The sequence below is a fragment of the Pseudomonas sp. IPO3778 genome (assembly GCF_013386825.1).
Classification (GTDB): Bacteria; Pseudomonadota; Gammaproteobacteria; order Pseudomonadales; family Pseudomonadaceae; genus Aquipseudomonas.
The window spans coordinates 1-115343 of record NZ_JACARC010000027.1; the positions used below are offsets into that span (position 1 = coordinate 1).

Consider the following 115343-nt stretch of genomic DNA (forward strand, 5'->3'; position numbering starts at 1 on the left):
GTTCATCGCCAAGGTGGTTTTACCCATCGCCGGGCGACCAGCGATGATGATCAGTTGCTCAGGCTTGAGCCCTTGCAGCTTCTCGTCCAAATCCTCGATGCCCGTAGAAAGGCCGTCGATGCCCTCCCCCCGGTCAGCACGCGACTGCAAGACTTCGATGTAGTCGTCCAGAATGTCAGAAGCTTTTAGCACCTCGGATGTGGCTGACTGGCCATCAATGGCCTGCGCCTCGGCCTGCACCGCCGCGACCTTGTCTACTGTCGGCTGGTCGCTGTGGGCAATCTCATTAATTCGATTGCTCAGTTCGATCATCGCCCTGTCGAGGCTGCGCTCACGAACGGTGGCGGCATAGGAGGCGGCATTGGCAGCGCTTGGGGTGTTTCGGGTTACCTCGGCTGCATAGGCAACCGCATTGTCACCGCTCGGCAACGTGCTCAGGTACAGGCCTACGGTTACCGCGTCAGCCGGCTTACTTTCGCCGTGCAGCGCCATGATGCCCCGGTAGAGCGCGGCGTTATCGTCGTAGTAAAAGTCATCAACTGTGAGGTCAGCGCTGAGAATGTCGATCAGTTCCGGACGGAGGAACATCGCGCCAAGAACGCCATGTTCAGCCTCAACGCTGTAAGGGTCACGCATTGTAATTACCCTCCACGACTTTCACGAAGTTGCTCGGTTTGATCAACCAATCGAACGTCGCCCGAAAAGGCTTAGCCCCATCCCGGCCCTCACCCTCCCCCATCAGGAATGAACTCGAAGCAACCAGCGCGAAGAACTCAGCCCAAAAATCCAAATCCTGATGAACCGAGCTTTCGTTCCAGCGGGCCGCGATCTTCGTCACTCGGTCTTTGGTGAGCATCGCAACCTGAGGGAGAGCAGGAAGTGTTTTGTTGAACAGGTCGACGATTGCTTGAGACGGGCACTTCGGCTTCGAAACTTTCGCTGGTTGGTCACCGCCAACAAGAGGTGATGGTTCACTTGATGGTTCTCTTACGGTTCTGGGTGCAGCTGCTGCGGGGGTTTTTGTCGTGAGCTGCGGGGGTGGCGGTGCATCTGGTGCGGAGTGCATATCTTGCGGGGGTGCATATGCTGCGGGGGTAAGGGTGTACATGGTCGAGCGACCCATCCTTTCACGGACGGACAATATGTTCGCTTGCCCTAACCACTTGATGGCGCCCTGAACGGTCCTTTCGGCAAGGCAAGTGCGTTCAGCGATACGAGCCACCGACGGCCAGCAAACACCTTCGTCGTTTGCATTGTCAGCCAGCGATATCAGGACAGCCTTCTGCGGGCCGCTCATGCGTTGCAGCGGCCAGCACAGGCTCATGATGATGGTGCTCATGCGGAAACATCCTGGGCAGGTGCCAGGGACGCCTTCAAGTAATCGAGACATTCCCGGCGGAATTGAGACTTGGATGCATGCGAGTACTGGCCGCTGATCATAAGGGCGGCATTCATCGCTGCGGATTGATTGGTGACTGCATGTCGAGACACCTTTTCAGGCGCGTCAGAAAGTGTCGCGACATCGCCTGAACTATTGACTGCGGGGGTGTTTTTGATCATCATCGACCTCGCTAAAACGTTGCACTGAACCGCCCTGCCAGGCGGTTTTTTTATGCCTACGATTCAGGCGTTATAGGTGTCCGGCACATCCGTGGTAACTTTTTGTTTCCACACAACAAGGCCCTGGAGGCCGGACATATGAAATTGGATAGAGAATTTCAGAGGCGCATCCTTGAAGCCTGCTCCGAGGCTTACCCGGGGTTCATTTCGGATGAGAGCTGGAACGAACTCACAGACCAAGTCGACGAACAGACGCTCGGTGCGAACTTCGTCTACCTCTACCAACATGGACTCATGGAAAAGGCCGTTGACATAGGGGTTGACGGGCACTACAGCTTTAATCTTGGAGGCATGCGCTGCACCCAAAACGGAATGGACTTTCTCGCCGATGATGGTGGTCTCGGCGCCGTCTTGGGTGTCGTCACCATCAAGATTCACGGGGATACGCTCCGGGAGATCCTAGAAAGGAAAATCCTTGAGAGCGATACACCCCCAGCAGAGAAGAGTCGCCTCGTTCAAGGGCTGAAAGGACTCTCTGTCGAGGCCACAAAACACCTGACATTGAAATTACTGGACAAGGGACTGGAGCATCTGCCGGGAGCAGTTGCGCTAATTGGTACGTACCTTCAGCAAAACTATCGGTGATACCGGTTTTCGCCAGCTCAAACTTGGCGTAACCCATCTTCGAGCGCTGCCCGCCAACCTCCCCCCACAGCTCGAGCCAAAACTCAGGGATGGTCAGCCCCGCAATCGAGGGAATGATTTCCGTGCTAGCCGGGCTGCAACGCCCAGCAAAGGAAACCTGCACGACTTGGCTTTGCGTGATCTCGGTTGTCATCCCCTTCTCCGTTATCTATTTGGTTGGGTGATTCGGTCTTACCGGCGGAACGCTTGAATAGCTCCCGGCATAGGTCTGGGTCTTGTTCGTTGGGCAAATATTTTTTGAATACCGCGCTTTGCGAGCTCGCAGGAAGTCATTCCGCGCTCAGCAGCCACAGCCTCTAAAAACTCCAAGTCTCCGCCCTCGACCAACTCCTCGATGTCTGTGCCTTTTTCTTCATCTGGCATATGTTCTCCCGCCCCTGAGGGTCCTTATTGGTCCCTACTGAAAGGCTTTATGCCGCGCTGCTGTTTCTTTTAAGCTCTGCTCTCAGATCGTCGATGTAGGCCTTCAAGGCCTCACGCATCAGTACCGACTTTTTGGTTCTGTGAACCCTCGCGAGATAAATGAATGCCCCTTCGTATTCATCGTCGAGCAGGACTTTCGATTGATTTGTGTTCTTACGATTTGGACGTGATTCTTCTGGCATAGCGGTGTACTCCTTGCGGCTGATGAAAAGGTTTAGGTGGCTAGCTTCTGAAGCGCCTCTTGGTAGAGAGCCTCGATAGCTTTGCCGGTCTCATAACGAACCCCGGCACCTTTACTAGCCCGGTGAATGGTTGGCTGAGTTGTCTCAATGTGATCTGCAATCGCCTTCTGGGAAAAACCCATGGCGAATAAGCCGCTCAGCATTTGTTGAATCGTCATAGGTGCCTCCAACTCGGCGACGCATTGATTTAATGATACGCGCACGTATTGGTCGAGGCAATACACTCCCGCGATACGTTTTTCTATTGGTGGCAAATGAGTATTGGGGAGCGGATTGGCGCTGAAATGGCTGCCAGGGGATGGAGCGAAGGTGAAATGGCGCGGCGGACGGGGCTCAAGCAACCGACCGTTCACCGGATTGTTGCTGGTGAATCAAAATCGCCAAAGAGAGAAAACATCGAAAAGATTGCAAAGGCTCTTCGATTGCCAAGCAAATGGCTTTGGGATGGCGGCCCGCGGCCTGAATCGTCGTTGAATGATGAATCCAACGTGGTATCCGGCCCACCAATCACCACGCCTGCTCGAAGGATCGACATCATGGGTACCGCGCAGATGGGCCCCGATGGGCATTGGGTCGGGCTCGAAGATGCCGGTGGATTTGTTGAAACATGGTCGCGCGATTCTGATGCCTATGCCCTGCTCCTTCGAGGCGACTCAATGGCTCCGGCGATTCGCAGCGGATGGATTGCTGTCTGCGAACCGAACCACAGACTCGTACCTGGCGAGTATGTAATGGTCACCACGACTGACGGCCAAAGCATGGTCAAAGAATTACTGTTCCATAACGAAAAAGAAGTCAGCCTAATGTCGATCAACGCTGCCTATGAGCGCCGTACAGTGCCTTGGACAGAAATCGAAACCATTCACTACGTGGGCGCAATTCTAGGTCCTAGCAAAGTGCTAGGCAGAATATAGCCGCTACCGAAATTGCCTATTCTGTCCAGACGTTAGACATAACAAATGTTTCATTTCTAAGTTATTGTCAATTCTCTGGCGCCAAAATACTGTATAAAAAAACAGTACAAGAGACTCATAATGGCAAAGGCTAACTCGATACCGCCGGCGACTCAAACCACATATGGCGCGCTAGGTGTGCGCCTTCAGGCAATCATCAATTCCCCAAAAGCGCAGAAAGCTAAGGCTGCCCTCCTGGAGCGAATGCCCAGCGACAGGCCGGAAGACTGGGATCAGTTGTTGGAAGAGATCGCCGAGAACGAGAACGTAACGATCGCACATCGAGATGATGGACTGATCCAGCTTTTCTGGACTGTACCGAAAGAAGACTGAAACCCCGATATCTCTTTGCCCGCCAAGTGCGGGCTTTTTTGTGCCCTGAGAAAAATTGATACGCAAACGTATTGACGAGGATCAATACGCTGACGTATCGTTAGCTCATCGCGGCGACTTACGAGGGTCTGCGAAGGGGCTACGCCCTGCCGCTCTTTAGTCGCATAGCTTCAAAGAATAGGCAGCGATGAACCGGCCTTAACGGTTCAGAGGGTTGGCAACTGACCCGGGTGTGCAGCGTAAAGCACCAAGACGAGTTATCCAGCGGGAGAACAAGCCGAAAGGCCCGCGGCTGGAGTGACATTTGATTCAAGCCGGTGACCGATGCCAGTAGCGGGTCACGGCGCCACAGATTTACTGATGCCGCTTCTATGAGGCGGCATTGGAAATCAACGGAGATGGAAAATGAAGAAGTGGCTGATTTTCAACATGCACGAAGGCAGACAAATCGGCGAGCGCCTTGGATATGAAGATCGTGATATCGCCGAACGTTGCGCAAAAAACTACAGCACGCTGGCCGGCAACTGGTATGCCGAAATCGGTGTATTCGAACTGGTCAGCAAAGCGAAGTTTGCGCCGCAAGGCGATTTAACAAGGCTTGATGATCCAGCCCAGGATAAGGCGGGTTGATTAAGCATCGGGTCTTTTCACTGATGCACCTGGTTACCCGGGTGCATTGGGAAAACAACCGGAGACAGCAGCATGCAAATCAATCAGCAGAAAACGGTGCAAGTCGATGTGACTGAGCTGCACCTGCACATCAAGGTGTGGGACGGATTCACCGCAGATCTGAAGGATGCTCAGGGCGCAGACGCGGGCGGTTACACAGACTACGTACCGGACTTCTTCCCGGGTAAGCATTACGGCGACTACCTGATCCTGAACATCGACCTGGAGACAGGCCAGATCAAAAACTGGAAGAAGCCAGTCGCCGCCGACATCGAAAAGATGATCGAAGCGAGCGACGACGACTGATCAGCCAGCGCCACGACAGCCTGTCGTTAACTGCCCGAGGCCCTGGTACTCCCCAGCACCTGGCTGCATCGGAGTGTGATCTGAATGCGCAGGCTGATGCGCACCTGTGAGCGGATAGCGTGTAACGAACCCCACGACAGGGAGTAAGTGTCGTGAATCGGGCCACAGCACATGCAAAGCCGCCTTGAACGAAGCCGGAGATCAGCGCCGGCCAGATCACACCCCGATGCGGACGACCAATACCGCTATGCGGCCACCTGCATCAACCACCCACTGGAGAACACCATGCTCCAACTGATCCTGATCGGCGTCGCGCTGAGTTATGAGAGGCCAGAACCTCGAGTGCTTGCAAGCGTGCCAGGCGATCAAGTGCGCTTCCATCGCGAGGCCTGGCGAAGTACTGCCGGGGTCGCGGCGTTCTGGCGCTGACGGTCCCGCCAAAAACTCAAACCACTGCATCTGTGAAAGGCCCGAACGTCCACGGGCCTTTCTTTTGCGCGCGTTTATCCGTCAGCACCCTCCCCTGCGCCCAACGGTAACCAGCAGGCGGTCAGGTTGCTGACGAATAAACGCAACCCACACCGAGGATCAATCATGCATCCATCATTTCAAGAACGCATCGATGAACTTGGCGTGCTTCTTCGTAAAACCCACGCCGCGCGAGTTGATTTCTTCGAGCGCATTAAGCGCGTCATGCCCACCAAAAAGGTTCGCTTCCAAGTGTCCAGTGAAAGCGGCGGCATGTATCGGGTGATTGATCTGAGCACCGGCAAGACGCGGGCTTTCCGCGAAACCTTCAAGGCCGCATACGACATCGCGCTTCAGTTCGAAGATAAGGCCAATCGCCTTCCTGGCGGTGCCCCGTGATCGGCGTACCGATGGCCAACCCGCGGATGTTTCGGAACGAGAGTTTGGCGGAGCTACAGCGGGAGCCGGGTGATGAGATCTAGAGCCGCTAAGGCAAGTTAAGATCGGTCACCTATTTTAATGAGTCGTGGCAGCCGTACTTGTTCCGACAGGCGGGACAATGATGTCTGCACGCAACCCGGTCTTAACATCGCGAACTGCGAAATCCCACGCGCCTCCCCATGTTGCCCCATAGAGGCCGTAAGTATGCCCAGCTAAAAGCTCAATGTTCCTTTCAACAGCTATTGAGTGGCGATGAATCGTGAAGTCTTTCCAAACCTTTATTCGATGCGTGCCTGGCCCTATAAAGTACTGATACTGCCGGCCCACCCAAAACAGCGTTCCGTCATCATCAACCTTCAATATCGATAATGATTTGTCGATCAGATTGATCGTGGCGACATCTGAATTAGCCTTTCCTTCTGCGCTTTTATGCGTGTAGTGCATACATCCTGACAGCATGAAGCTGAGCAGAAATAGCGTTGCAAAACGTAAAAAATCTATATGCCGCATCAAAAGCTCCCCAAGGCTCATCTCCAAAGCGGCAATAGATACCCTATCCCTTTCCGAAATGCCACATTGCCGTCACCCGATCACGGAGGGCGGCGCCTACCCGAGGTAATCGCAATGCCTGTACTCCACAGCGCAACCCATAAGATCGACAAGAAGCCAGACGGCAGCCCCGCCGTTCTGTTCCTCGGCGGCGCCGAGCAAGTCGAAAGCCAGGCCCGCGACGATCTGATGCATCAGTTCAACGAAAGCTACAACGGTACCGCCGGCAAAGGGTGGGGCTTCTTTCATGCTGAGTCGGGCGCCTTCCCACTCAGCGGCTGGCTCGGTAAGTACCTGGCGGGAGTTGGTGACTTCCTCAAATTCAGCACCATCGCTGTCGAGCACCTGGTCAGGCTGATGGAAGAGTCGAACCTGACCACCGGCGGGCACGCTCTCTTCTGCCACTATCAGCAAGGCCTGACCGAGTACCTGGTAATTGCCCTGGTGCAGGAAACCGAGGCGGTGACCATGACCGAGGAACTCAGCCTGCTTACCGTCAAGCGCCTGGACTTGGACCACATCCGCTTGGCCGCGCGCATCAACCTCAGTGAATGGAAAGGCAATCCGCAGTCGAAGCAATACATCTCGTACATCAAGGGCAAGCAGGGTCGCAGGCTCAACGATTACTTCCGAGACTTTATCGGCTGCCAGGAAGGTATCGACGGGCCTAGCGAAACCCGCACACTGCTGAAGGCGTTCAGCGATTTCGTGGAAAGCGAGGACATGATCGAAGATGCAGCCCGCGAGAAGACGCACACCCTCGTCAGCTATTCCATGGCCCAAGCCAAGCTGGGCGAGCCGATCACCCTAGATGAGCTGTCGAGCCTGATCGACGAAGACCAGCCGAAGAACTTCTATGACTTCATCAAGGCGAATGACTATGGGATTTCCGAAAGCCTGCCGCCGGATAAAAAGACCCTCAACAAATTTCGGCGCTTCACCGGCCGGGCCGAAGGCATGTCGATCAGCTTCGAAGCACACCTACTGGGCGACAAGATCAAGTTTGACGAAGAAGACGGCACACTGACGCTACGCGGCCTGCCAACGCAGCTCACCGAACAGCTCAAGCGCGCAGCGGCGTGAGGCCTGAGGCCCAAAGTAGCGCCGCTCTCTGGAGGGAAAGCGGCGCCTGCTTATGCCTTAGCTCGTACGGAAGCTACAGCCGCCTCAACCTCATTCCATGCATTGCTGACGTGTGGATGCTCTGCTTGACGATACTTCGAGTTGTCGATGATTAAGGATTTAGCTTTCTGGCTGATCTTTACCAGGTCCAAATCTAGATCCTGAGCCGCGCCCAACACTGCGACAAGGGCCTGCTCTAAAGCTATTTCACGATCTGTAGCCATTTTCATCTCTCCTTGATCCAGCCCCATGCCGGTCACCCGTAATACTCCAACCCAAACCAAATTGCCACCACCTGTAACGGAGGGCGGCGCCTGACTGGAGATAAGTTAGGGTGTATCCCCCCTAAACTTATAAAGAAGATTAAATTAGTAATTGTTGCCCATTAGGAACGGGCGGCCAATAAGATAAAAACCCAACAAGCTTACTACGATTAAAACCATAGAGATCAAATACCTCGTCCCTCATGTAACGCAGAGCACTATCAACCTTAAGAAAAAGTAGTCCATCCTCTCTTTTGTAAAGAGCTGTATCAGTTTGCAAGGGAGCGCCGACAATATAATCGCCAACAGCTGGAATTTCGATCACACCCACAAAGTCTTCAAAAAGATTATTGTAGACGTCCATATTCGGGACGTGCCGCAAATAATGATCGACAACAAGATATACAGCACCATTAGATGCGTCTCTTATGCGACTTCCATTGGCAGGTGTAGGTTTTTCCTTATCCCCGATGGTTCCACAGATCGTTACCTGAGCATGATTATAACTCACAGCAAGGTAAAAAGGACCGTCGGCTGATTTGCACGCTACATTGAGTACAGCTATCCCATCAGCCCCTGTCAATACTATTGCGTTACCTGGATCGGTTTCTACACCTGTGGGATTTGGAAATCGCGTTTCAAAGTACACTTTTTCTCCAGCGATCGGACTCCCACTAGCATCCTTAAGAAGAATAATTATAGGATCTAATTTAGCCTCATTTTTACCGTCGAATGTTTGTCTTCGAGGTTTTGTTTGATGATCGCCGGAAACAATGACAAGCGTCACATTTTCTTTCGGCTGTGGGTATCCAACAGTAAGATTAAACGTTACAGGCGGTGTATCATCAATATATACATTAACAACAAACGACCCCTCTCCATACATTGCGCGGACACTGTAACCATTTATATGATTTAAAACTGCAAATCCGCCCTCATTAGTCTTTGTTGCCAAAAAAAAGCTATCACCACCATTGATTTGCGGAGTAATATCACCCTGATAGGTTTTAAACCCTACGTTAATATCAGCTGCTGGCACACCATCGTCTTGCGTAACCTGCACAGTTAAAGGCGCAAAATAAGCCATTGGATTCATAGGATCTGAGGAAACGGTTAGTGGAACTAATTGATTATCGCCTGAAACAATTGTTAACTTCATTTTCTGGCCTCTGCAAAAAAAATCGGACTTCAATCTCAAACATATACTTTTTATCGTTATATTTCTGAGCCGAATATTGAAGCTCCACTGACAAAACCACCTCTCCGATCCGGTCTCGTGCCGGTAACCCGTAATACCCCATATCAACGAAATCTGCCAGAAGGCTCGGTAGCAGGTAACCCGGCCAGGTCACGCCATCGAGCCAGATCAGCAATCAGCCTGAGCCCCTGGCGAACCTCAGCCTCAAGCCTTTCTTCGGGAAGCATGAGTAGTCGCACAACCTCATCGCATATCAGGCGTATCGCTTCCACATCGGTTTTCGTGCTCATCGCAGTTACAGCCCGTTTATCCAGAATGCAAATTGGCGAATTGAGTCAACCGGCAAAAATCGACTGACTTGCCAAACCATAAAATCTCATATAACACGCCTTATTGGCCCTGTGCGCCAGTCGTGTTCGATCACATGATTCCCAAAGAAAACTCCGGTAGTGATCCACCCATTTTTCTCGGACGACAAAAAGCCTAAAACGTAGTCGTCCCAAAACTCAGACTCAGTCTGAACCTGATCAACCATTGCTTCCGCAACAATATTTATAACTCTTACAAGCAAAAATTCAGTTAGATGCACAAACCAATCAAGCTTGTTGGGCTCTATTTTCTGAGAGCTAAAGTCCGTACCGCCCTCATGTATTATTTCGCACCGATACCCGTACATCTCCCTAATGGCTTGCTTCCACTCGGAAGCATGAGGATTACTGTTTGACTTGAAAAACGAACTCAAGTGAATGTCTGAATGAATGACTTTTGAATAAGCCTTACTTGGAGCACCTAGCAACAAGGGATACCGTTTAGACACACCTGTACCGTCCCTTTCGTCTGGTTTCAAAAGGGCCTCAAGTGCAATCCAGTTAAAAGCGAATTTGTGGGCGATATGCGCTGAATGTTGAGATTCCCTCTGCCAATCCATGCACTTCACCAAGCAATTCCCCAGAGGCGTCAAGGAATTACGTAAAGACTGACCAAGAAACCAATCCCAGAAGCAGTATGGAGGAGCTTGTATCAAAAATGGCCCAACCCCAGATGCAGGTTCTTCTATCGGGGTCCAAACTCCAGATTTATATACGGCCCCAATTGCACGCCCTTCCTGTCGATTCCAAGCAAGAAGACGTGCCTTAGCAAGAAATACTTTTTTATTAAAAATCGAAAGAGCAGTATCAGCGAAAAGCAAACCAACACTAATACCGTAATCACTTGTATCCAGCATCGGAATTATTATTAGCTTAGTATCGCCCAGAGTTATTTTTTCTGAGAATTCCATACCAAAAGATACAAAAGACTTTCTTAACGCCTCATTCAGTCCGGGGGAAGATCGCACACCGAACTGGCTCTCTCTGAGTATATAGGCGTCGGGGCCTTGGCCTAGAGGCACAAGCGGAGCAGTTGCCACCCCGGTTATTGCGAGCGCAATCCATGTGGAGTCCTGGTCAAGCTCGAATGCAGACATTCTTCGCCACCATCCTCTCACCAAGTTCTCGTCCAGCAACCTGTGCCAGACCACGATCAACATAGGTTCGGTCACCAGCAACACCCGGCACAACTACCTCACCACCACGCTTCACCTCGACGTTGATACGCCAGGTCTCCCGGCCTTCCTCGTCCTTGTCGCACTCCATGTAGTTCCAAACCTGAAAGCCTTCGATCTCATCGTAAATATCGTGCTTGGTCATGGTCCAGCCCATTTAGAGGAAGGGGCCATCGTAGCACCACACCGCCCGGGCATGGCCCGGCAAGGACTCCCCATGCCTACAGAAAACAAACCGGCTGATCCCTTCGGGCCGAGCGGCCGCACTTTTCACATTCATCCGAGCGTACGCGGGGCGATTCGCGATTTCAGCAAGCGCCAACTCAAAGGCATGTTCCGCGTTGACGGGCGTGAATGCACCGCCGACGAGGCGAAGGACCACCTGCTCGAAGCGCTGGCCCAGGGTAAAGAGGTGCTTCCATTCGGGCCGCCGTGTGAAGGCTTCGATTTCACCGGCGGGGGCTGTCCTGGTCATGACAAGGAGGCCGCATGAAGCGCATCTACCTCAGCGGGCCCATGACCGGCCTGCCCGGCCTCAACTTCGCCGCCTTCCACGCCATGACCACCAACCTGCGCGCCGGCGGCCACACCGTCACCAACCCCGCCGAACTCAACCCCGACGGCGGCACCTGGAACGACTGCATGCGCCGCGACATTGCCGCCCTGATGGACTGCGACACGGTGGCCACCCTGCCCGGCTGGGAGCATTCAAAGGGTGCTCGCCTGGAAGTCCTGATCGCCGAACGCCTCGGCATGACGGTTGTGAATGCCCATGATCTGGTAACGAGGGAGGCTGTATGACCACCAACCAAACGATTGACGGCTTGCCGCTTGAGCTGTTGCGCAGGGTTTCCGACCCTTACGCCCCCAAAGGCCAGGAGCTGGCCCGTGCAGAGCTGCGCGCCCTGCTGGATGCGCCAGCCGCCCAGCCCCAGGGTGGGCCAATACTGATACAGGCTGTGGCCATCACTCGTCAGAACGATGACGGGATGTACCTGGAATGGTTGCTTGAGGGTGGGATTTCCGAAATGGAGTTCCCTGGACAAGTGCTGTTTGCCATGCCCGAGGCCAACGATCTGTGTGATGAGGATGGCAGCGCCGAGATCTACATCCGGCCAGTCGAGCAACCCGCGCCGGTAGCGGTGGTGCTGCCTGAGCGATCCAATCAGGACTATGCCATTGAGCATGCCGAATACATGGCCCAGTCAGCCGACGAGGTGCTGGCGAAGTTCCAGGCATACGGCCTGGCTCTGCTGGCCGTTGATGAGGGAGGTGACGACGGCGAAGGTGAGCTGCTTGAGAATATCGACTCCACCCGCAGCGACCTGCAGGAGTCACTGGTAGATCTGCGCAGCATGGTTTACGAGTTCCGCAAGCGTGCCGCCAAACCCCGATAGGAGTACATCCGTACTCCTCCCGCAAAACCTGTAACCCCTCCCCCTTCAACGTCAGCCGCTATAGCGGCGAGGACAAGCTCGCCTATGAAAAGAACAGTCGTGCTCACCGGCAAGGCAGTCGTGAACTTCCGGAAGGTCATTGAGTACATCGATGACGACGAGGTCGAGCAACTGCTGGCCAGCAATGATCTGCGGGAAAGCCAGATCGACGACGATGACCTGCTCGACATCGAGTGGATTCATGACGATGTCGATATCAAGGTGACGCCATGATCGCCACCCCCTGGTTCGCCTACGTCTTCATCTACAAGGGGCTGAGGCCATGAAAGAGCATCGCGTTTTGATCGGCGACTGCATTGAATCGATGCGGACGCTGCCAGACAACAGTATTGACAGCGTGGTCACCGATCCGCCCTACGGTATTCGCTTCATGGGCAAGAGCTGGGATGGCCAAGACATCGAGGCTCGAGCCGTTTACCGGGCCAGCATGCCTTCACACGCATCGGCCTGCGGTCCGAATGGTGGTCACAGGTCAGTAGCTGCCGAGGCCGGCAAGTATGACCTGACGCCCAAAGGCATGCGCGCCTTCCAGGCATTTACGCTGGAGTGGGCAACCGAATGCCTGCGAGTGCTCAAGCCCGGCGGACACTTGCTGTCGTTCGCCGCTGCGCGCACTTACCACCACATGGCGGTCGGCATTGAAATGGCTGGCTTCGAGATCCGAGACCAGATCATGTGGGTATTTGGCTCAGGCTTCCCGAAGTCTCACAACCTGAAGGGCGATCGCGCTGGATGGGGTACCGCGCTGAAGCCAGCGCATGAGCCAATCTGCGTGGCGCGCAAGCCTTTCAGCGGGACCGTGGCAACCAACATGGCCAGGTGGGGTACTGGCGGTCTGAACATCGACGGCTGCCGCGTGCCGGCCGTGGATGCAGAAGCCTTGGCAAAGAACTGGGACCGGGATACCACCGTAGACATGCGCGGTGGCAAGTTCATCGGCGGCAAGTCTGGCTCAATCGCGATGACGGCCGGGGCCTCGGCACTAGGCCGTTGGCCTGCGAACCTGATCCACGATGGCAGCGACGAAGTAGTTGCCTTGTTCCCGGCGCAAGCAGGGGCCAGTGCGCCGGTGATGGGCACCGAACCTACGGCCAATGGCTTCAGCGGGGCGGTGAGCTACAGCGGCATGCGCGAGCGAGTGGCCGGCGCGTTTCACGCTGACAGCGGAAGCGCAGCCAGGTTCTTCTACTGCGCCAAGACCAGCCCAAAGGATCGCCATGAGGGCCTGGCACACCCTGGCCCTCAATTCAAAATGGGCACCACCCTGCGCACAGTCGAAACCGCCGATACGAAAGGGAACAACCACCCTACCGTCAAGCCAACCGACCTGATAGCCTACCTGTGCCGTCTTGTCACCCCGGCCGGCGGCGTAGTGCTGGACCCTTTCATGGGCAGCGGCAGCACCGGCAAAGCAGCAATGCGCGAGGGCTTCGAGTTCGTGGGGTGCGAAATTGACGAGCAGTACGCGGCGATCGCCCGGGCCCGCATCGAATATGAAGTACTCCAGCAACAAGTGCAGAAGGTTGAATCCGACCAACTCGATCTATTCGCAACTGCCTAACCCCAATCCCCCTACATGCCTGCCGGTGAGCGGCGGGCGAGGTATCCGTATGCCTGCAAACAGTGAATACAGCATGACACGCAGCGATGCGACGGACCTGTCAGGCATTGCCCAGTTCGACCTGGCAATGCGGCGAGAGGCGCTGACCAGCTATCTTCAGCGCAATGGCTCGCAGCGCCTGGTTGAGTTCACGGCGCAACTGATCGGCATGGCCAACTCGGTCGCGGAGAACTGCGCAGAGATGAGCGACCTGGTGCTGATCGTGGAATGCGGCGTTCACCCTGACAAATTCATCAGCGTGAACCTGCCCACCATCATCGGCGCCTGCCAAGGCGTAATGATCGCCAGCAAGTGCGACCCGGCGGGTGCGTGCCATGGGTGCGCGTACCGCTTGGGATCTATTGCCAATCAGTCACCCATCACCACTTGCGATGCGGAATTCATGGCCCACGACCAAAAAGGCTTCATGTGCCATGCCCACCTGGACGCTGAAGGCGAACCCATCAAGGTGTGCGTCGGGCACGCAAGAGCAGCAAAACCCTAACCCACCTTCTGCCGCCCAGCGCGGCAAGGACACCACATGTTCGCAATCAAACTCACCCTGATCCTGCTGGGCGCTTTGCTGTACCTGGTCGGCAGCGGCTGCTGGTTCTTCTGGATCGCACCCCGCCTTCTGGCGGACGGCGAAACGGCCGACATCCTCTACGCCTTCGCCGGAACCTGCGGCTGGCTGCTGATCACCTTCGGCCTATTCATTCACATCATCAAAACAGCGCGGCCCACGGCGGCCGGCGGGAGATAATCATGAGCACTGCACAGAAAAATGAACAACCGATCGAGTACATCCGAATTGCTGAAGTTCGTCGAATCTCAGGCCTCAGCACCCCGACCATCTACAGACTGGCGGTGGGTGGGAAATTCCCCCGCCAGGCCAAGGTTGGTCTGCAGGCCGTGGCCTGGGTCCGCGCCGAAGTCGAGCGGTGGGCAGCTGGGCGAGCGGCTGAGCGGGCGCCCTAACCCTCTTCTGCCAGTAATCCGTCCAGGTAGTCCGCCCAGTCCTGCATCATCCCCCTTCGCTGCTCAACGTACTCCGCATGGTTGTACGTCTTGCGCACCTTCCCGGAACTGGCGTGCGAAAGCTGCGCCTCGATCCAGTCCTCGTTGTAGTTCATCTCGTTCAGGGCCGTCGATATCGTGGCACGGATTCCGTGCCCGGTCAGGCGCCCCTCATATCCCATGCGTTTCAACGCCATGTTGACCGTGCCGTCGCTGATCGGTTTGCTTGGGTCTATCCGGCCCGGGATCAGCAGCTTGTAGCGGCCGGTCATATCGTGGACTGCGCGCACCTCTTCGACCGCCTGGCGCGAAAGCGGCACCAGATACGGCGGCACCTTATCCCCTCCTTTTGCCCTGATCACCTTCTGTAGCTGCTTAACGCCCTCGGCCGGAATGGTCCAAAGGGCGTTCTCCAAATCAAACTGGGCCCAGGTCGCATGGCGAAGCTCGCCCGTGCGCACTCCGGTCAACAGCAATATCCGGATCGCGCTTTTGGTATAGGGCTCCCCCTTGCAGTCACGCAGCGCCACAAGGAAATCCTTGAGTTCATGCTGACGCAGCATTGGGTTGTGCTTCTCTGGGGGCTCCTTGGCCGCGACGATATCCAAGTCGGAAGCCGGGTTCGTGTCCATGTACCCCGAGGCAATGGCGAAACGAAATATCTCGTTGAGCCACGAGCGGCATTTGCGGGCCACGTTCAAGGCGCCGCGGGCTTCGATCCGGCGCATAGCCGATAGCGCATCCGAGCGCTTCACGTCCGCCACCGGTATTTTGCCCAGGGACGGGATCAGATCCTTGTCCAGATACAGGCGAGACTGGGACACGCCGCCCTTTTTGGCTGCGGTCATGCGCGGTGCGCGGAAGGCGAACCATTCGTTGGCCACAACCTCGAAGGTCTTCACCGCGCCGGTCACAGCTTCGCGCTTTTCTTCACGGCGCTGGGATCGGGGATCAATTCCCTTCGCGATGAGGGCTCTCGCCTGGTCGCGGCGTTCGCGCGCTTCTTTCAAAGTGATTTCGGGATAGGTGCCCAGGGATATGCGAGGCTGCTGTCCGTGCCATGAGAAACGGAAGTGCCACGCTTTCGAGCCTTTGGCGGCTACGAATAGGGCCAGCCCGGCGGTATCGCTGAGGCTGTAATCCTTGTCTTTGGGCTTTGCTTGCCTGACGGCCGTGTCAGTAAGAGGCATTTAGTACATCGCTTTAGTCAGTCGAATTCAGATGTGCTGACCAATGTACTAAAAATATTGAGAAGGGGTGAGAATGGATGAGAAGGTATAAGAACAAGAAAGCCCCGTAAGGCCAGTGCCTGCGGGGCTTTTTGAGAAGGGTTGATAACCCCTGAGAATCGAAAATGGTGCCCGAAGCCGGAATCGAACCGGCACGCCCTTACGAGCGGGGGATTTTAAGTCCCATGCGTCTACCAGTTTCGCCATTCGGGCGGTAGCGCTATACAGCGTGCCAAGCAGCTTTAAAAGCCCTTGAGCGTTGCAGCAGGCTAGGGAATATATAGATCCAGCCCCCTCGATGCAAGGTCGCGCTCGGGCTTTTTCAAACAAACCCGCTGCGCCCCGGCAAACAAAAAAGCTCGTCAGATCAGTGATCTACAGTTTCCGGCGGCGGGAGTGGGCCATGGCAGCGCTGGCTGCGTCGCCACGTACAGGGCGAGCACCGGGGCGCGTTATGAGAAGTAGGTCATTACGGCAATAACCACTGAAACCCAAACCAGGGTCATCAAAAACGACAGCGCAGCCAAGGTTTTGCCCATTTGCCTACTCGCCTCGATGAAAACCGTTTCAGTGGTCAGTTCTGTTGCCCGCTCCAGGCACGCTGTGGCGCTGCCCAGTCCCACCTGAGCATAACCAAGCCTGGCACACGCTGCCTACCGCTGTGCGCCGATGCGCCTGAAGAACCTCGCCGGCAGGATGGTGAATACGATACTGCCCACAGAAGATTAGTTCCTTGACCGCCTCAACCCGCGCGCAAGGCTGCGAGTTTGATCCCGAAGCCGATCAGGAATACCCCCGCCAACTTCTGAAACACTTGGGAGACTTTGGCGTTGGCGCGCAGCTTGGCCGCGAAAAAGCCGGTGAGGGTGACCACAATCAGGCCGTAGAAGAAGGTCAGCGTCGCGACGGTGGCGCCCATCAAGGCGAATGTCTGCAGGCCAGGGTTGGCCGCCGGGTCGATGAACAGCGGAAAAAACGCCATGTAGAACACGATGGTTTTCGGGTTGAGCAACGCGATGGTCGCGCCTTGGCGCAGGTAATGCCTCGGTTTGATATCGAGTATGGGTGCCGCACCAGGCTTGGCCAACAGCAGGCTCCCACCCAACCACATCAGGTACGCCGCCCCCAGCCATTGCACGGCGTGAAACGCCAGCGGGTGGGTCTGCAGGATCGCCGCCACGCCGGCCACCGCCAGCCACATCAGCACCTGGTCGCCCAGGATCACACCGAAGGTCGCCGCCATGCCGGCGCGGAAACCACCTTTACCGGTCGACGTGATCAGCGCCAGGTTGCCCGGGCCCGGAATCAGCAACAGGATGATGAAGGAAAGCACAAACGAGCCGTAATCAGTCACACCCAACATGGGATTGCCTCAAGGAAAATGAACGGGATAAGCCAGCGCCTTCTTCCTTAACACCGCTGAGCCGCCCTTTATTCCCTGATACCCGAAATTTTCCGGCCCCGGCTCTCCTGCCGCTACGGCTCCCCGGGCCATCTGATACGCTTTTTTCTTGTGCATCTGCCTCTGTATCGAAACCCGCCCTGCCCTGACAATACGCCCACTCCCGACACGCCCGTGGAGCCCGACAGGAACCGTCCTGCCGGCCCGTTCATTTCGGAGGCCTTATGGCTAAGATGGCATTTTTCCTGTTCGGTTTTCTTGCGCTGACCATCGCGATTGGTCTGCTTGCCACCATCTCACCAGTCTAGGGTTCAGCGAAACGTAACCATCTCAAAGTCTGCTGACGTTCCCGCCGCCTGCCTCGCCAACTCACTGATTGCGATCGTGCGCACCTGCGCCCCTTCGTTCCAGGGGTTGGTGTAGCTCAGCATGCCCGTCGCCGGGTTGATCTGGATGATCGCGAAGGCGTGCCCGTCGCCCTTGGACCAATCCCCATTGCGCGCTGGCTTGCCGCCGAACACCACCGCTGCCCGGCTGCCCACGGCGCTGGCATTTTTCAGCAGGAAGTCGGTGATGCCCTGGGGTGTGTTTTCGGCATCCGCCAGCCGCTGGTGATCGCCGTATTGGCCCGCCAGTAGTTCCATGACTTTATTGGTGGGCAACGAGCCCTTGGCCGGGTCGAGCTTGAAGTATTGGAACATCGCCCCGACCACGGCAGCGGCAGGCGGATCGCCCTTGCCATATTGATCCAGGTCGCCCGCCTGCAGGTGGTAAACCGTGGCCGGGGCGCCGGGCAGGCTGACGTTGAAGCTGCCATCGGCGTTGGTGGTGACGCCCTTGTGCAGGATCGTCGCCCCGGTGCGCGTATTGGCGAACGCCCTGACCACCGAGATGCCGACACAATCGCCTTCGCTGGTCTGGTTCAGATGGGTGCCCAGCGGTTCTGCGATCGGCGCCCCGGCCAACGCCGGCTTCCATGGGCCGGCGTCGATCACGCTGCCCTTGGCATCACGGCGCAGTGCATTGAGGCTGCCGTCGGCGCTGTAGCTACCGTCGCTCAGGGAGGCGACGATGTTCTTCACATCCGTGCGCAGGTTTTCCCGGGCGCCGCCGTCACGCTTCATGGCGTCCTGGAACGCTTGCGCTGCACCGATGATGCGCTGGCGCGTGGCATCGTCCGGCCGGGCGCCACGGCTTTGGTCCACGGCCTGGAGCAGTTGATGGTAGGTGCTTTCGATAGCCCGGATGCCGACCTGGGGCGCGGCAACGGCGACGCCGGCAGACGCCATGGCAAGGCTAAACGTGAGGAGTGAACAACGCAGGTGCTTATGAAAACGGCCAGGGAGTGGGTGCACGGTCGGGCATCTCGGATAAGGAAGTTTGGAAGCGATACGTCGAACCACCCTCCCGTTCAATCGCTTCGTGCCGCCGCGTCCCGTAGCAGGCCTGAAAAACAGCGGCGAGCATGCAATAGGCCGCCAAAACACGTCAATGGCGGCCTGTGGCTATGCCTGGCGGCGCGTCAGCCCGCAAAAAGCATCGGGTACAGCGACAGCACCAACAACCCCGCCATCGACCCATTGAACAGCCGCAACCAGCGCGGCTCGCGCAACACATTGCGCAAACCGCTGCCGCAGCCGGCCCAGATGCACACACTGGGCAGGTTCACCACGGCAAACACCGCGGCAATCAACAGCACGTTGGTGACATAACCGTCGGCCGGCGTGTAGGTGGTGATCGCGCCCAACGCCATGACCCAGGCCTTGGGGTTCACCCACTGAAACGCCGCCGCCCCCAGAAACGTCATGGGTTTGCGCTGGCCATCGGGCTCATCAGACATCGCACTGGCGTTCGCAATCTTCCAGGCCAGGTACAGCAAGTACGCCGCCCCCACGTAACGCAATACGGTGTACGCCCACGGCAGCGCCTTGAACACTTCACCGAGCCCCAGGCCCACGGCGATCACCAACAACATGAAACCAATACTGATGCCCAGCGCATGGGGAATCGAACGGATAAAACCGAAGTTCACCCCGGACGCCAGCAACATCGTGTTGTTGGGGCCGGGCGTGATCGAGGAAACAAAGGCAAACAACGCGAACGCTGATAACAGGCTTGAAGACATGAACATGGGCTGACATCCGAACGAAGTACTGTGTCACGACAGTAGAGCGTTGCGCAGAAACGCGCCCCGTACAGCTACGGGCAGATGCAGGCATACACTTTGTCAGGCTTGCGACGTCAGAAACTCGCGGTAGCGCGCCACTGTTTGCTCCGTCTGCTCGATCATCGGCAAGTGCCCCACGCCGTCCATGCACACCAACTGCGCATGGGCAATGCCTTGGGTCCAGGTTGACGCGCTGGCGATCGGGGCCATCCGGTCTTCGCGGCCCCATAGCAGCAGCGTGGGAACGTGCACATCCTTGAGCCAGGGTTCCAGGCGCGGGCTGCCGGAAAAGTCCGAGAAAATTTCGGCAAGCTGGTCACGCCGCTCGATATAGGCCTGCGCCTCAGCGGCCAGCAGTACTTCCGGGATCCACGGCGCAGAGGCCATGGTCATCGAGAAAAACCGGTCGAATTGCGCCCGCGAATGAATCAGGAACGGGTTGTCGCCCTGGTTGACCAGTTCTTCCACTTCATTGGGCTGGGGCAACAGCACGCCGACCGGGCCGATCAGCGCCAGTGACACCACACGCTCAGGGTGATGCACCGCCAGCCAGGTCGCGACATACGCCCCCATCGAGCTGGCGACCACATGGGCGGCGTCGATCCCACACTCATCCAGCAGCTCGATCAACCGCTGCGCCTGGGCCGCGATGCTGTAGTCCGCACCGTGCTGGAAAAGGTTTTTGCCATGCCCGGCAAGATCGGGAATAACCACGTGATAGTCCTGCGTAAAGTGCCGGGCGAAACCGAACCACACGCCTTTGTCGGCGCTGAAGCCGTGGATCAGCAGCAGCGGCGGCGCCTTGTCACGCGTGCCGCCCTGGTAGGTCGCCAGGGTCATGCGCCCAATGGCCACCGGCACCTCTTTCAGGCGAGCGCGCTTGGCCTCCACCGCCGCAATCAGCGCAAACAACAGGTTCCCGACGCGGGGGTAGGTCCACCACACCCACACAGCAGCTACCACCAGCAAGACGACGATCACCAGCATCAAGGATTCTCCGAACAGGGAAACGGCATACACGGTTCCAGAGTACGTAATAGAAGGAAAATTACAGCAGCCCGGCGCGTGTCGCTCAAGAAACTGCCATTGGTTTGCCTTCACTGATCGGTATACTTGCGCACTTCCCTGCACACTGTGCTGAACACATCCTGAAAGGACACTAGATGAGCAACTACCTCGACCGCGCGCTGACGGGCCTGCGGACCCTGGGCATCAACCTTCTGCAGCCGGTTCCAGATGCGCCGGTACTGGTATTGCTGGACCGCGTGGCCCAATACGACACCGCCAAAGTCACCGCCATCGCCGCAGTGCTGCAGCAGTCCACTACCTTCAACAGCGTGGTTCGCGAACAGATCGCCGGCATGGACATCTCCACGCGCTTCATGGACATCACCCAGAGCTTCACCTCGATCCGCGAAGACGCCGCCGCCATGGCCGGCTGGATGGATGACGGGCGCCTGGACACCGTGGAAAAACTCAAGCTGAGCTGGATGAACCTGCGCCGGGGCTCCATCCCCAGCCGCTTCAGCGAGATCCGCGAAAACTACCTGCAAGTGTGCAAGTCGGCTAACGACCAGATCGCCCGGGAAACCGTGATTCTGGAAGCCTATCTGGACTTCCGCATGGCCATGAAAGCGGCCGAGGTGGATGCCCAGCAAGTGCTCGCCATGGCGGGTCAGGTGCTGGAGCAACGCACCCAGGCCTTGAACGAGGCCAACGCCCAGGTCACGGCGGCCGAAACCCTGGCGCCGGCCGAGCGCGCCGCCCTGGAACTGCGCCGGGACGAAGCCGTGCGCGCCCTGCAGGACGAGGACAAGCGCTACCAGATCGTCAAGGACATCGCCGATGACCTCAAGGTGGGCTACAACACCGCTGAAATGGTCTTCGCCCGGATCAACCAGGTGCACGTGATCAAGGAGCGCCAGTACCAGCGCATGGTCTCGTTCTTCTCCACCAACGAAGTGGTGCTGACCGGCCTCGCCGTGTCGTTCACCAGCAACAGCGGGCTGGCCGAAGCCACCAACACCCTGAACGCCACCACCGACGGCATCAGCAAGGGCCTTGAAGCCCTGGGCGCCACCGGTAACCCGCAGATGGAAGCGGCCGTGAAGGCCAGCTATGGTTCCACCATCAAGGTCGACTCGGTGCGCGCGCTGGCCGATGCCACCCTGAGCTTCCAGACCGACATGCACGGCCTGACCGAAACCTACCGCGCCGAATCCAGCAACGCGTCCCGTGACATCGCCGAAGCCGTCGAAGAGGCCAAACGCAAGTTCGCCGCATTGCTGACCAAGGCCGCTTGATGAACGACGTTCTCCTCTCCGAGCAACTCGGCGCGATGGCGCTGGTGGACCAACTGCGTCACCAGCAGATGGCCGTTGAAAAAGACCTGAGCCTGCCGCAACGCCGCGCCGACGTGGCGGCGCGCATCCGCGAGTATTACCAGAACAACGGCATTCAATTTACCGATGAGCAGATCGACCAGGGCGTGCGCGAGTTCTTTTCCAAACGCCTGGTGTTCGAGGCGCCGGAACTGTCTGCGCTTGACCGGTTCTGGAGCAACGTACTCCTCAGACGGCATCGCGGCATACTGATCCTGCAATTGATCGCGATCTCCATACTGGTGGTGCAATGCAGCCGGGTGATGGTCGCCAGAAGCGAAATCAACCATGCCCAAAGAGCGGCCATTGCCAGGGAGGCGAACGCCGCACAAAAACAGGTGGACATCGCCAACCTGAAAGCACGCCTGAGCGCCGTGCAACAGGACCCGGCCTACCTTGAGGGCAGCGACCTCTTCAGTGCCCTGCCCCGCCTGAACACCAAGGCCGAGCATGCCCTGGCCATGGTCGATACTTCAGGGGTGGATTACGCCAACGAGCAGATCGGCGTACTGGAGGCGTTTTTAGCCAAGGTGAAGGCGGTCCAGCCTTTGACCGACCAGCTCAACGAACTGACCCGCAAGGTCGCCGACATTCACCTGCCCGCCACCGACAGCAAAGCGACTCGGGCCATGCAGGCCGAATTGGTCCAGATCAAAGACCTTCTCGGGAAATTCGAGATCGAAAAAGCCGGCGGCCAACTCAGGGCCCTGCGTGCCACTACCGAACTGGTGCCCAAAGAGGTGACCCTGCGCATCGTCGACCGACCCGGTACGCCGTCCGGTGTCGAGCGCTGCTACAACAAGGCGCTGTGCAACAACGACCCCGGCTCGACCCAGGGCAAAAGCTGGTACCTGGTTGTCGAAGCCGTCGACCTGTCGGGTCAGCCAGTGCTGCTACCCACCACCAGCAGTGAAACCGGCACGGGCGCCTGGGCCAGCCAGTTTGCGGTGCGGGTTCCCCAAGCCGAATACCTGAAGGTCAAGGCCGACAAGCTCGACGACGGCCACCTGAGCAACCGCGTGATCGGCCGCAAGCCGCCCGGCAGGATGGAAGTCACCTACTTGAGCCAACGGACCACCGACCCGCTCGAAACGATATTGGAGTGGTGAAGACATGACGCCTGACACCCTGATCAGCATCACCGAACGTAACTCCCGCAACGCCGAACTGATGATGCGCACGGCCGAGCAACAACTGTCTGAATTGCTCGGTGAACAACTGGCGCTGGAGCAGGACATCACCCAGCGCCTGAGCAGCATCGCGGCCCTGCACCTGGAACAAGGCGACACGCAGAACGTGCAAGCTGCATTCGCCTTGAAAATGCGCCAACAGTCCCAGGACCTGCTCCACCAGCAACTGCGAGAGGCTGAGCAGGGCGTGGCCCAGGCGCTGGCAGACAAGGAGAAGCTGCAAGCGCGAGCCGACGGTCTTGACCAGCAAGCCCGGCAATCCCTGGAACAAAACCCTGACTATGCCCGTCAGGCCGAGCAACTGGACCTGGCCCAGGCCGCCCACCGCGAGCACATCAGCGGTTATGAAGACCTGCGCCAGGAGTGCGCACTGAAGCGCCCGACCTTCGATACGAACCTGGTTTACATCTACCTGCGCGGACACGCCTTCGGCACCGACCAATATCGGCGCAACCGCCTGAACCGCTGGATGGACAACTGGCTGGCAACCAAGGTGAATTACCTTGCCAACCGCAAGAACGAGCTGAGCCTGATCGCCCTGGGTGAGCGAAACGAAGCCTTGCAGGCCGAGCGCGCCGCCCTGATCAGCACCCTGAGCGAAATCGTCGATGGGCAACTGGCTCAGGCCCGTGACCAGCTCGGCCAGGCGTCACTGCAACCCGAACTCGACGCCCAGCAACGCGTGGTCGACAAAGCCAAGCGCCAGGCCAATGCCGTCCAGGAAAAACTCGCGGCCTACTCGCGCAACGAAGACCCGCATTACCTGCGCGCTCGCCAGTTGCTCACTGACCAGCTGAAAACCCGCAGCATCGGCGAACTGGTCGACCTTGCCAGCCAGACACCGGATGAGAACGACGACCTGATCGTCGAGCAACTGCAAACCCCGCATCTGCGCCTGGTAGCGGTGTTACAGCAACAGGCAGAGGCCCAGGACGCAATCAACCTGCACAAGAGCGGCTACCAGCGCGCCAAAGAGCTGGAGCGCAAAGTGCGCAACGATGCCTTTACCGGCCGCGATGTTTACTTTGACCTGCCGACTGACTTTGAGCGGCTGGTCGCGGGCTATATGGCGAAGGACGTAACACTGGGGCAGGTAGTGGATGCGCTGAGCCAGGGCCTTAAAATCGTGCGCCGCAGCCAGGTAGCTGCGGGCGCAACACGGGGCTATGTCAGTGCATCGATCAGCCCCTTCAGCTACGGCGCCGCCACCGTCGACAACAAAAGCACTAACAGCACGGCCAGTTTTTCATCGTCGGGCAGTACGGGGGGCGGTAACTTCAGGACGACCGACAGCTTCTAATCGGTCGTTGCTAACTGTCAGACAGCGAGGACGTGATTTGCGCAATCGCGTCCTGGTCCATCCCGTCCAGCGTGCGGTAGTGGTTGATGATCAACGTTTCCTTGTCGCTCAACGCATCAGGGTTGATAACCGCCCGCTCCCCCGTCAGCACATAAAGCACGTCCACGCCCTTGCGCCGGATGGCAATCAGGTAATCGGACTTGGGCTTGCGCGCGCCACTTTCGTAATGCACCTGGGCATTGGCGGCCACACCGCCAATGGCGCCGAAGTCCTGTTGAGAGAGCCCCAGGACCTTGCGTTCTTCTTTCAGGCGGGCGCCGAGCCGGTCGTCCATGGCGGGTACCTCAATAAGCGTATTTAACACCCACCATACGCTTATGTTCGGGCCCCGGTGGCATTCATTCGGATGGGTGCCCGGCGGATAATATTCATGAGGGTTCACGTGACGTGGGCAGCCGTGGGACTTACCTTGGCCACCCGCCCCCTTAGCTGATGCAGAGCCTGATGAAGATCGCCATCGTGACCGCCGGCATTATCTGCCTGTCGATGCAACCTGCTGCCCAGGCGAGCGATGGGTTCTACGTCAACCCGCAGTCCACCGCCGCACAGTGGGTGCAGCACAACCCCGATGCGCCCGCCAGCGCAAGGATCCGTTCAGCCATTGCCAATGTGCCCAGCGCTTTGTGGCTGACCGGCACCAGCCAAACTTCAGACACCTTGACCGATCGCATCAACCATTACGTATCGGCCGCCGCCAGCGCCGATAAGGTCCCCATGCTGGTGGCCTACAACTTGCCGCACCGCGACTGCAGCGGGGGCGCGTCGGCCGGTGGCGCAACGGGTGCGCCAGCCTACCGGGCCTGGATCGACCATTTGATCGATGGTATTGGCGACCGACCGGCGGTGGTCATTCTGGAGCCGGACGCGCTGGCCGATATGCAATGCCTGGGCAACGACAAACAATCCGAGCGGCTGGGGCTGCTCAACTACGGCGTGTCAGGGTTCAAGCAGCGTGCGCCCCATGCGGATGTTTATCTGGACGCAGGCAACCCCGGCTGGAAATCCCCGAGTGTCATGGCCGATGCGTTGAATTCCGCCGGCGTAAAACAGGCACATGGGTTTGCGCTGAACATCGCCAATTTCTACACCCTCGCCCAGGTGCGCAGCTACGGTGACGCCATCAATGCCCGGCTGTTAAGCGAATACCGCTATACAAAAGCCATCGCGGTGGACACCAGCCGCAACGGCAACGGTGCGAGCCCTGGCGACTGGTGCAACCCCGCAGGTCGCAGGCTTGGCATTGCCCCCCAGGTGCTTTCGCCCCAGTGGGTTGCCCTATGGATCAAACTCCCGGGTAACTCAGACGGTGCATCGTCACCCAAGACCGATTGCCATGGCGGCCCGGCGGCGGGCACGTTCAGCGCCGAACTGGCACTGCGCCTGATAGATGGAAACTGAGGGTTCCAGGACTATTGAGCCTTGCATCGCCCGGTCTCATTGCCCAGGATAGCGCTCTTCATCTCAAGACCGGCAAAAGGCTACTGCATGAAGCTGTTGCGTAAATGGCGTGAACATCAAGAGCGCAAGGCACTGCGCGCACTTCCCCCACTTGAGCGTGCTACGCAAAAGCTGCGCAATCGCTACCCGACGTATACGTTTGGGGTGGGCACCTACGGTGACTTGAAGGTTCACGACTGGAACGAGGGCACCACGTTGCGCGTAGGTGCTTATACGTCCATTGCCGGCAACGTCGACGTGTTCCTGGGCGGGCACCACCGTACCGACTGGCTGAGTTGCTACCCCTTCCCCGCCAAGATCGAAGAAGTGGCGCACATCACCGACTTCGGCGGCAGCAAAGGTGACGTGGTCATTGGTAATGATTGCTGGATAAGCTCGCAGGCGATCATTCTGTCGGGCGTCACCATCGGCGATGGTGCCGTGGTTGCCGCAGGCTCGGTGGTAACCAAGGACGTGGCGCCTTATGCGATTGTGGGCGGCAACCCGGCCAAGCCCATCCGCTGGCGGTTTGACGAACCCACGCGACGGATACTTGAGCAATCGGCCTGGTGGCATTGGCCGGTTGCAGAAGTACGTGAAGTGGCGCACTTACTGTGCAGTACTGACATACAGCCCTTTGTCGATTATTTGAAGCAGAGGGCCACCCAGGCGAAATAACCATGACGCTTCATGAAGAACGCCCATCGGCAGTCAACCTACCCCGGCGCCACAGAGGGGTCTGGCGTTGGCTGCCCTTTGGGGTTTTGATGGGTTTTATCGCGATAACATCGGTGATGGTGTTGGGGGCACAGCCACCTGAGTGGATGTTTGTGGCGCTCAACGTTGGCTGGGCGGTTGTCGCGTTGGCGCTGCTGGCAAAGCTTTCGGGGGCGTGTTGTACCCAGTGACCCATGGGACTCATCCGATAGAGTTGCGTAGCCTCTTTTAAGCACGATCCTCAATTAACGCCTGCACAGCCACACTGACGAACAAAAGAACCGAAGGAAATAAAATGCGCGCTAGATATGCCTTGATTTTCCTCCTGTTCAGCGGACACGCCTTGTCCGAAAATGGTCCTGACGGGGCATCTCTGGATGAAAATTTCCACTCGTGCACAAACTTGAGTTGTGGCGAATCCATTGTCAGCAAGTTTCACACAGGGCAAAGAGCGCTCACAGGCACAACGGTATATGGAGAGACATTTTATACCGAGACGGGACTTTCAGATGACCACAAAACAATGTTCCCTCCGACGCGCGTGATCTCGGTTTACAATCCCTACACTGGCGAGATACTAAAACCACTGAGTGACTATATACAAACCGACAATGGCATAAAGCTCACCCCGTCAAGCGGCATAAAAAAAGCACCTTTGGGCTTTACCAAAAACATCAGTGACGCCGAGAAAAACAGCTACGGCGTTAGAGTCACGCCGGAATTTCAAAGCTATCAATACGCCGTAACTTATGAAAAAGAAAAAACCTTCAAGCCCCTGTCCTACGGAAACCTTGGAACGTTACGATCCCGAATAGGTAAAGAGCTACTAAAGATAACTTTTTTCGGCGATTCAATTACCCTGGGTGCTAACGCTACCAGTATCTATGCGCCTCCCAACCAACCCGGCTATGCCGAGCTCACCATGGCTTACTTGAACGCAACGTATCCGACACTGTGGGAGTATCGAAACAATTCAGTAGGCGGATTCAGAGCACAAGATGCACTGCCTACTACAAGCTACCGAGTCAACGATAAAGAAAGTGATCTTGTCGTGGTAGCTTTCGGCATGAATGACAGCACCAAATCAAACGCAAAAAAATACAAGGAAAACTTACAAAAAATAATATCCACCATCAGAAGCCAACAACCAGGCGTACCGATACTGCTCGTCAGCAGCATACTGGCCAACCCAGACAGTTCAGCACAAAAATCCGCTTTTTTACCTTCACACTTAAAGGCACTTCGTGAACTGACAGACGAAAACCCCGCCATTGCCTTAGTCGATCTCACCACCACCTGGCAAATGATGCTAAAAAATAAAGAATACAATGACATTACGGGTAACGGACTAAACCACCCTAATGACTTTGGCCATAGAATAATCGCAGAGTCCGTGCTGTCTGCGATTCTCGGTGACGATTACTAGTCAGTGATCGACACCGGCAGCCTTGCCCGAACCGAGAGTTCTATTCAGCGCACAGGTACACAAGCTGCGCGCCCCGCGCTTACTCAGGCTTGGCGTCAGGCACCCACAACGTGCACGACGTCGCGGCCTGGGCGATCAGCCAGTCATGATCACGCTTCGCAAAAGGCCGCGGCATTCCGGCGGAAATCCGCAGTGCCATATTGTAGGCCCCGGTGACTTCGCCTTCACTCGGGGTGGTTTCCCCCAGTTTTGTATTGTTCTTGAGCCCGCCAATGGCGCCATGGAGCGCGAGCGCCTGTTTGAAGGTGTCGGGGCTTTCCTCAAGGATAGAGACCACGATAAACGCGGCATTCGAGCAACGGTCCATCTTTTCCCACTGTTTCAGCTGGGCTTCCCCGGCGAAAACCATCGCCGATGACAGCAGGCCCATAAAACCAATCAAGCAACGCATTGTTCGCATCCTTTCAAATAGTACGTCGTAAAAATTCAGCCAATCCGTATGAGGGCCACACCAAGGGCAGTATATGGAAATCACGCTTCAACGGAAAAAAGGGATTTTTGAAAGCGCCTGTGGCCAAGTGGTAAGGACTCGAAGGTGGGTGTTTTTTTGTGTTTGGTGTGGCGGGATCAGCGCCATTTAACCGCTGGGCGCTTGCGCTTGAGATAGACCAAGCCTACCGATGATAAGCCTTTCGGTAGGTTGTTGGGCTCACCCCCACGATCGAGAAAAAGTGTTGACGCAAAGAGAGGCTTGTACCAAACCCGCAGGTATCAGCGATTGTCTCAATGCTATGGTCGGTCGTTTCGAGGTGCAGTTGGACGGCCTTGATTCGCTCGTTCGTGAGCCACTTGCCAAATGTCGAGCCGGTCAGTTGCTTGAAATGACGGGTGAAACTACGCCTGCTCATCGCCAGCCTCGCCGCGACGTGATCGATTGACAACGGTTGGTTCAGGTTTGCCCGAAGCCAGTCCAATAGCTGGCCGAGACGCTCGTCGCCTGCACCTTGGGGAACGGGCCGGCTGATGAACTGAGCCTGGCCTCCGTCGCGATGGGGGGAGACAAGCAGTTGACGCGCCAACGCATTGGCAACCCCGCGCCCATAGGCACGCCTGACGATATGAATGCAGCAATCGAGCCCCGCAGCCACGCCCGCAGAGGTAAGGATCTGCTCCGCCTCGACATACAGCACTTTTGGGTCCACTTCGATACGAGGGAAATCTCGCGCCAGGTGCGCGGCCCACGCCCAGTGGGTGGTTGCCCGTTTGTCGCACAGCAGGCCCGCATGGGCAAGTACGAACGCTCCCAGGCACAAACCGACCACCAGCGCGCCTCTTGCGTGGGCGGCCTTGAGCGTTTCGAGGAGAGCCTCCGGCGGCGCTTCAGTGGCGTCACGCCAGCTTGGAACGATGACAATATCAGCCCCGGCGACCTGATCCAGGCCATGGTCGCAGTGAATGGCGAAACCGGCGTTCGCCGTCAGCACCCCCTCCTCACCCGCACACACCACCAGTTCGAACCAGGGTGAATCCCCCACCCTGCGGTCTTTACCAAACACGAGGCAGGGCACGGAAAGGTGAAAGGGGCTGATGCGGTTAAAGGCAATGACTGCAACGCTCAAACTTTTTTTCACGGAGGCTGGCCTGCTCAAGATTGGCCCGATTCTAATGAAAAATGGTCTTTGGGCCAATGGTGCCGATTCCAGGATCCGTCCACTCTGATCCCGGCTGCATTTCATCGGGAAATGCGCAGATCAGAGCTCAGGCCTCAATGAACATCGCGACCTTTTGCACGCTGGGAGTACTTATGACAACGCTTTCGCTGACCGGACTGGCCCACGCCGTTGAACCCGCGCCCGCCATTCCCTATACCACCGCATCCAATACCTATCACTGGACCAGTGTGGACGGCGTGAAGGTGTTTTATCGCGAGGCCGGCCCGAAGGACGCCCCCACCCTTGTGCTGCTGCATGGCTACCCGTCGTCGTCGCGCATGTGGGATTCGCTGATACCGCTGCTTGCTGACCGGTATCACGTGATCGCACCCGACTACCCCGGGTTCGGCAGAAGCGACGCGCCCTCCCCCGCGACCTACGCCTACACGTTCGACCATCTGGCCGACACCCTGAGCAAGCTGCTCACGCAACTGCAAATCAATGAATACACCTTGTTCATGCAGGACTATGGCGGCCCGGTGGGTTTTCGGATGATCCTCAACGCGCCGCAAAAACTGCACGGCATCATCATTCAGAATGCCAATAGCTATAACGAAGGCCTGGGTGCCAAATGGGCGAACATCGCCAAGTACTGGAAGGCCCCTGCCGAACATCCTGAGCAAGTCGATGCATTCGTGGGGTATGAGGGCACAAAGCAGCGCCACCTGGGCACGAGCCCAAATCCCGAGCGTTACAACCCTGATGCCTGGGAGGACGAATTCGCTGCATTGTCCCGCCCGGGCCAGCGGGCGATACAGTCGGCGTTGTTGCTGGACTATCAGAACAACGTCGCCTCCTACCCTAAATGGCAGCACTGGCTGAAAGACAACCAGCCGCCGATGTTGGTCATGTGGGGTAAATACGACCCGTCGTTCATTGTGCCGGGGGCCATGCGCTACAAGGATGATGTGCCAGGTGCCGAGGTGCACATCCTGGAGGCGGGGCATTTCGCACTCGACGAAAAAACCGAACAGATCGCCAGCCTCACACGCGTGTTCATGGCGCGGATTACTGCCGGTAAATAATCGGCGCCGGCACTTTCCTGAGCCTAATAAAAAACCCCGTAGACGTTAATCTACGGGGTTTCTAAGAGTGGAGGCCGAGGTCGGAATCGAACCGGCGTAGGCGGATTTGCAATCCGCTGCATAACCATTTTGCTACTCGGCCTCAAACGATCAATGCCTTACAACCGACATTCACCGCATACAAACTTGAGTGGGCTATGTGAAGCTTGCCTCTACTCTATCTCATTGAAAACATTGAAGTTTTTAATGCTTCAGTGCGTTCGATGGGCGCAATTATGTACTCATTTGCCAGGGCTTGCAACCCCTTGATTTCAAAAAATATTCTCTCAAGGGGCGGCGATTCCCGCTGGGCTACCCTACCGTCCGGCTTCCTCCTTGTCACGGATAACCTGCAAATGGTACTGCGGGTCGGCCTTGATCTGCTGTTCGGTAAACGGCAGCGGGCTGAGTTTTTTCTCGGAGAACGCCTGGGTCTGGTCCTTGAAGTATTTCGACGCCGGGTCGCTGGACAGGGAGAACGCCAGCACGCCTTCGGCACGCGGGCCTTTTTCGTCGAACGTGACGATCTGCAAGTAGCTGCTGCCGCTGACCACTTCGCGCTCGCCATCGGCACGGGGCACGCTTTGCATGGCGTTGTACACGCCCAGCTCTTGGGGGCCGCCATGGATCGGTGTTTGTCCCGAGACCTGGATGTCACCCCAGCGGCTGTCGGCGGTCAGCCCTCGTTTGGTAACGTCGGCGGCTGAGGCAAGCATCGCCTCGCGCAGTGCCTTGGCCACCCCTGCCCGTTCAATTGCCAGCCCACGGGGCGTGGTCAGCGGTTGCGCCGGGTCGAAGCCCACCTTCCAAGCGTCGGGTGCCTGCGCCAGTTGCTGCGCGAGGTTGATGAAGTGCACCAGGCCCAGGCCGCTGTCGAGGTTGGCGCGCTGGTCCCAGTTTTTCAGGCTGTCACACACCGATTTCACGGCAGCGTCGGCACCTTCACAGAATTTCAGCAGGTCGGGCATGACCTGGCTGGCGAGGTACACCTGGTTGTCCATGACCATGTTCTGCAAGTCGGCGATTTGGATCGGCTGTTTGTCGAGTGCCTGCAAGCGCTGCAATGCAAAGCGGGCACGCGGACCCAGGCCGATCCTGTCCTGGCTGATGACCGGTGAGAAACCCGTCAGCGGCGCCTTGGGGTTGACCAGCCACGCCGAGTCGTTGGAGTGCTGCACGTAGTCAGTGCGCTCCAGCTGCGGCAGTTGATCGGCCGGGAAGATGCCGGCCTGGGCGGCACGCGGGTCCACGTCCCAGGCGCAGGCGCTGCGGGAGCCGTCGAGCATGATGAACTGCAGGCCGACCCGCGGGTCGCTGCACTGCGCGAGTTTTTTCGCGCTGACGTTGGGCACCACCGACAGGTTCATGTACAGGCTCTGGCCCTGGTCGTCCGCTGCCAGGGTGTTGACCCACGGAATGCCTTGCAGGGTGTGCACCGAGGTTTGCAGTTCCTTGAGGTTTGCGGCGCGGTTCATCGCGTACCACTGTTGCAGCACCCGGTCGTTGCCCAGGTTGGCGTCCCGCAGGCTGAAGGCATATTGGTTGTCCCAGTCCAGCTTGCCCGGCCATTGCACCACCGGGCCGAACTGCGAGCTGTAGACCGTGCGGGACTCGTCCCGGGTGCTGCCGTCGGCGGCTTTCACCGTTACCTTGACGCTGGTTCTATCCATGGGCACGGACTTGCCATCCAGCAGATAGCGGGTCGGGTCCTTCGGGTCCAGGGTCAGGCGGTACAGGGTGAAGTGTTTGGACGTATCAACGGTGTGGGTCCAGGCCACGTGCTGGTTGAAGCCGATATTGATCACCGGCAGGCCCGGCAAGGCGGCGCCCATCACATCCAGCTGGCCGGGAATGGTCAGGTGCATCTCGTAGAAACGCATGCCGCCCACCCACGGAAAATGCGGATTGGCCAGCAGCATGCCGCGACCATTGAACGAACGGTCACGGCCCACTGCCACGGCGTTGCTGCCACGGTCCAGGGCGAAACGCTGCTGGTTGGCAGCGGCGACTTCAAACGCCGTGGCATCCCGTTGAGCGACGGCGTTCGGCGGCGTGGCGCCCACCAAGGCCTCGGCAAACTGCCCGACGCCACCTTCCACCAGCAGCCGACGGGTCAGCTTGACCAGGTCTTCAGCCGTGATCGGCCGTACCCAGGCCGCCTGGCACTGCGCCGGCAAGCCCTGGGCGGTACGCTCCTTGAGGTAACGGTTGTAGCCGGCCACATACCCTTCAATGCGCTGCTGCATCGCTGGGGTTTGGGCCTTCCAGAATGCGGCAACCGCTTCAGGCGTGTTCAACCAGGTGAAGAATACGTCGTTGGTCAGGTTGTTGCGCCCTTCCAGGGTCGCCTGCTCGGGCCCAAAGTACCTGGCGCGCTCGCCGTTGACCGTCACCACTTCGTTGGCCAACAGGCACAGGTTGTCCTGGGCATAAGCGTAACCGATGCCAAATCCCAGCCCGCGCTCATCATTGGCCCGGATATGAGGGACACCAAAACCGGTGCGGCGGATCTCGGCCGAGGCCTGTTGCTCCTGCACCCGCGCCGTGGCCGAAAGACTCAGCCCCAGCAACACCCCCGCCACGCCCACCCTGAACAACCGATTGGAAATAATCACGCAGACTCCACAGCCAAATTAAACACCCCGACGAGTAACAGCTTCGCCAACACCTCAGTTAAGACGTAAATACCGGGAATAATTTAGCAACCACAGGCGTTTATTCGGACAGGTCGGTATGTCTCCTGGGTGTTACCGACAAAATTTCTACATCCCGCGCTTCATGATTTCGGCTGCTCGTACGTCTTATTAACTAAGAGCGCCATCATTTTCCTGATCAGGCTCTGATAAGGAGTTTTTGCATGTACAACCCGCAACTGCCCACGGAAGGACACTCATCCATGCATGACGCAGGTTTCGCCACCGGCAACCAGGCGTTCGGCAAGGCGCCGGAACATGGCAACCAGCGCATCCGTCATTTGCTCAAGTGCTTTGGCCTGCGCACCAGCCTGATCCGGCTGAAGGTCATCGACGCCCTGCTGACCGCCGCCGACAACCAGCGCACCCTTGGGGTACGGGGCGTGCACAGCCACTTGCTGGAACTGGGCATCCCGTTGTCGTTTCTCAGCGTGCGCGAGGTGCTCAAGCGCCTGTGCACCGAAGGCGTGATCACCCTCAACGCCGACAAGAGCTACAGCCTGCACGAGCAGGCTGCCAAAGTCCTGGAAGGCCGGGCCTGACTCAGAGGTTGGGCTTGACCTTGCGGCGCATCACCCCGTTGATCACCACCACGGTCACCGCCACGGCAATGGCGATGTACTGGAACGTTTTTTCACTGATCATCCCGTTGTTCTGCAGGTAGGACAGGCCAAACATCGTCCCCAGCACCACCAGGGAGATCAGAATCGAGTATTTCAAACGTTGCTTTTGGGTCATGACGGGTTCCTGAAGCTAAAAAATTGTATCCACTTTGTATCGACTACCACACCAAGCGCATACCCAGTGGCGGGGATGGAATGGGGTCGGCGGGGTCTCATGTTACAGGCGATGAAAAACTTTGGCTTGTCCAACGCCTGATTGAACCTGTGAGTACCCTAGAGGATTTGGAAATGCTTCGTCGAATCACACTGCTGATTCCCTTGCTGATCATGCTGAGCATGAGTGGCTGCATTATTTTCCCCCACGGCGGTGGCGGGTGGCATGACCATCGCTACTACGGCGGCGGGCCGGGGTATTACCATCGCTGATCGGTCATTCATACAATTGCTGACAACTTGAACACCCTATAAGCGGAGCCATGCTCCCTGTTTCCGACACTCAGCAAGAGCGTCCAGGAAGCAGGGAGGTGTTCCTGACAGGCGCACTCCGAAATGAACGTGCCCACAGGTGTTCACGATGACTTCGACAGTCAGCAACTCCCTATTTGCCTCCACCGCTTATCCGTCATTCTCCCCTGATCCGATCCCCCTTCCTGACACCCCGTCCTACGCTGATGAGGCATTGCAACCCGCAACGGACCTTGAGGATCCAGCGGCTGATGCGCCAGTTTCCTCCCAACCGTTAAACAGCACGGCCCAGGCGCGGACAACGGTGGCACCTTTACAGTCCCATCCCTGGGGTGATTGGGGGGGTGGTTTGTCCTGGCCCATCCCCTTGAGCGCACCTCAACAAAACACCTTGCTGGCGGCCGCCAGTGTGCAGGCCGGCAGCGAGACGATCCTGGAGTATTTGAACAACCCTTTGCCGCTGGCTGACGACGTATCAGACGATCCAGTCAAAACCCTGGAAAGCATCGTCAGGTCCAGCCGTGGCCAAGCGTTGGGAGAGGCGTTGCAAACACAGCTTGAGGGTGTTTCGACCGATAGCAGCGTGAACGATTACACGCTCGCAGCCATCAACCTGATGCTGGACCGGGAATCCATCACCCAGCCCCATCGAAACCACGTGGCCGGCTTTGACCTCGCGCAAAAGCAATATTGGGGCAAACCCACCTCGGAAATTGTCGCCGGGCTGCGCCAGCACCTGACTGACACCGGCAAAACCTCAGCCGCTTACGCCGCCCTGGGCGCTCATCTGTTGCTGATGCGGGCGGCCCCGCAATTGTTGATCAAGGGCATTCCCGACAGCGTGGTATACGGCAGCCAGGCCTGGGCCAACCTGTGCATCGCAGCGGCGGCCATCGAAGCCGAGTCTCCCGGCAGGGTGGCAAACATGACCTTTGCCGAGGTCATGATCACGGCTGACACCAGCAGCACCGCCCCCGAGTCCGCTCAAACAGCCGCGCTGTTGGACTGGGCCGTCGTCAACGGCCTGCTGACGGCGAAAGACGACGCGCTCTACGACAAAGCCGACATTGATAACGCCGTGGAAGCGTTCAATTTCCAATTGGACAAACTGAAACACGCATCCAGCCTGCTGAACGCCCCCATACCCACCCGTAAGCAAATTGCGCTGGACCTGCTCAAGGAAAAATTTGGCGAAGGTGTTTCTTTTGAGTCGAAGGTTTTTTTCGAGCCCCATAGAACGAACGACCGAATGTTCCGGCCTCGGGGCCCTTACTCGATGCTGGACTTCACCCTGCAGGGCGAGAAAATACGGGCATCAGACTGGCGGGTCATACAGGGCGCGCACGGCGTCGACCTTGGGGCCTTTGCGGCCTTCACCCAAGGCCCGGATTTCAACGTCGCGGACACGTTCGACAAAGCAATCACGCAGACAATAAGTGATTATAAAACCGTCAAAAAATATTCCATCCTGAAGACCCTTGTCGACTTTTTCCCAGCAGACAAAAACAACCTGCTAAAGGGCGAATTGAAGTTCTATAAAGAAAACTCGTACAGGGTCAGCTTAATCCCCTTCGTTGGAGACACACTGTTCCATACGAGCGAAAAAATACGGGTCACCACGAACACACAGGGCGTCCCATCCACCTATGAGTTCGACACCGGAAACAATACCCTCAAAAAAATAAACAACGACATCATCACGCGCCCGGACCAAACCGTTTCCAATGAAGTCACCCGAATAGAAGAGTTCTTCAGCTTCGACGCCAAGCGGGAGTACGTAAAACAGGAGAACCCACTCGAAGCCTCTAACCCCAACCTGTTCCAAAACGAACGGGCGCACTACCTCGCAGACTCGATCGTCGAGGCCCTCAACCCCGAATCCATAAGGCAGCACGCCACCGGAAGTACCCCGGACGAGCAAAGACGGAGGGTTGAAAAGACCCTCGGCAATTTTTTTCTCGATCTGATTCCCCTCCGGTCGGCCATCGTCAACTTGCGTAATGGCAACTATAAAGACGGGCTCACCGACCTGGCATTTGATGCCTTCGGCTTCCTGACTGCGGGGGTGGGCGTTGCCGCAACGGGCGCAAAGGTACTGGGCACTGCAGGCACCGCCGTGAACAAGGCGCTCAAGCTAAGCAAGATTTTCGGGGTTGCCGCCCTCGGCGAACTCAACCCCCTGAGCGGCCTTGGTGACTGGGTGACAGGCGCCGCAAAGCTCGCCCTCAACACCACAAGCGCCGCCGGCCCAGGCTTGAAAACACTCAAGGGCACAGCCAGCCCCACTGAGCTTATCGCAGCCGGCAACCGCTATGAGGCGGCCGCCACCGGTACATTCAAGGTGGGTGAACGGACGGTCGAAGGCAGCGCAGTGCAGCTTGACGGCAAATGGTATGCCTTTGACGCGCACAAAGGCCAAGCGTACGGCAGCCCCCTCCAGGTGTTCGACCCGGCCGACACCCTGGGGCCCTCCCCGAATGCCTATGCCTCCCTGAGCCGTGGCGCTCACCGGTTTAACCCGATAACCACCATCAGTCGTCCACCGCGTGTCAGGAAGCCATTACCCGTCGGTCCCTATGCGGAAAGCATGAAAGGGAAACTGGAGATCGACCATTTCAAGCCAGACACCCGCCAGGCAACCCTGGACAAGTTTCAGGCCGAGATGAAGGATTATTACGATGCAGTCAACGCAGGCGGCCTTCCTCCTCGCCCTCAGATCCCCAACGTTCCCGTCCCGCTCCCGGCGGCCGACCTGATCACAGAAGCGCTTAAAGCGTCAAACGGCGTGGTATTTGGAGAGTTTCACTCACAGATGGCCAGCTTCAAGCTGCTCTACGACAACGTCACCACGCTGAGGAACCAAGGCGTAAAAAAGGTCTACTTCGAGGGCTATATCGACATGCCAGGTGGCGCCAGGGACGACGGTATTGGCATGCTGGGAACAACCGGCGTTCCTCGTACCCACCCGACGCTGGCAGAACTCAAGCACCGACTGAACGCTGAGGGCATAGAACTATTGCCCATTGATCACTATTACCTGACCCGCCACAAACATGAAAAGTCCCGCGGCATCACCCAGTCAGGGGTCAACTCCGAACAGCGGCTAAAGGAGTTCAACTACTATGCCGCCGAAACCATCCAGGCCACGTCCGGCACCGAAAAGTGGGTTGCACTGGTGGGGCATGCCCACATGAACACCTCCGAAGGCGTCCCCGGCCTGGCGGAACTGACGGAAGGCATCGGCATCGGAATTTTTAACGACAAGAACAGGACCCACGGCAGTATCGGGCTTAAAGCAAAAAGCCATATCCCAGACCCGAACAAACCACTGCAACCCAACGACCTGCCCGGCGACCTGCAGATCTACGTCAAGCCCTGAGTCCATCGCCAGGGCCCGAAGAACCTCCGGGCCCTGGCGAGAGGGGCCCTACCCCCCATGCACCCAACGCTGGTGCAACCACCGCGCAAACGCATCCAGGGCAAAGCCCAGCAAGCCAATCAGCAGCACCATCGCCATCAGCTCCGAGTAGGCCAGCCGGTCACGGGTGTCGAGGATGTAATAGCCCAGCCCTGCGCTGACCCCAAGCATTTCGCACGGCACCAGCACAATCCACAGAATGCCGATGGCCAGGCGCACGCCGGTCAGCACGTGCCCCATCACCCCGGGAATAATCACCCGGCGCAAGGTTTCCCAGCGCGTGGCGCTCAGGCTTTTGCTCAGTTGCAGCCAGCGTGGGTCAAGCTGGCGTACGCCCGCCGCCGTATTCAGCAAAATCGGCCACACCGCCGCAAACGCCAGCAGGAAGTAGATCGGCTGGTCGCCCACGCCCATCAACATCACCACGATAGGCATCCATGACAGCGGCGAGATCATCCGCAAAAACTGGAAGGCCGGCGTGGTCGCCGCCTCCAGCTTGCGCGAACTGCCCACCAGCAAGCCCAGCGGCACGCCAATCAGCAACGCGAGAAACAGCCCGACGAAGATTCGCTTCAGGCTCACGGCGATGTTCAGGTACAGCTCGCTGCGCCCCAGCAATTCCCACAGGCTCGCGAAGGTCGCCGACAGTGAAAACCGTGCAGACAAACCGTCTGCACTGCCAAACACCTTGACCCCCAACCACCAGAGCACCAACAAGCCAGCCAGCCCGCTCAAGCCGAGCAGCCAGCCCGGCAACCCCAAGGTTTTGCCGTTGTTCAAACGCCAATCTCCTCGTGCCGCTCAAAGCCTTCCGGCAAGCCGAAGGTCTTCATGCCGCCTACCGCCGCGATCGCATTACGCACGAAGCGGTCGTCCACCAGGTCTTTGGCGACGAAGGCCGGATCCAGGTCGGCGAGGAATTTCTTGTCGCCCTCGATCAGCGTGTCTTTCAGGCGGCGCACCAGTTCTTCGGTGTAGCTGGGGAACGGGTACGGTTGGAAATCGATGCGGTGCTCGTCCCAGTTGGCGTGCTGGATCGCGCCGTCGGCGAGGTAGGCTGCACGGTCGCTGGCCGCTGGAGCCAGGACTTTACGCAGCACCGGCTCGGCGTGCGGGGTGTAGCGGTTTTCGCCGTCTTTGGACAGCAGCTTCACCGCCTCTTCGCGGTTGTCGCGGGTCCAGACCTGGGCCTTGACGATGGCATTCACCACCTTCTGCGACCATTCCGGGCGGTTCGTCAGGTCGTGCTCGTGCATGAACACCACGCAGCACGCGTGGTTGCGCCACACGTCGCCGGTAAAGCGCTGCACGCGGCCTACGTTGAGGTTTTCGGCCAGGGCGTTGAACGGCTCGGCAACGATGTAGCCGTCAATGCGCTTGCTGGCCAGGGCCGGCGGCATGTCGGAAGGCGGCAACACGATCAGGTTGACTTCATTGGCGGCAATCGCGCTGCCGGCGGCACGCGCCACCGGGGTCAGGCCGTTGTCGCGGAACAACTGCTGCACCACCACGTTGTGGATCGAGTACCAGAAAGGAATGGCCACCGACTTGCCGCCCAATTGCTTCACGTCGGTAATGCCCGGGGACACGGTCAAACCCGAGCCGCCCACATGGTTCCAGGCCACAACCTTGGCCGGCACCTTGCTGCCATAGCGTGCCCACACGGTCATCGGCGACAGCAAGTGAATCACGTTGACCTGGCCCGAGATAAACGCCTCGATCACCTGGGCCCAACTGCGCAACAGCACCGGGCGTTCGGCCTTGATGCCTTCGGCTTCGAACAGGCCATTGTTGTGGGCCACCAGCAGCGGCGTGGCATCGGTGATCGGCAAGTAGCCGATGCGTACCGGCGCGTCCGGCTCACTGGCCGCCCGGGCCTGCAAACTGCTGAGCAGTGGCAAGGCCCCGGCGGCACTGAGCACGGCCGAGAGTTTGAGAAAGTCACGGCGCGAGTGAGTGAGGTCATCCAGACACATGGCAAGGCTCCAGCAGTTCAGTGGGTTGGGGGTTAGTGCGGCTCGCCTGCCGTAGGGTTTTGAGAATCTCGATGCGCAGGGTGCCGATGGCTTCGACCTGTTCTTCCCGCGGTTGCGGCAGGTCGATGCGCCATTCACCGAGGGTCCGCGCCGGGCGGTTACCCAGTAGCAGAATCCGGTCGCTCAGCAGCAGCGCTTCGTCGATGTCGTGGGTAATCAGCACCGCCGCCGAGCCTTGCTCACGATTGACCTTGAGCAGCAGGTGCTGCATGTCGGCGCGGGTCACTTCGTCCAGGGCGCCGAAGGGTTCGTCCAGCAGCAACACTTGTGGCTGGCGCGCCAGGCAGCGGGCCAACGCGGTGCGCTGGGCCATGCCGCCGGACAGCGCCGCCGGGAATTGCTGGCGGGCGTGTTCCAGGCCGACGGCGTGGATCGCGTGGTCGACCCGCTGGCGTCGCACCTCAGGGCTGAGGTGCGGCTGGCGGGCAAAGTCCAGGCCAAACGCGACGTTCTTTTCCAGGCTCAGCCACGGCAGCAGGCTGGGGTCCTGGAACGCCACGGCCACCCGCGGATGCGGGCCGTTCAACGGCTCGCCCAGCAGGCTGATGGTGCCGCCCTGGGGCGCCTGCAAACCGGCGAGCACCCGCAACAGGCTGGACTTGCCAACCCCGCTGGGGCCGAGGATCGACACCACTTCACCCGGTTGCAGTTGCAGGTCAAAACCTTCCAGCACCGGGGTGCCCGCGTACCCCAGGCAAATCCCCTGGGCATGCAATACCGCCTGGCTCATAGATTGGCCTGACGGTTCAACTCGGTGCGCAGTTGCACCAGGCTCGGGGTCACGATCGGCACGAACGCCGACTCGCGCCAGCGCCGGGCAAAGCCGCTGCCGTGGGCGGTCAGGTAGGCCTTGCCGCCGCTGGCTTGCAGCTCAAGTTGCACGGCGCTGGCGGCGATTTCCGCGAGGGCAATGCGCAGGCGGAACAACGGCACCGGCTCGGTACCGAAGCGGCCACTCAGCAGGCCTTTCTTGAGGTCGTTGACTGCCTGTTCCAGGGAGGTACGCAGCACTTCCAGTTCTTCGCGCAATACGGTGCGGCTGGAGCCCAAGTGGTTGGCCACCTCGGCCAGCGAACGCCGGGCCAGGCCGATGGACATGCCGCACTGCAAACCGAGAAACGCCGGGCGTACCGCCGGCAAAAACTTGCGGGCGTCTTCATGCAGCAGCCAGTCGCGACTCAGCTCCACGGCTTCAAAGCCAAGGGCCGCGGTGTTGCTCGACTGCAGCCCCAACAGCTCCAGGTCACGGGAGCGTTGCAGGCCGCTCACCGAATCGGGAATCGCCAGGATAAACGGCGCGCCGCCCTGGGCATGCTCGATGGCGGCGGCTACCACAAACCCGTTCTTGCGCAGGTTGGTCACCCAGTGCAGGCGGCCATTGAGGTTCCAGCCGTCATCGGTGGGCTCGGCGCTGATCTGCAACGACTCGATGCCCGACAGAAACTTCATCGCATTGGACAACCCGGTGGCCCCGGCGAGCTTGCCGCTCAGCAGGTCCGGCAGCAGTTGCTCGCGCAGGCGCTGGTTCGGGCTTTGCAGCAGGTACTCGATAAATGAGCGTTGGCCCCAGCACACAAACGCCGACGCCAGGGAATGGCTGGCCACATCGGCGATGGCCTCCACTGCGCCGGTGACATCACCGCCCAGGCCACCGAGGTCCTTGGGCACACCGATACGTAATACATTGGCCTCTGCCAGCCGTGGCAGCACTTCCTGCGGATCGCAACTGCCCACATCCAGGGCCTGCGCTTGAACATCGAGCCAACGGCTCAAGATTGGGTCAAGCATTCATGTTTCTCCTTGTTACAGCGTGTTGACCATCGCGAACGCTTGCGCGCTTTCAGCTTGCCGGTTTTTCCCAACGGTATTGCGCCAGCTCCGGGTTCAGCGGAGTGCGGGCAAACACGTTGGCGAAGTTGCACAGGGTGGCCAGGCTGACCCCCAGAATAACCTCAAGCGCATGACCGTCGGTGTAGCCTGCGGCACGGAACGCGGTGTAGCCGGCGTCGCTGACATCACCGCGGGTGGCGATGACTTCGCGGGTGAACGCGGCCAGTGTCTCATAACGCGCGTTGGGCAACTCACCGCGCTGGCGCAGGGCGTCGATCACGTCTTCCGGCAGCTTGGCCTTGTTGCGCGCTACGGCAGTGTGCCCGGCAACACAGAAATCGCAACCGTGGTTCGTGGCAGCAATCAATTGCACCACTTCACGGTCGGCCAGGCTCAGGTCGGACTTGGCGTTCAGCCCGGACACGGTGATGTAGGTTTCCAGGGCCGCCGGGGCATTGGCCAGTACCGCCAGCAGGTTGGGGATGAACCCGGACCCTTTCAGGGCATTTTCGAGAAAGGGCTTGGCCGCTTCAGGGGCGGTTTCCAGGGTGAGCATCGGTACGCGGGACATGGAGTGGTCTCCTCATGGATTCGTGTACCAAGTCTGTTGGTTATAAAAAATCCGCTCAATAGTCTAAAGTAGCGATTACTTGCTCTTGAGTCTTTCCATTAGATGAATTCGTCCAGTTCCCTCGTCGATTGGTTATTAGATAGCCTCGAACTCAACACCAGCCTGTTTCATGTGGGGCGTTACTGCGGCGACTGGCGTGCCAGCACCCATGGCCTGGCGAGCGCAAGTTTTCATCTGGTGGTGCAAGGGCAATGCTGGCTGCACATCGACGACGATCCAACGCCCCATGCGCTGAACAATGGCGATGCGGTGTTCCTGCTGCGTGACCTGGCGTATCGCCTCTCAGGCAACGCCACCGCCGCCGGCGCCCAGGAGTGCCCGCGCAAGCCGATGCTGCCGCTGGACAGCCAGGCCACCGACGGCGTGGGCCTGGTGTGCGGGTTCTTTCATTTCCAGTCCGGGCTGTCGGCGATGATTGTCGACACCCTGCCCGCGTGGATCATCCTGCGGGCCGGCGACCCTTCGCTGACCGCCGCACGCAACCTGTTCGAACTGATCCTGCAAGAATGCGAACGCACCCCGGCGCCCTCGCCCGCGCTGCTGGAGCGCCTGTGCCACCTGCTGTTTCTGTATGTGCTGCGCCAACAGGTGCTGGACAACGCCGACCTCGGCGGCCTCGCGGCCCTGGCTCGGCAACCGGCCTTTGCCCGCCTGCTGGAACAGTTGATCGCACGCCCCGCCGATCCCTGGACCCTGGAAAGCATGGCGGCCTGCACCGGCTTGTCGCGCTCGGCGTTTTTCAAGCGTTTCGTCGAGCTGTGCGGCCAGTCGCCGGGGCACGTGCTGCTGATGATGCGCGTGCGCCACGCTTGCCAATTGTTCAAGCAGGACCAGACGGTGGCGGACGTGTCCCTGGCCGTGGGTTATCAGTCGGTGGCGGCCTTTACCCGTGCCTTCCATAAAATCACCGGGTTCCAGCCCGGCGCCTATCGCAAGGCTCAAGGCTGACGCTGCAGCCCGTTGCCCGGCCGGGCGCATAGCTCCACCAGCCAATCGACAAAGACCCGCACCCGTTGGGACAACTGGCGGTGCGGCGGGTACAGCGCCGTCAGCGGCAAGGGGGGCGGCCGCAACTGCGTCAGCACCTCCACCAGTGTGCCCGCTTCCAGTTGGCGAACGGCGTGGTAGTAAGGCGTCTGCACCAACCCATAACCCGCCTCACAGGCCGCCAGGTAACCGTCAGCGCTGTTGACCGCCACCTGTTTGGCCAGGTCCACCAACCGTATATCCTTGCCGATCTGGAACTCCAGGCCATAACGTTTGCCGCTGGTGCTGGAAAAGTACTCGACCACTTGATGGCCGGCCAGCTCATCCAGGGTCGACGGCATGCCGAATTGCTGCACGTAACCGGGGCTGGCGCAGGTCACCTGATCCATCATCGCCAGGGGCCGGGCCACCAGTGACTCGTCCAGCGCCAGGCCACCGCGCAGCACGCAATCCACGCCTTCGCGGATCAGGTCCACCGGGCGGTCGTTGAGGCCGATTTCCAGGTCGATCTGCGGGTAACGGGTGGTGAACTCGGGCAGCGCCGGAATCACCAGGAAACGCCCGATGCCCGACGGCATATCAATGCGCAAGGTGCCGCGCGGGTTGCGCCGGCTGGTGGAGAACACCGCCTCGGTTTCCTCCAGGTCTGCCAACAGCCTCACGCAGCGCTGATAATAGGCGGCCCCGTCCAGGGTCGGGCTGACCTGGCGCGTGGTGCGCTGCAACAGCTGCACCCCAAGGTGCGCCTCCAGTTGCTTGATCAGGATCGTCACCGAGGCCCGCGGCAGTTGCAGGCTGTCGGCGGCCTTGGCAAAACCGCCCAGTTCAACGATCCGCACGAACACACGCATGGCATTAAAACGGTCCACAGGCCGGCTTCCTTCGGGGATTATTTAGAATTTCATAATAGTGATAGTGGTTTTAGCCGGTTTATCCCGCTTTTGTCGAGGATAACAATGGAGTCCTTCCCCACACAGGAGCTGGACCCATGCACACTCGTCAACTCGGTAAAAACGGCCCTCAGGTTTCCGCCATCGGCCTCGGCTGCATGGGCATGACCGATTTCTACACCACGGGCACCGACACCACCGAAGCCGTGGCGACCTTGCACCGCGCCCTGGAGCTGGGAATCAACCTGCTGGACACCGCCGACATGTACGGCCCCCACACCAACGAAGCGCTGATCGGCAAGGCCATCGCCGGCAAGCGCGACCAGGTGTTCCTCGCCAGCAAGTTCGGCATCGTGCGTGACCCGTCGAACCCAACGATACGCGGCGTGAATGGCCGCCCGGAATACATTCGGGATGCCATCGACGGCACCTTGAAACGCCTGGGGGTGGAAACCCTCGACCTGTACTACCAGCACCGCATCGACCCCGACGTGGCGATTGAAGAAACCGTGGGCGCCATGGCCGAGCTGGTCAAGCAAGGCAAGGTGCGTTACCTGGGCTTGAGTGAAGCCTCGGCGGCCACCCTGGAATGCGCGCACAAGGTGCACCCCATCAGCGCCCTGCAAAGCGAATATTCGCTGTGGAGCCGCGACCAGGAAGACAACGGTTGCCTGGCCGCCTGCCAACGCCTGGGGATCGCATTTGTGCCTTACAGCCCATTGGGCCGGGGTTTCCTGACCGGCGCCCTGAAGAGCCCGGACGATTTTGCGGCGGACGACTACCGCCGGTTCAGCCCGCGGTTCCAGGGCGAGAACTTTGCGAAAAACCTGCTGCTGGTGAAACAGGTGCAAGCCCTGGCCGCCGACAAGGGTGTGACCGCCGGCCAGTTGGCGCTGGCCTGGGTGTTGGCCCAAGGGGATTACCTGATTCCGATTCCGGGCACCAAGCAACGCAAGTACCTGGAAGAGAACGTCGCCGCGCTGGAGGTCAAGCTGAGCCCCGCCGAACTGGCGGCGCTGGAGGCGATCTTCCCGGCCAATGCAACGGCCGGGTTGCGTTATCCGGAAGCCGTCATGCAGATGCTGGACAAATAGCCCTTCTCAAGGGTGCTTGCGAAAGTCCGACAGGATGAAGGGGGTATGCGCTCTCAGCCAGGTATCCACCTCATCCAGCGACCGCAGCAGCCCACTCTGGGACTCAGCACTGTTTCGGGTGATGCTGACGGTATAGCCGTCGGCGTCCTGGTGCAGGGTGCCGGTGCACTTGAGCGTTTGGCCGTCGTCCTCGGTAAACGCGGTGGCGGTCAATGGCGCGAGGGTCAGCGCCTGCGTGGTGCGCGCCTGGAGGGCCCTGCGTTTGGCGGCAAGCTCCCTGGCAACGACCACACCGCCAATCGTGACTGCCACGTATAACAGCACCATGTAGTTGTTGTGGGTGCCTCTGCGCGTGTGGTGTTCAATGCTCAGCCAATTCACCACCTGATAGATGATTTCGTCCATGTTTTACTGTGGGATCCGTCGCCGATTCAGACCTGCATCAAACACGCCCGCGTCTCAAAATAGAAGCCTTGCACAGGTTTTTTTTACTCGCGCCACTTTCTTGTACGAGGGTACCTAAAGCTCGCCCTTCCCAAGCCGATAGCCCTTCGAAGCTCTAACAAAGCCGCGTCGACAATAAACGCTTCGTAAGGACGACCCCATGCCCTCATTGCGCTCTATCCAAGCCCGTTACACCGTGTTTCTGGTGCTGTTCGTCCTGTTGTTATTCGTGTTGACGGTTGTGGGCATCGGACAGTTAGTGGCGCCCACGCTGCGCCACACCGAAGAGCAGGTCGTGCTCAATCGCATTGCCGAAGTGGCCGAGCAGATCCAGGGCGAGCTGAACAAGGTTCAGGCCCAGCAACGCACCATCACCCAAACCATCCCGCTGCTGGACAGCGATGCCATCGACAAGGTGCTGCCAGGCCTGGTGGACCAGTACGGTGAGTTAAAAGTGTTCGGCGGCGGCATCTGGCCGCTGCCCAACCAGCGTACGCCGGGGCGCAATAAACACAGCACGTTCTGGCACCGCGATGCCTCGGGCAAGCTGGCGGTCAATACGTTCTGGAACAGCGACGCAGCCCCCAACTATTACGACCAGAGCTGGTACAAGGGCGGTCTCGCCTCGCCGCGCGGCCAGTGCGCCTGGGCAGCCGCCTACAAGGATGACGCCAGCCAGGAGCCTCGCACCAACTGCGCCATGGCGATCCAGCGTGACGGCGCGGCGTACGGCGTCGCCACCATCGACGTGACCCTGGGTTTCTTCAATGACCTGGTGGCCAGCAAGGAAAAAGACCTCGGCGCGCAAATGCTGATCGTCGAAGCCGACGGCAAGATCATCAGCAACAGCACGCGCATCAGCGGCCCGATCGTGTTGAAAAACATCAGCGAACTGGCCGGCACCTCCGCCTTCGCCGCCCAGGTCAGCGCCGGCCTGGCCCATCGCGATCAAAACCTGCAACGCAGTGAGTTCGATAACCAGGGCGTGGCCAGCACCTTCTTCATGCGCCCGATCCAGGGCACACCGTGGTTCCTCGCCACCGCACTGCCGACCTCGCTGATCACCGCCCAGCGTGATGACGTGCTCGGCACCCTGGCCATGTTGCAAATCCCGATGATTCTGCTGTTGGTGCTGTTGCAGGTGTACGCCATCCGCCAGTTGATGCAACGGATGACCGCGCTGAAGACCAATATCGACGCGCTGTCCAACGGCGATGCCGACCTGACCCGGCGCATCACCATCCGCGCCGAGGATGAATTGGGGGCGATTGGCCATTCGGTGAACCGCTTTATCGTCTACCTGCAAAACATGATCGGTGAAGTGACCCAGGCCACCGGCGCCATGTCGTCGAGCCTGGCGCAGTTGCAACAGACGTCGGCCCAGACCAACCAGATTTTGGTGCGCCATGCCTCGGAAACCGACCAGACCGTCACCGCCATCACCGAGATGAGCTCCACCGCCGATACCGTGGCCGAGAATGCCGCCGAAACCGCCGCGTTCACTCAGCGCGCCAACGAGCACGCCGACCGCTCACGGGTGGTCGTCGGGGAAGCCTCCCGCAGCGTCAGCGCGTTGATCGGTGAAGTCTCCAGCGCCACCCACACCGTGGAAAACATGCGCCAGGATGCCGCCCGTATCACCGAAACCCTCGGGGTGATCGGCGCCATCGCCGGCCAGACCAACCTGCTGGCCCTCAATGCGGCCATCGAAGCGGCCCGGGCCGGCGAACAGGGCCGGGGGTTTGCGGTGGTGGCCGACGAAGTCCGCGCCCTCGCCGCCCGCACCCAGGCCAGCACCTCGCAGATCAACGAAATGCTCGCGCGCCTGACCACGGGCGTGAGTTCCTCGGTGACGGCCATGGAAGCCACCCAGGCCAGCTGCCAGTCTGCCGCGGACGCTACCGCACGGGTTAACACGGGGCTGGACGAGATGGCCGGCTCCGTCAGCCATATCAACAACCTCAGCACGCAGATCGCTACGGCTGCCGAACAACAAAGCGCGGTGACCGAGGAAATCAACCGCAGCATGGTGCACATCCGCCACATGGTCGAAGAGCTGGTACAAAGCGGCCACGCCACGGAACACAACACCCAGAGCCTGCTGGACGCGAATGGCCGGGTCATTGCGTTGATGGGACGGTTCAAGGTGCGTTGAAAAAATAGCCTGAAAGCTCCCGTGCAATGCGCGGGAGCCGGACTATTCTGACAGTTCGCTGTGCGAAGTCTCGCCACACAGGAGGTGTGTCATGCACGCAGTTGAGCACAAGGTCCGGCTGGAGCGGATCAGTCAGGAACGCTATATCCAGGCACCTATCGACGACGTTTACGACTACGTCACCCAACCGGATCGCTGGCATGAATGGCATCCGACATCCTTGAACGCCGACACCGGAACCACCGGTTCACTGCCCTGCGGTCATCGATTTACTGAAACCATCGACCTGCTGGGTGTGCGGGTACCCATGAGCTATCGGGTGCAAACGGCGCTGCGACCGCGGGAGTTCAAGACCGCGTTCACCTCCCTGGCCGTCGACGGCTGTATTCAGTACTTACTGCAGGTACAAGGCAACGGCACGTTGTTCAAGCGCATCCTGACCTATGAAACCGAACTGCAACTGGCCACCCTGCATGAACGCATGATCGCCCTCTCCAATCAGGCCCTTGACCAGCTCAAGCAGCGCCTGGAATCCCCGCCAGCCTGACACAACCGTCATCTGCCCCTCAGGTTCCCGACAGCGCCAGGCCCCTATTCTGGTGCTGTCGGTTCTTCGTAAAACTTCGTAACACTCCCGGGAAACCCTTTTGTAAAAAGCAGGGAGAATGCCCGGCTGTTGTCCCTTATCTGACGAGATGATGATGAAAACCACCCTGCGACTGGCCGCGCTGTCGGCCCTGCTCATGAGTCCCCTGGCCCAGGCGGCGGAGTTGATCCCGATTGATGTGCACCGCGATGCCAACTGCGGCTGCTGCAAAAAGTGGATCGCCCACCTGGAAAGCAACGGGTTCAAGGTCAATGACCATGTGGAAGCCAACATGAGTGAGGTCAAGCAACGCCTGGGCGTAGCGCCGCGCCTGGCGTCGTGCCACACCGGGGTGATCGACGGCAAGTTCGTCGAAGGCCATGTACCCGCCGATCAGGTGCTGGCCCTGCGCAAGCGCGACGATTTGCTGGGCATTGCGGCACCGGGTATGCCCCTGGGCTCGCCGGGCATGGAGATGGACGGCAGCAGCGAGGCCTATCAGGTGATCGGCCTGACCCGTGAAGGCCAGGACGTGGTGGTGGCTGACTACCCGGCCCGCTGATCGATGCTCGCCGGTTACCTGGGGCTGTTTTTTGCCGCCTTCGGCGCTGCCACGCTGTTGCCGATGCAGTCGGAGGCGGTACTGGTGGGGCTGTTGATCAGCGGGCATTACAGCCTGTGGCTGCTGCTGGTGGTTGCAACGGTTGGCAATGTCTTGGGCTCGGTGGTCAATTGGCTGCTGGGGCGCTCGGTGGAGCGCTTCAAGGCGCGGCGCTGGTTTCCGGTGAGCCCGAAACACCTGGAAAAGGCCCGTACCCACTATCAACGCTGGGGACACTGGTCATTGTTGCTCAGTTGGGTGCCGATCATCGGTGACCCGCTGACCCTGGTGGCCGGGGTGATGCGCGAGCCGTTCTGGCGTTTTCTGCTGCTGGTGACCCTGGCCAAAAGCGCCCGTTACGGGGTGCTGGCGATGCTCACCCTGCACTGGATTTAATCTCCCGTTAATCCCCTCGCCACAGCATCCGGGCACTGTTTCCGGAGCTTGAACCCATGTCCAACATCCGCTCACTCTGCGTCGCCAGCCTGCTGCTCGGCAGTGCCCTTCCCGCCTTTGCCGCGACAGAAGGCCCGACCTACGGCCCCGAACTGCAAGGCTTCCAATACCCTTATCCGGTGGAGCACTTCACCTTCCAGTCCCAGGGCAAATCCCTGCAAATGGGCTACATGGACGTGCCGGCCAAAGGCAAGGCCAATGGCCGCAGCATCGTGCTGATGCACGGCAAGAATTTCTGCGGCGCCACCTGGGATGACTCGATCAAGGCCTTGAGCGACGCCGGCTACCGGGTGATCGCCCCCGACCAGGTGGGTTTCTGCACCTCCAGCAAGCCGGACAACTACCAGTACAGCTTCCAGCAACTGGCGATCAACACCCACCAACTGCTGGAAAAGCTCGGCATTCAAAAGGCCACGCTCCTCGGCCACTCCACCGGCGGCATGCTTGCCACGCGCTATGCCCTGCTGTACCCCGAGCAAACCGAGCAACTGGCGCTGGTCAACCCCATCGGCCTGGAAGACTGGAAAGCCATTGGCGTGCCCTACCGCAGCGTGGACCAATGGTACGAGCGCGAACTGAAGCTGACCGCCGACGGCATCCGCAACTATGAGCGCGACACCTACTACGCCGGCCACTGGAAGCCTGAATACGAGCGCTGGGTGCAGATGCTCGCCGGCATGAACAAGGGCCCCGGCCACACCCAGGTGGCATGGAACTCGGCGCTGATTTACGACATGATCTTCACCCAGCCGGTGTACTACGAGTTCAAGGACCTGCAGATGCCCACCCTGCTGCTGATCGGCACCGCCGACAACACCGCCATTGGCAAAGACATCGCGCCACCGGCGGTCAAGGCGAAGATCGGCAACTACGCCGTGTTGGGCAAGCAAGTGGCCAAGCTGATCCCCCATGCCACCCTGGTGGAGTTCCCGGGCCTGGGCCATGCGCCGCAAATGGAAGAGCCGGCACAGTTTCACAAGGCGCTGTTGCACGGGCTGAACGCCCTCTAATCCAACCTTTTTCGAGGCACGCGTGAATGTCGGTACAGATCGCAGTGATTGATGATTGGCAGAATGTGGCCAGTGGCGTGGTGGACTGGTCAGTCCTGGCGTCCGTGGGCCAGGTGCACTTCCTCCACGATTACCCGGCGGACACCGCCACACTGATTGAGCGTTTGCAGGGCTTCGAGGTGATCTGCGTGATGCGCGAGCGCACCCCTTTCGATCAGGCGCTGCTGCAAGGCTTGCCCAGGCTCAAGCTGCTGGTGACCGGCGGCATGCGCAACGCGGCCATCGACATCCCTGCCGCCAAGGCCCTGGGTATCCAGGTGTGCGGCACCGACAGTTACAAGCACGCGGCCCCGGAACTGACCTGGGCGCTGATCATGGCGTCCACCCGCAACCTGCTGGCCGAAGCCAACTCCCTGCGGGCCGGTGGTTGGCAAGTGGGCCTGGGTGGCGACCTGTACGGCAAGACCCTGGGAATCCTTGGGCTGGGGAGTATCGGCCAGAAGATCGCAAAATACGGCCAGGCATTTGGCATGCGGGTGATTGCCTGGAGCGAAAACCTCACGCCGGAACGTGCTGCCGAAGCCGGCGTGACCTGGGTCAGCAAGCGCGAGCTGTTTGAACAGGCGGACGTGCTGTCGATTCACCTGGTGCTCAGTGACCGCAGCCGCGGGCTGGTGGACGCCGAGGCGCTGGGCTGGATGAAACCTACGGCGCATCTGGTCAACACCGCACGCGGGCCGATTGTGGATGAGGCCGCCTTGATTGACGCCTTGGCCCATGGCCGGCTGGCCGGCGCTGCCCTGGATGTGTACGCCCAGGAGCCATTGCCTGAGGGGCATGCGTTCCGGCAGTTGCCCAACGTGTTGGCCACGCCACATGTCGGTTATGTCAGCCAGCAGAACTACCGTCAGTTCTATGAGCAGATGATCGAAGACATTCAGGCATGGGCCAACGGCCAACCCGTTCGCCCGTTGTCTTGAATACCCGCCGCACCATTTAAGGGCGCCCACTACCTTGTGGCGAGGGGGCTTGTCCCCCGTTGGGTCGCGCAGCGGCCCCAAATCAGACACGGCGCTCTGCCTGAATGTGCACCACGGCTTTTAAAGGGCTGCTGCGCAGCCCGACGGGGGACAAGCCCCCTCGCCACAGGACAAGCTCCCTCACCACAGGGACAAGCTCCCTCATCACAGGGACACGCTCCCTCACCACAGGACAAGCCCCCTCGCCATAAAAAGCCTTCTCGCCACGGGAGAACGGCCCTTCCCTGCACATGAAAAAAATTTGTCCTACAAAATTACCCCACAGACCCCACGGGCTCTGGATCTTGTCCTAGACTCATGACCGATGGGTCCGTTCCAAAACAAAAACCCCGCAAAAAATCGAAACTTTCCAACTCTGCCGTAGGTCAGGTTTAAGGTAAGGCGAGCGCTGACGGTTCACGCCGAACGCCCGTCCATCCACTCTATTTAAGACTCCAACACAACTGGCATAAGGCTTGCCAGTCTGTGTAGCGCTTGTGCGCCTGGCCGCAGGATGCGGTCAACCTTTGCTGATTGCCATATGCCATCAGCCGACCAACACATGGGAGAGAACTATGATCAGTGCCGCTGTAGATACTCAGGGAGAGCGTTTTAGTCAGCCGGTTGGCGGGCCGACCTCATTGGCCGACCTGCCCAACACGCTGCGGCCGGTTCAAAGTCAGAATCCCAATCGCAAGAAAGTACTGTTTGTGACCTCGGAACTGGCTGACCTGGTGAAAACCGGCGGCCTGGGTGACGTGTCCGCCGCCCTGCCCCGCGCCATGGCGCACCTGCACGATGTGCGGGTGCTGATCCCCGGCTACCCGCAGGTGCTCGACAGTGACAACCCCATTCATATCATCGGCGAGCTGGGCGGCCATGCCGCGTTGCCACCGTGCAAGATCGGGCGCATGGACCTCAAGGATGGCCTGGTCATCTACGTGCTGATCTGCCCCGAGCTTTACGAGCGTGAAGGCACCCCTTACGGCGCCAACAACGGCCGTGACTGGCCCGACAACCATATCCGCTTCGCTCGTCTGGGCCTGGCCGCCGCCGACATTGCCGCCAACCTGGCGCAAATCCACTGGTGCCCGGACCTGGTGCACGCCCATGACTGGCCCGCCGGCCTGGCGCCAGCCTATATGCACTGGCGTGGGTCACGCACCCCGACCCTGTTCACCATCCACAACCTGGCTTACCAGGGTGTGGTCAGCCTGGCCTCGTGCCCGGAACTGGGGATTCCCGAACACGCCTTGCAACAGGAAGGCATGGAGTTCTACGGCAAGCTGTCATTCCTGAAGGCCGGCATGGCGTATTCCAGCCATATCACCACGGTCAGCGCGACCTACGCCCAGGAAATCACCACCCCCGAATTCGGCTGCGGCCTCGACGGCTTCCTCGCCAGCAAGACCCAGCAAGGCCTGCTCAGCGGTATTCCCAACGGCATCGATGAAAGCTGGGAGTCGTCCACCGACCCCCACCTGACGCACCCCTTCAATATTGGTGACTGGGAAGGCAAGGCGGTGAATGCCGCCCATGTGCGCGAGCTGTTTGGCCTGGATGATTCCACCGGCCCGTTGTTCGCCGTGGTGTCACGCCTGGTCTATCAAAAAGGTCTGGACCTGACGGAAGCGGTCTCCAGTTTTATCGTCGAAAATGGCGGCCAGATTGCGATCATCGGTCGCGGCGAGCCGGAAGAAGAGCAAGCCATGCGCGCCCTGGCCCTGCGCTTTCCCGGGCAGATCGGCGTGCGCATCGGCTTCAACGAGACTGACGCCCGGCGCATGTTTGCCGGCAGCGACTTCCTGCTGATGCCGTCCCGTTATGAACCCTGCGGCCTGAGCCAGATGTATGCCCAGCGCTTTGGTTCGTTGCCGGTAGCCCGCAACACCGGCGGCCTGGCCGACACCATCGAAAATGGCGTCACCGGTTTCCTGTTCAACGAATCCACCGTCGAAAGCTACGAAGCGGCCTTGAGCCGTGCGTTCAAGGTCTTCGCCTTCCCTGGCCTGCTCAACGCCATGCGTTGCCGGGCCATGGCCGCACCGTTCAACTGGTGCCAGGCAGTGGAACCCTACGCCGAACTTTACGAACAACTGGTGGCGAAAGCGCTGGGAAGATCGGGGAAACAGTAAAAAAGAGGTCTTCATAGATGCCGTCAAGGACTCTGGAAACCTGGCCCCACGGCGCGATCATGCTGGATGCGGAACACACCCGTTTCGCCTTGTGGGCGCCAGACGCGTTTTATGTCAGCGTGGAATTTGAAGAAGGTAAATCGGTAGCGATGCTGCCCCAGGCCGATGGCTGGTTTGTGGTGCAGCTGCAATGCCCGCCGGGCACACGCTACCGCTACAGCATCGACGGTGAACAGGACGTTCCCGACCCGGCTTCCCGGGCACAGGCCACGGATGTTCACGGCTTCAGCGTGGTGGTCGATCCACTGGCCTATCAGTGGCGCCACAGCCACTGGCAAGGCCGGCCCTGGCACGAAGCCGTGATCTACGAGCTGCACGTGGGCGTGCTGGGGGGCTACGCCGAGGTCGAGAAACACCTGCCGCGCCTCGCGGAGCTGGGCGTCACCGCCATTGAGCTGATGCCCATCGCCCAGTTCCCCGGCGAACGCAACTGGGGCTACGACGGGGTCCTGCCCTACGCCCCACAATCCTCCTACGGTTCGCCCGAACAACTGAAACAGTTGATCGACAGCGCGCACCACCATGGCCTCGCGGTGATCCTCGACGTGGTCTACAACCACTTCGGCCCCGACGGCAACTACCTCGGCACCTACGCCAAGGGCTTCTTTCGCGAAGACGTGCACACGCCCTGGGGCGCCGGCATCGACTTTGATCGCCGGAAAGTCCGGGATTTCTTCATCGATAACGCGCTGATGTGGCTGCTGGAATACCGTTTCGACGGCCTGCGCCTGGACGCCGTGCACGCCATCAACGACCCCGGGTTCCTTGAAGAGTTGGCCGAGCGCGTACGCCTGCAGGTCGATGAAGGGCGCCACGTGTGGCTGGTGCTGGAAAACGAATTCAACCAGGCCAGCCTGCTGGAGCGCGGTTTCGATGCCCAGTGGAACGACGACGGCCACAACGCCCTGCACGTGCTGCTCACCGGCGAAACCGACGCCTACTACACCGACTTCGCCGAAGACCCCACCGGCAAGCTCGCGCGCTGCCTGAGCGAAGGCTTTATCTACCAGGGCCACACCACCCGCCACGGCCACTCACGCGGCGAGCCCAGCGGGCACCTGCCGCCCAGCGCGTTTGTGCTGTTCCTGCAGAACCACGACCAGATCGGCAACCGCGCCCTGGGCGAGCGCCTGCATCAACTGTGCTCGCCCCAGGCCCTGAGCGCGGCGACCACCTTGCTGCTGATGTCACCGATGATCCCCTTGATGTTTATGGGCGATGAGGTCAACGCCGAGGAGCCGTTCCTGTTCTTCACCGACCACCACGGCGAACTGGCCGAGGCGGTACGCGAAGGCCGGCGCAACGAGTTTGCCGACTTTGCCGCATTCAGCGACCCCGAACGCCGGGCACGCATTCCCGACCCCAACGCCCTGCAAACCTTCCGCCGCTCGGCACCCGCCCTCGCCGACTGTAGCGACTCCCAGCTGTACCGCCACCTGCTGAGCCTGCGCCACCAGCACATCGTGCCGCACCTGCCGGGCAGCGTGGCCCTGGGCGCCCAAGTGCTGGCGGAAGGCGTGGTCACCGCGCGCTGGCGCCTGGGCAACGGCAGCCTGTTGCAGATTGACCTCAACCTGAGCGCCGATTCTCTGAACTACCCGGCCGCCGAGCACCTCCTATTTGTGACGCAGGAAAGTGGAGCCGAACACCTGGCTCCCTTCAGCGCCCGCGTCAGCCTGACCCATTCCCCTGTTGGAGAGCACCCTTGAGCGATGCGCAATTGGAAATACTCGCCAGCCGAGCGGGCCTGGCCGTCGATTGGATCGACGCTAACGGCCGCCCGCAACATGTAAAACCCGACGCCCTGCGCGCCGTACTCAAAGGCCTGGGCCACCCGGCCGACAGCGATGCCGCCATCGAAGCCAGCCTGCTGGACCTGGAGCGCGTGCAGCAAGACAAGCACCTGCCACCGCTGATGACCGTCGACAGCGGCGCCGGCCTGGACCTGGCGCGCTACTTCGCCCCGGGCACGCCCTGCCAGATTCACCTCGAAGACACCAGCGTGCTCGACCTGACACTGGACGATGACGCCGTGTTGCCCGGCTCGATCCCGGTGGGCTACCAGCAAGTGCATATCGCCGACCAGCATTTCACCCTGGCCGTCGCGCCCACTCACTGCTACACCGTCGCTGAAGCAGTCGACACCCAAACCGCCCGCGCCTGGGGCCTGAGTGCCCAACTGTATTCCCTGCGCCGCGCAGGCGACGGTGGCTTTGGCGACACCCAGGCCCTGGAACACCTGGCCCGTTCCGCCGCCGAGCGTGGCGCCGATGCGCTGGCCATCAGCCCGATGCACGCGATGTTCAGCGCCGACACCGAGCGCTTCAGCCCGTATTCCCCCTCCAGTCGCCTGTTCCTCAACAGCTTGTACGCGTCCCCCGGCTGCATCCTCGGCGAACGCGCCGTGCAAATCGCCATCGACGCCAGCGGCCTGGCCGACGAGTTGAACGACCTTGAGCAACAAAGCCTGATTGACTGGCCGGCCGCCGCCAAAGCCAAGCAGCGCCTGTTGCGCACCCTGTACGAAGACTTCCGCCAGGGCGATCACCCACAACACGCCGACTTCCTGAGCTTTCGACAGGCCGGCGGCGAAGCCCTGGAAAACCACTGCCGCTTCGAAGCCGTGCAAGCCGAACGTGCGGCCAACGGCGAGAGCCTCGACTGGCGCCACTGGCCCGAGGACTGGCACAGCCCGCAAAGCCCGGCACTGGCACAGTTCGCCGAAGCCAACCGGGATGAAATCGGCTTCTACGCGTTCAGCCAATGGCTGATCGCCCGCTGCCTGGAACGCGCGCAACAAGCAGCGCGCGGCAGTGGCATGGGCGTCGGCCTGATCGCCGACCTCGCGGTGGGCGCCGATGGCGGCGGCAGCCAGGCCTGGAGCCGCCAGGATGAACTGCTGGCAGACTTGACCGTGGGTGCGCCACCCGACATTCTCAACCGCGCCGGCCAGGGCTGGGGCATCTCCGCCTTCTCCCCGGAAGGCCTCAAGCGCAATGGCTTTCGCGCGTTTATCGAAATGCTGCGGGCCAACTTCGCCCATGCCGGCGGCTTGCGCATTGACCATGTGATGGGCCTGCAACGCCTGTGGGTGATCCCGATGGACGCCTCGCCGCGGGACGGAGCCTATCTGTATTACCCGGTGGATGACCTGCTGCGGCTATTGGCCCTGGAATCGAGCCGCCATCAGGCGATCGTCCTCGGCGAAGACCTCGGCACCGTGCCTGACGGCCTGCGGGAAAAGCTGATCGCCCGCTCGATCCTCGGCATGCGCGTGCTGCTGTTCGAACAAGACCACGGCGGCCAGTTCAAGCCGATTCTGGATTGGCCGGACAACGCCCTGGCCACCACCAGCACCCACGATTTGCCGACCCTCAACGGCTGGTGGCACAGCCGGGACATCGACTGGAATATCCAGTTGGGCCTGATCGATGCGCCCACCGTGGAGCAATGGAGCGAACACCGCCTGCGGGAACGCCAGGCGCTGCGCCAGGCCTTGAGCCAGGACCCGCAGAACTTCACCGAGGAAGTGCGCAACGAAACCGACCACGTCATCGATGCCAGCGTGCGCTACCTGGGCCACACCCGCGCGCCCTTGGTGTTGCTGCCCCTGGAAGATGCCCTGGGCGTGGAGGAGCAAGCCAACCTGCCCGGCACCACCGACACCCACCCGAACTGGCGGCGTCGCCTGCCGGGCGCTGCAGCCACCCTGCTCGATGATGAAAACGCCGCCCGCCGCCTTGAGCTGCTGGCCGTGGCGCGCCTCCAGGCCCACGAGCGTGACCGATGAAGCCATTGACCCTGCGGGCCACCCAACGCCTGCAATTTCACAAGGGTTTTACCCTCGACGATGCCGTGCCGCTGGTGCCGTACTTCGCCGAACTGGGCATCAGCCACCTCTACGCCTCGCCGCTGCTGAGCGCCCGCGCCGGCTCGATGCACGGCTATGACGTGGTCGACCCCACCACCGTCAATCCAGAACTGGGCGGCGAACCGGCGCTGCGCCGGCTGGTCGCCGCGCTGCGCGAACACCAGATGGGCCTGATCCTCGATATCGTGTCCAACCATATGGCCGTTGGCGGTGCCGATAACCCGTGGTGGCTGGACCTGCTGGAATGGGGCCGGCTGAGTCCCTACAGCGAATTCTTCGACATTCAATGGCACTCCCCAGACCCGCTGCTCAAGGGCCAACTGTTGATGCCGTTCCTCGGCAGCGACTACGGCGAAGCCCTGCAATCCGGCGCCCTGCCCCTGCGCTTCGACCCAGGGCACGGCAGCTTTTTTGTGGAGCATTACGAACACCGCTTTCCGATCTGCCCACGGGAATACGGCGAACTGGTGCCCATCAAGGCATTGGCCGATCGCTTCAGCAGCCTGGCCTATCAGCCGGACGCCTACCCCCAGGCCGCCGCCCTGAAACAGGAACTGATCGAAGCGGCCCGCGATCCCGAAACCCTCAAGGCCATCGAAGACAACATTGACCTCTACGACGCACGCCAGCCCGACGGTTTTGCCCGCCTGCACCACCTGCTGGAACAACAGAGCTACCGCCTGGCCAGTTGGCGCACGGCGGCGGACGATATCAACTGGCGGCGCTTCTTCGACGTCAACGAGCTGGGCGGCCTGCGGGTAGAGCGCAGCGCGGTGTTCGAAGCGACCCACGGCAAGATCTTCCAGTTGATCGGCGAAGGCCTGATCGACGGCCTGCGCATCGACCATATCGACGGTCTCGCCGACCCGCGCGGGTACTGCCGCAAGCTGCGGCGCCGCGTCGACTCACTGGCGGGCGGGCGGCACCTGCCGATCTTCGTCGAGAAGATCCTCGGCGAAGGCGAAACCCTGCGCGAAGACTGGTGCGTGGACGGCACCACCGGCTACGAATTCATGAACCAGCTGTCGTTGCTGCAACACGACCCCAAAGGCTTCGAACCCCTGGCTGACTTATGGACTCGCCACACCGAACGCCCGTCTGCGTTTATCGAAGAAGCATGGCTGGCCCGCCAGCAGATCCTCAACGGTTCCCTGGCCGGCGACTTTGAAAGCGTGGCCCAGGCCCTGCTGCAAGTGGCCCGGGACGATGTGATGAGCCGCGACCTGACCCTGGGTGCGATTCGCCGGGCCTTGCAGGAACTGATCGTGCACTTCCCGGTGTACCGCACCTACATCAGCGCCCGGGGCCGCAGCGAACGGGATGACGTGTTTTTCCTGCAAGCCCTGGCCGGTGCCCGCAGCACCTTGAGCGAAGCCGACTGGCCGGTGCTCGACTGCCTGGAAAAATGGCTCGGTGGCCAGCCCTGGCGCGACCGCCCGCTGGGCCGCGAACGCAAGATGCTCAAGCACGCCTGCGTGCGTTTCCAGCAACTCACGTCTCCGGCGGCGGCCAAGGCCGTGGAAGACACCGCGTTCTATCGCTCGGGGGTGTTGCTGTCGCGCAATGACGTGGGCTTCAGCACCGAGCAATTCAGCGCGCCGCTGGACGACTTCCACGCCGCCAACCAACAGCGCCTGCAGACCTTTCCCGATAACCTGTTGGCCACCGCCACCCACGACCACAAGCGCGGCGAAGACACCCGCGCGCGCCTGGCGGTGCTCAGCGAATGCGCCGACTGGTACGCCGAACAGGTGGAGCAATGGCGCACCCTGGCCGCCCGCCTGCGCAGCGATGCCCATACGCCCTCGGCCGGTGACGAACTGATCCTCTATCAGGTACTGCTGGGCAGTTGGCCCCTGGACCTGCACCGCGACGATGCCGAGGGCCTGGCGGACTATCACCAGCGCCTCTGGCAGTGGCAACAGAAAGCCCTGCGCGAAGCCAAGTTGCAAAGCAGTTGGAGCGCGCCCAACGAGCTGTATGAACAGGGTGTCGAAGCCTTCCTGTCACGGCTGCTGCTGGAGGACTCCGGCAAGGCCCTGCGCGACGCCATCGGCGAAGCCGCCCAGGCCATCGCCCCGGCGGGCGCGGTCAACGGGCTGGCGCAATCCTTGCTTCGGCTCACCGTGCCGGGCGTGCCGGATTTATATCAGGGCGATGAGTTCTGGGACTTCACGCTTGTGGACCCTGATAACCGCCGGCCGGTGGACTTTCACGCGCGAGAACAGGGGCTGCACACGCCGCCGGACATCGGCGAGCTGATGTTCAACTGGCATGACGGGCGCCTCAAGCAGGCACTGATCGGCCAGGTCCTGGCGCTGCGCAAGGCGTATCCGCAGCTGTTTCGCCAGGGCACTTACGACCCCCTGGAAGTGGTGGGCGAGCAGGCCGAACGGGTGGTTGCCTTCTACCGGGAATACCAGGGCAAACAGTTGCTGGTGGTGGTGCCGCGCTGGCCTCACGGGCTGCTTGAAAACGGTGTGTACCCGCTGATCAACGCGCAGATTTGGGGCGATACCCGGGTCCGGTTACCGTTCGCCGCTCCAACCCGAAATTGGAAGGGACTTTTCCGAACAGGCGCAGTCACACCCAACAAGGAGCTCATGATCAGCGCTGCCCTGGGGGACTTCCCGGTCAATGTCTTTATCAATCCTGATGATCAAGAAAGCTGAAATTTTCTGTGAGGAGCATTGCGATGAGTACTGAAGACAAACGCATACGCGAGTTGGCGCATCAGATCTGGGAGTCTGAAGGTAAACCCCACGGCGAAGATGCGCGACACTGGGAGATGGCGCGCAAACTGGCGGAAGCCGAAGCGCTGACGCCATCCAAGCCAAAGGCTGCCGCCAAGCCCAAAGCCGCGCCGAAACCCAAGGCCGCAGCAGCGCCGGCCAAGCCTGTTGCCGACAAAAAACCCAAGGCGCCGCGCAAGCCCGCCAGCTGACAAAGGCCCCTTGTGGGAGCGGGCTTGCCCGCGATGGCGGCGGCACATTCAGCATCGATGTCGCCAGCTACTCCGCCATCGCAGGCAAGCCAGCTCCCACAGGGGAAACCGCATCCAATTCAAGATTTTCATCTGGCTTCACGCCGGCAAGGCCTCGTTCGGCCCGGAAAAACCTTTTGCAGGAGCACCTCAATGAGCAAACCCAACAAGCCCAACTCGACGCCGGAAAACGAGCCGTCGCGGATTCGTGAAGGTTTGCCCTTCCCCCTCGGCGCGACCTGGGATGGTCTGGGGGTCAACTTTGCGCTGTTCTCGGCCAACGCCATCAAAGTCGAGCTGTGCATTTTCGACGACAGCGGCGAAGTCGAACTGGAACGCATCGAACTGCCGGAATACACCGACGAGACCTTCCACGGCTACCTGCCCGACGCCCACCCAGGGCTGATCTACGGCTATCGCGTGTACGGTCCCTATGACCCGGCCAACGGTCATCGCTTCAACCACCACAAACTGCTGATCGACCCCTACGCCAAACAATTGGTGGGCGAACTCAAGTGGTCCGAGGCGTTGTTTGGCTACACCATCGGCCACCCCGACGCCGACCTCAGTTTCGACGAGCGCGACAGCGCGCCCTTCGTGCCCAAATGCAAAGTCATCGACCCGGCCCACACCTGGGGCAACGACCAGCCGGTGCGTACGCCGTGGGACCGCACGATCATTTATGAAACCCACTTGCGCGGCATCACCATGCGCCACCCTTCGGTGCCTGAGGAAGTGCGCGGCACCTGCGCCGGGCTGATGGTCGACGACGTGCTCAAGCACATTCGCCAGTTGGGCGTGTCGTCGGTGGAACTGCTGCCGGTGCACGCCTTCGTCAACGACCAGCACCTGCTGCAAAAAGGCATGACCAACTACTGGGGCTACAACAGCATTGCCTTCTTTGCGCCGGACCCGCGCTACCTGGCCAGCGGCAAGATCGCCGAGTTCAAGGAGATGGTTGCGCACCTGCATGAAGCCAAGCTGGAAGTGATTCTGGACGTGGTCTACAACCACACCGCCGAAGGCAACGAGCAAGGCCCGACCCTGTCCATGCGCGGCATCGACAACGCGTCGTACTACCGCCTGATGCCCGATGACAAGCGCTTCTACATCAACGACTCCGGCACCGGCAACACCCTGGACCTGAGCCACCCGTGCGTGCTGCAGATGGTCACCGACTCGTTGCGCTACTGGGCCACCGAGATGCACGTCGACGGTTTTCGCTTCGACCTGGCCACCATTCTCGGCCGCTACCGCGACGGCTTTGACGAGCGCCACAGCTTCCTCGTGGCCTGCCGCCAGGACCCGGTGCTGCGCCAGGTGAAAATGATCGCCGAGCCCTGGGACTGCGGCCCCGGTGGTTATCAGGTGGGCGGTTTCCCGCCGGGCTGGGTGGAATGGAACGACCGCTTCCGCGACACCGTGCGCTCGTTCTGGAAAGGCGATGACGGCCAATTGGCCGACTTCGCCGGGCGCATGACCGCCTCGGGCGAGATGTTCAACCAGCGTGGCCGTCGCCCCTACAGCTCGGTGAACTTCATCACCGCCCATGACGGTTTTACCCTGCACGACCTGGTGTCCTACAACGACAAGCACAACGAAGCCAACGACGAGAACAACCAGGACGGCAGCAATAACAACCTGTCGTGGAACCATGGCGTTGAAGGCCCCACCGACGACCCGGAAATCAACGCGCTGCGCCTGCGCCAGATGCGCAATTTCTTCGCCACCCTGCTGCTGGCCCAAGGCACCCCCATGCTGGTGGCCGGTGACGAGTTCGCCCGCACCCAGCACGGCAACAACAACGCCTACTGCCAGGACAGCGAGATCGGCTGGATCAACTGGGACCTGGACGAAGACGGCAAGGCCCTGCTCAAGTTCGTCAAGCGCCTGATCAAGCTGCGCCTGGCGTACCCGATCCTGCGGCGCGGACGCTTCCTGGTGGGCGACTACAACGAAGACATCGGCGTCAAGGACGTCACCTGGCTGGCGCCCAGCGGTGATGAAATGACCACCGAGCAATGGCAAGACAGCCACGGGCGTTGCCTGGGCATGTTGATGGATGGCCGCGCCCAGGAAACCGGGATTCGCCGCCCGGGGGCTGACGCCACGTTGTTGCTGGTGGTCAACGCCCACCACGACATGGTCAATTTCCGCCTGCCGCCGGTACCGGACGGTGGTTTCTGGACCTGCATGCTCGACACCAACCAGCCGTCGGTGCGAGGCCAGGAGCGTTTCGATTTCGATCATGAATACGCCGTCACCGGGCGTTCGCTGTTGCTGTTTGAATTGCAGCAAGAGGAAGAGGCGTGAAATGGACTTGCACGATTTTCTGCACCATCACTTGGGTTACCCGGACACACCGGCCCTGGGCCGCGCGCTGGGCACCCTGGTAGAAAGTGGCCTGGATCAATTGCCCCGGCCGGGCAGCGGCCAGACCCTGCAACGGTTCAGTCGCCTGGCCCAGGTAGGCGGCCATGACCTGGGGCTGTGCAAGTTGTTCGAGGGGCATACCGATGCCTTGGCAATCATCGCTGAACTGGACAGCCCGCTCCCGCCTGTTGGCAGCACCTGGGGGATGTGGGCCGCCGAGCCGCCCACGGCCAGGGTGCGGGTGCGGCGCGACGGCCAGCGCCTGGTACTGGAAGGCCGCAAGGCCTGGTGTTCCGGTGCGGCGGTGGTCAGCCATGGTTTGCTGACGGCCTGGGACGACGAGGATCGCCAACAGTTGGTGGCGGTGCCAATGGAACAGCCGGGGGTGACCGTCACCGGTGACGGCTGGCAGGCAGTGGGGATGGCGGCCACGGGCAGTGTCGAGGTGTTGTTCGACCGTGCCACCGGGCTGGCGGTGGGCGGCCCCGGTGATTATCTGGAACGGGCCGGTTTCTGGCAGGGCGGGATCGGGATCGCGGCCTGCTGGTACGGCGCCGCACAGCGCCTGGCCGAAGCCCTGCGCGAGCACTGCGCCCGGAGCAAGGAGCCCCATGCGCTGGCCCATTTGGGCGCGGTCGACAGTGCCCTGCACAGCGCCGCCTGCGTACTGCGCAACAGCGCCGTACACATCGACCGCCAGCCCAAAGCCAATGCCCAACGCCTGGCGCAACAGGCACGGGCCTGTGTCGAAGACTCGGTGGAGCAAGTGGTGCGCCATGTGGGCCGGGCGCTGGGCGCAGGCCCTTACTGCAAGGACCCGCACTTTGCCCAACTGATGGCGGACCTGCCGGTGTACGTCCGTCAAAGCCATGCCGAGCGCGACCTGGCCGCCCTCGGTCAACACGTCGCCGACACCACAGGGCAGTGGCAACTATGAAAACCAATCCTATCGTCGGCCAGGGCACGCCGTTGCACCTGTGGCAAAGCTCGGCGCACCTGGCCGGGCTGGCCTGCGTCGATATTGCCGACCTGGTGCCTGAAGGCAGTCGCGCCGTGATCATCGCCCCGCACCCGGACGATGAAGTGCTGGGCTGCGGCGGCCTGCTGCAAGGGCTTGCCGCCCTCGGCCGGCCCATGCTGTTGATCTCCGTCACTGACGGCAGCGCCAGTCACCCGGGCTCGCAACGCTGGCCGGTGGAACGCCTGAGTGTGGTGCGGCCGCAGGAGTCGGCCCAGGCGTTGCATCGCCTGGGCTTGCCCTTGCACAGCCTGAAGTGGCTGCGGGCAGGTTTCAGCGACAGCCAGGTAGCGTCCGGTGAAGACGACCTGAGTCAATTTATCGAGCGCTACCTCAAGCCGGGCGACGTGGTCTTCACCACCTGGCGCGAAGACGGCCATTGCGACCACGAAGCCGTAGGCCGCGCCAGTGCCAAGGCGGCCCGGGCCGTGGGTGCGACCTTGCTGGAACTGCCCGTGTGGACCTGGCACTGGGCAACCCCCGAAGACAGCCAGGTGCCCTGGCACCGCGCGCGCAAAATCCTCCTGACACCTGAAGCCGTGGCCCGCAAACGCCACGCGATCCACGCATTCGCCAGCCAGTTGGAAGGTGACCCGCAGATCGGCCTGCCGCCGGTGCTCGCGCCCTATGTGCTGGAGCGTCTGCTACAACCTTTTGAAGTGGTGTTTGTATGAGTGTCGCCACGCCCTACTTCGACCAATTGTTTGCGGGTAACGACGATCCCTGGGCCTTTCGCCAACGCTGGTACGAACGGCGCAAGCGCGCGCTGACCCTGGCGCTGCTGACGCGGCCGCACTACGCCTCGATCTTTGAACCCGGCTGCGCCAACGGTGAGCTGAGCTTCGAACTGGCCCCGCGTTGCGACCGCCTGCTGTGCTGTGACACGGCGCAGGCAGCCGTCAGCCTGGCGCAGACCCGGCTGGAGCGCTACAGCCACGCCAGGGTGCAACAGAGCCGCTTGCCGGAACAGTGGCCCAGCGAGACGTTCGAGCTGATTGTGCTCAGCGAGCTGTGCTACTACCTCGACCCGAAGGACTTCGACGGGCTGATTGATCGCGCCCTCGCCTCGCTGACGCCTGACGGACAACTCCTCGCCTGCCACTGGCGCCCGCCCATCGAAGGCTGCCCGCAGACGGCGGAACAGGTGCATGCGCGCCTCGGACAACGCCTGGGCATGCCGCCGCTGATACAGCATCACGAAAGCGATTTTCTACTGGACCTGTGGAGCCATGACGGCACCACGGTTGCGACCCTGGAGGGGCTGCGATGATCGGCATCCTGATACCCGTGCACAACGAAGAAACACTGCTGCCCGAATGCCTGAAAGCCGCGATGGTGGCGGCCAGTCATCCGGGGTTGCTGGGTGAAGAGGTGCAGATTCTGGCGGTGCTCGACAGTTGCAGCGATCGCAGTGCCGCGATTGCCCGCCAATACCAGGTGCACAGCCTGGAGGTGCAGGCGCGTAACGTGGGGCACGTGCGCGGCGTGGGCGCGCGGTATTTGTTGAACAACGGCGCGCGCTGGATTTCCTGCACCGACGCCGACAGCCGCGTCGCCCCGGATTGGCTGGTGGCGCAACTGGCCCTGGGGGTGGACGCGGTGTGTGGCACGGTGACGGTGGACGCCTGGAGCGAAGGCTTCGACCCGGCGGCGCAAATCCGCTATCACCAGGCCTATGAGGCCCGGGACGGGCATCGGCATATCCATGGCGCCAACCTCGGCGTGAGCGCGGGTGCCTATGTGCGAGCCGGCGGTTTCGAACCCCTGCCGTGCCATGAAGACGTCGAACTGGTGCGCCAACTGGAACGCTGCGGCGCGTCCATTGCCTGGAGCCACTCGCCCCAGGTGATCACCAGCGCCCGCCTGGATTGCCGCGCCCAGGGCGGTTTTGGTGATTACCTGAAGACCCTGATGCAGGCCCCCTGAAAAAATAGCGACATTGGACTGTGTAAAAGCGACGATTCGTAACTATCATCTGTACTCCTTGCACGGCAATCCAGGGTTGGAACGCCGTCGCGCCGCGAGCGTGCGCTGCATGACGCTCGTGTATCAACAAGAGCCGTCCCGTCAACGGGGTACGGCCAGCACCACCGATGAACAAGGACGTGACACTCATGAAACCTGCACCGCTTAATGACAGCCGCCGGGGCCCCGCGCAAATCTGGAACAGCGCCCCGCAACTGGCGCAAATCCCGGCAATCAATCCCGCCACCCTGGTGCCCGAAGGCAGTCGCGTGGTGGTCATCGCCCCCCATCCCGGCGATGAAGTGATCGCCTGTGGCGGTCTGCTGCAATTGCTCAGCACCCGTGAATACGCCCTGCAACTGATCTCCATCACCGACGGCAGCGCCAGCCATCCCGGCTCCACCGTGTGGCCGGCCAAACGCCTGAGCGTGGTGCGCCCCCAGGAAAGTGTCGAGGCCCTGCGCCGCCTGGGCGTGCCCCTGCACAGCCTGAAATGGATTCGCGGCGGCTTTGCCGACAACGCCCTGGCCGCCCGTGAACAGCAAATGAGCCAGTTCATTGCACGCTACCTGCAAGCGGGCGACGTGGTGTTCACCACCTGGCGCAACGACGGCAACGACGACCATGATGCCGTGGGCCGAGCCGCCGCCAAGGCGTGCGCGCTCAAAGGCGTGCCCCTGCACGAACTGCCGATCTGGGCCTGGCACTGGCCCGTGCGCGAGACAGTCGCCATCCCCTGGCAGCGCGCACGCAAGGTACGGCTCGACACCTGGAGCGTCGCCCGCAAGCTGCATGCCGCCCATGCCTATGCCAGCCAATTGGCGGGGGACCCGGAAATCGGCCTGGCGCCGATCCTGGCGCAGGTGCTGCTGGAACGCATGCGTGAACCCTACGAGATTGTGTTTTTGTAGCCCTCACACACTCGTCCATACCTGTTATTTCTCACAGTAGCGACGCTTCCCGGGCGGCGCTAACGTGAGCGCGTGCGCCTGCCCCGCAGGCGTCCAGGGAGGGCGGACTATGACCGCACGGCTTGCAACCCGGATGCACCTGGGAATCGTCTGTTCGGCCTTGCTGGCGGGCTGGCCGCTGGCTGCACTTGCCGATTGCGTGCTGGTACCCACCGCCGGCGACGACGCGTTCACTTGCAGCAGTGGCAGCAGTGCAGGCGTCGTCGACACCGCAGGCAACAACACGCTGCTGTTCCCCGCCGCCGGCACGGGCGTGATCAATGGCAACGTGACGTTCGGGCCCGGCGGTGACCTCGTGACCATGAATTCGGGCACAGTCGATGGCGCGGTGAACATGGGTGACGGCGCCAACATCTTCCAACTGTTCGGCGGCACCGTGACCGGCAGCATCATCCAGGGTGCCGGCAACGGTATCGTGCAAATCAGCCAGGGCAGTGCCGGGGCGGTCATCCAGGGATTGGGCAACGATAACTTTGCCATGAGCGGCGGCACCATTGCCTCCGTGACCCAGGGCGACGGCGACAATAAAGCGACCCTGAGCACCGGCCGAATCGACGGCGACATGACGGCCGGAAATGGCAATAACAAGATCACCATTGCCAACGGCAGCATTGGCGGCAAGATCAGTGTCGGTAACGGTGGCAACGAAATCATCGTCAAGGGCGGCGATATCACCGGCGGTGTTCAGGCCGGCAATGGCAATAATCTGTTTACCTGGCAAAACGCCGGACTGATTCACGGCCCCATCGTGACAGGCAGCGGTACCGACCGGGCATTCCTGACCGCCCTGACGGAGACGATCATCGCCTCCACGCCCCTGCTGGATGGCGGCCTGGGCAATGACTCGTTGACGTTCGACAACACCCGGGCCGCCACGCCGTCGCGCTACGCCCACTGGGAAACCATCACCCTGAACAACACGTCGGTGTTCACCCTGGGCAGTGGCACCTTCACCCTCGGCGACGCCGGCACCCACACCGGGACCATGGACATCAATATCGGTACCCTACTGGTCACCCAGGGCAGCATCAGCCCCTTTACCGCCGGCCAGCTCACCACGGTGAACAACGGCGGGTTGATCGACATGACCAGCGCCAGCACTACCGCCACCGACAGCCTGACCATCAACGGCAACTACACCGGCAACAATGGACAATTAGCCCTGCAAAGCGTGCTGGCCGGGGACAACGCGCCCAGCGACAAGCTCGTGGTCAACAAAGGCACGATGCAAGGCAGCACGACGATCAACGTGACCAACCTCGCCGGCCCCGGCGCCATGACGGTGCAGAACGGCATCCTGGTGGTCCAGGCGGCCAACGGGGCGACGGCCAGCGACTTGGCCTTCTCGTTGAGAGGCGGTGCTGTGTCTGCCGGGGCTTACGATTACTACCTGTACAAAGGCGGCGTCACCCCCGGCACAGCGCAAAACTGGTACTTGCGTTCATCCGTCGAAGCACCGCCCCTTCCCACCCCGGAAGGGCCTGTGGGTATCATTCCACCGGTCCCGCCCGACGGCGGCATCATTCCACCGGTCCCACCCGACGTCGGTATCTTTCCACCGGTTCCGGCCGACGGAACACCGGGCACGCCAGGCATTTTCCCCGGGGAAGAACCCATTCCCATCTACCGTCCGGAAGTGGCGGACTACTCGGTGTTGTTCCCCGCCGTGCAGCAGATGGTCCAAGGCATGCTGAGTACCTATCACGAGCGCATGGGTGACCAGGGCCCGCCACAACCGACCGGCGCGGCGCCTGCCGGCTGGGCCAGGGTATTTGGCAGCAGCACGCGCCAGTCGTTCTCCGGCACCGTCAGCCCGACCCTGGACAGCTCGCTGTCGGGCTTTCAGGTGGGCACTGACCTGTACGCCTGGACCTCAGACAACGGCCTGACACAGCGCGTGGGGTTCTTCGTCGGCCACAGCCGCCTGACCGGTAATGTGCAGGGCTTTGCCGGCGGGTTCCAGAACATCGACACCGGCGACATCACCCTGCGTGCCGACAGCCTGGGCACCTACTGGACACTGATCGGCGCCAACCGTGCCTACCTCGACCTGGTGCTGATGGGCACCCGGTTCGACGGCCACGACGAATCCCGCCGGGGCATCAAATTGCAAACCAAGGGGCACAACGTGGCGGGCTCGGCGGAGGTCGGCATGCCGTTCGCCGTGTCCGAACACTGGGAAGTGGAGCCCCAGGCCCAGGTAATCATTGACCGTAGCTGGCTGGACAGTCAGAACGACGGCATCGCGGATATTTCGTTCAAGGCTGACACCGCCGTGACCACTCGCCTCGGTGTGCGTTTGCGGGGCGACTACACGCTCAGCGGGATGCCGGTGCAACCTTATGTGCGGGCAAATGTGTGGCACGCCGGAAGCGGAACCAACACCGTCAGGTTCGATGATTCGACGGCTATCGATACCGAGCAGCGATCCACCACGATGGAGGTCAGCGCCGGGGCGACGCTGCAGGTTTCGAAGGCAGTGAAGGTGTATGGGGAGGTGGGGTACAACTGGAGTATGGACGGTAACCCGCTCAATAGCCGGGAAGGCACACTGGGGGTAAAGATCGATTTCTAAACCACCACGCATCCCCAATGTGGGAACGGGCTTGTGTGGGAGCGGGCGTGCTCGCGAATGCGGTGGGTCAGTCGCCGAATATGTTGGCTGATACACCGCCTTCGCGAGCAAGCCCGCTCCCACAAGGGTTCTTCATCGTCCGGGCATCAGCCTTCCGGCCGCAGGATCAACACACCCAGCGGCGGCAGGTTCAACGACAGCGACAACGGCTGCCCATGCTTGGGCTCTTCCTCTGTAAACGCCCCGCCACCGTTGCCGAAGTTGGAACCGGCATAGGTATCGGCGTCGCTGTTGATCACCTCGCTCCAGCGCCCGGCAAACGGCACGCCCACCTTGTAGGCTTCCCTCGGCACCGGCGTGAAGTTGGCCACCACCAGCACCGGCCGGCCGTCCTTGCTCCAGCGCAGCCACGCGTAGACGCTGTTGATGGCGTCATCCCCGATCAGCCACTGGAAGCCCTGAGGTGCGTCGTCCTGGTCGTGCAGCGCCGGCTCTTCACGGTACAGGCGGTTGAGGTCACCCACCAGTTTCTGCACCCCCCGGTGTTCCGGGTATTGCAGCAGGTACCAGTCCAGCTGTTGATCGTGGTTCCACTCGCGCCATTGGCCAAACTCGCAGCCCATGAACAGCAGCTTCTTGCCCGGGTGCATCCACATAAAGCTGAGGTAGGCCCGCAGGTTGGCAAATTTCTGCCAGCGGTCACCTGGCATCTTGTCGATCAGCGAGTGTTTGCCGTGCACCACTTCATCATGGGAAATCGGCAGGATAAAGCGCTCGGACCAGGCGTACACCAGGCCGAAACTCAGTTCGTTGTGATGATGGGCACGGTACACCGGGTCTTGCTGGATGTAGTGCAGCGAATCGTGCATCCAGCCCATGTTCCACTTGTAGTTGAAGCCCAGGCCGCCCTGTTGGGTCGGCTGGCTCACACCCGGCCAGGCCGTGGATTCCTCGGCGATCACCAGGGCACCGGGCGCTTCCAGTGTCACCACGTCGTTGAGGTGGCGCAGGAAGTCGATGGCTTCAAGGTTTTCCCGACCGCCGTGGCGGTTTGGCACCCACTCACCGGCCTTGCGCGAATAATCGCGATAGAGCATCGACGCCACGGCATCCACCCGCAGGCCGTCGATATGGAAGTGCTTGAGCCAATGCAATGCCGAGGCCAGCATGAAGCCATGGACTTCGGTGCGGCCCAGGTTGTAGATCAGGGTGTCCCAGTCCTGGTGAAAGCCTTCCAGCGGGTTGGCGTATTCGTACAACGCGGTACCGTCGAATTGCGCCAGGCCGTGGGTGTCGGTGGGAAAATGCGCCGGTACCCAGTCGAGGATCACGCCAATATCGGCCTGATGGCAGGCGTTGACGAAAAACCCAAAATCATCCGGCGAGCCGAAGCGCGCCGTCGGGGCAAATTGCGACAGCGCCTGATAACCCCAGGAACCGCCGAACGGATGCTCCATGATCGGCATCAGTTCGATGTGGGTGAAGCCCAACTGCTGCACATAGGGAATCAGGCGCTCGGCCATTTCACGCCAACTGTACTGGCGGGCGACTTCACCGACTTCGTCCAGCTCGCACTGCCAGGAGCCGGCATGCAACTCGTAGATCGACAACGGCGCGCTGGGTTTTTGCCGCTCGCCGCGAGCCTGCATCCAGGCGTCGTCCTGCCAGTCGACCTGCAACGGCGAAGCGACTTTGGAGGCGGTGTCCGGCGGCATTTGTGTGGCCAGGGCCATCGGGTCGGCCTTGAGCGGCAAAATGCCGTGGGCGCCGAGGATTTCGTATTTGTAGGCGGCGCCAGGTTGCAGGCGCGGGATAAAGATTTCCCAGACCCCGGACGGGTGACGCAGGCGCATCGGGTGACGGCGGCCGTCCCAGATATTGAAGTCGCCCACCACCGAGACCCGGCGCGCATTCGGTGCCCATACGGCAAAGCGTACGCCCTGGACCCCGTCGATGCTGGTCACTTGTGCACCCAGGCAACTGCTGAGGTCGCGGTGATTGCCTTCGGCAAACAGGTACAAATCCATCTCACCCAGCAGTAGCTGGCTGAAGCTGTAAGGGTCTTCGGTGATCTGTTCGCCACCGGCCCACTGGATCTTCAGCAGGTACGCCTGGCGGCTGCCGAAATGCCCGACAAACAGACCCGGCACTTGCGTCGCATCAAGGCTGCCGAGGTGTTCGCCACTGTCGCGGGCCAACACCTGGACACTCAGGGCTTCAGGCAGGAAAGCGCGAATGAACTGACCGCCCTCCTCGTCATCATGGGGCCCGAGGATCGAGAACGGGTCATGGTGCTCGGCGCGTACCAACGCTTCAATGTCCTTGGAGGCTGGCATCACACTCAACTTTGGCTGCAGCGGTTCTTTGCTTGAATAACTCATGACGTCTCCCCACCGCGTGCAGTTTTCGATAATGGTTTCAACCCGCTGAGCAGGCCGTGCAAACCTTGCAACGGCACCGGCAACCAGCTCGGGCGATTTTCTGCTTCGTAGGCCACTTCGTACGCGGCCTTCTCCAGGCTGAACAACGCCAGCGCTGCGTCCTGGCCTTTGGCATCCTGCCAGTCATGGGCCAGTGTAGTCGTGGCCCCGTGATAGGCCTGGATAAATGCCTGTTTGGCTTCATGCAAGTAGCGATCCGCGACCCGCTGCCGTGACGCATTGGCTTCAGGCGACTGATCCACGCCCTGCACATTCACCGCCATGGCCGCCGCGTAATCAAACGACCGTAGCACCCCGCTCACGTCCTTGTACGGGCTGTGTTTGCCGCGGCGCTCATGCAGCGGCCGCGCCGGTTCGCCCTCGAAGTCGATCAGGTAGGCATCGCCCTTGACCACCAGTACCTGGCCCAGGTGCAGGTCGCCATGCACGCGAATGCGCAACCCGCCCACCGTGGCTTTCGCCAGGTCCTGAACATGACTGGCGATGGCCTTTTTCTGCTCCAGTAAAGCACTGACCAATGCCTGGTCAGCAGGGTTCAACTGGGTTTGATGCTGTTTGAGCAGCTGCAGGGCGCGGTCGATTTGCGCGCCCACCTGCTTGGCCCAGCCCTGGCTGTCCTTGACGGAGGTGGCCTCGGGCTTGAAGGCCTTGTTGGCCGTCGGTGCCGCCAGCACCAGGTGCATCTCGCCCAGGCGCTGGCCGAGCAAACCGGCGAAGTCCGCCAGTTCACCGAGGGCGTTGTAGTGCTGCTCCTGCTCGGACATGGCTTCGGCCAGTTCGTCGCGAATCGCCCGCTCCAGGTTGTTCTGGGTCCAGCCCCAGGCGTCGCCCTGGTTGCTCAAGTAACCCTGGGCAATCATCAGCAGGTTGTCCTGGCCATCGTTGTCATGGCGTATCACCGAACCCAGCAGCGGCGAGATATGTTCGTAGCCGGCTTCGGTCAGGTAGGCACCCATTTCCAGTTCCGGGTGCACCCCGGCGCTGACTTTACGGATCAGCTTGAGCACCAGGCTGCCGCCCACCACTACCGAACTGTTGGACTGCTCGGCGGCGAGGTACCGCACCTCAGATTCGTCGTTCAATTCCAGTTTGGCCAGTTGAGCCGTGGGCTCGAAGCGGATGTCGCCATCGGTGGAGTTGAGCACGGTGTGGGCCTGCAAGCCCTGGATCACCCCACGGATATAGGTGTCGAGGCTGAACGCGTCCGTCACCAAACCGACCTGACGCACCCGACGCACACGGGCAAGCGCCAGTTGTTGCGGCAAGGCGCTGGTGAACTGGTCTTCACCCAGGAAGCCGAATGGCAACTGATAACGGCTGACCTGCCCGGCACTGGTGACTTCGATCTCGCTGAGCAACACCGGGTGCTGCGGGTCGCCAAAGCGCACGCCGTAAGCGATGTGCACGCCATCAATCGCCGTGTCCTTGCTGGCAAACCAGCGGCGCTTGGGCAGCCACGCCGGCAACGCATTCTGTTCCAGGGTGGTGCGGCACGAGGCTTCGAGCAGTTCCTCCATGCGTTTTTTCAGTACCAGCGTGGTGAAGTCCGGAATGCTTTGCGCCGGTTCCACGTGCCAGCTTGGCATCTGGTTTTCCGCCGCCAGCACGAACCAATAGAAGCCATACGGCGCCAGGGTCAGCAGGAAATTCAGCTGGCCGATGGGTGGGAAGGCGTTGCCGCCGAGCATCTCCACCGGGACCATGCCGGCGAACGCCGAGAGGTCCAGTTCCGCGGCCTGGGCGCTGCGGGACACGTTGGCCACGCACAGGATGATTTCAGTCTTGCCGTCGGCGCCCGTGTATTCGCGGGTATACGCCAGGATGCGGCGGTTGCTCGGCGAGAGCATTTTCAGGCTGCCGCGACCAAAGGCCTTCGACTGTTTACGCACGGCCAACATGCGTCGAGTCCAGTTCAGCAGCGAGTGCGGGTCCTGGGTCTGGGTTTCAACGTTGACCGACTGGTAGCCGTATTGCGGGTCCATGATCGGCGGCAGCACCAGGCTGGCCGGGTCGGCGCGGGAGAAGCCGCCGTTGCGGTCGATGGACCATTGCATCGGCGTACGCACACCGTCGCGGTCGCCGAGGTAGATGTTGTCGCCCATGCCGATTTCATCGCCGTAGTACAGGGTCGGCGTGCCGGGCATCGACAACAGCAGGCTGTTAAGCAGCTCGATGCGCCGGCGGTCTCGCTCCATCAACGGCGCCAGGCGGCGGCGAATCCCCAGGTTGATCCGCGCGCGACGGTCGGCGGCGTAGTAGTTCCAGAGGTAATCGCGCTCTTTGTCAGTGACCATTTCCAGGGTCAGTTCATCGTGGTTGCGCAGGAAGATTGCCCATTGGCAATTGGCCGGGATTTCCGGGGTCTGGCGCAGGATGTCGGTGATCGGGAAACGGTCTTCCTGGGCCAGCGCCATGTACATGCGCGGCATCAGCGGGAAGTGAAAGGCCATGTGGCATTCGTCGCCGTCATCGCCTTTCTTGTCACCGAAGTACAGCTGGGTGTCTTCCGGCCACTGGTTGGCTTCGGCCAGCAGCATGCGGTCCGGGTAGTGAGCGTCGATCTCGGCGCGGATCTGCTTGAGGACGTCGTGGGTTTCCGGGAGGTTTTCGTTGTTGGTGCCGTCCCGCTCGATCAGGTACGGGATGGCGTCCAGGCGCAGGCCGTCGATGCCCATGTCGAGCCAGTAGCGCATCACCGACAGCACGGCTTTCATCACCTGCGGGTTGTCGAAGTTGAGGTCCGGCTGGTGGGAATAGAAGCGGTGCCAGAAGTACTGGCCGGCGACCGGGTCCCAGGTCCAGTTGGACTTTTCGGTGTCGAGGAAAATGATGCGGGTGCCGTCGTATTTCTGGTCGTCATCGGACCACACGTAGAAGTCCCGCGCGGCCGAGCCCGGCTTGGCCTTGCGCGCACGCTGGAACCACGGGTGCTGGTCCGAGGTGTGGTTGATGACCAGTTCGGTGATCACCCGCAGCCCGCGCTTGTGGGCTTCGGCGATAAAGCGCTTGGCGTCGGCCATGGTCCCGTAATCGCTGTGCACGCCACGGTATTCGGCGATGTCATAGCCATCATCCCGGCGTGGCGAGGGATAGAACGGCAGCAGCCAGATGGTGTTCACGCCGAGGTCGGCGATGTAGTCGAGCTTGGCGATCAGCCCGGGAAAGTCACCGATGCCGTCGTTGTTGGAGTCGAAATAGGATTTGACATGAACCTGATAAATCACCGCGTCCTTGTACCAGAGCGGGTCTTTGATAAAGGTGGCAGCCTTGGGTTTCTTCGCCATTGGAAACTCCTGGGAATTTGAAAAATTCTGCCTGAAGGAACGCGGTCAATGTGGGAGCGGGCTTGCTCGCGAAAGCGGTGTATCAGCAGACGGATTCGGAGGCTGACACTCCGCTTTCGCGAGCAAGCCCGCTCCCACATTTGATCTCCCGTGGTGTGGAGATCGGGGTTCGGCTTCAGGAAACGGTAATGCGCCAGATACCAAACGGCTGGTGCCACGGTTCGATCCGCATCCACTGGGTTTTGCCGTACCAGGTCCAGCGGTGGCCGGTCATCAAATCTTCGCCTTGGGTCTGGGCGTCGTCCGGCAGGCCCATCTCCCACAGTGGCAACTCGAAATTGGCCTCCTGGGCGTTGAACGGGTCAAGACTCACGGCCACCAGAATAAAGTTGCTGCCATCGTCGCTGCGTTTGCCGAAGTACAGGATGTTGTCGTTCCACGCGTTGTAGAGCTTCAGCCCGAGGTGTGTCTGCAACGCCGGGTTCTGCCGGCGGATGCGGTTGAGCTGGGCGATCTCGGCAATGATGTTGCCCGGCGCCGTGAAGTCCCGTGGACGGATCTCGTACTTCTCCGAGTCCAGGTACTCTTCCTTGCCCGGCACCGGTGCCGCTTCGCACAGCTCAAAGCCCGAATACATGCCCCACAGGCCCGAGCCCATGGTGGCCAGCGCGGCGCGGATCAAGAACCCCGCCCGGCCGGACTCATGCAGGAAGCCCGGGTTGATGTCCGGCGTGTTGACGAAAAAGTTGGGGCGAAAGCACTCGCGCCATGGGGACTCGTTCAACTCGCTGAGGTATTCGCTTAACTCGGCCTTGGTGTTACGCCAGGTGAAGTAGGTGTAGCTCTGGGAGTAACCGACCTTGCCCAGGCGCGCCATCATCGCCGGGGTGGTGAAGGCTTCGGCGAGGAAGATCACTTCGGGGTACTTGGCGCGCACATCACTGATCAGCCATTGCCAGAACGGCAGCGGCTTGGTGTGGGGGTTGTCGACACGAAAGGTCTTCACGCCCTCTTCCACCCAACCGATCACGATGTCGCGCAATTCAACCCACAGGCTCGGAATGGCATCCGCCGCGTAGAAGTCGACGTTGACGATGTCCTGGTATTTCTTCGGCGGGTTCTCGGCATATTTGATGGTGCCGTCGGGCCGCCAGTTGAACCAGCCCGGGTGCTGCTTGAGCCACGGATGGTCCTGGGAACATTGGATGGCAAAATCCAGGGCGATTTCCAGGCCATGGTCGGCGGCCGCCTTGACCAGGTTGCGGAAGTCTTCACGGGTGCCCAATTGCGAATGGATGGCTTCATGGCCGCCTTCTTCGCTGCCGATGGCATACGGGCTGCCCGGATCATCCGGGACGGCGGTCAGGGCATTGTTCTTGCCCTTGCGATGGCTGCGGCCGATGGGATGGATCGGCGGGAAATACAGCACATCAAAGCCCATGTCATGGATCATCGACAGGCGTGAGTGCACATCGTTAAAGGTGCCGTGGCGGGCGGCATCGTCGGTGATCGAGCGGGGAAACAGCTCGTACCAGCTGGCAAACTGCGCTGCCTCGCGTTCCACATCAATCGGGAATACGGCACTGATGCTCAAGTAAGCGCGGTGATCGGCCTGGGTCATCAGGTGTGCACTGTCTTCGTGCAGAAACAGCGCGACCTGCTCGGTTTCCAGCAGGCTGGAGAGTTCGTGGTGCAGCAACATCAGGCGGTCACGCAGCTCATTGTCGCTGCGCTCGGCGGCTTGCAACACCTGGCTGCGGCCTTCCTGCAACTCCAGGCTCACCGGCACGCCGGCCTCGTGCTTCTTGCTTAATTCGTAGCGGAAGCTGGCGAAGGTGTCGATCCAGGCTTCGATGCAATACTCATGCGGGCCCTGGGCGGTCACGGTGAATGCGCCTTCCCAGCCATTGTTGCCCACGTCGGTCATCACCACGCTGTGCCAGCTCTCTTCACTGCGCGGGCGCCAGCGGATCATCACCGCAAGCTTGTCGTGGCCGTCGGCGAACACCTTGCTGGCCACCTGGACGCGCTGGCCCACCGCAGCCTTGACCGCAAACGCGCCGCCATCGATCACAGGGGTGGTGCTTTCAATCGCAATCCTGGGCAGCAACAGTGCCTGGGACAGCGGTAGCGTGGAGGTTGAATCGTCTTGGGTCAGTGTTTCAGCAGTCATCGAGCATCTCCCCTTAACGCCCAGTGGACGCTCTTGTGCTTGATTCAAATTCTGAAACGACACCGCTCTCCCTGAGCAGGGCCGTCTAGGTTCCGAGCATGCTGGCGGGTGAAAAGTTCAGGTGGATATGCCGCCATCGGGCGGGGAATCAAATCCATCGCCCGATTGTCCACCGATAGAGCAAAGCACAAAGGAGGCCACACCGATGAATATCCCGATCCCGGCTGAAACGCCTGATCCCAATATCGATAAACCGACATTGCCGCCTACCGAGCCCGACCCGATTCCCGAACAGGAACCGCCCGGCACTCAGCCACCACCGGTGGAGGAGCCACCGACGACAATGCCGCCGGTGATTGTCTGAAGCGAACATGACACTTGCGGTTTTGACGATCCAACGCCGATCGTCAAAACCGAAACTTCCTACCAGAAAGAGCGATAGCGCTTAGATGCAACCCATGGGATCCCGCTTGAGACTTACCTCGCTCAAGCGCGACGCCTTCCACAGGGGTGTAGCGTTTATTTCACCGTCCTGCGAGGAAACATCATGTCGACGATCAATAACCAGCCGAGCGCCTACAACCCACTCCTACAAAACCAACAACCCCAGACCGGGGCGCAGACCGGGCAAAGCCTTGCCGACCTGAAAGCGCTGCTGACCCAAGACACTATCAACCGGTTGTTGCGCAATCCCGACGCCAAAGAAAGCACCGAGACCCTGGGCAAGATCCGTGATTTATTGACCCAGGAACATCTCAATACGTTTCTGCGCGGCCCCGATGCCAAGGCAAACGCCAAAACCCTCATGGACCTTGGCACGCTGTTGAGTGAAGACGCCATCAACCCCAGGATGAAGGCGGCCACGGGCGATCTGGCCAAAACCGCCAGGGAAGAGAATGAAAGGCGAAGAAACGACATGCTGTATCAGATCGCCACCAGCGACCCCGACAATGACACCGCCATGTGGGACGCCATCTCCGACTGGCAGCAATCCATGGGCAAACTGCAGCAACGGGGGCAGAGTTCGGAGAAGACGGCCAGAACCTTTACCGACATCGGCGCCCGCCTGAGCAAGCGCAACATCAATGCAAGGTTGGACTTCAGCTAATCCTTCTCCAGCCTGCTGACAATCCTTGGCATCACACTGAACACCATCAATGCCAGCACCGTACTCAACACCGCCGTCGACTCACGCCCCAACCCCGCTGCCACGCCAATGGCCGCGGTCATCCAAAGACCGGCGGCGGTGGTCAGGCCCTTCACATGCTGGCCTTCCTCGTCTTCCTTGCCCTTGAGGATGGTGCCGGCCCCTAGAAACCCAATACCCGCAATCACGCCTTGCAACACCCGGCTCATGGCGTCGGCCTGGGAGCCGGACAGACTCGGCACCAGCACAAACAACGCCGCGCCCATGGCCACCAACATATGGGTGCGCACCCCGGCCGCCTTGCCTTTATGTTCGCGCTCAAAACCGAGAATGCCGCCCAGAATGGCCGCAATCAGCAACCGCACGGTGATTTGTGTCAATTGCCGGGCATCGCCGATGTCGGCAAATTCCGCTTGCAAGGTTTGCCAGACTTCATGCCACCAGGCGTCCATGGCCGTGTCCTTTTCAGGGGTCGATAACCGATGGACAACGCCGACCGTCAGTCAGTTGCGCAGAACCATTGATCCACAGCTCACCCCTAACACTCAGTACCCCTGGAAAAGGACAGCATCATGCCCGTACGTATTGAAAACCAGACCTGTTACTTCAAGGTGGGCGAGGACGGCAACGAACAGAGCCTCGCCGCAACGGCTGTCACGGTGATTACCGACAGTGCCAAAGCCATGTCTGCCGTCCAGTTGGACACCGGGAGGGTCTACATCACCGAAGCAGAAGCCGACGCATTGACCGTCGCAGGCGCCACCGACGGCCGTAAGCATCTGAAGGCCACCGACGGTGATTCGGTGATTTGATTGACCTGGGTCATTACCGTCGGAAACGTGCTGCACCCCGCGTTCCACAGGGTGCAGCACATTGTCGCAGGCGCGCCTCGCGGGCCCATCTGATCTGCTTTTTATCGCCCTACCTGAGTCTGTTATGCAAACAGAGCGCCGGTCATAGTTCATCTGCCTGATGGAGGCTGATGAGCGAAAGACCATGAGCGAGAGAATCCCCGTCCGAACCATAGAAATGTACGAGCCTGCCCATCCAAAGAAGATGAAGGCCACATCCAGCGACAACCTGATTCATACCCGCAGTTTCACCGGCCTGTTCCGTACCTTGCGCGTGGTGGGCGCGGGCTTTCTGTTCCTGGCGTTTTTCGGCACCGTGTGGCTGAACTGGGGCGGACGGCAAGCCGTGCTGTGGGACTTGGCTGAAAGCAAATTCCACATTTTTGGCGCCACGTTCTGGCCTCAGGACTTCATCCTGCTGTCGGCGCTGTTGATTATTTGTGCGTTCGGCCTGTTCGCCGTCACGGTGTTCGCAGGCCGGGTGTGGTGCGGCTATACCTGCCCGCAAAGCTCGTTTACCTGGCTGTTCATGTGGTGCGAAAAGGTCACTGAAGGTGAGCGTAACCAGCGCATCAAGCTGCAAGCCGCCCCGTGGGGTTTGAACAAGCTGGCCAGGCGTTCGGCCAAGCACACCCTGTGGCTGGGCATCAGCGTGCTGACCGGCCTGACATTTGTCGGCTACTTCACCCCCATCCGGCCGTTGGCCGAGGAACTGCTGACCTGGCAAATGGGCGGCGTGAGCCTGTTCTGGGTGCTGTTTTTTACCGGCGCCACCTACCTCAATGCCGGCTGGCTGCGCGAAGCGGTGTGCATGCACATGTGCCCCTATGCGCGGTTCCAGAGTGTGATGTTCGACAAAGACACCCTGACCATTTCCTACGACGTGGCCCGTGGCGAGCACCGTGGCCCGCGCAAACGTGACGTGCAACCGGCGGACGTCGGCCTGGGTGACTGCATCGATTGCCAACTGTGCGTGCAGGTATGCCCCACCGGCATCGACATCCGCGACGGCCTGCAAATGGAATGCATCGGCTGCGCGGCCTGCATCGATGCCTGTGATTCGATCATGGACAAAATGGGCTATGCCCGCGGTCTGGTGAGCTACACCTCGGAGCATCAGTTGCAAGGTGGCAAGACCCATCTGCTCAGGCCCCGGCTGATCGGCTACAGTGCCGTGTTGCTGGTGATGATCGGCGCGCTGGTGGTGGCCTTGGTGGGGCGGCCGATGGTGTCGCTGGACGTGACCAAGGACCGTGGGATGTTTCGTGAGAACAGTGAAGGCCTGATCGAGAACATCTACAGCCTCAAGGTCATCAACAAGACCCAGCAACGTCAGGATTATCGCCTGGAACTGGTGGACGGCGACGGCTTCCGGTTGCAGGGCAAGACCGATATCAGCCTGGCGCCGGGGGAAATTACCGATGTGCCGGTGTCGGTGGCGATGACCAGCGATAAACCGGCGAGCAGCTCCCAGACGATTCGCTTCAAGGTGTCGGATGTGGATGAGCCATGGATTTACAGCGCGGCGGATAGCCGGTTTGTGGCGCCGTTGAATCGTTAAAAACCGGGTTTCAGAAACACTGGAGATCAAATGTGGGAGCGGGCTTGCTCGCGAAGGCGGTGTATCAGTAACAAATTCGGTGACTGACACACTGCCTTCGCGAGCAAGCCCGCTCCCACCTTTTGATCTGTGTTCAATCAGCAACCTCTCTTCAAAGCACTGAGCCACAATGAAACGCTACGAAAAATTCGCCGACGACATCGCAGAACTGATCCGCTCCGGCGTCCTCGGCCCCGGCGAGCGCGTGCCTTCGGTGCGTTACGCCAGCCAGACCTACGGTGTCAGCCCGTCCACAGTGTTCCAGGCCTACTACCTGCTGGAGCGCCGCGGGCTGATCCGCGCCCGACCGCGCTCCGGGTACTTCGTCAACGCCCATGCGCCGAGCCCGTTTTCCGAGCCGGCGGTGAGCGCCCACGTGCATGAATCCACCGAAGTGGACGTCAGCGAACTGGTGTTCTCGGTACTCGACTCCATCAAGGACCCGCAAACCGTGCCCTTCGGCTCGGCGTTCCCCAGCCCGACGCTGTTCCCATTGCAGCGCCTGGCGCGCTCCCTGGCCAGCGCCAGCCGGGAAATGGACCCGCGCATGGTGGTCACCGACATGTCGCCGGGCAACCCCCAACTGCGCCGGCAAATCGCCCTGCGCTATATGGTCGGCGGGCTGATGCTGCCGATGGAAGAACTGTTGATCACCAACGGCGCCCTCGAGGCCCTGAACCTGTGCCTGCAAGCCGTGACCGAACCGGGCGACCTGGTGGCCATCGAAGCCCCGGCGTTCTATGCCAGCCTGCAAATCCTCGAGCGCCTGAAACTCAAGGCCGTGGAAATCCCCGTACACCCACGCGATGGCATTGACCTCAAGGTGCTCGCCCACAGCCTGGAACGCTACCCGATCAAGGCCTGCTGGTGCATGACCAGCTTCCAGAACCCCATGGGCGCAACCATGCCCGAGGCCAAGAAGCAGGAGCTGGTGGAATTGCTGCGCAGCCATCAAGTGCCGTTGATCGAAGACGACGTGTACGCCGAGTTGTACTACGGCCAACAGGCACCGAAACCGGCCAAGGCGTTCGACACTGAAGGCCTGGTGATGCATTGCGGTTCTTTCGCCAAAAGCCTGGCCCCCGGCTACCGCATTGGCTGGGTCGCCGCCGGGCGTTATGCGCAGAAGATCGAACGGTTGAAGCTGATGACCTCGCTGTGTGCCTCGATGCCCGCCCAGGCGGCGATTGCCGATTACCTGCAGCACGGCGGCTATGACCGGCACCTGCGCAAATTGCGGTATGCACTGGAGGAGCAGCAAAGCGCGATGCTCGCAGCAATCGCCCGCTACTTTCCGGCCCAGACCCGTGTCAGCCAGCCCGCCGGCGGTTACTTCCTGTGGCTGGAGTTGCCGGAGCAGACCGATTCATTGAAGTTGTTCCAGATGGCGCTGGCCCAAGGCATCAGCATCGCGCCGGGGCCGATCTTTTCACCCACCCAGCGTTTCAGGCACTGTATTCGCCTGAATTACGGCAGCCCGTGGGATGAAGCATCGGAAAAGGCCATGGATACACTGGGGCGCATCGTACGTTCGTTTTAACAATGTAGAGGGAACCGAGTCGAGCCGCAGGACCATACAGTACCGCGCCAGTTGTCACGGCAGACCCGGCGCGCTTACTTGGCTTACATCAGAGGTCCCCATGAGTATTGCTCCACCTGACAGCCTGAAACCACTTCCTGTCCCACCCCATTACATGCGTGCTGCAGAGCAGCGCCAAGTGCGCGAAATGACACGCCCCGCAGGGCGCCCTGCTGGTGATCATCGAACGGCTGAACAGATTATCGAACAAAGCTCCTTGCTTCGGCGCTTCCTGTACAGCTCTGATCATTTCAATGTGGTAGACGACCTAAAGCGGGTAGTCGGCGACTGGACCGAAATCAACCCCGATCCACACGCTCGCGCCCACGCGGCCTACCACCTGGACAAGGTAATGCGGTTTATCGACAACCTGAACCCTATGAGTGCCAGCGATACCCGTAATGGCGTCATTGATGGTTTCTCCGACTACGGTTACGGCACCCAGGACAACTCGGAGGCCAGGCTATTCAGCGAGTTCTCAAACAGGGGCTACACCGTGCTGCGTTGGGCCGGCTACTGAGCCTGTGGCAAGGGCTTGCCCCTTGCCACAACGAGCACAGACTTAGCGACCGCCTGCCAGGTCAATAAAGGTCCCGGTGGCGTAGGACGCTTTATCCGACAGCAGCCAGATAATCCCCTCCGCAACTTCTTCGGCCCGCCCGCCGCGGGCCATGGGAATCCCGGGTTCCAGCTTGCTGACCCGGTCCGGGTCGCCACTCAGGGCGTGGAAGTCAGTGAAAATAAAGCCGGGACGCACGCCATTGACCCGAATCCCCTCACCCGCTACTTCCTTCGAAAGGCCGAGGGTGAAAGTATCCAGCGCGCCCTTGGACGCGGCGTAATCCACGTATTCCCCCGGCGATCCAAGCCGCGCGGCGGCCGATGAAACGTTGACGATGCTGCCGCCCTGCCCGCCATGTTTGGGCGACATGCGCAGCAGCGCGTGCTTGGCACACAGGATCGGCCCCAACACGTTGGTTCTGAGGGTTTTCAGGATACGGAACTCGGACATTTCATCGACCCGCGACTTGTGCCCCACGGTGCCAGCATTGTTGACCAGTGCCGTCACCCGGCCCAACTCGGTATCGACCCGGTGGTACAGGGCGATCACTTCATCTTCAATGCTGACATCGGCCCGCACCGCAATGGCCTGGGCGCCGAGGGCGCGCACCTGCTCGAGTACGCGGTGGGCAGCCTCCTCATCGGCCTGGTAGTTGATGCAGATGCGATAGCCCTGGGCAGCGGCCAGCAGCGCCGTGGCGGCGCCGATTCCACGGCTGCCACCGGTGATGATGACGACTTTGTCCATGTGTACGGTCTCCTGGTTCAACGTGAGCGGTTGGATCCAATACTACCTGCGCCCTGCAGGTTTTGCATGGGCTCACGTCACCGAATGCGCACTCACCACCTGCTCGGCACGCTGGATGTCGGCCATAAACCCGTCGGCCGGCAATGGATGCCCCAACAGATAACCCTGCAGGGAGTCGCAACCCAGCCGCGTCAGGAAATTCTGCTGCACGTCGGTCTCCACCCCTTCGGCAACGATGCGCAGGCCCAGGGCCTGGCCGAGGGCGACGATGGCCGAGACGATGGCGGCGTCATCGCTGTCATGTTCCAGGTCGCGGACAAACCCCCGGTCGATTTTCAGCTCATTGGCCGGCAGCCGCTTGAGGTACATCAGGCTCGAATAGCCAGTGCCGAAGTCGTCGATGGACAGGTCAACGCCCATGTCCGAAAGCTTCTGCAACACCGTCATGCTCGCATCGGCATCGCTCATGGCGGTGGTTTCGGTGATTTCCAGGGTCAGGCTGTTGGCGGGCAACCGGTGACGTTCCAGAGCATTGGCCACGCTCTTCACCAGCCCGGCGTGGCAGAACTGCAAGGCCGAGAGATTCACCGCGATGCGCCAGTCGTGATAGCCCTGGGCATACCACACCTGCATCTGGCGACAGGCTTCATTGAGCACCCACTCGCCGATAGGGATGATCAGCCCGGTCTTTTCCGCCAGCTCGATAAACTTGTCCGGCAACAACAGACCCTGCTGTGGGTGCTCCCAGCGCAGCAGCGCTTCAGCCCCTACCGGGCGGCCGCTGATGGCGTCGAATTTGGGCTGGTAATACAGCCGGAATTCATCCTGCTCCAGGGCATTGCGCAGATCCTGCAGCAGTTGCAGTTGCTTGCGCGCGTTGGTGTTCATCGACACATCGAAAAAGCTGTAGCCGTTCTTGCCCATGCCCTTGGCGTGATACATCGCCGCGTCGGCGTTCATCAGCAGTTCCTGGGGCGTGGCGCCGTTGCCCGGGAACAGCGCGATGCCGATGCTCGCGGAGATTTTCAACTCATGCTCGGCCACGCGGAAGGCATGATTGATCAGACCCACCTGCCGTTCCGCCAGGCGCAACGCATCGTCCGGCTGGCTCAACTGCACCAGCAACACAAACTCGTCGCCGCCGATGCGGGCCAGGGTGTCCTGGCTGCGCAAGTCTTCCCGCAGGCGCAGGCCCACTTGCTGCAACAACTGGTCGCCCATGTGGTGCCCGAAGGCGTCGTTGACGGGCTTGAAGCCGTCCAGGTCGATAAACATCAGCGCGAAGCACCCACCCTCCTCGTTCACCCGCTGTATCGCCTGTTGAATCCGGTCGGCGAGCAAGGTGCGGTTGGGCAAGCCGGTGAGCATGTCGTGCAGGGCCAGGTGGGTGAGTTCCTGATTGGCTTGGGTCAGGGAGTCAGCCAGCACGGCGGTACGGGCTTCCAGGCGGGCATCGGCCAGGGAGGTGAGCAGCGCGATGATCAACACCGCCAGGGTGGTGACCAGCACCAGATTGTCCAGGCCCTTGCCGCTCAAGCCGGTCAAGGCGGCGCCACAAAAACTGCCATCGGCGAAACGCGCGGCGGCCATGCCGGTGTAGTGCATGCCGACGATCGCCACGCCCATCACCACTGCCGCCCCGCCTCGGGCCAACCGTACGTAAGGCGTGTTGCGCCGCAGGTTGAAGGCGATCCACAAGGCTGCGGCCGAAGCACCCACGGCAATCATCAGGGAAGCGGTAAACAGAGTGGGGTCGTAGTCGATGCCGGGCGTCATGCGCATGGCAGCCATGCCGGTGTAGTGCATGGCACTGATGCCGGCCCCCATGATCAGGGCGCCAAATCCCAGCTGCCACGCCGGCAAGCGCGGCTGGCTGACCAGCCACAAGGCAAAACCACTGGAAAGGATCGCAATCAGCAATGACAGCACGGTGATCCCAACGTCATAACCCAGGCTGATGGGCAGGCGAAAGGCGAGCATGCCGATAAAGTGCATCGACCAGATGCCCACGCCCATCGCCAGCGCGCCGCCGCCCATCCACAGGTGCACCGCGCGGCCCTTGGACGTGGCGATACGGCCGGTCAGGTCCAGTGCGGTATAGGACGCCAGGATTGCGACAAACAGGGAGATCAGGACAAGGGCGGGTGAATAACTACCGGTGAGCATGGGACTTCTCGTGACCTGGGGGCCGAACGGCATCTGTGCCGGGCTGAAAAGTCAGGGATTGTAGCGAGAATAATTCTTGTACACCTGAAATATTATCGTATAGCCATTACTGGCAATTTGACGTCAAACACCTGACTCAATAAACACGAGGATCAACTGTGGGAGCTGGCTTGCCTGCGATGGCATCACCTCGGTGTAACTGAAAAACCGAGTAGTCCGCATCGCAGGCGAGCCAGCTCCCACAGGGATTGTGACGTGCTTATTTCTTGTCGCTCAGTTGCATCTGCCCATCCCAGCCACCGCCCAACGCGGCGATCAGTTGCACACTGGCAACCAGCCGGGTTTGCAGCAGGGTCAGCACCGTGCGTTCGTTGCTCAGGGCCGTGGCTTGCACGGTGACCACGTCGAGGTAAGCGATCAGACCGGCCTTGTACTGGTTCTGGGTCAGGCGCAGGGATTCCCGGGCAGCTTCGAGGGCCTCGTTGCTGACCACCGCTTCGTCTTCCAGGACCTTGAGCTGCACCATGTAGTTTTCCACTTCGCGGAAACCATCAAGTACGGTCTGGCGGTACTTGGCCACCGTTTCATCGTAGGACGCTTCGGCGCGGTCAACTTCAGCCGAGCGCTGGCCGCCGTCGAACAGGGTCATGGCCAGTTTCGGCCCCACCGACCAGAAGCGGTTCGGCAGGCTGATCCAGTCGGCGTAGGTGCTGCTGGAATAACCGCCGGCCAGGCTCAGGGTCAGGTCCGGGTAGTAGGCGGTCTTGGCCACACCGATATTGGCGTTGGCGGCAATCACCGAGCGCTCCGCCTGGGCGATATCCGGGCGGCGTTCCAACAGTTGGGACGGCAGGCTCACCGGAATCTGCGGCAGCGCCGGAATGTCCTGGCTCACCGCCAGCGTGAAGTTGGCCGGTGGCACACCCGTCAGCACGGCAATCGCGTTTTCCAGCTGCGCGCGCTGCCAGATCAGGTCAATCATGCTGGCCTGGGTGCTTTTCAGCTGGGTCTGGGCCTGGGCGATCGCGTCCTTGCCCGAGACACCGGCGCGGTATTGGTTCTGGGTCATTTGCAGGGAGCGCTGGTAGGCGTCCACCGTGGCTTGCAGCAAACGGGTCTGCTCGTCCATGACCCGCAACTGCAGGTAATCCTGCACCAGCTCCGATTGCTGGCTCAGGCGCATCGCCGCCAGGTCCGCCGCACTCGCTTCGGCGCTGGCTTCATTGGCTTCCAGGCCCCGGCGCAATTTGCCCCAGATATCGGCTTCCCAACTCACGCCCAACTGGGTGTTCAGGGTGTCGCGGATACCGCTGCTGGAACTGCTCAGGCTGGCGTTACTGCTGCCGGTGCCCTGGCTGGCCCGGGTTTTACCGGCACTCAGGTCGACCGTCGGGAAGAACGCCCCACGGGCACTGCGCACCTGCGATGCGGCCTGGCGATAACGCGCCTCGGCCTGGGCCACCGTCTGGTTGGAATTGTTGAGTTTCTCTACCAACTCATTGAGCTGCCGGTCGCCGTACAGCTCCCACCACGCACCGCGGGCCAGTGAGTCGCTGGGCGCCGCCTGGCGCCAGCCCTGGGCTTGCTTGTACTGGGCCGGCTCGGTCAATTCGGGGCGTTTGTAATCCGGGCCGACGGCGCAGGCGCTGAGCATCACGCCGCACAAGGCCAGGCTCAGCAGCCTGGCGCCGCGAGCCATGCCCAGACGTTGCACGGTGGGAAACGTTGAATCGGTCATAGCGCAGTGTCCAGGGCAGCATCGGTACGCACTCCGCGCCAACCGTTGAAACGGTGGCGCAGGCGGTCGAGATAAAGGTAAACCACAGGCGTGGTGTAAAGGGTCAGGATCTGGCTCACCACCAGGCCGCCGATAATCGTCAGGCCCAGGGGCTGGCGCATCTCCGCGCCTTCGGCAGTGCTCAGCAGCAATGGCAAGGCGCCCAGGATCGCGGCCAGGGTGGTCATCAGGATCGGCCGCAACCGCACGAGGCAGGCAGCGCGAATCGACTCCAGCGGGCTCATGCCGTCGTGGCGCTCCAGTTGCAGTGCGAGGTCGATCATCAGGATCGCGTTTTTCTTCACCACCCCGATCAACAGGAACAGCCCCAGCAGGGAGATCAGGCTGAACTCGCCCCCCAGCACGTAGATCGACAACAGCGCACCGACGCCGGCCGAGGGCAAGGTCGACAGAATGGTCAGCGGGTGAATGTAGCTCTCATAGAGAATCCCCAGCACCAGATACACCGCCACCAGCGCACCGAGGATCATGAACGGCTGGCCTTTTTGCGTGGCGGCAAAGGCATCGGCCGTACCGGACATCTTCGCAATCACGTCTTCCGGCAAACCGACCTTGGCAATCGCCCGCTCGATGGCGGCCGTGCCCTGCTCCACCGTGACCCCGGGGGACATGTCGAAGGCAATGTTCTCCGACGCAAACTGCCCTTCATGGCGCACCGTGTCATCGGCCAGGCTGTTTTCGTAGTGGGCAATGGTCGACAGCGGCACCCGCGCGCCCGTGGAGGTGATGACCTGCACTTGATTGAGGGTGATCGGGTCCTGGGCGTATTTCGGGTTGACCTCCATCACCACCTGATACTGGTTGAGGCTGTCATAGATGGTGGAAATCTGCCGCTGGCTGTAGGCGTTGTTCAACACCGCCGTCACCATGCTCATGTCGATACCCAGGCGCTTGGCCTGGTCACGGTCGACGATCAGCGTCACCTGCGCCGCCCCCCGGCCTTCACGGGCGTCAATGGCGGTCAGCTCCGGCAACTCACGCAAGGCGGCGACCACTTTCGGGTACCACAGGCGCAAGGCGGCCAGGTCACCGCTTTGCAGGATGTAGGAATACTGGGCGGTGGTCTGGTCGCGGCTGCCACCAAATTGCAGGTCCTGGTCGGCCATCAAAAACAGCCGCCCGCCCGGCACCAGCGGCACGTCTTTACGCAGGCGCTCAATCACACCCTGGGCGGAAATCTTGCGCTCGCTGATGGGCTTGAGCCGTACCAGCATCACCGCGTTGTTGGTGCCGTTGTTGCCACCAATGAAACCGGCAACGCTGAGCACCGCCGGGTCCTTGAGCACCGCCTGGCGGAAGGTTTCCATCTTCGGCTGCATCACGCCGAACGACAGCCCGTCATCACCGCGCACAAAACCGATCAACTGGCCGGTGTCCTGCTGGGGCATGAAGGTTTTCGGCACCACCACGTACAGGGCAACGTTGACCCCAATGGTGATCAACAGGCTGAGCAGGGTCAGGCGCCGATGGCGCAACACCCAGTCAAGGCTGCGGGCGTAGCCGGCGACCAGGCGCGTGTGGACCTTCTCGCTCCAGCGCTGCAAACCGGTTTCCTGCCCCGGGACATGGGGCTTGAGCCAGCGGGCGCACAGCATCGGGGTCAGGGTCAGCGAGACCACCAGCGAGACAATAATGGACGCCGCCAGGGTGATGGAAAACTCGCGAAACAAACTGGTGACGATCCCGCCCATAAACAGGATGGAGAGGAACACCGCCACCAGCGACACGTTCATCGACAGCAAGGTAAACCCGACTTCCTTGGCCCCCAGGTACGCCGCCTTCATTGGCGGCACGCCCTCGTCGATATGCCGGGAAATGTTCTCCAGCACCACGATGGCATCGTCCACCACCAGGCCGGTGGCGAGGATCAACGCCATCAGCGACAGGTTGTTCAGGGAAAAGCCGAACAGGTACATCACGGCGAACGTGCCCACCAGGGACACCGGCACCGCCAGGGTAGGAATCAGCGACGCCCGGAAGTTGCCGAGGAACAGGTACACCACCAGGATCACCAGGGCCACGGCGATCAACAAGGTCATCTCGGCCTCGTGCAGCGTGGCGGTGATCACGGGCGAACGGTCCATGGCCAGGTTCAGCTTGACGCTGGACGGCAACACCGCTTGCAAGGCCGGCAACTGGGCCTTGATCTGCTTGACCGTCTCGATGATGTTGGCGTCGGACTGTCGGTTGATCACCAACAGCACCGCCGAATCATTGTTGAAGAAGCCGCTGTTGTAGCGGTCTTCCACGCCGTCACTGATCTTGGCCACATCGCCCAGGCGCAGGGCCGCGCCGTTCTGGTAGCGAATCAGCAGCGGTTCGTAGTCCTTGGCCTTTTCAAGCTGGTCGTTGGCCTGGATCTGCCAGTTGCGCTCGCTGTCTTCCAGGGAGCCTTTGGGCCGGCGCACGTTGGCATTGGCGATGGTGTTGCGCACATCGTCCAGGGCCACGCCATACTGGTCGAGGGCCTTGGGTTCAAGTTCGATCCGCACGGCGGGCAACGAGCTGCCGCCGATCTGCACTTCACCCACCCCCGGCACCTGGGACAGGCTTTGGGACAGGATGGTCGAGGCCAGGTCGTATAGCTGGCCCTTGGGCAACACGTCCGACGTCAGGGACAGCACCATGATCGGCGCCTGGGACGGGTTGATCTTCTTATAGGTGGGCATGCTGCGCATGCCACTGGGCAGCAGGTTACGCGAGGCGTTGATGGCCGCCTGCACTTCCCGCGCCGCACCGTTGATGTCGCGGTTGGAGTCGAACGCGAGAATCACCCGGGTCGAACCCTGGCTCGACGAACTGCTCATGGTGGTGATGCCGGAAATCGCGCCGAAGGAGCGCTCCAGCGGCGTCGCCACCGTGGAGGCCATGACCTCGGGACTGGCCCCGGGCAGGCTGGCCGAGACCACGATCACCGGGAAGTTGATCTGCGGCAGCGGCGACACCGGCAGCAAGTTGAAGGCCACCCCACCGAGCAACATGATCGCCAGGCTCAGCAGCATGGTGGCGACCGGCCGGCGAATGAAAGGTCCGGACAGGTTCATGACTCAACCGGCTCCAGGCGCACGGGTTCTTTGCGCCAGCGACGGCCCAGGCGATCGAAATACAGGTAGATCACCGGGGTGGTGAACAGAGTCAGCACCTGGCTCACCAGCAACCCGCCGACCATCACCAGGCCCAGGGGCTGGCGCAGCTCCGCACCGGAACCGGTGGCAAGCATCAACGGCACGGCTCCGAACAAGGCCGCCAGGGTGGTCATGAGGATCGGCCGGAAACGCAGCAACGCCGCCTGATAGATTGCGGTTTGCGGGTCAAGCCCCTGGTTGCGCTCGGCGTCGAGGGCGAAGTCGATCATCATGATCGCGTTCTTCTTCACGATGCCGATCAGCAGGATGATGCCGATGATCGCGATCATCCCCAGGTCATTGCCACTGAGCAGCAAGGCCAGCAAGGCGCCCACCGCCGCCGACGGCAAGGTCGAGAGAATGGTGATCGGGTGGATATAGCTCTCGTAGAGCACCCCTAGCACGATGTACATGGTCACCACCGCCGCCAGGATCAGCAGCAAGGTGCTCGACAGCGAAGCCTCGAACGCCTGGGCCGCGCCCTGGAACTGGGTCTGCACGCCCACCGGCATGCCGATGTCTTTCTGGGCCTGGTTGATCAGCTCCACACCCTTGCCCAGTGCCACACCCGGGGCCAGGTTGAACGACATCATCACCGCCGGGAACTGGCCGATATGGGCGATCGCCAACTGGGCCTGGCGCTGCTCCACATGGGCCAGGCTCGACAGCCGCACCTGGCCGCCGTCGGTGGTTTTCACGTGGATCTGGTTCAGGGCGGCCGGGCCGAGGGTTTCCCCCGACTGAGCCTGCAATACCACGCGGTATTGGCTGGCCTGGGTGTAGATGGTGGAAATCTGCCGCTGGCCGAAGGCGTCATACAGCGCATCGGTGATGGTCGACACCGACACGCCAAGGCGCGAAGCGGCATCACGGTCGATCACCAGGTACACCTGCAAGCCTTTGTCCTGCAGGTCGCTGGCGACGTCGGAGAGTTCCGGCACCTGGCTGAGGGCGTGCACCAGTTTGTCACTCCACAGGGCCAGCAGCTCGGCGTCGGGCGAGGACATGCTGAACTGGTATTGGGTGCGGCTCACGCGGTCTTCAATGGTCAGGTCCTGCACCGGCTGCATGAACAGGCGGATGCCCACCAGTTTGTCCAGTTGCGGCTGCAGGCGCGTGATGATCTGCGCCGCGCTCAGGTCCCGTTCGCCGTGGGGCTTGAGGTTGATCAGCAGGCGACCACTGTTGAGGGTGGCGTTATCACCGTCCACCCCGATATAGGAGGACAGACTCTCCACCGCCGGGTCTTCGAGGATGATCTTCGCCAGTTCCTGCTGGCGCTGGCTCATGGCCGCAAAGGAAATCGACTGCGGCGCTTCGGAAATGCCCTGGATCACGCCAGTGTCCTGCACCGGGAAGAAGCCCTTGGGCACCACCAGATACAGCACCACGGTCAGGCCCAGGGTGGCGATGGCCACCAGCAGGGTCAACGGCTGGTGCCTGAGCACCCACTGCAACTTGCGCCCGTAGGCTTCGACCAACCAGTCGATCCAGGCGCCGCTGGCCTTGTAGAAGCGGCCCTGTTCTTCTTCCTTGGGTTCGCGCTTGAGCAAACGCGCGCACATCATCGGCGTCAGGGTCAGGGATACCACCAGGGAAATCAGGATGGCTACCGCCAGGGTAATCGCGAACTCACGGAACAGGCGCCCGACCACGTCGGCCATGAACAGCAGCGGGATCAACACGGCGATCAGCGACAGGGTCAGGGAAATCAGGGTGAAGCCGATCTGCTTGGCGCCCTTGAGCGCAGCCGCCATCGGCGTCTCGCCCTCCTCGATATAGCGGGAGATGTTCTCCAGCATCACGATGGCGTCGTCCACCACAAAGCCGGTGGCGATGGTCAGGGCCATCAGCGTGAGGTTATTGATGGAGAAGCCGGCCAGGTACATCACGCCAAAGGTGCCCACCAGGGACAGTGGCACGGCGATGGACGGAATGAGGGTCGCGCTGACGCGGCGCAGGAACAGGAACGTCACCATCACCACCAGGGCAATGGCGATCAGCAATTCGTGTTGCACGTCCTTGACCGAGGCGCGGATGGTCTGGGTCCGGTCGGTGAGCACCGTCACGTCCAGGCCGGCCGGCAGGTTATCGGTGATGCTCGGCAGCAGCGCCTTGATCCGGTCCACCACTTCGATAACGTTGGCCCCCGGTTGGCGCTGGATGTTCAGCAAGACCGCCTGGTTTTCATTGGCCCAGGCCGCGAGGCGTTCGTTCTCGGCACCGTCGACGATCTGTGCCACATCCTTGAGCCGCAACGGCGCGCCGTTGTTGTAGGCCAGGATCAGCTCGGCGTATTCCTTGGGCGAGACCAACTGGTCGTTGGCGTCAAGCATCGACACCCGCGTGGGGCCGTCGAAGTTACCCTTGGGCTGGTTGACGTTGGACGCCGCGATCAGGGTGCGCACGTCCGACAGGTTCAGGCCGTTGGCCGCCAGGGCCTCGGGGTTGACCTTGATGCGTACCGCCTGGCGCTGGCCGCCGGCAATGCTGACCATGCCGACGCCGCTGATCTGTGCGATTTTCTGCGCCATGCGCGTATCGACTAGGTCGTTGAGCTTGGGCAGCAGCATGGTCTTTGAGGTGATGGCCAGGGTCAGCACCGGGGTGTCCGCCGGGTTGACCTTGTTGTACACCGGTGGTGCTGGCAAATCCTTGGGCAGCAGGTTGGTGGCGGCGTTGATCGCGGCCTGCACCTGTTGCTCGGCGACATCCATGTTGATGTCGAGGTTGAAACGCAGGGTCAGCACCGAAGCGCCGCCGGAGCTGGTGGACGCCATCTGGGTCAGGCCGGGCATTTGCCCGAATTGACGCTCCAGGGGCGCCGTCACCGCGCTGGTCATCACGTCCGGGCTGGCGCCGGGGTACAGGGTCATCACCCGGATGGTCGGGTAGTCCACCTGGGGCAAGGCCGAGACCGGCAACAGGCGGTAGGCGATCACGCCGGCCAAGACAATGGCCAGCATGCTCAGGGTAGTGGCTACCGGGCGAAGGATGAACAGCCGCGAGAGGTTCATGCGCCGCCCTTTTGCGCCTTGCCGGCATCAGCCGGGCCTTGCTGCGTCTTGGCTGCCGGCTGGCCCTGGAGGTGTTCGGTCGGGGTAGTCGGCACTTCACTGCTGTCGTTGACCACTTCGATTTCACTGCCGTCCTTCAGCCGGTCGGTGCCTTCCAGCACCACGCGGTCGCCAGCGGCCAGGCCTTGCTTGATCACGGTGTTGTCGCCGTCGGAATCACCGATCACCAGCGGACGTACCTTGACCTTCTTGTCGCCATCCAGCACGTAGACAAAGGTGCCGGTGTTGCCGAACTGAATCGCCGCCGACGGCGCCAGCACCACGTTGTGTAGGGTGTCGGCCAGCAGGTGCACGTTCACGAACTGGTTGGGGAACAGTGCCTGGTCCTTGTTATCGAACCGTGCCTTGAACTTCAGGGTGCCGGTGGTCACGTCGATCTGGTTGTCCAGGCTCTGCAACACGCCGCTGGCTTTAAGGGCCGCATCGCCACGGTCCCAGGCTTCTGCCGGCAGCTTGTTGCCGGCGTGATAACGCGCCAGCACGGTGTCGAGGGTGTTTTCCGGCAGCGTGAAGACCACACTGATGGGTTGGGTCTGGGTGATCACCGCCAGGAAGGTGGTGTCGTTGGCAGCCACAAGGTTGCCCACATCCACCTGACGCAAGCCGACACGCCCGGTGATCGGGGCGCGGATCTTGGTGAATTCGAGGTTGAGCTTGGCGTCATCCACCGCGCCCTGGTTGGTCTTGACCGTGCCCTGGTACTGCAACACCAGCGCTTCGGCGGTGTCGAGGGTTTGCTTGGCGATACTGTCTTGCGCATACAGGTCGCGATAACGCTGCACGTCGACCTGGGCGTTTTTCAGCTGGGCCTGGTTCTGCAGCAGCGTGCCCTGAGCCTGGAGCAAGGCATTCTGGTAACTGCGCGGGTCGATTTCCGCCAGCAGGTCACCGGCCTTGACCATCTGCCCTTCTTCAAAGGCGACCTTGACCAGCTCTCCCCCTACCCGGCTGCGCACATTGATGGTGTTCAATGCCGTCACCGTACCCAATGCCTTGTAATACACCGGGAACTCACCCAGCACCGCGGGCGCCACACGCACCGGCACCGGGCCGGTAGAACCACCAAAGCCCGGGCGCATCATGCCCGACTTGCCGGCGTGCCCGGCGGGCTTCTTCTCGGCGCTGTCCTTATGGCTGCCAGGCCAGAATTTCCAGCACAGGCCGGCAATAACCAGCAGCACGAGCAGGCCGAACAGCCAGCGGCGGGAGTGACGAGGGGTGGATTGCATGGAGTGATCAACCATTGGGCGCGAGAGCTTCTTCTTTTGGGAGGCTGAAAGATAAGCACTGGAGCGCGTTAAGAAAAGCGCCTTTACCGGCTATTTACCTTGGATTACAACTTTTAACTTCTTTGCTTAGTCCATTCGCTATCTGACTAAGCCACTGAAGCACAAATAAAAACGGCCTGGACTAGGCCAGGCCGTAATACTGCATCACGCGTGTTACTGCAAAACGACAGTAATGCGTAGTAACAGTTACTTCAAAACAGCCAGGGCTGCTTCGTAGTTCGGCTCTTGGCCGATTTCGCTGACCAACTCGCTGTGCAGCACGTTGTCGTTTTCGTCCAGCACCACGACAGCGCGGGCGGTCAGGCCGCGCAGCGGGCCTGCGGCGATCGCAACGCCGTAGTCAACGGCAAAGCCGGCGTCGCGGAAGTCCGACAGGTTCTTCACGTTTTCCAGGCCTTCGGCGCCGCAGAAGCGTGCCTGGGCAAATGGCAGGTCAGTGGAAATGCACAGCACCACGGTGTTGTCCACGCTGTTGGCCTGGGCGTTGAACTTGCGAACCGAAGTCGCGCAAGTCGGGGTATCGATGCTTGGGAAGATGTTCAGCACTTTGCGCTTGCCGGCAAAGGTAGCCAGGGTCGCGTCCGACAGATCGCCAGCAGTCAGGGTAAAGGCTGGCGCTTTGGCGCCGACTTGTGGCAAGTCGCCGTCGACCTGGATAGGGTTGCCTTTATGGGTAACTTGAGCCATGAACGGAATCCTTCTAGTGGTGGTAGTGAAACGAATTTCAGGTGCCGAAGTTAAACACAAAGTTCGATTGGCACCTATGGTCGGACGCAAATTGTCATGAGCAGACCTCGGAACCGTGGCGTATCCGTGAACGACACAAAGACTGCCGCCGTGAGAAAAACCATCAGCGGCCGCTGTCTCCCACTCCTCCCAAGGACTCCTCATGAGAATTGCTGACTTTCGCCCCGCAGCCAATATCGCCCGACAATACTCATTCTCTGCACAGCCTCAGCCAGCCCCTTCGGACCATAGCACCTCAAGCGGGTCGAACCCTGCGGTGCGATCACGCCGCGACGTCAATGTCGTCAGCCTGGAAGGCTCGAATAGCGCCAAGGTACTGGTAGAAAAAAGCGACAGCAACATGGCCATCAGGTACGCCTTGGCACTGGCAGACGAGGAGGCATCATCCGGCACTGCCGAACGCGGCAATTGGAACCCCCTCACCGTTTCCAATATTGCGCCCTACTCTACTTTCGGCATGGCCTGGTCGAATTTCGCGCAGGTGCTGAAAGCAGAACCCTTTGCTACGTTTGCCCGCGATAACAATATCGACCCATCAAGCATCCGATGGTATCCCAACTATGGCGGGGCTCTCGAATGTCAAATCAACGGAAAAGTCGTCACCTTTCATGATGATATTCCTGGCTGGGCGCGAGCCAGCGCAGACCTGAAGGCTGCCGCAAATCTTCTTGGGGACACGTTTACCTACACCGGCGAAAATAGCGCCCCCGCCCACCTGATCGGTTCCTTTTATGGCTCATCACCCTCTCGAGGCAACCGGCTTTCTGTGATCGGCAGGCTGTTGAATACCCCATACTTCCCGTCTCTACCCGATTCGAGAGCCCCTTTTATAGAACTCCGACAACAAACCATACAGGCCGTTGCCAGCCTGCACGCCAGCGGGCAACTCTCAACCGCACGGCCTGCTGAAACACCAGTAACACAGGTTATTGAGGCAGACGAGGAGGTGGCGCGACTTAGCGCAATCGCGCTGTTGGCACAGAGAAACGAAATACGACCTGACGGCGTAAGCCTAACGTCAGGCTATGTTTTCACCCCCCCTGAGCGCTCCACTATCGGGCAAACGATCAAAGCCTTTAACAACGCGTTTCAAGCAGAGGCGTTCCTAGACTTTGCGCGAACAAAGAACCTCGACATTTCAAACGTGTGCATTGATCCGAGCACGGGCGACCTGATGGTCATTGACCGGCCAAACCGAGTCTTTCGGAAAATCGCTACGCTCAACGATCAATCCGGATGGGCGGAGGTATCGGCTGAGATCAGGACACTGGCAAAGCAACTGGGGGAGGGAACGAATGAGCTCGTGCCTTATAATCTTGATGGCTCCATCTCCATCGCTAAAGCCCTGAGTTTTTATGGTGAACCTCCCGCCGGCGGCACACTGAAAGAGACGCTCAACCACAGCACCGCGCTCTATCACAGGGGCTTCACCGCCTTGAACTCGGCCCCCCCTCCTACTGACGAGCGCGCGCGCGCGGTGCAACAAAAACAGCTCACCGCCATACAGCAGCTCGAAAATCCATCTGCGATGCAACCTGATACGTCGGCGCCCGCGGCCAACGCTCACCCGTTGACACAAATTGCACGCACCCAGTTTGCCGCGGAACCCAACCTGCGCACGGTGGTAGCAAATTTCCTCGGTGACGCTGTCCGCAACGGTTCCAACAATCTGGACTTTGACATCAATCAGGTAAGTGTTGCCACGCCGGATCCGGACAACCCCGGTCAGTTCAAGCAGGTACCGCTGATCATGCTTGGCCTCGGCCGAATCCTCGATGACGCCCCTCAAAGCCTGGCGGGCAGCAAGCTGCTGGATAGACGACCTGACCGACTAGCGCGTACAGGAACCCCACAAGACGTTCCCCTTGAGGTCAATATGGGCGCGATTGAGCAAGCCCTGTCAGAGCTGCCACTGATACTGAACGACCTGTACAAAAACGCCGCAAGCGAATACTGGAAAAAGCCGGCCTTCACCGGCCCGGCAAATACCAAGCCGGTTTATGCCGGCAGCCACGCCGACCTGGTCAGCAGTCTTCTGCGTAACAACCTGCGCATGGCCGGGTTGAAGCAACCCGGCCTGGACGAAGAACAACGCCAGACTGTGGACATGGTCATCAGCCCCGCTCCCTCATCGACATCCCCATGGCCGACGAATGGGGGAGTTGCCACCTTTACGTTTCCGGCTGCCGAGGGCAATGACGCCACACCGAACATTCTCATTACGCGCACCCTGCCTGAACCCGCTCGCAGTATTGTTTTACTGGTTGAACCCAGCGGAAAAATCACCCCTTATGACTCCATGGCAGCCCTGTCCGAGGCGGGGTATGGCGCCCCGGCGCAAGTCGTAACCAGTCAGGTGTTTGATAACCAAGCCAACATCCTCATTGCTCGGCACTTAGGCGACACTCTGACATCCAGCACTTCATTTGTTGACCCTGGTAAAGCCACCTCTTCAAAAACCCAGTTGTCCGAGTGGCTGAACAAGGCCAGTGACGCCGAACGGTTTCTCATGAGCGAGCTGAGCCTGGAACTGGCGAGTTTCACTCAACGTAACAAAGGGCAGACCTACAACAGTGATATTCCGGACATTCACACGTATATCCAGAACCGGTTCGACGCGCTGCCGGCAGACCAAAAGCTCACTGCATATCCCGCCAAGGACCTGGAAGTGGTGTACGTAAGGCCGGCTACAACATTCACGCTCAATCCAGAGAGTGTCCAGTACGAACGCTCCCGCATGAGCCTGACCGACATGCTCCTGAATAACCTGTCAGGATTGCCCAGAGGGGGGGTCATCGAGGTCTATCACAAACAGGGAAATACGCGAGTACCCGAACTTGAAGGCGATGGGGTCCTTCACGCCCTTTTTTCAACGATAGACGCGGGCAAAAACTATCCGGAGTTACTTAAGCGTGAATTGCTGGACGAGCCCACAAAGAAAACCGAACGCCTGTCATTATTTACTCAACAAGTACCGACGGAACTGAAACTCAGCGCCCTGGAGCTGGCCATAAAGGGAGAAGCCGGGTTCGACACGACGGGGTTTCGCTACATCCAGGAGATACTCAAACCGGGACCGGGTACCCGAACTGTCGACGGCGAGGAAATTACCATCCGGCCGTTGGCTTTCGAGCGCAAGGCCGACAACAAGACGGATGTGGTGGAAGGTGCCTATCTGATCGAACCCATAGACGTGAACGCCGGCCCGCATATTCTCTATCGTCCGCTTATCAGCGATGCCCCGTTATTGCAGTTCCCTACTCGCCAGGCCCTTCTGGAGGCGATCCAGAAACCTGGCAAGTTGCAAAACGACACCCAGGCCTGGATGCCGGACGAAACCACCCGCCAAATCTACAGTGGTAACGGCTTCACCCACCCCAACGTGGTCCTGTTCGGCCTGAAGATCCCGTTGCTCTCGGATATCGCAGGAACACCGACAAACGGGTTGACCACGGACGAGCCTGAAGCGGCCAAGACGCTGCAGCAGAAACTGGAGACAGGGCAGTTGCTCGATCATTTGTATGATGCCAATGCCCAGAACCTGGCAGGCCTGGCTGACCGGGAATCGACATCCAACGCTGAGAGCCGTTGGGCAACCCTGAAAGCAGGAGGCTCGCTGCTGCTCAATGCGGTTTTACCATTCATTCCCGGCCCTGGCGCCGGTTACGTCGGCTTAGCCCTGCTGCTTGAAGGTGTTCGCGAAGAGCTTGATGTGCTGAGCAGTACTGATAACCCTGATAAAGCAGTAGCGGCGGCGGATCTGTTGCTAAACCTTGTGATGCTGTTGATGCATTTCAAAACTCGGTCCGCGCGTGCGCAAACGGGTGCAAGTCCGAGGATCGAAAATCAAGCCGGCGCCTCACCGGATACGGCATTGCAGATAGAGCCACACAAGGCCCGCTTTCGATTGGGAGGACCACTGGAAAAGATCACGCCGCTCGACGGGGAAATCCATACCAACGTTGACGTATACAACGGCAAAAAACGCCTCAACATCATTGGCCATGCGGAAAAGCCCGCAGCCGGACAGCCAGCAAGGATTGTCGGTGAAAATGACAGAGCCCTCTCGGCTCAGGACATACTCGAAGAACTTGCTCGGCGCCGAATAAACATCAAGGATTATCCGGAGGTTCGCCTGTTGGTCTGCTACTCAGGCCTGGGCGGGGAAAACTCCCTTGCGACAGAGCTGCACACCTTGACCAATATTCCCGTCAAGGCGTTTGAGGGGCCAGTAGATGTGGGGTATAGATCTGGTGTTGCAGGGTTGGAGCCTGAGGATATTTACAAAGAAGCCTTGGAAAAATTCCGAAAAAAATATCCGCGTTTCAGCGACGCTGACATACGAGAACTGGCCGATATTGACCTCGAAAACAAGCTCAGAGGCTACCAGCTTTTTAACTATGTAGAAAAACGAAGTGGGATGGATGTCCAGGTAAACTGGGGGACGCGTACAAATCCGCTCTGGGAAATCGTGACCGTTGACTACGTGAAGACGCGCGTCGGGCCGCCCAAAGTCAAAGCCAATCCCTGATCATCTGCCACATCCAGACAATCGACAGGAGCTGCCTTGAGCAGCTCCTGCTTCCCCCTTCATCGCACTGCTGCAAACCCCCGCTGCAAATCCTCGATCAACGCCTCCACATCCTCAAGTCCCACATGCAGACGCACCACCGGGTTCAATCCACGGTCGGCGACGCTCTGGCGGTCCTGGGTGTCGGCCAGGGTCACCAGGCTCTCAAAACCGCCCCAGGACGCACCCAGGCCAAACAGCTGCAAGCCGTCGATAAACCGTTCGACGTAACCGGCATCCGCGCGGGTGAGTTCAAACGACAGCAAACCGTTACTGCCGCTGAAGTCGCGTTTCCAGAGCGCATGGCCAGGGTGCTCGGGCAAGGCCGGATGAAACACCCGCTTGACCTGCGGCTGCGCCTGCAACCACTGGGCAATCGCCAGCGCCTGGCGCTCGTGCACGTCCAGCCGGGAAGCCAGGGTGCGCGCGCCACGCAGGATCAGATAGGCATCGTCGGCACTGACCGCATTGCCAAAGGTATCGCTCATTTTCGCCAGGGCCGGCCATGCCGCTTCGCTGGTGCAGACACTGCCCATCATCACGTCACTGTGGCCGCCAAGGTATTTGGTCAGGGCCATGATCGAGATGTCGGCGCCCAACGCCAGCGGCCGGTACAAGTAGGCCGAGCCCCAAGTGTTGTCCACCGCCAGCAGAATCCCGCGCGGCTTGCACAGTGCGGCTATCGCGGGCAGGTCACACAGTTCATACAGCAGCGAACCGGGCACTTCCGCATAGACCATTTTGGTGTTGGCCTGTAACTGCGCTTCCAGACCGCTGCCATCCGGGGTGAAGTAGCTGACCTCGATGCCGAATGGCTGCAGGAACTCGCGAGCCAGCTTGCGCACCGGGGAATACACCGCGTCGGTGAGCAGTACATGATCGCCAGGTCGCAGGTAGGCCAGGAACGTCTGCGCCGCGGCGGCGAGGCCGGTGCCATACAGGCGCGTGCGATAGCCGCCTTCGAGTTCGGTGACCAAATCTTCCAGGGCGAACGCGGTGGGGTTGCCACGCGCGCCATAACTCAGGACACGCTCGCTGTCGCGCCGGGAACGCGCATCGCGCATCTGCGCCAGGTTGTCGAACAGCACGGTGCTCAAACGGGTGATGGGGACGTTCACCGCCCGGCCGCCACTGCCGCCTTCGGTACGCGCCGCATGAATCAGCCGGGTGCGCACTCGGGATGCGGGCACCAACGGTTTGAGGCTGGCGATTTCCGCCTCGCTCATCTGCGCCAACAAGCCGATTTCCCAGGCCAGGTATTGGCGGGCGGCATCCTTGTTGCCGCTGTGGCGGTCGTGGGTGAAGAACAGGAAGTCGATGCACTGATTATCCGCTGGCGTTTGCGCATCCTCGATCACCGGCAAACCGGCTGCGACCCAGGCGGCATAGCCGCCGTCGAGCACGCGCACCTCTTCGCCCAACCCCAGCGCGGCAAACGCGGCCAGCGCCGGGTCATCCGCCAGCAGCACCAACGGTCGCGCACCGGCGGCCAACAACGAGCGAATCGACCAGCGAGAACCGGCAATCCGCCCCTTGCGATGGGTCATGCTCGGGCGCAGGTCCACCAGGTCCACGGCATCGTCTTTCAGCGCATCGGCCAGCGCCTGCACCGAGATCAATGGCAACGCCTTGAACGGCACAGCCTGCCTGACCGGTAACGCCAGGTCACTCTGGACACCGTCCTTGAGCACATAAGCCTCATGCCCCAATTGCCGCAGCCAGCTGGCGACAATCGGCGCACGCACGCCGTCGCTGTCTACCAGCACCACCCGCGCCTGACGCACGCCGATGTACAGGTCGGTGGACTGGATCAACTGCCCGCCTGGGGTATGTTGCGCCCCCGGCAAACTGCCGGCGGCAAACTCTTCGGCGGTGCGCACATCACACAGGAACAGGCTGCGGGACGGATCTTGCGCCCACTGGCGAACCTGATCCGCCACCACACTGACCACCCCTGCCCGCGCGGCCAATTGCCGGGCTGCCTCGCGCTGCTGCACCAGATCAGTGGAGACCTGATCGGCATACCGCCGGGTGCTGCCATGCTCCAGCTTGAAATCCGCCAGGTACCACCCCTGAGTGCCGTTTTCCAGCGCATAGACCGGGTTCTTCACGCCGAGGTTGATCAGCGTCTGGGCGCCGATAATGCTGCGGGTACGACCGGCGCAGTTGACCACGATCGGCGTGGTCTCATCCGACACCAGGTCGTGCACGCGGTAGCCCAGTTCACCGTTGGGGCAGCAGATGGAACCGGGAATGGTCATCTTGCGGTATTCATCGAACGGCCTGCCGTCCAGCACCACCAGCGGCTCGCCCTTGGCCTGCCAGTCCGCCAGTTGCTGCGCGGTGACGTGGGGCGTGTGGCTGGCCTCTTCCACCAACTCGCCAAAGGCTTTTGACGGCACATGCACCCCGGCAAACAGTTGCAGGCCCGCTGCCTGCCAACCGTCCGCGCCACCTTGCAGCACATGCACATTGCTGTAACCCAACGCCTGCAAGCGCTGCGCTGTCCGGGCAGCCACTTCGCCGCCGTCCTGGTCGTAAGTCACCAGGCGCACCTGAGGATTCGGTGCCAGGCGCTGCACCTGCAGTTCAAGACGGCTGTAGGGCAGGTTCACCCCGTGAAACAGGTGGGCCTCGCCGTATTGGCCGTGCTCGCGTACGTCAAACAGGGCGATTTCCTGGCCGTCGAACAGCCATTGTTGCAATTGCCCGGGTGTGATGGTCTGGCTCATGAAAGTCCCGCAAAAAAGAGATGAATTACTGCAAGGCCAACGAGCGCTCGCCAGCGGCCACTTCACGCCCCTTGGCATAGGCGCGCTGGACCGCCGGGCGTGCCTTGATCCGCAAGCGCCAGGCCTGGATGTTCGGGTAGTCCGCCAGGTCCTGGCCTTGGCGCAGGGGCTGGATCCACGGGAAGATCGCCATGTCGGCCACCGAATACTCGCCCGCCACGTACGGCACCTCGGCCAAGCGTTGCTCCAGCACCCGATACAGGCGCGTGGCTTCGGCGTTCAGCAGGTCCAGGGCGAAGGGAATCGGTTCCGGCGCCTTCTCCTTGAACAGCTGCAACTGGCTCAGGTACGGGGTGATATGCCCCACCTGCCAGAACAGCCACTCCTGGACTTTCTGGCGCTCGGCGGTGCCGGCGGGCGGCAGGAAACGCCCGGCCTGGTCGGCCAGGTAATTCAGGATCGCCCCGGACTCGAACAGGCTCAGTGGTGCTTCAAGGCTGTGGTCGACAATCGCCGGAATCCGCCCATTCGCGCTGATGCGCCGGAAGCTTTCCTGCTTCTGCGCGCCTTCACGGATGTTCACCGGAATCAGACGGTACTCTGCTTCCAGCTCTTCAAGCAGGATGCCGACTTTCAGGCCGTTGCCGGTGGGCCAGTAATACAGGTCGATCATGCGTAGGCCTTGATCGACGGCGCCATCTGCGAGGCGTTGTAGTTAAGAATCCGACCGTCGGCTTCAACGCCATAACGGCCATTGAGGGACTCCAGCGGCAAGCCATACAGGTGGAAGTGCAAGGTCGGCTGCTCACCCTCGACGCGAATCCCGTGCAGGTCTTCACCGAGGAACGAGATAGAGGTGCCCGGCTGCACGACGACTTCTTTCTCAAGGGTCAGGGTGGTGAAGCCTTCGTCACGCCCTTCATCGTTGCGGCCATACACGTAGTTGATCTCCTGGCCTTCAATGGCACTGATGATCGCCCAGGTTTCATGGTTGTGGGGGATGGTGCTTTTCCCCGGCAACAACGAGTTCAGGTACAGGGTCGGTGTGTCGCCATCGTCGTTCAGGCGATAACGGAAGGCAGTACTGCCCTGCCCCGGCACCGGCGCGGGGAATTCGCTGAAGTTGAACAGGTCCCGGCGCTCGGCCAGGGTTTCCAGCAGCCCGACGATTTCCACCAGGGCCGCGCGGTCTACGCCACGCTGGTTGATGACGCGGATCTGCTGCAGGAAGTCTTCGATAACGGCGGCACGGTTTGCGGTACTCATGACGAGGTTCCTCTTGTTAGACAGACAGGGTGTAGCGGCTCAGGTTGGTCAACAGGTACGGATCGTTGGCAATCGGCGGACGGCGGCCCGGATCGCCCAAGGCATGGCGCAGGAATTCCTGGGTGCGCTCACTGGTGGGGCGCTGGAATATTTGCTCGGCGCTGCCGTGCTCGACGATCACGCCGTTTTCAGTGAAGTAGACGATGTCGCTGATCTCTTCGGCGAAGCGCATTTCGTGGGTCACCAGCACGCAGGTCATGCCCTCTTCGGTCAGCTCGCGAATCACCGTCAGCACTTCGCCGACGGTTTCCGGGTCCAGGGCCGAGGTCACTTCATCGAACAGAATCAGTTCCGGACGCATGGCCAATGCGCGGGCAATCGCCACCCGCTGCTGCTGCCCGCCGGAGAGTTGGCCAGGATAGGCATCGGCCTTGTGCTCCATGCGCACCTTGGCCAACAGCGCCCGCGCGTCTTTCTCGGCGTCGGCGCGGTGGCGGCCGAGCACCTTGCGCGGGGCGATCACCAGGTTTTCCAGCACCGACAAATGGGGGAACAGGTTGTATTGCTGGAACACAAACCCGACGCGCTTGCGCAGCTCGATGCGCTGGGCTTCATGGGTCAGGGTATCGACCCGGGTTTCGCCCACGCGAATCGTGCCGCGCTGGGGCTGCAACAGGCCGGTGACGCAGCGCAGGATGGTCGACTTGCCCGAGCCTGACGGGCCGATGATCGACACCGCCTGGCCGCGATGTACATCAAGGTCGATGCCCTTGAGCACCCGGTTGTCACCGAACGACAGCTGCAAGTCCCGCAGGCTGACCAGGGGTTCAATAGAAGGCATAACGGCGCTCCAGGCGTTGGGTCAAACGGGAAATCGGGTAGCAATAGGCGAAGAACAACACCAGCAGGCTGAGGTAGATCACCACGGTAAAGCCGGTCATGTTCACGGTGTTGCTGGCGATCTGCGCGGTATCGATCACGTCGTGCACGCCCACCAGCGAGGCCAGGGCGGTGCCCATGGTGACCACCGCGTAGAGGTTCATCCACGGCGGCAACATGCGCTTGAAGCACTGGGGCAGGATGATCGAGCGGAAGATCTGGCCACGGGTGAACGCCAGTGACCGCGCGGCTTCCCACTGGGTGCTGGGGATCGAGCCGATGGCACCGCGAAAGATCTCCGCCACGTTGGCGCTGGCCGGCAACGCCAGGCCAATGGTCACCTTGACCCAGTCGGGGAACGACACGTAGCTGCTGCCGATATGGATTTCGAACGGGAACACGTAGGTGGTGAAATAGATCAGCACCAGCCACGGCGCGTTGCGGAAAACCTGCACCCAGATCCGCGCCGGCAACCGCAGCAGGCGCAAGGGCGACAGGGCCAACGCGCCCACCATCAGGCCCAGCAGCGAGCCGAGGCCGATCGCCACCAGGCTGATCAGGATGTTCTGGCCGAAACCAGTCACCAGCGCCGGCGACCATTGCAGCAACGCCGACAGCACCGGGAATGAATCAATGGCCATAGCCGGGCATCCTCAGGCGCGCTTCCAGCCAGCGCCCCACACAATTGACGGTAAAGCTCAGCACGCCGAAAAAGCTCAGGATCAGAATCATCAGCTCCAGCACGTTGTCGCTCTGGGTCCAGATCATGATCGACGCGTAAGTGATATCGCCCACGGCGATGGCCGAGGCCACGGCGGTCATTTTCACCAGGTCGATCAGGTTGTTGATCAGCGACGGCAACGCAAAGCGCAAGGCCAACGGCAACTGCACATTCCACAGCAATTGGCGGCTGCTGAAGGCCAGGGAACTGGCGGCTTCCAGCGTCACCGCCGGCACCGCTTCGATGCCGGCGCGCAGGGCTTCGGCGTGGAACGCGCCCTTGTGCAGGGAGATCACGATCACCACCCAGGCAAACGGCGTCAGCGGGTTGGCCGCGCCGACGGCCTGGGTCAGCAGCATGTTCAACACCAGGAACGCGCAGTACAGCTGCACCAGGGTCGGGGTGTTGCGGGTGACTTCGATAAACACCCGCGCAGGCCGGGCCAGCCACGGGTTGCCCGAGGTCAGCAGCGCCGCCAGGCTGATCCCGGCCAGCAGGCTGCCGATAATGGTGAACAGGCACAGCGATACGGTGGTCAGCGCCCCCTGTTCCAGGGTGCCGCGCTGGTAGGCATCCAGCAGGAAGGTGTAGTTGAGGCCAATGCCGGCGGCCCAGTGCACAAACAGCTCCAGCCAATGACTCATTCGTCGCCCCGCAGCTTGCCGCAGGCGACCGCGATACGGCGGCCGGCCTCGGCCACGCTGTCGGTGGCCGTGGCGATGGACAGGCGAAACCACGGCGACAGGCCGTAGGCACTGCCCGCCACACCGGCCACGCCCTCCTCCAACAAATAAGCGACAACGTCGCCGTCATCCTTCAGTTGCTGACCGTCCGGGCGGTAGCGGCCGAGCAAACCGGCGCAGCGCACAAACACGAAGAACCCGCCTTGAGGCTCGAGCACTTCCAGGCCGTCGACGGTGCCGAGGGCCATCATCAGCAGGTCCCGGCGCAGTTGATAGGCCGCCACCTGCTCGGCCAAAAAGCCCAGCCCACCGGTGAATGCAGCCAAGGCCGCTGCCTGCCCGACGGAAGACGCACCGGAGGTGGATTGGGATTGTACCACCGCCATGGCGTTGGTCAGGGTCTGCGGCCCGGCGCCAAAACCGATGCGCCAGCCGGTCATGGCATAGGTCTTGGACACGCCGCCCACCAGCAGGCAACGGTCCTGCAAATCCGGCGCAACGTTCAGCAGGCTCTGGGCCGGGCGACCGTCGAAGCGGATGTGTTCGTAGAGTTCATCCAGCAGCACTAGGACCTGGGGATGGCGGCGCAGCACCTCGGCCAGCGCTTGCAGTTCAGCCTCGCTGTAGACCGCACCGCTGGGGTTGCCCGGACCGTTAAGGATCAGCCAACGGGTGCGTTCAGTAATGTGTTGCTCCAGTTGCGCCGGCAGCAGCTTGCAGCCCTGCTCCAGCCCGCACTCGATAAACACCGGCTCGCCACCGTTGAAGCGCACGCTGTCGGGGAACGATGGCCAGTACGGCGTCGGCACCAGCACTTGATCGCCGTCGTCGAGGGTGGCGGCGAAGGCATTGAAGATGATCTGTTTCGCGCCATTGGCGATCACGATATTGGGCAGCGAAAAATCCAGCCGGTTTTCTTCGGCCAGCTTTCGCTGCACCGCCACGCGCAAGGCTTTTACGCCGGGTGTCGGCGTGTATTTGGTGGCGCCGGCGGCGATGGCGTCGTAGGCGGCTTGCTTGATGTGCTGCGGGGTGTCGAAATCCGGCTCGCCGGTGGTCAGGTCAAGAATGTCGCGGCCGGCGTCACGCAGTTCGGTGGCGCGGGATTTGGCTGCGGCGTTGGCCGACAGCGACACGCGCTGTACGCGCCTGGACAGGCGAACGGTCATGGCTGCACCTCCAGTACTTTGCCGGGGTTGAGCAGGTTTTTCGGGTCGAGAGCGCGCTTGATGCGGCGCATCAGGTCCAGCTCTACCGGGCTTTTGTAGCGGCCCAGCAGGCCGACCTTGCGCTGGCCAATCCCGTGCTCGGCGCTGATGGAGCCGCCGTGGGCGTGGGCGCTGTCGTGCACCAACAGGCTCAGTTCGGCGTAGTTGCCCATGTGCTCGTCGACCGTTGAGTCCAGCGGGTGGGCAACGTTGTAATGCAGGTTGCCGTCCCCCAGGTGCCCGAAGGTGAAGTTGCGAACGCCGGGAAAATGCGCCTGCAACAGCGCATCGGTATGGGCGACGAAGGCGACGATTTGCGAGATGGGCACCGAGATGTCGTGCTTCATATTGCGCCCGGCGCGTTTCTGCGCCTCACTCATGTTTTCGCGCAACAACCACAGGGCGTCGCTTTGGGCCAGGCTTTCGGCAATCAGGGCGTCAGCCAGCAATGACTGTTCGAAGGCTTCGCCGAGAACGGTCTCGAAGGCTTCGCGGGCGTGGGTTTCGCCGTGGTTATCCGACAGTTCCAGCAGAGCAAACCAGGGCTGGCGAGCGTTCAGAAACGGTTGTGGGCCTTCGGGAAACTGCTCCCGCAGCAGCGCCAGGCAATCGGCGCTGAGCAGTTCGAACGCAGTCAGATTCGCACCGAAACCGGCGCGGGCATGGGACAGAAACGCCACCGCCTGGGCCAGTTCATCAAACGCCAGCAGCGCGGTGGCCTGGGCCTTGGGCAACGGGAACAGCTTGAGGGTGGCCGCGGTGATAATGCCGAGGGTGCCTTCGCTGCCGACGTATAAATCCCGCAGGTCGTAGCCGGTGTTGTCCTTGCGCAACCCCCGCAGGCCGTTCCAGATCTCGCCTTCGGCAGTCACCACTTCCAGGCCCAGGGTCAACTCGCGGGTGTTGCCATAACGCAGCACGGCAGTACCGCCGGCATTGGTGCCGAGGTTGCCGCCAATGGTGCAGCTGCCTTCGGCGCCAAGGCTCAGCGGAAACAATCGATCGGCTTCGCGGGCCACGTCCTGGATGTTTTGCAGGATGCAGCCGGCTTCGACGGTCAGGGTGTCGTTGTCGGTATCGATCACGCGTACCCGGTTCATGCGGTCGAGCAACAGCAATACCGCGCGGCCACTGGCATCCGGCGTCGCGCCTGCCATCAGGCCGGTGTTGCCGCCCTGCACCACGATGGGCGCCTCCAGGGCCACGCATGCTCGCACCACGGCGGCGACTTCTTCGGTATTGGCAGGGTGCACCACCGCGATTACCTGACCGGTGTAGCGGCCCTGTTTGTCGGTGAGGTACTGGGCGGCCTCGTCACCGCGCTGCACATGGGCAGCGCCGAGCAATTGTTGCAGGGTGGCGAATAGCGGTTCACTCATGGCTGTACTGCTCGTGCAAATCACGCAGGGCCTGGGACGGCGCCATGCCGGTGCGTTCGCCCAGCGCGATCAGCCAGCCGCTGCGGTGCCAGTCGCGCACGATGGCGTCGAGCTTGGCCTGGGTGTCGTGCTCGCCCTTGCGGATCCAGATCACGGATTTGGACGGGATCAAATCCCCCGGCAACGGAATCTCGTAACCGGACCACTCGGCATCGTCCAGCAGCGCGTGCATGGTCGGGCTGACGTGCACCGCCGCCACACAGCCATTGCCGCGCAACGACAACAGGGATTCAGACTGGCTGCGGAACGCCTTGATCTGCGCGCCGTAGGTTTCCTGCAACGGCTTGATGAAGTTGCTGCCCTGGGACACGCACACCGGCTTGCCTTTGAGGTCGGCCCACTGGGTGATGCCGGCGCCTTTGCGGATCAACGCTGCGCCGCCGACTTCTTCATAGGGCGTGGGCACGTAGTCGAGGATCTCGGCGCGCTCGTCGGTGTACTGCATATTGGCGATCAGCACATCGACCTTGCCCTGTTGCAGGAACTGCACGCGGTTGGGGGCCAGTACCGAGACGGTCTTGGTCTCCACGCCCAGCGCCTGGCCGAGGCCCTTGGCCAGTTCGACGTTGTAGCCCAGGTGTTCGCCGGTCTTGGGGTCGAGGGTGCCAAACGGCGGGCCGCTGAGAATCACGCCGACGCTGATGGCGTGGCGTTGCTGGATCTTGTCGAGGGTGGCGTCGGCATGGGCCAGGCTGGCGCACAAGGCCAGGCCGAGAACGGTCAGGTGTTTTAATCTCATGCTCAGGCGCCCTTGAACTGTTGCTGCAATTCCACCAGCGCCGGGGACGCCGGGGTGATGTGGTTGCGGGTCTGGGCTTCGATCAGCCAGCCACTGCGGTGCAGCTCCTTGATGATCGGGTCGAGCCTGGCCTGGGTATCACTCTCGCCACGGCGAGTCCAGATCACCGACGGGGCCGGATTCAGCTCGGGGCTGATGGCGCGGTAGTCTTTCCATTCGGCGCTGTCGTTGACCAGCGGGTTGATCAGGGTGGAGTCATGTACCGCAGCGACGCAGTTGTTGCCGCGTAGGGCCAGCAGGGATTCGGAGGAGCTTTTGAAGGCCTTGATCTGCGCGCCAAGCTCGGTCAGCGGCTTCACGTAGCTGCTGCCCTGGGAGGTGCACACCGGCTGGTCCTTGAGATCGGCCCAGCGGGTGATGGTGCTGTCCTTGAGTACCGCTGCGGTGCCGCCGATCTTGTAGAACGGCGTTGGCACGAATCCGAGAATCTCGCCCCGCTCGGCGGTCCACTCCATATTGGCGATCAACAGGTCGACCTTGCCCTGTTGCAGGAACTGCACGCGGTTGGCCGGCAAGACCTGCACCAGCTGTACCTCGGCGCCGAGTTGACGGCCCAGCTCGTTGGCCAGGTCAACGTTCAAACCCTTGGGCTTCTGGGTGACAGGATCGATGCCGCCAAACGGCCCGCCGGAGAGCAGCACGCCGACCACCAGCACATGGCGCTGCTGGATTTTGTCCAGGGTCGCATCGGCCTGGGCCACCGTGCCGCCGCCCAAGGCAATCAATGCCGCCAGGACCACAGGCAACCTTCGTTTTACCGCCGCGCGCACAAACCCCATGAAACTCCCCTCATTAGCGGCCGGCGTACCCCGACCTGATGGGGGGGCATGCTAGGGAGAGTGCCGGGCGAACGGAAATTCAAATATCTCATATCGTTATAACTTGCCGTGTATGGACGACCTTGTTTTTGGCCATATACTTGCAATCACTGGGTCCGATAAAAACATCGCACAACAAAACATAAACATCTGTAATGTTTATCTTCGCACCCTTGATATAAAAAACGCCCTGGAATGGCCATGTCGACCCTCGATCTCGAACTGCTCCGCACCTTTATTGCCGTGGTCGACCACCACAGTTTTGCCGAAGCCGGCACCCATCTGGCACGCACACAATCTTCCGTCACCCAGCATATGCAGCGCCTGGAGCAACAAGTGGGCGTCAGCCTGTTTGAAAAGCGTGGCCGGCAAAAACAGCTGACGGAGCCGGGGATGCAACTGTTGCGGCATGCACGGCAAATGCTGTCGCTGAATGACGACGCGCTTAATTCCCTGCGGGAAAGCAGCCTCAGCGGTGTGCTGCGCATCGGCTCGCCACACGACATCGCCGACACGATCCTGCCGCCGATCCTCAGCCACATCGCCCGCTCGGCACCGCGACTGCGCCTGGAGATCGACGTGGGCCGCAGCCCGTTCCTGATGGATGACTTGCATCGGGGCAAGGTCGACATGGTGATTTCCACCCGGGCCGACGCCAACCTGGAAGGCTTTGCATTACGCACTTCCCCAGTGTGGTGGATCTGTTCGGCGCAGTACATTCACTCACCGAGCGAGCCTTTACCGTTGATTCTGGTGGATGAACCAAGCATCTATCGGCGTTATGCGCTGGAGGCGCTGGAGCGGGCGAATATCCCGTGGAGGCAGGCGTACCTGGCATCGAACCTGATCGGCATCAAGGCGGCAACCCGCGCAGGGTTGGGCGTGACCCCACGCAGCATGGAAATGCTCGGGCCGGACATGCGGGTGCTGGGAGAGAACGATGGGCTGCCGAGGATGCCGGAGGTGACGTATTACCTGTGGATCCGCCCGAACACGGCGAACCCGATTGCGCGCAAGGCGTATGACTTGATCAGGGCCAGCCAGGGGCTGGCACTGGGGTGACACCCGTAGGAGCGAGCTTGCTCGCGAAGGGCGTTAACGGTAACGCGGGAAACCTGATAGCCAGCGGCGCTCTCTGGTTTTTCGCGAGCAAGCTCGCTCCTACAGGTTTTCCAGGCGTCGTTACTGCTGGGTCAATTGGGTCCACAGCGCCGGGGCACCGGCGGATTTTGCGATCGCCTCCAACCGTTCCGCGTGCTCGACCATGTCCTGCTCGCTGGCACGAATGATCGTGGTGAGCTGGCGATCCGCTGGCAAGCGGCGGATTTCCGACGGGCGATTGCCTGAGCCTTCTGCCGAACCGTTGCCGTCTGAAGCATTACCGGCCAGGGACAGGCTGGTCTGGCCGCCGGTCATGGTCAGGTAAACGTCGGCGAGAATCTCGGAGTCGAGCAAGGCGCCGTGGAGTTCACGGCCGGAGTTGTCGACGCCATAGCGCTTGCACAACGCATCGAGGCTGTTGCGCTGGCCCGGGTGACGCTCACGGGCCATCATCAAGGTATCGAGGATCGAGCAGTGCCGGGTGATATCCGCCCGATCAGCTGCGCCCATCAGCGCGAATTCGTTGTTGATGAAGCCAACGTCGAACGCCGCGTTATGGATGATCAGCTGTGCGCCGTTGATGAACTCGAAGAACTCATCGGCCACTTCCGCAAAGCGCGGCTTGCCCACCAGGAATTCGTTGGTGATGCCGTGGACACCGATGGCGCCTTCGTCACTTTCCCGATCCGGTTGCAGGTAGACGTGAAAGTGCCGGCCGGTGAGGCGGCGCCCCATCAGTTCGACACAGCCGATTTCAATGATCCGGTGGCCGTCGGTCACCGGCATACCGGTGGTTTCGGTATCGAGTACTACTGACCTGGTAACCATAAAAAGTAAATAACCTCGGCATAGAAGCCCTATGGTAGCAGCCCTGGCGAAAGGTATGCTTCCAGAAATCGGCTAAAAACCGTAAAAATAATTAATGAAAAATATAAAGTCTGACATTCACCCGAGCCAGTATCGAGGCCAATGTGCTCTTTGGCTCAGCTACCAGTTGCCGGCGCGGGCAGTCTTGATTTGACGGCATGCTGCCGGGCTGCTTCGCCGAGATCTTCCTGACGGCGCAATGGCGTGACGCCCCCTGCTCTCTCTAGCCACCTTTAAGTTGATATCCAGCCCGCACAAACATCGAGCACGCGCGCCCGAAGTCGGGCAGATAAGTAACAAGTAACACCGCCGGCCCCGCCCTCCACCGTCCCGCTGATTGCGCCAAGCCCTTATAAACCATGCTCCAGGCCGCCGGCCAAAAACTGGCACAGGCTTTGCTTTGCTCTGAAAATCATCTGATATATCAGATGATTTTCAGGAGTGAGCATGTCTGAACCGACCGATTTTACAAGCCGTCACCCACCCGCCACGGCTCACACAAAAAGCGCAGCGCAACTGCGCGAGCTGGCCTATGCACAAATCAAGCAGCGGATTATCAGCTGCGAGTTTCGCCCGGGCGATGCGATCAACGAGGCAAAGTTGACTGCTGCACTGGGCATCGGCCGAACCCCCATCCATCAAGCGCTGCACCGCCTGGAAGTGGAAGGCATGGTCACGATCATGCCGCGCAAGGGCGTGATGGTGACGGCCCTATCGCTTAACGATGTACTCGACATGATCGAAGTGCGCGTCAGCAACGAACAGCTGTGCGTCAAGCTCGCAGTTGAGCGCGCCAAAACCACTGACATCCAGGCCATGCGCGACATTCTGGAGCGCACCCCTGCCCTTTTAGCCAAGCACGACGTGGCCGGGCTGATGTCGCTTGACCTGGAGTTTCACATGTCGATTTCGGCCGCCGCCCACAACCGCGTGCTCGCCGAGTTGCTGCGCAATCTGCACGAAAAACAGGCTCGCTTCTGGTACCTGACCTTGTCGGAAAACCACCACAGCGAACGCATCTACCACGAACACCTGCAAATCCTTGAAGCGGTGGAACAGCGCGACGGCACCGCCGCCATCGCCGCGATCCATCACCACATTGATGATTTCCGCCGCGCAATCATGCGCACGCTTTGATCACTCACTACGAGAAGCTTTCATGACTCAAATGACTTTCCACGTCGTCGGCCAAGGCGAACACCAGGCCAGCATCAAACACCTGATCATCGCAGGCTGGGCGGGACGTAACAGCGAAGCGGTCGAACACCACATTGCCGAACTGGAAGCGCTGGGCGTACGCCGGCCTACTCAGGTACCGTGCTTCTATCGTGTGTCTGCCAGCCTGTTAAACAACGCCGAGACTATTCAGGTGCCGGGCAAGGACTCCTCCGGTGAGACCGAGTTTGTACTGATCCCGAGCGAGCAAGGCCTGTTGATCGGCCTGGGCTCGGACCACACCGACCGCAAGGTCGAAAGCTATGACGTGACTGTGTCCAAGCAGATGTGCGACAAGCCCATCGCCCAGCAGGTATGGCGCTACACCGAGGTACAGGAACACTGGGATCACCTGGTGATGCGCACCTGGCGAGTGCGTGATGGCGTGCGAGCGCTGTATCAAGAGGGGCCGGTGACCAACCTGCTCGCGCCGCCAAGCCTGCTCGCAAAACTCAATAACGACGCCGCGTTGCCCGCCGATACGGCTATGTTCTGCGGCACGCAATCGGTGATCGGCGAGCTGGGTTACGGCGAAGCCTTTGAAATGGAACTGTTCGACCCCATCCTCAACCGCAGCCTGCGCCACCAGTACGGTGTCGAGCCGCTGCCTGTCGCTGAGTAAACCCACGATGACCA

The 115343-nt window shown here is 60.8% G+C and carries 106 protein-coding genes and 2 tRNA genes (1 of these 108 running past the window's edge); 57 read left to right on the forward strand and 51 right to left on the reverse strand.

Features of this window, described 5'->3' with window-relative positions:
* Nucleotides 1-636, reverse strand: a 636-nt coding sequence (locus HX855_RS11265) for a DnaB-like helicase N-terminal domain-containing protein (RefSeq protein ID WP_305729404.1), incomplete at its 3' end; no start/stop codon positions are given.
* Nucleotides 629-1339: a helix-turn-helix domain-containing protein gene (locus tag HX855_RS11270; RefSeq protein ID WP_177085247.1), complete on the reverse strand. Its 711-nt coding sequence runs from the start codon at nt 1337-1339 to the stop codon at nt 629-631. The genes HX855_RS11265 and HX855_RS11270, both read right to left, overlap by 8 nt.
* 359 nt (nt 1340-1698) lie before the next feature.
* Here HX855_RS11270 and HX855_RS11275 point away from each other — a divergent pair, with 359 nt between their 5' ends.
* Nucleotides 1699-2205 (forward strand): hypothetical protein, encoded by a 507-nt coding sequence (locus HX855_RS11275; protein WP_177085249.1) that lies wholly within the window; start codon nt 1699-1701, stop codon nt 2203-2205.
* A gap of 231 nt (nt 2206-2436) precedes the next feature.
* Here the strand turns inward: HX855_RS11275 and HX855_RS11280 are convergent, their stop codons facing one another.
* From HX855_RS11280 to HX855_RS11290, 3 genes are read right to left on the reverse strand one after another with little or no spacing between them, the layout of a single operon-like run.
* Nucleotides 2437-2628, reverse strand: a complete 192-nt coding sequence (locus HX855_RS11280) for a hypothetical protein (RefSeq protein ID WP_177085251.1) — start codon at nt 2626-2628, stop codon at nt 2437-2439.
* 47 nt (nt 2629-2675) lie between these two features.
* A complete protein-coding gene (locus HX855_RS11285; protein ID WP_177085253.1) occupies nt 2676-2870 on the reverse strand; it encodes a hypothetical protein in 195 nt (64 codons plus the stop codon).
* 32 nt (nt 2871-2902) lie between these two features.
* Nucleotides 2903-3088 carry a hypothetical protein gene (locus HX855_RS11290; RefSeq protein WP_177085255.1) on the reverse strand — a complete coding sequence of 62 codons (186 nt, stop codon included), beginning with the start codon at nt 3086-3088 and terminating at the stop codon, nt 2903-2905.
* A gap of 96 nt (nt 3089-3184) precedes the next feature.
* Between HX855_RS11290 and HX855_RS11295 the strand changes: the two genes are divergently transcribed.
* The 6 genes from HX855_RS11295 to HX855_RS11320 all read left to right on the forward strand — a co-directional run bounded on the left by HX855_RS11295 (nt 3185) and on the right by HX855_RS11320 (nt 6058).
* Complete coding sequence (locus HX855_RS11295; protein WP_177085257.1) at nt 3185-3844, forward strand: LexA family transcriptional regulator; 660 nt, start codon at nt 3185-3187, stop codon at nt 3842-3844.
* Nucleotides 3845-3964: 120 nt separating this feature from the next.
* The gene (locus tag HX855_RS11300; RefSeq protein ID WP_177085259.1) at nt 3965-4216 is read left to right on the forward strand and encodes a DUF1654 domain-containing protein; all 252 of its coding nucleotides are present in this window, start codon (nt 3965-3967) and stop codon (nt 4214-4216) included.
* Nucleotides 4217-4621: 405 nt separating this feature from the next.
* Nucleotides 4622-4846: a hypothetical protein gene (locus tag HX855_RS11305; protein WP_177085261.1), complete on the forward strand. Its 225-nt coding sequence runs from the start codon at nt 4622-4624 to the stop codon at nt 4844-4846.
* Nucleotides 4847-4918: 72 nt separating this feature from the next.
* A complete protein-coding gene (locus HX855_RS11310) occupies nt 4919-5191 on the forward strand; it encodes a hypothetical protein (RefSeq protein WP_177085262.1) in 273 nt (90 codons plus the stop codon).
* 285 nt (nt 5192-5476) lie between these two features.
* Nucleotides 5477-5620 carry a hypothetical protein gene (locus HX855_RS11315; protein WP_177085264.1) on the forward strand — a complete coding sequence of 48 codons (144 nt, stop codon included), beginning with the start codon at nt 5477-5479 and terminating at the stop codon, nt 5618-5620.
* Nucleotides 5621-5785: 165 nt separating this feature from the next.
* Nucleotides 5786-6058, forward strand: a complete 273-nt coding sequence (locus tag HX855_RS11320) for a hypothetical protein (RefSeq protein WP_177085266.1) — start codon at nt 5786-5788, stop codon at nt 6056-6058.
* Between the two features lie 117 nt (nt 6059-6175).
* Here the strand turns inward: HX855_RS11320 and HX855_RS11325 are convergent, their stop codons facing one another.
* The gene (locus tag HX855_RS11325) at nt 6176-6610 is read right to left on the reverse strand and encodes a hypothetical protein (protein WP_177085268.1); all 435 of its coding nucleotides are present in this window, start codon (nt 6608-6610) and stop codon (nt 6176-6178) included.
* Nucleotides 6611-6724: 114 nt separating this feature from the next.
* Between HX855_RS11325 and yejK the strand changes: the two genes are divergently transcribed.
* Nucleotides 6725-7732: a nucleoid-associated protein YejK gene (gene yejK, locus HX855_RS11330; RefSeq protein ID WP_177085270.1), complete on the forward strand. Its 1008-nt coding sequence runs from the start codon at nt 6725-6727 to the stop codon at nt 7730-7732.
* Nucleotides 7733-7782: 50 nt separating this feature from the next.
* Here the strand turns inward: yejK and HX855_RS11335 are convergent, their stop codons facing one another.
* The 4 genes from HX855_RS11335 to HX855_RS11350 form a co-directional block, all read right to left on the reverse strand.
* Entirely contained in the window at nt 7783-7995 is a 213-nt protein-coding gene (locus tag HX855_RS11335) for a hypothetical protein (RefSeq protein WP_053256777.1), read from the reverse strand.
* Nucleotides 7996-8134: 139 nt separating this feature from the next.
* Nucleotides 8135-9193: a hypothetical protein gene (locus HX855_RS11340; RefSeq protein WP_177085272.1), complete on the reverse strand. Its 1059-nt coding sequence runs from the start codon at nt 9191-9193 to the stop codon at nt 8135-8137.
* A 415-nt stretch (nt 9194-9608) separates the two neighbouring features.
* Nucleotides 9609-10697 (reverse strand): HEPN domain-containing protein, encoded by a 1089-nt coding sequence (locus HX855_RS11345; protein ID WP_177085274.1) that lies wholly within the window; start codon nt 10695-10697, stop codon nt 9609-9611.
* Nucleotides 10678-10920: a hypothetical protein gene (locus HX855_RS11350; protein ID WP_177085276.1), complete on the reverse strand. Its 243-nt coding sequence runs from the start codon at nt 10918-10920 to the stop codon at nt 10678-10680. The genes HX855_RS11345 and HX855_RS11350 overlap by 20 nt, the downstream gene beginning before the upstream one ends.
* Before the next feature lie 72 nt (nt 10921-10992).
* Here HX855_RS11350 and HX855_RS11355 point away from each other — a divergent pair, with 72 nt between their 5' ends.
* From HX855_RS11355 to HX855_RS11390, 8 genes are all read left to right on the forward strand, one after another.
* A complete protein-coding gene (locus tag HX855_RS11355; protein ID WP_177085277.1) occupies nt 10993-11268 on the forward strand; it encodes a hypothetical protein in 276 nt (91 codons plus the stop codon).
* Nucleotides 11265-11576, forward strand: coding sequence for a DUF4406 domain-containing protein (locus tag HX855_RS11360; RefSeq protein ID WP_046068898.1), 312 nt, complete (start codon nt 11265-11267; stop codon nt 11574-11576). The genes HX855_RS11355 and HX855_RS11360 overlap by 4 nt, the downstream gene beginning before the upstream one ends.
* Complete coding sequence (locus HX855_RS11365) at nt 11573-12172, forward strand: hypothetical protein (protein ID WP_177085279.1); 600 nt, start codon at nt 11573-11575, stop codon at nt 12170-12172. The genes HX855_RS11360 and HX855_RS11365 overlap by 4 nt, the downstream gene beginning before the upstream one ends.
* Before the next feature lie 84 nt (nt 12173-12256).
* Nucleotides 12257-12445 (forward strand): hypothetical protein, encoded by a 189-nt coding sequence (locus HX855_RS11370; RefSeq protein ID WP_177085281.1) that lies wholly within the window; start codon nt 12257-12259, stop codon nt 12443-12445.
* A 49-nt stretch (nt 12446-12494) separates the two neighbouring features.
* Complete coding sequence (locus HX855_RS11375) at nt 12495-13793, forward strand: site-specific DNA-methyltransferase (protein ID WP_177085283.1); 1299 nt, start codon at nt 12495-12497, stop codon at nt 13791-13793.
* 49 nt (nt 13794-13842) lie between these two features.
* Nucleotides 13843-14337 carry a hypothetical protein gene (locus tag HX855_RS11380; RefSeq protein ID WP_177085286.1) on the forward strand — a complete coding sequence of 165 codons (495 nt, stop codon included), beginning with the start codon at nt 13843-13845 and terminating at the stop codon, nt 14335-14337.
* Between the two features lie 36 nt (nt 14338-14373).
* Nucleotides 14374-14595: a hypothetical protein gene (locus HX855_RS11385; protein WP_177085288.1), complete on the forward strand. Its 222-nt coding sequence runs from the start codon at nt 14374-14376 to the stop codon at nt 14593-14595.
* A gap of 2 nt (nt 14596-14597) precedes the next feature.
* Nucleotides 14598-14810 (forward strand): AlpA family transcriptional regulator, encoded by a 213-nt coding sequence (locus HX855_RS11390; protein WP_177085290.1) that lies wholly within the window; start codon nt 14598-14600, stop codon nt 14808-14810.
* Here the strand turns inward: HX855_RS11390 and HX855_RS11395 are convergent.
* The 6 genes from HX855_RS11395 to HX855_RS11420 all read right to left on the reverse strand — a co-directional run bounded on the left by HX855_RS11395 (nt 14807) and on the right by HX855_RS11420 (nt 20634).
* Complete coding sequence (locus tag HX855_RS11395) at nt 14807-16039, reverse strand: integrase arm-type DNA-binding domain-containing protein (RefSeq protein ID WP_177085293.1); 1233 nt, start codon at nt 16037-16039, stop codon at nt 14807-14809. The two genes, HX855_RS11390 and HX855_RS11395, sit on opposite strands and share 4 nt — an antisense overlap.
* A gap of 165 nt (nt 16040-16204) precedes the next feature.
* A tRNA-Leu gene (locus HX855_RS11400) sits at nt 16205-16291 on the reverse strand.
* A 529-nt stretch (nt 16292-16820) separates the two neighbouring features.
* On the reverse strand, nt 16821-17441 hold the full coding sequence (locus tag HX855_RS11405; protein WP_177085295.1) for a LysE family transporter: 621 nt from the start codon (nt 17439-17441) through the stop codon (nt 16821-16823).
* A gap of 350 nt (nt 17442-17791) precedes the next feature.
* Nucleotides 17792-18769 (reverse strand): hypothetical protein, encoded by a 978-nt coding sequence (locus tag HX855_RS11410; RefSeq protein WP_256352985.1) that lies wholly within the window; start codon nt 18767-18769, stop codon nt 17792-17794.
* A gap of 233 nt (nt 18770-19002) precedes the next feature.
* Nucleotides 19003-19611, reverse strand: coding sequence for a LysE family translocator (locus tag HX855_RS11415; protein WP_177085297.1), 609 nt, complete (start codon nt 19609-19611; stop codon nt 19003-19005).
* A 96-nt stretch (nt 19612-19707) separates the two neighbouring features.
* Nucleotides 19708-20634 carry an alpha/beta fold hydrolase gene (locus HX855_RS11420; protein ID WP_177085299.1) on the reverse strand — a complete coding sequence of 309 codons (927 nt, stop codon included), beginning with the start codon at nt 20632-20634 and terminating at the stop codon, nt 19708-19710.
* A gap of 176 nt (nt 20635-20810) precedes the next feature.
* Between HX855_RS11420 and HX855_RS11425 the strand changes: the two genes are divergently transcribed.
* Genes HX855_RS11425 through HX855_RS11435 form a run of 3 tightly spaced genes read left to right on the forward strand, consistent with a single transcriptional unit; the run spans nt 20811 to nt 24518 of the window.
* Nucleotides 20811-21950 (forward strand): merozoite surface protein 3b, encoded by a 1140-nt coding sequence (locus HX855_RS11425; protein ID WP_177085301.1) that lies wholly within the window; start codon nt 20811-20813, stop codon nt 21948-21950.
* Nucleotides 21950-23137: a DUF6384 family protein gene (locus tag HX855_RS11430; protein WP_177085303.1), complete on the forward strand. Its 1188-nt coding sequence runs from the start codon at nt 21950-21952 to the stop codon at nt 23135-23137. Before HX855_RS11425 ends, HX855_RS11430 begins: the two co-directional genes overlap by 1 nt.
* A 4-nt stretch (nt 23138-23141) precedes the next feature.
* Nucleotides 23142-24518, forward strand: a complete 1377-nt coding sequence (locus tag HX855_RS11435) for a hypothetical protein (RefSeq protein WP_177085305.1) — start codon at nt 23142-23144, stop codon at nt 24516-24518.
* 10 nt (nt 24519-24528) lie between these two features.
* On the opposite strand, the gene HX855_RS11440 is transcribed toward HX855_RS11435, so the two are convergent.
* The gene (locus HX855_RS11440) at nt 24529-24852 is read right to left on the reverse strand and encodes a helix-turn-helix domain-containing protein (protein ID WP_177085307.1); all 324 of its coding nucleotides are present in this window, start codon (nt 24850-24852) and stop codon (nt 24529-24531) included.
* Nucleotides 24853-25022: 170 nt separating this feature from the next.
* Between HX855_RS11440 and HX855_RS11445 the strand changes: the two genes are divergently transcribed.
* From HX855_RS11445 to HX855_RS11455, 3 genes are all read left to right on the forward strand, one after another.
* Nucleotides 25023-25976 (forward strand): glycoside hydrolase family 6 protein, encoded by a 954-nt coding sequence (locus HX855_RS11445; RefSeq protein ID WP_256352986.1) that lies wholly within the window; start codon nt 25023-25025, stop codon nt 25974-25976.
* A gap of 87 nt (nt 25977-26063) precedes the next feature.
* Nucleotides 26064-26693: a CatB-related O-acetyltransferase gene (locus tag HX855_RS11450; RefSeq protein ID WP_177085309.1), complete on the forward strand. Its 630-nt coding sequence runs from the start codon at nt 26064-26066 to the stop codon at nt 26691-26693.
* Nucleotides 26694-27027: 334 nt separating this feature from the next.
* On the forward strand, nt 27028-28158 hold the full coding sequence (locus HX855_RS11455; RefSeq protein WP_177085311.1) for an SGNH/GDSL hydrolase family protein: 1131 nt from the start codon (nt 27028-27030) through the stop codon (nt 28156-28158).
* 79 nt (nt 28159-28237) lie between these two features.
* Here HX855_RS11455 and HX855_RS11460 read toward each other — a convergent pair whose 3' ends face one another.
* Both HX855_RS11460 and HX855_RS11465 read right to left on the reverse strand, forming a co-directional pair.
* Nucleotides 28238-28609, reverse strand: coding sequence for a hypothetical protein (locus tag HX855_RS11460; RefSeq protein ID WP_256352987.1), 372 nt, complete (start codon nt 28607-28609; stop codon nt 28238-28240).
* Nucleotides 28610-28832: 223 nt separating this feature from the next.
* On the reverse strand, nt 28833-29777 hold the full coding sequence (locus tag HX855_RS11465; RefSeq protein ID WP_177085679.1) for a GlxA family transcriptional regulator: 945 nt from the start codon (nt 29775-29777) through the stop codon (nt 28833-28835).
* 185 nt (nt 29778-29962) lie between these two features.
* Here HX855_RS11465 and HX855_RS11470 point away from each other — a divergent pair, with 185 nt between their 5' ends.
* Nucleotides 29963-30895, forward strand: coding sequence for an alpha/beta fold hydrolase (locus HX855_RS11470; protein ID WP_256352988.1), 933 nt, complete (start codon nt 29963-29965; stop codon nt 30893-30895).
* Between the two features lie 68 nt (nt 30896-30963).
* Here the strand turns inward: HX855_RS11470 and HX855_RS11475 are convergent.
* Nucleotides 30964-31037: transfer RNA gene (locus tag HX855_RS11475), tRNA-Cys, on the reverse strand.
* A 214-nt stretch (nt 31038-31251) separates the two neighbouring features.
* Nucleotides 31252-33549, reverse strand: coding sequence for an acylase (locus HX855_RS11480; RefSeq protein ID WP_177085313.1), 2298 nt, complete (start codon nt 33547-33549; stop codon nt 31252-31254).
* Nucleotides 33550-33791: 242 nt separating this feature from the next.
* Between HX855_RS11480 and HX855_RS11485 the strand changes: the two genes are divergently transcribed.
* On the forward strand, nt 33792-34169 hold the full coding sequence (locus tag HX855_RS11485; protein ID WP_177085315.1) for a fe2+ zn2+ uptake regulation protein: 378 nt from the start codon (nt 33792-33794) through the stop codon (nt 34167-34169).
* A 1-nt stretch (nt 34170) separates the two neighbouring features.
* On the opposite strand, the gene HX855_RS11490 is transcribed toward HX855_RS11485, so the two are convergent.
* Nucleotides 34171-34365 (reverse strand): hypothetical protein, encoded by a 195-nt coding sequence (locus HX855_RS11490; protein WP_177085316.1) that lies wholly within the window; start codon nt 34363-34365, stop codon nt 34171-34173.
* Between the two features lie 173 nt (nt 34366-34538).
* Between HX855_RS11490 and HX855_RS11495 the strand changes: the two genes are divergently transcribed.
* On the forward strand, nt 34539-34676 hold the full coding sequence (locus tag HX855_RS11495) for a hypothetical protein (RefSeq protein WP_177085317.1): 138 nt from the start codon (nt 34539-34541) through the stop codon (nt 34674-34676).
* A gap of 148 nt (nt 34677-34824) precedes the next feature.
* Nucleotides 34825-38094: a membrane-targeted effector domain-containing toxin gene (locus tag HX855_RS11500; RefSeq protein WP_256352989.1), complete on the forward strand. Its 3270-nt coding sequence runs from the start codon at nt 34825-34827 to the stop codon at nt 38092-38094.
* A 48-nt stretch (nt 38095-38142) separates the two neighbouring features.
* Here the strand turns inward: HX855_RS11500 and HX855_RS11505 are convergent, their stop codons facing one another.
* From HX855_RS11505 to HX855_RS11525, 5 genes are read right to left on the reverse strand one after another with little or no spacing between them, the layout of a single operon-like run.
* Nucleotides 38143-38895 (reverse strand): ABC transporter permease, encoded by a 753-nt coding sequence (locus HX855_RS11505; protein WP_177085681.1) that lies wholly within the window; start codon nt 38893-38895, stop codon nt 38143-38145.
* A 14-nt stretch (nt 38896-38909) separates the two neighbouring features.
* Complete coding sequence (locus HX855_RS11510; protein ID WP_063030691.1) at nt 38910-40109, reverse strand: ABC transporter substrate-binding protein; 1200 nt, start codon at nt 40107-40109, stop codon at nt 38910-38912.
* Nucleotides 40096-40899, reverse strand: a complete 804-nt coding sequence (locus HX855_RS11515; protein WP_177085318.1) for an ABC transporter ATP-binding protein — start codon at nt 40897-40899, stop codon at nt 40096-40098. Before HX855_RS11515 ends, HX855_RS11510 begins: the two co-directional genes overlap by 14 nt.
* On the reverse strand, nt 40896-41957 hold the full coding sequence (locus HX855_RS11520) for an acyl-CoA dehydrogenase family protein (protein WP_177085319.1): 1062 nt from the start codon (nt 41955-41957) through the stop codon (nt 40896-40898). Before HX855_RS11520 ends, HX855_RS11515 begins: the two co-directional genes overlap by 4 nt.
* Nucleotides 41958-42009: 52 nt before the next feature.
* Complete coding sequence (locus HX855_RS11525; RefSeq protein ID WP_177085320.1) at nt 42010-42570, reverse strand: carboxymuconolactone decarboxylase family protein; 561 nt, start codon at nt 42568-42570, stop codon at nt 42010-42012.
* A gap of 102 nt (nt 42571-42672) precedes the next feature.
* Here HX855_RS11525 and HX855_RS11530 point away from each other — a divergent pair, with 102 nt between their 5' ends.
* On the forward strand, nt 42673-43578 hold the full coding sequence (locus HX855_RS11530; protein ID WP_177085321.1) for an AraC family transcriptional regulator: 906 nt from the start codon (nt 42673-42675) through the stop codon (nt 43576-43578).
* Here the strand turns inward: HX855_RS11530 and HX855_RS11535 are convergent.
* Nucleotides 43569-44486: a LysR family transcriptional regulator gene (locus tag HX855_RS11535; RefSeq protein ID WP_177085322.1), complete on the reverse strand. Its 918-nt coding sequence runs from the start codon at nt 44484-44486 to the stop codon at nt 43569-43571. The genes HX855_RS11530 and HX855_RS11535 overlap by 10 nt on opposite strands.
* 119 nt (nt 44487-44605) lie before the next feature.
* On the opposite strand from HX855_RS11535, the gene HX855_RS11540 reads away from it, so the two are divergent.
* A complete protein-coding gene (locus tag HX855_RS11540) occupies nt 44606-45601 on the forward strand; it encodes an aldo/keto reductase (RefSeq protein WP_177085324.1) in 996 nt (331 codons plus the stop codon).
* Nucleotides 45602-45607: 6 nt separating this feature from the next.
* On the opposite strand, the gene HX855_RS11545 is transcribed toward HX855_RS11540, so the two are convergent.
* Complete coding sequence (locus tag HX855_RS11545) at nt 45608-46006, reverse strand: hypothetical protein (protein WP_177085326.1); 399 nt, start codon at nt 46004-46006, stop codon at nt 45608-45610.
* Nucleotides 46007-46205: 199 nt separating this feature from the next.
* Here HX855_RS11545 and HX855_RS11550 point away from each other — a divergent pair, with 199 nt between their 5' ends.
* From HX855_RS11550 to HX855_RS11635, 18 genes are all read left to right on the forward strand, one after another.
* Nucleotides 46206-48200, forward strand: coding sequence for a methyl-accepting chemotaxis protein (locus tag HX855_RS11550; protein ID WP_177085327.1), 1995 nt, complete (start codon nt 46206-46208; stop codon nt 48198-48200).
* 91 nt (nt 48201-48291) lie between these two features.
* On the forward strand, nt 48292-48747 hold the full coding sequence (locus HX855_RS11555) for an SRPBCC family protein (protein WP_177085328.1): 456 nt from the start codon (nt 48292-48294) through the stop codon (nt 48745-48747).
* A 154-nt stretch (nt 48748-48901) separates the two neighbouring features.
* A complete protein-coding gene (locus HX855_RS11560) occupies nt 48902-49348 on the forward strand; it encodes a DUF411 domain-containing protein (protein WP_177085329.1) in 447 nt (148 codons plus the stop codon).
* Between the two features lie 3 nt (nt 49349-49351).
* Complete coding sequence (locus tag HX855_RS11565) at nt 49352-49783, forward strand: YqaA family protein (protein ID WP_177085330.1); 432 nt, start codon at nt 49352-49354, stop codon at nt 49781-49783.
* A gap of 56 nt (nt 49784-49839) precedes the next feature.
* Nucleotides 49840-50853: an alpha/beta fold hydrolase gene (locus HX855_RS11570; protein WP_177085331.1), complete on the forward strand. Its 1014-nt coding sequence runs from the start codon at nt 49840-49842 to the stop codon at nt 50851-50853.
* Nucleotides 50854-50879: 26 nt separating this feature from the next.
* Nucleotides 50880-51833 carry a D-2-hydroxyacid dehydrogenase family protein gene (locus tag HX855_RS11575; protein ID WP_177085333.1) on the forward strand — a complete coding sequence of 318 codons (954 nt, stop codon included), beginning with the start codon at nt 50880-50882 and terminating at the stop codon, nt 51831-51833.
* Between the two features lie 614 nt (nt 51834-52447).
* Nucleotides 52448-54007, forward strand: coding sequence for a glycogen synthase GlgA (gene glgA, locus HX855_RS11580; protein ID WP_177085334.1), 1560 nt, complete (start codon nt 52448-52450; stop codon nt 54005-54007).
* A 17-nt stretch (nt 54008-54024) separates the two neighbouring features.
* Nucleotides 54025-55776, forward strand: a complete 1752-nt coding sequence (treZ, locus tag HX855_RS11585) for a malto-oligosyltrehalose trehalohydrolase (RefSeq protein WP_177085336.1) — start codon at nt 54025-54027, stop codon at nt 55774-55776.
* Nucleotides 55773-57857: a 4-alpha-glucanotransferase gene (gene malQ / locus HX855_RS11590; protein WP_177085337.1), complete on the forward strand. Its 2085-nt coding sequence runs from the start codon at nt 55773-55775 to the stop codon at nt 57855-57857. The genes treZ and malQ overlap by 4 nt, the downstream gene beginning before the upstream one ends.
* A complete protein-coding gene (locus HX855_RS11595; RefSeq protein WP_177085338.1) occupies nt 57854-60610 on the forward strand; it encodes a malto-oligosyltrehalose synthase in 2757 nt (918 codons plus the stop codon). Before malQ ends, HX855_RS11595 begins: the two co-directional genes overlap by 4 nt.
* 23 nt (nt 60611-60633) lie before the next feature.
* On the forward strand, nt 60634-60882 hold the full coding sequence (locus tag HX855_RS11600) for a DUF2934 domain-containing protein (protein WP_177041747.1): 249 nt from the start codon (nt 60634-60636) through the stop codon (nt 60880-60882).
* Nucleotides 60883-61074: 192 nt separating this feature from the next.
* The gene (gene glgX / locus HX855_RS11605; RefSeq protein ID WP_177085339.1) at nt 61075-63234 is read left to right on the forward strand and encodes a glycogen debranching protein GlgX; all 2160 of its coding nucleotides are present in this window, start codon (nt 61075-61077) and stop codon (nt 63232-63234) included.
* Between the two features lies 1 nt (nt 63235).
* Complete coding sequence (locus HX855_RS11610; protein WP_177085340.1) at nt 63236-64231, forward strand: acyl-CoA dehydrogenase family protein; 996 nt, start codon at nt 63236-63238, stop codon at nt 64229-64231.
* Entirely contained in the window at nt 64228-64986 is a 759-nt protein-coding gene (locus HX855_RS11615; protein ID WP_177085341.1) for a PIG-L deacetylase family protein, read from the forward strand. The genes HX855_RS11610 and HX855_RS11615 overlap by 4 nt, the downstream gene beginning before the upstream one ends.
* A complete protein-coding gene (locus tag HX855_RS11620; RefSeq protein ID WP_177085342.1) occupies nt 64983-65582 on the forward strand; it encodes an SAM-dependent methyltransferase in 600 nt (199 codons plus the stop codon). The genes HX855_RS11615 and HX855_RS11620 overlap by 4 nt, the downstream gene beginning before the upstream one ends.
* On the forward strand, nt 65579-66238 hold the full coding sequence (locus tag HX855_RS11625; RefSeq protein WP_177085343.1) for a glycosyltransferase family 2 protein: 660 nt from the start codon (nt 65579-65581) through the stop codon (nt 66236-66238). The genes HX855_RS11620 and HX855_RS11625 overlap by 4 nt, the downstream gene beginning before the upstream one ends.
* A gap of 188 nt (nt 66239-66426) precedes the next feature.
* Entirely contained in the window at nt 66427-67188 is a 762-nt protein-coding gene (locus tag HX855_RS11630) for a PIG-L deacetylase family protein (protein ID WP_177085344.1), read from the forward strand.
* Nucleotides 67189-67297: 109 nt separating this feature from the next.
* A complete protein-coding gene (locus HX855_RS11635; protein ID WP_177085345.1) occupies nt 67298-69823 on the forward strand; it encodes an autotransporter outer membrane beta-barrel domain-containing protein in 2526 nt (841 codons plus the stop codon).
* A 146-nt stretch (nt 69824-69969) separates the two neighbouring features.
* Here the strand turns inward: HX855_RS11635 and glgB are convergent, their stop codons facing one another.
* From glgB to HX855_RS11650, 3 genes are all read right to left on the reverse strand, one after another.
* Complete coding sequence (glgB, locus tag HX855_RS11640; protein WP_177085346.1) at nt 69970-72204, reverse strand: 1,4-alpha-glucan branching protein GlgB; 2235 nt, start codon at nt 72202-72204, stop codon at nt 69970-69972.
* The gene (gene treS / locus HX855_RS11645) at nt 72201-75548 is read right to left on the reverse strand and encodes a maltose alpha-D-glucosyltransferase (protein WP_177085347.1); all 3348 of its coding nucleotides are present in this window, start codon (nt 75546-75548) and stop codon (nt 72201-72203) included. Before treS ends, glgB begins: the two co-directional genes overlap by 4 nt.
* A 175-nt stretch (nt 75549-75723) precedes the next feature.
* On the reverse strand, nt 75724-77721 hold the full coding sequence (locus HX855_RS11650; protein ID WP_177085348.1) for an alpha-1,4-glucan--maltose-1-phosphate maltosyltransferase: 1998 nt from the start codon (nt 77719-77721) through the stop codon (nt 75724-75726).
* 205 nt (nt 77722-77926) lie between these two features.
* Between HX855_RS11650 and HX855_RS11655 the strand changes: the two genes are divergently transcribed.
* Nucleotides 77927-78085 (forward strand): hypothetical protein, encoded by a 159-nt coding sequence (locus HX855_RS11655; protein ID WP_167664995.1) that lies wholly within the window; start codon nt 77927-77929, stop codon nt 78083-78085.
* Between the two features lie 183 nt (nt 78086-78268).
* Complete coding sequence (locus HX855_RS11660) at nt 78269-78829, forward strand: hypothetical protein (RefSeq protein ID WP_177085349.1); 561 nt, start codon at nt 78269-78271, stop codon at nt 78827-78829.
* Here HX855_RS11660 and HX855_RS11665 read toward each other — a convergent pair.
* Complete coding sequence (locus HX855_RS11665) at nt 78826-79320, reverse strand: MgtC/SapB family protein (RefSeq protein ID WP_177085350.1); 495 nt, start codon at nt 79318-79320, stop codon at nt 78826-78828. The genes HX855_RS11660 and HX855_RS11665 overlap by 4 nt on opposite strands.
* A gap of 120 nt (nt 79321-79440) precedes the next feature.
* Here HX855_RS11665 and HX855_RS11670 point away from each other — a divergent pair, with 120 nt between their 5' ends.
* From HX855_RS11670 to HX855_RS11685, 4 genes are all read left to right on the forward strand, one after another.
* Nucleotides 79441-79680 (forward strand): DUF3203 family protein, encoded by a 240-nt coding sequence (locus HX855_RS11670; RefSeq protein ID WP_177085351.1) that lies wholly within the window; start codon nt 79441-79443, stop codon nt 79678-79680.
* Nucleotides 79681-79864: 184 nt separating this feature from the next.
* Complete coding sequence (gene ccoG / locus HX855_RS11675; RefSeq protein WP_177085353.1) at nt 79865-81280, forward strand: cytochrome c oxidase accessory protein CcoG; 1416 nt, start codon at nt 79865-79867, stop codon at nt 81278-81280.
* Nucleotides 81281-81449: 169 nt separating this feature from the next.
* Complete coding sequence (gene mapR / locus HX855_RS11680) at nt 81450-82859, forward strand: GntR family transcriptional regulator MpaR (protein ID WP_177085355.1); 1410 nt, start codon at nt 81450-81452, stop codon at nt 82857-82859.
* A gap of 100 nt (nt 82860-82959) precedes the next feature.
* On the forward strand, nt 82960-83418 hold the full coding sequence (locus tag HX855_RS11685) for a hypothetical protein (RefSeq protein ID WP_256352990.1): 459 nt from the start codon (nt 82960-82962) through the stop codon (nt 83416-83418).
* A 42-nt stretch (nt 83419-83460) separates the two neighbouring features.
* On the opposite strand, the gene HX855_RS11690 is transcribed toward HX855_RS11685, so the two are convergent.
* The 7 genes from HX855_RS11690 to tpx form a co-directional block, all read right to left on the reverse strand.
* Entirely contained in the window at nt 83461-84207 is a 747-nt protein-coding gene (locus tag HX855_RS11690; protein WP_177085357.1) for an SDR family oxidoreductase, read from the reverse strand.
* A gap of 72 nt (nt 84208-84279) precedes the next feature.
* On the reverse strand, nt 84280-86373 hold the full coding sequence (locus HX855_RS11695) for a bifunctional diguanylate cyclase/phosphodiesterase (RefSeq protein ID WP_177085359.1): 2094 nt from the start codon (nt 86371-86373) through the stop codon (nt 84280-84282).
* Nucleotides 86374-86632: 259 nt separating this feature from the next.
* Nucleotides 86633-88111: an efflux transporter outer membrane subunit gene (locus HX855_RS11700; protein WP_177085361.1), complete on the reverse strand. Its 1479-nt coding sequence runs from the start codon at nt 88109-88111 to the stop codon at nt 86633-86635.
* Complete coding sequence (locus HX855_RS11705) at nt 88108-91215, reverse strand: efflux RND transporter permease subunit (protein WP_177085363.1); 3108 nt, start codon at nt 91213-91215, stop codon at nt 88108-88110. Before HX855_RS11705 ends, HX855_RS11700 begins: the two co-directional genes overlap by 4 nt.
* Complete coding sequence (locus tag HX855_RS11710) at nt 91212-94313, reverse strand: MdtB/MuxB family multidrug efflux RND transporter permease subunit (RefSeq protein WP_177085365.1); 3102 nt, start codon at nt 94311-94313, stop codon at nt 91212-91214. The genes HX855_RS11705 and HX855_RS11710 overlap by 4 nt, the downstream gene beginning before the upstream one ends.
* Nucleotides 94310-95617 carry an MdtA/MuxA family multidrug efflux RND transporter periplasmic adaptor subunit gene (locus tag HX855_RS11715; RefSeq protein WP_177085367.1) on the reverse strand — a complete coding sequence of 436 codons (1308 nt, stop codon included), beginning with the start codon at nt 95615-95617 and terminating at the stop codon, nt 94310-94312. Before HX855_RS11715 ends, HX855_RS11710 begins: the two co-directional genes overlap by 4 nt.
* Nucleotides 95618-95848: 231 nt before the next feature.
* A complete protein-coding gene (gene tpx / locus HX855_RS11720) occupies nt 95849-96349 on the reverse strand; it encodes a thiol peroxidase (RefSeq protein WP_010171646.1) in 501 nt (166 codons plus the stop codon).
* A gap of 202 nt (nt 96350-96551) precedes the next feature.
* Here tpx and HX855_RS11725 point away from each other — a divergent pair, with 202 nt between their 5' ends.
* The gene (locus HX855_RS11725; RefSeq protein ID WP_177085369.1) at nt 96552-100940 is read left to right on the forward strand and encodes a dermonecrotic toxin domain-containing protein; all 4389 of its coding nucleotides are present in this window, start codon (nt 96552-96554) and stop codon (nt 100938-100940) included.
* Between the two features lie 59 nt (nt 100941-100999).
* Here the strand turns inward: HX855_RS11725 and metC are convergent, their stop codons facing one another.
* The 10 genes from metC to HX855_RS11775 are packed head-to-tail and all read right to left on the reverse strand — an operon-like array spanning nt 101000 to nt 111485.
* The gene (gene metC / locus HX855_RS11730; RefSeq protein WP_177085372.1) at nt 101000-103711 is read right to left on the reverse strand and encodes a cystathionine beta-lyase; all 2712 of its coding nucleotides are present in this window, start codon (nt 103709-103711) and stop codon (nt 101000-101002) included.
* Nucleotides 103712-103736: 25 nt separating this feature from the next.
* Nucleotides 103737-104384, reverse strand: coding sequence for a glutathione S-transferase family protein (locus tag HX855_RS11735; RefSeq protein ID WP_177085374.1), 648 nt, complete (start codon nt 104382-104384; stop codon nt 103737-103739).
* On the reverse strand, nt 104381-104977 hold the full coding sequence (locus tag HX855_RS11740; RefSeq protein WP_177085376.1) for a cysteine dioxygenase: 597 nt from the start codon (nt 104975-104977) through the stop codon (nt 104381-104383). Before HX855_RS11740 ends, HX855_RS11735 begins: the two co-directional genes overlap by 4 nt.
* A gap of 16 nt (nt 104978-104993) precedes the next feature.
* On the reverse strand, nt 104994-105818 hold the full coding sequence (locus HX855_RS11745; protein ID WP_177085378.1) for an amino acid ABC transporter ATP-binding protein: 825 nt from the start codon (nt 105816-105818) through the stop codon (nt 104994-104996).
* Nucleotides 105805-106497 (reverse strand): amino acid ABC transporter permease, encoded by a 693-nt coding sequence (locus tag HX855_RS11750; protein ID WP_177085380.1) that lies wholly within the window; start codon nt 106495-106497, stop codon nt 105805-105807. Before HX855_RS11750 ends, HX855_RS11745 begins: the two co-directional genes overlap by 14 nt.
* On the reverse strand, nt 106487-107221 hold the full coding sequence (locus HX855_RS11755) for an amino acid ABC transporter permease (protein WP_177085382.1): 735 nt from the start codon (nt 107219-107221) through the stop codon (nt 106487-106489). Before HX855_RS11755 ends, HX855_RS11750 begins: the two co-directional genes overlap by 11 nt.
* Complete coding sequence (locus HX855_RS11760; protein WP_177085384.1) at nt 107218-108429, reverse strand: aminotransferase class I/II-fold pyridoxal phosphate-dependent enzyme; 1212 nt, start codon at nt 108427-108429, stop codon at nt 107218-107220. The genes HX855_RS11755 and HX855_RS11760 overlap by 4 nt, the downstream gene beginning before the upstream one ends.
* The gene (locus HX855_RS11765) at nt 108426-109847 is read right to left on the reverse strand and encodes an FAD-binding oxidoreductase (protein WP_177085386.1); all 1422 of its coding nucleotides are present in this window, start codon (nt 109845-109847) and stop codon (nt 108426-108428) included. Before HX855_RS11765 ends, HX855_RS11760 begins: the two co-directional genes overlap by 4 nt.
* Nucleotides 109840-110646, reverse strand: a complete 807-nt coding sequence (locus HX855_RS11770) for a transporter substrate-binding domain-containing protein (protein ID WP_177085388.1) — start codon at nt 110644-110646, stop codon at nt 109840-109842. Before HX855_RS11770 ends, HX855_RS11765 begins: the two co-directional genes overlap by 8 nt.
* 2 nt (nt 110647-110648) lie before the next feature.
* Entirely contained in the window at nt 110649-111485 is an 837-nt protein-coding gene (locus tag HX855_RS11775; RefSeq protein WP_177085390.1) for a transporter substrate-binding domain-containing protein, read from the reverse strand.
* Between the two features lie 240 nt (nt 111486-111725).
* Here HX855_RS11775 and HX855_RS11780 point away from each other — a divergent pair, with 240 nt between their 5' ends.
* Nucleotides 111726-112586 carry a LysR substrate-binding domain-containing protein gene (locus HX855_RS11780; RefSeq protein WP_003207477.1) on the forward strand — a complete coding sequence of 287 codons (861 nt, stop codon included), beginning with the start codon at nt 111726-111728 and terminating at the stop codon, nt 112584-112586.
* Nucleotides 112587-112706: 120 nt separating this feature from the next.
* On the opposite strand, the gene dnaQ is transcribed toward HX855_RS11780, so the two are convergent.
* Nucleotides 112707-113453: a DNA polymerase III subunit epsilon gene (gene dnaQ, locus HX855_RS11785; RefSeq protein ID WP_177085392.1), complete on the reverse strand. Its 747-nt coding sequence runs from the start codon at nt 113451-113453 to the stop codon at nt 112707-112709.
* Between the two features lie 486 nt (nt 113454-113939).
* Here dnaQ and HX855_RS11790 point away from each other — a divergent pair, with 486 nt between their 5' ends.
* The 3 genes in view from HX855_RS11790 to HX855_RS11800 are tightly spaced (at most 22 nt apart) and all read left to right on the forward strand, a layout consistent with a single transcriptional unit that may run on beyond the window.
* Entirely contained in the window at nt 113940-114629 is a 690-nt protein-coding gene (locus HX855_RS11790; RefSeq protein WP_177085394.1) for a GntR family transcriptional regulator, read from the forward strand.
* Between the two features lie 22 nt (nt 114630-114651).
* Nucleotides 114652-115329, forward strand: a complete 678-nt coding sequence (locus HX855_RS11795) for a DUF2848 domain-containing protein (protein ID WP_177085396.1) — start codon at nt 114652-114654, stop codon at nt 115327-115329.
* A gap of 7 nt (nt 115330-115336) precedes the next feature.
* A protein-coding gene (locus HX855_RS11800; protein ID WP_177085398.1) for an amidase crosses the window boundary here: on the forward strand, nt 115337-115343 show its 5' end (the start). 1334 nt of this gene lie beyond the right edge of the window; 7 of the gene's 1341 nt are visible here — the first part of the coding sequence; its start codon is at nt 115337-115339; the stop codon falls past the right edge of the window.

Coding starts and splice junctions, on each gene's coding strand:
- HX855_RS11270 (WP_177085247.1), bottom strand. CDS start 1,339: ATGAGCACCATCATCATGAGCCTGTGCTGGCCGCTGCAACGCATGAGC.
- HX855_RS11275 (WP_177085249.1), top strand. CDS start 1,699: ATGAAATTGGATAGAGAATTTCAGAGGCGCATCCTTGAAGCCTGCTCC.
- HX855_RS11280 (WP_177085251.1), bottom strand. CDS start 2,628: ATGCCAGATGAAGAAAAAGGCACAGACATCGAGGAGTTGGTCGAGGGC.
- HX855_RS11285 (WP_177085253.1), bottom strand. CDS start 2,870: ATGCCAGAAGAATCACGTCCAAATCGTAAGAACACAAATCAATCGAAA.
- HX855_RS11290 (WP_177085255.1), bottom strand. CDS start 3,088: ATGACGATTCAACAAATGCTGAGCGGCTTATTCGCCATGGGTTTTTCC.
- HX855_RS11295 (WP_177085257.1), top strand. CDS start 3,185: ATGAGTATTGGGGAGCGGATTGGCGCTGAAATGGCTGCCAGGGGATGG.
- HX855_RS11300 (WP_177085259.1), top strand. CDS start 3,965: ATGGCAAAGGCTAACTCGATACCGCCGGCGACTCAAACCACATATGGC.
- HX855_RS11305 (WP_177085261.1), top strand. CDS start 4,622: ATGAAGAAGTGGCTGATTTTCAACATGCACGAAGGCAGACAAATCGGC.
- HX855_RS11310 (WP_177085262.1), top strand. CDS start 4,919: ATGCAAATCAATCAGCAGAAAACGGTGCAAGTCGATGTGACTGAGCTG.
- HX855_RS11315 (WP_177085264.1), top strand. CDS start 5,477: ATGCTCCAACTGATCCTGATCGGCGTCGCGCTGAGTTATGAGAGGCCA.
- HX855_RS11320 (WP_177085266.1), top strand. CDS start 5,786: ATGCATCCATCATTTCAAGAACGCATCGATGAACTTGGCGTGCTTCTT.
- HX855_RS11325 (WP_177085268.1), bottom strand. CDS start 6,610: ATGCGGCATATAGATTTTTTACGTTTTGCAACGCTATTTCTGCTCAGC.
- yejK (WP_177085270.1), top strand. CDS start 6,725: ATGCCTGTACTCCACAGCGCAACCCATAAGATCGACAAGAAGCCAGAC.
- HX855_RS11335 (WP_053256777.1), bottom strand. CDS start 7,995: ATGGCTACAGATCGTGAAATAGCTTTAGAGCAGGCCCTTGTCGCAGTG.
- HX855_RS11340 (WP_177085272.1), bottom strand. CDS start 9,193: ATGAAGTTAACAATTGTTTCAGGCGATAATCAATTAGTTCCACTAACC.
- HX855_RS11345 (WP_177085274.1), bottom strand. CDS start 10,697: ATGTCTGCATTCGAGCTTGACCAGGACTCCACATGGATTGCGCTCGCA.
- HX855_RS11350 (WP_177085276.1), bottom strand. CDS start 10,920: ATGACCAAGCACGATATTTACGATGAGATCGAAGGCTTTCAGGTTTGG.
- HX855_RS11355 (WP_177085277.1), top strand. CDS start 10,993: ATGCCTACAGAAAACAAACCGGCTGATCCCTTCGGGCCGAGCGGCCGC.
- HX855_RS11360 (WP_046068898.1), top strand. CDS start 11,265: ATGAAGCGCATCTACCTCAGCGGGCCCATGACCGGCCTGCCCGGCCTC.
- HX855_RS11365 (WP_177085279.1), top strand. CDS start 11,573: ATGACCACCAACCAAACGATTGACGGCTTGCCGCTTGAGCTGTTGCGC.
- HX855_RS11370 (WP_177085281.1), top strand. CDS start 12,257: ATGAAAAGAACAGTCGTGCTCACCGGCAAGGCAGTCGTGAACTTCCGG.
- HX855_RS11375 (WP_177085283.1), top strand. CDS start 12,495: ATGAAAGAGCATCGCGTTTTGATCGGCGACTGCATTGAATCGATGCGG.
- HX855_RS11380 (WP_177085286.1), top strand. CDS start 13,843: ATGCCTGCAAACAGTGAATACAGCATGACACGCAGCGATGCGACGGAC.
- HX855_RS11385 (WP_177085288.1), top strand. CDS start 14,374: ATGTTCGCAATCAAACTCACCCTGATCCTGCTGGGCGCTTTGCTGTAC.
- HX855_RS11390 (WP_177085290.1), top strand. CDS start 14,598: ATGAGCACTGCACAGAAAAATGAACAACCGATCGAGTACATCCGAATT.
- HX855_RS11395 (WP_177085293.1), bottom strand. CDS start 16,039: ATGCCTCTTACTGACACGGCCGTCAGGCAAGCAAAGCCCAAAGACAAG.
- HX855_RS11405 (WP_177085295.1), bottom strand. CDS start 17,441: ATGTTGGGTGTGACTGATTACGGCTCGTTTGTGCTTTCCTTCATCATC.
- HX855_RS11410 (WP_256352985.1), bottom strand. CDS start 18,769: ATGGCGTCTGCCGGCGTCGCCGTTGCCGCGCCCCAGGTCGGCATCCGG.
- HX855_RS11415 (WP_177085297.1), bottom strand. CDS start 19,611: ATGTTCATGTCTTCAAGCCTGTTATCAGCGTTCGCGTTGTTTGCCTTT.
- HX855_RS11420 (WP_177085299.1), bottom strand. CDS start 20,634: ATGCTGGTGATCGTCGTCTTGCTGGTGGTAGCTGCTGTGTGGGTGTGG.
- HX855_RS11425 (WP_177085301.1), top strand. CDS start 20,811: ATGAGCAACTACCTCGACCGCGCGCTGACGGGCCTGCGGACCCTGGGC.
- HX855_RS11430 (WP_177085303.1), top strand. CDS start 21,950: ATGAACGACGTTCTCCTCTCCGAGCAACTCGGCGCGATGGCGCTGGTG.
- HX855_RS11435 (WP_177085305.1), top strand. CDS start 23,142: ATGACGCCTGACACCCTGATCAGCATCACCGAACGTAACTCCCGCAAC.
- HX855_RS11440 (WP_177085307.1), bottom strand. CDS start 24,852: ATGGACGACCGGCTCGGCGCCCGCCTGAAAGAAGAACGCAAGGTCCTG.
- HX855_RS11445 (WP_256352986.1), top strand. CDS start 25,023: ATGAAGATCGCCATCGTGACCGCCGGCATTATCTGCCTGTCGATGCAA.
- HX855_RS11450 (WP_177085309.1), top strand. CDS start 26,064: ATGAAGCTGTTGCGTAAATGGCGTGAACATCAAGAGCGCAAGGCACTG.
- HX855_RS11455 (WP_177085311.1), top strand. CDS start 27,028: ATGCGCGCTAGATATGCCTTGATTTTCCTCCTGTTCAGCGGACACGCC.
- HX855_RS11460 (WP_256352987.1), bottom strand. CDS start 28,609: ATGCGTTGCTTGATTGGTTTTATGGGCCTGCTGTCATCGGCGATGGTT.
- HX855_RS11470 (WP_256352988.1), top strand. CDS start 29,963: ATGACAACGCTTTCGCTGACCGGACTGGCCCACGCCGTTGAACCCGCG.
- HX855_RS11485 (WP_177085315.1), top strand. CDS start 33,792: ATGTACAACCCGCAACTGCCCACGGAAGGACACTCATCCATGCATGAC.
- HX855_RS11490 (WP_177085316.1), bottom strand. CDS start 34,365: ATGACCCAAAAGCAACGTTTGAAATACTCGATTCTGATCTCCCTGGTG.
- HX855_RS11495 (WP_177085317.1), top strand. CDS start 34,539: ATGCTTCGTCGAATCACACTGCTGATTCCCTTGCTGATCATGCTGAGC.
- HX855_RS11500 (WP_256352989.1), top strand. CDS start 34,825: ATGACTTCGACAGTCAGCAACTCCCTATTTGCCTCCACCGCTTATCCG.
- HX855_RS11510 (WP_063030691.1), bottom strand. CDS start 40,109: ATGTGTCTGGATGACCTCACTCACTCGCGCCGTGACTTTCTCAAACTC.
- HX855_RS11515 (WP_177085318.1), bottom strand. CDS start 40,899: ATGAGCCAGGCGGTATTGCATGCCCAGGGGATTTGCCTGGGGTACGCG.
- HX855_RS11520 (WP_177085319.1), bottom strand. CDS start 41,957: ATGCTTGACCCAATCTTGAGCCGTTGGCTCGATGTTCAAGCGCAGGCC.
- HX855_RS11525 (WP_177085320.1), bottom strand. CDS start 42,570: ATGTCCCGCGTACCGATGCTCACCCTGGAAACCGCCCCTGAAGCGGCC.
- HX855_RS11530 (WP_177085321.1), top strand. CDS start 42,673: ATGAATTCGTCCAGTTCCCTCGTCGATTGGTTATTAGATAGCCTCGAA.
- HX855_RS11540 (WP_177085324.1), top strand. CDS start 44,606: ATGCACACTCGTCAACTCGGTAAAAACGGCCCTCAGGTTTCCGCCATC.
- HX855_RS11545 (WP_177085326.1), bottom strand. CDS start 46,006: ATGGACGAAATCATCTATCAGGTGGTGAATTGGCTGAGCATTGAACAC.
- HX855_RS11550 (WP_177085327.1), top strand. CDS start 46,206: ATGCCCTCATTGCGCTCTATCCAAGCCCGTTACACCGTGTTTCTGGTG.
- HX855_RS11555 (WP_177085328.1), top strand. CDS start 48,292: ATGCACGCAGTTGAGCACAAGGTCCGGCTGGAGCGGATCAGTCAGGAA.
- HX855_RS11560 (WP_177085329.1), top strand. CDS start 48,902: ATGAAAACCACCCTGCGACTGGCCGCGCTGTCGGCCCTGCTCATGAGT.
- HX855_RS11565 (WP_177085330.1), top strand. CDS start 49,352: ATGCTCGCCGGTTACCTGGGGCTGTTTTTTGCCGCCTTCGGCGCTGCC.
- HX855_RS11570 (WP_177085331.1), top strand. CDS start 49,840: ATGTCCAACATCCGCTCACTCTGCGTCGCCAGCCTGCTGCTCGGCAGT.
- HX855_RS11575 (WP_177085333.1), top strand. CDS start 50,880: ATGTCGGTACAGATCGCAGTGATTGATGATTGGCAGAATGTGGCCAGT.
- glgA (WP_177085334.1), top strand. CDS start 52,448: ATGATCAGTGCCGCTGTAGATACTCAGGGAGAGCGTTTTAGTCAGCCG.
- treZ (WP_177085336.1), top strand. CDS start 54,025: ATGCCGTCAAGGACTCTGGAAACCTGGCCCCACGGCGCGATCATGCTG.
- HX855_RS11595 (WP_177085338.1), top strand. CDS start 57,854: ATGAAGCCATTGACCCTGCGGGCCACCCAACGCCTGCAATTTCACAAG.
- HX855_RS11600 (WP_177041747.1), top strand. CDS start 60,634: ATGAGTACTGAAGACAAACGCATACGCGAGTTGGCGCATCAGATCTGG.
- glgX (WP_177085339.1), top strand. CDS start 61,075: ATGAGCAAACCCAACAAGCCCAACTCGACGCCGGAAAACGAGCCGTCG.
- HX855_RS11610 (WP_177085340.1), top strand. CDS start 63,236: ATGGACTTGCACGATTTTCTGCACCATCACTTGGGTTACCCGGACACA.
- HX855_RS11615 (WP_177085341.1), top strand. CDS start 64,228: ATGAAAACCAATCCTATCGTCGGCCAGGGCACGCCGTTGCACCTGTGG.
- HX855_RS11620 (WP_177085342.1), top strand. CDS start 64,983: ATGAGTGTCGCCACGCCCTACTTCGACCAATTGTTTGCGGGTAACGAC.
- HX855_RS11625 (WP_177085343.1), top strand. CDS start 65,579: ATGATCGGCATCCTGATACCCGTGCACAACGAAGAAACACTGCTGCCC.
- HX855_RS11630 (WP_177085344.1), top strand. CDS start 66,427: ATGAAACCTGCACCGCTTAATGACAGCCGCCGGGGCCCCGCGCAAATC.
- HX855_RS11635 (WP_177085345.1), top strand. CDS start 67,298: ATGACCGCACGGCTTGCAACCCGGATGCACCTGGGAATCGTCTGTTCG.
- glgB (WP_177085346.1), bottom strand. CDS start 72,204: ATGAGTTATTCAAGCAAAGAACCGCTGCAGCCAAAGTTGAGTGTGATG.
- treS (WP_177085347.1), bottom strand. CDS start 75,548: ATGGCGAAGAAACCCAAGGCTGCCACCTTTATCAAAGACCCGCTCTGG.
- HX855_RS11650 (WP_177085348.1), bottom strand. CDS start 77,721: ATGACTGCTGAAACACTGACCCAAGACGATTCAACCTCCACGCTACCG.
- HX855_RS11655 (WP_167664995.1), top strand. CDS start 77,927: ATGAATATCCCGATCCCGGCTGAAACGCCTGATCCCAATATCGATAAA.
- HX855_RS11660 (WP_177085349.1), top strand. CDS start 78,269: ATGTCGACGATCAATAACCAGCCGAGCGCCTACAACCCACTCCTACAA.
- HX855_RS11665 (WP_177085350.1), bottom strand. CDS start 79,320: ATGGACGCCTGGTGGCATGAAGTCTGGCAAACCTTGCAAGCGGAATTT.
- HX855_RS11670 (WP_177085351.1), top strand. CDS start 79,441: ATGCCCGTACGTATTGAAAACCAGACCTGTTACTTCAAGGTGGGCGAG.
- ccoG (WP_177085353.1), top strand. CDS start 79,865: ATGAGCGAGAGAATCCCCGTCCGAACCATAGAAATGTACGAGCCTGCC.
- mapR (WP_177085355.1), top strand. CDS start 81,450: ATGAAACGCTACGAAAAATTCGCCGACGACATCGCAGAACTGATCCGC.
- HX855_RS11685 (WP_256352990.1), top strand. CDS start 82,960: ATGAGTATTGCTCCACCTGACAGCCTGAAACCACTTCCTGTCCCACCC.
- HX855_RS11690 (WP_177085357.1), bottom strand. CDS start 84,207: ATGGACAAAGTCGTCATCATCACCGGTGGCAGCCGTGGAATCGGCGCC.
- HX855_RS11695 (WP_177085359.1), bottom strand. CDS start 86,373: ATGCTCACCGGTAGTTATTCACCCGCCCTTGTCCTGATCTCCCTGTTT.
- HX855_RS11700 (WP_177085361.1), bottom strand. CDS start 88,111: ATGACCGATTCAACGTTTCCCACCGTGCAACGTCTGGGCATGGCTCGC.
- HX855_RS11705 (WP_177085363.1), bottom strand. CDS start 91,215: ATGAACCTGTCCGGACCTTTCATTCGCCGGCCGGTCGCCACCATGCTG.
- HX855_RS11710 (WP_177085365.1), bottom strand. CDS start 94,313: ATGAACCTCTCGCGGCTGTTCATCCTTCGCCCGGTAGCCACTACCCTG.
- HX855_RS11715 (WP_177085367.1), bottom strand. CDS start 95,617: ATGGTTGATCACTCCATGCAATCCACCCCTCGTCACTCCCGCCGCTGG.
- tpx (WP_010171646.1), bottom strand. CDS start 96,349: ATGGCTCAAGTTACCCATAAAGGCAACCCTATCCAGGTCGACGGCGAC.
- HX855_RS11725 (WP_177085369.1), top strand. CDS start 96,552: ATGAGAATTGCTGACTTTCGCCCCGCAGCCAATATCGCCCGACAATAC.
- metC (WP_177085372.1), bottom strand. CDS start 103,711: ATGAGCCAGACCATCACACCCGGGCAATTGCAACAATGGCTGTTCGAC.
- HX855_RS11735 (WP_177085374.1), bottom strand. CDS start 104,384: ATGATCGACCTGTATTACTGGCCCACCGGCAACGGCCTGAAAGTCGGC.
- HX855_RS11740 (WP_177085376.1), bottom strand. CDS start 104,977: ATGAGTACCGCAAACCGTGCCGCCGTTATCGAAGACTTCCTGCAGCAG.
- HX855_RS11745 (WP_177085378.1), bottom strand. CDS start 105,818: ATGCCTTCTATTGAACCCCTGGTCAGCCTGCGGGACTTGCAGCTGTCG.
- HX855_RS11750 (WP_177085380.1), bottom strand. CDS start 106,497: ATGGCCATTGATTCATTCCCGGTGCTGTCGGCGTTGCTGCAATGGTCG.
- HX855_RS11755 (WP_177085382.1), bottom strand. CDS start 107,221: ATGAGTCATTGGCTGGAGCTGTTTGTGCACTGGGCCGCCGGCATTGGC.
- HX855_RS11760 (WP_177085384.1), bottom strand. CDS start 108,429: ATGACCGTTCGCCTGTCCAGGCGCGTACAGCGCGTGTCGCTGTCGGCC.
- HX855_RS11765 (WP_177085386.1), bottom strand. CDS start 109,847: ATGAGTGAACCGCTATTCGCCACCCTGCAACAATTGCTCGGCGCTGCC.
- HX855_RS11770 (WP_177085388.1), bottom strand. CDS start 110,646: ATGAGATTAAAACACCTGACCGTTCTCGGCCTGGCCTTGTGCGCCAGC.
- HX855_RS11775 (WP_177085390.1), bottom strand. CDS start 111,485: ATGGGGTTTGTGCGCGCGGCGGTAAAACGAAGGTTGCCTGTGGTCCTG.
- HX855_RS11780 (WP_003207477.1), top strand. CDS start 111,726: ATGTCGACCCTCGATCTCGAACTGCTCCGCACCTTTATTGCCGTGGTC.
- dnaQ (WP_177085392.1), bottom strand. CDS start 113,453: ATGGTTACCAGGTCAGTAGTACTCGATACCGAAACCACCGGTATGCCG.
- HX855_RS11790 (WP_177085394.1), top strand. CDS start 113,940: ATGTCTGAACCGACCGATTTTACAAGCCGTCACCCACCCGCCACGGCT.
- HX855_RS11795 (WP_177085396.1), top strand. CDS start 114,652: ATGACTCAAATGACTTTCCACGTCGTCGGCCAAGGCGAACACCAGGCC.